Source organism: Clostridium sp. TW13 (assembly GCF_024345225.1).
GTDB classification, from domain to species: domain Bacteria; phylum Bacillota; class Clostridia; order Clostridiales; family Clostridiaceae; genus Inconstantimicrobium; species Inconstantimicrobium mannanitabidum.
In genome coordinates this window covers 57,672-173,014 of record NZ_BROD01000001.1, presented here as the reverse complement: position 1 = coordinate 173,014, position 115,343 = coordinate 57,672, and the positions used below count along the sequence as shown (strand labels likewise).

At 31.2% G+C, this 115,343-nt stretch carries 88 protein-coding genes, 24 tRNA genes, 2 rRNA genes, 1 pseudogene and 1 riboswitch (2 of these 116 cut by a window edge); of the genes and pseudogenes, 11 read left to right on the top strand and 104 right to left on the bottom strand.

The features are described 5' to 3' along the window. From OCU47_RS00895 to OCU47_RS00755, 29 genes are all read right to left on the bottom strand, one after another. Window positions 1–1,446 (bottom strand): 23S ribosomal RNA (locus OCU47_RS00895) (it extends 1,456 nt beyond the left edge of the window). Between the two features lie 282 nt (window positions 1,447–1,728). Further along, window positions 1,729–1,805 (bottom strand) — tRNA-Ile (locus OCU47_RS00890). 3 nt (window positions 1,806–1,808) lie between these two features. After that, window positions 1,809–1,884, bottom strand: a tRNA-Ala gene (locus OCU47_RS00885). 179 nt (window positions 1,885–2,063) lie between these two features. Next, window positions 2,064–3,578, bottom strand: a 16S ribosomal RNA gene (locus OCU47_RS00880). The 16S and 23S rRNA genes sit together here with 2 tRNA genes alongside, the layout of an rRNA operon. A gap of 262 nt (window positions 3,579–3,840) precedes the next feature. Beyond that, the gene (locus OCU47_RS00875; RefSeq protein ID WP_261826722.1) at window positions 3,841–4,890 is read right to left on the bottom strand and encodes a DNA polymerase IV; all 1,050 of its coding nucleotides are present in this window, start codon (window positions 4,888–4,890) and stop codon (window positions 3,841–3,843) included. Window positions 4,891–5,131: 241 nt separating this feature from the next. Continuing rightward, a tRNA-Arg gene (locus OCU47_RS00870) sits at window positions 5,132–5,208 on the bottom strand. Between the two features lie 43 nt (window positions 5,209–5,251). Next, window positions 5,252–5,325: transfer RNA gene (locus tag OCU47_RS00865), tRNA-Gly, on the bottom strand. Between the two features lie 16 nt (window positions 5,326–5,341). Beyond that, window positions 5,342–5,416 (bottom strand) — tRNA-Gly (locus OCU47_RS00860). A 5-nt stretch (window positions 5,417–5,421) separates the two neighbouring features. Next, window positions 5,422–5,506 (bottom strand) — tRNA-Leu (locus OCU47_RS00855). A gap of 15 nt (window positions 5,507–5,521) precedes the next feature. Continuing rightward, window positions 5,522–5,597, bottom strand: a tRNA-Lys gene (locus OCU47_RS00850). 3 nt (window positions 5,598–5,600) lie between these two features. Continuing rightward, a tRNA-Gln gene (locus tag OCU47_RS00845) sits at window positions 5,601–5,675 on the bottom strand. 15 nt (window positions 5,676–5,690) lie between these two features. Continuing rightward, a tRNA-His gene (locus OCU47_RS00840) sits at window positions 5,691–5,766 on the bottom strand. Between the two features lie 6 nt (window positions 5,767–5,772). Beyond that, window positions 5,773–5,848, bottom strand: a tRNA-Lys gene (locus OCU47_RS00835). A 4-nt stretch (window positions 5,849–5,852) separates the two neighbouring features. After that, window positions 5,853–5,929: transfer RNA gene (locus OCU47_RS00830), tRNA-Arg, on the bottom strand. 9 nt (window positions 5,930–5,938) lie between these two features. After that, a tRNA-Gly gene (locus tag OCU47_RS00825) sits at window positions 5,939–6,012 on the bottom strand. A 16-nt stretch (window positions 6,013–6,028) separates the two neighbouring features. Then, a tRNA-Gly gene (locus OCU47_RS00820) sits at window positions 6,029–6,103 on the bottom strand. Between the two features lie 5 nt (window positions 6,104–6,108). Further along, window positions 6,109–6,193: transfer RNA gene (locus OCU47_RS00815), tRNA-Leu, on the bottom strand. 15 nt (window positions 6,194–6,208) lie between these two features. Beyond that, window positions 6,209–6,284, bottom strand: a tRNA-Lys gene (locus tag OCU47_RS00810). 3 nt (window positions 6,285–6,287) lie between these two features. Then, window positions 6,288–6,362 (bottom strand) — tRNA-Gln (locus tag OCU47_RS00805). Window positions 6,363–6,377: 15 nt separating this feature from the next. Next, a tRNA-His gene (locus OCU47_RS00800) sits at window positions 6,378–6,453 on the bottom strand. A gap of 6 nt (window positions 6,454–6,459) precedes the next feature. Further along, window positions 6,460–6,535, bottom strand: a tRNA-Lys gene (locus OCU47_RS00795). 4 nt (window positions 6,536–6,539) lie between these two features. Next, a tRNA-Arg gene (locus OCU47_RS00790) sits at window positions 6,540–6,616 on the bottom strand. Window positions 6,617–6,625: 9 nt separating this feature from the next. After that, a tRNA-Gly gene (locus tag OCU47_RS00785) sits at window positions 6,626–6,699 on the bottom strand. A gap of 17 nt (window positions 6,700–6,716) precedes the next feature. After that, window positions 6,717–6,792, bottom strand: a tRNA-Pro gene (locus OCU47_RS00780). Window positions 6,793–6,795: 3 nt separating this feature from the next. Continuing rightward, window positions 6,796–6,872, bottom strand: a tRNA-Arg gene (locus tag OCU47_RS00775). A 54-nt stretch (window positions 6,873–6,926) separates the two neighbouring features. Further along, a tRNA-Gly gene (locus OCU47_RS00770) sits at window positions 6,927–7,000 on the bottom strand. 15 nt (window positions 7,001–7,015) lie between these two features. Further along, a tRNA-Pro gene (locus OCU47_RS00765) sits at window positions 7,016–7,091 on the bottom strand. 142 nt (window positions 7,092–7,233) lie between these two features. After that, window positions 7,234–7,707 (bottom strand): metallophosphoesterase, encoded by a 474-nt coding sequence (locus tag OCU47_RS00760; RefSeq protein WP_261826721.1) that lies wholly within the window; start codon window positions 7,705–7,707, stop codon window positions 7,234–7,236. Window positions 7,708–7,727: 20 nt separating this feature from the next. Next, complete coding sequence (locus OCU47_RS00755) at window positions 7,728–8,342, bottom strand: XTP/dITP diphosphatase (protein WP_261826720.1); 615 nt, start codon at window positions 8,340–8,342, stop codon at window positions 7,728–7,730. A gap of 119 nt (window positions 8,343–8,461) precedes the next feature. Between OCU47_RS00755 and OCU47_RS00750 the strand changes: the two genes are divergently transcribed. Then, window positions 8,462–10,099, top strand: a complete 1,638-nt coding sequence (locus OCU47_RS00750) for a hypothetical protein (RefSeq protein ID WP_261826719.1) — start codon at window positions 8,462–8,464, stop codon at window positions 10,097–10,099. Between the two features lie 48 nt (window positions 10,100–10,147). Here the strand turns inward: OCU47_RS00750 and OCU47_RS00745 are convergent, their stop codons facing one another. Beyond that, complete coding sequence (locus tag OCU47_RS00745; RefSeq protein ID WP_261826718.1) at window positions 10,148–11,725, bottom strand: ABC transporter substrate-binding protein; 1,578 nt, start codon at window positions 11,723–11,725, stop codon at window positions 10,148–10,150. A 66-nt stretch (window positions 11,726–11,791) separates the two neighbouring features. Continuing rightward, window positions 11,792–12,277, bottom strand: coding sequence for a hypothetical protein (locus tag OCU47_RS00740; RefSeq protein WP_261826717.1), 486 nt, complete (start codon window positions 12,275–12,277; stop codon window positions 11,792–11,794). Between the two features lie 189 nt (window positions 12,278–12,466). Here OCU47_RS00740 and OCU47_RS00735 point away from each other — a divergent pair, with 189 nt between their 5' ends. Further along, entirely contained in the window at window positions 12,467–12,742 is a 276-nt protein-coding gene (locus tag OCU47_RS00735; RefSeq protein WP_261826716.1) for a hypothetical protein, read from the top strand. A 70-nt stretch (window positions 12,743–12,812) separates the two neighbouring features. Here OCU47_RS00735 and OCU47_RS00730 read toward each other — a convergent pair whose 3' ends face one another. The 11 genes from OCU47_RS00730 to OCU47_RS00680 all read right to left on the bottom strand — a co-directional run bounded on the left by OCU47_RS00730 (window position 12,813) and on the right by OCU47_RS00680 (window position 32,665). Then, on the bottom strand, window positions 12,813–13,085 hold the full coding sequence (locus OCU47_RS00730; RefSeq protein ID WP_261826715.1) for a hypothetical protein: 273 nt from the start codon (window positions 13,083–13,085) through the stop codon (window positions 12,813–12,815). A 6-nt stretch (window positions 13,086–13,091) separates the two neighbouring features. After that, on the bottom strand, window positions 13,092–15,083 hold the full coding sequence (ligA, locus tag OCU47_RS00725) for an NAD-dependent DNA ligase LigA (RefSeq protein WP_261826714.1): 1,992 nt from the start codon (window positions 15,081–15,083) through the stop codon (window positions 13,092–13,094). Window positions 15,084–15,097: 14 nt separating this feature from the next. Next, window positions 15,098–17,404: a DNA helicase PcrA gene (pcrA, locus tag OCU47_RS00720; RefSeq protein WP_261826713.1), complete on the bottom strand. Its 2,307-nt coding sequence runs from the start codon at window positions 17,402–17,404 to the stop codon at window positions 15,098–15,100. 389 nt (window positions 17,405–17,793) lie between these two features. Then, complete coding sequence (locus OCU47_RS00715; protein WP_261826712.1) at window positions 17,794–18,510, bottom strand: pseudouridine synthase; 717 nt, start codon at window positions 18,508–18,510, stop codon at window positions 17,794–17,796. Between the two features lie 282 nt (window positions 18,511–18,792). Beyond that, the gene (locus OCU47_RS00710; RefSeq protein ID WP_261826711.1) at window positions 18,793–19,536 is read right to left on the bottom strand and encodes a lytic transglycosylase domain-containing protein; all 744 of its coding nucleotides are present in this window, start codon (window positions 19,534–19,536) and stop codon (window positions 18,793–18,795) included. Window positions 19,537–19,624: 88 nt separating this feature from the next. Further along, the gene (locus tag OCU47_RS00705; RefSeq protein WP_261826710.1) at window positions 19,625–21,652 is read right to left on the bottom strand and encodes a triple tyrosine motif-containing protein; all 2,028 of its coding nucleotides are present in this window, start codon (window positions 21,650–21,652) and stop codon (window positions 19,625–19,627) included. Window positions 21,653–21,933: 281 nt separating this feature from the next. Beyond that, window positions 21,934–22,371, bottom strand: a complete 438-nt coding sequence (locus OCU47_RS00700) for a YaiI/YqxD family protein (RefSeq protein WP_261826709.1) — start codon at window positions 22,369–22,371, stop codon at window positions 21,934–21,936. A gap of 2 nt (window positions 22,372–22,373) precedes the next feature. After that, window positions 22,374–23,723, bottom strand: coding sequence for a glucose-6-phosphate isomerase (locus OCU47_RS00695; protein ID WP_261826708.1), 1,350 nt, complete (start codon window positions 23,721–23,723; stop codon window positions 22,374–22,376). A gap of 718 nt (window positions 23,724–24,441) precedes the next feature. Then, window positions 24,442–26,484 (bottom strand): methyl-accepting chemotaxis protein, encoded by a 2,043-nt coding sequence (locus OCU47_RS00690; RefSeq protein WP_261826707.1) that lies wholly within the window; start codon window positions 26,482–26,484, stop codon window positions 24,442–24,444. A 637-nt stretch (window positions 26,485–27,121) separates the two neighbouring features. Further along, complete coding sequence (locus tag OCU47_RS00685) at window positions 27,122–30,274, bottom strand: carbohydrate binding domain-containing protein (protein ID WP_261826706.1); 3,153 nt, start codon at window positions 30,272–30,274, stop codon at window positions 27,122–27,124. 381 nt (window positions 30,275–30,655) lie between these two features. Next, window positions 30,656–32,665, bottom strand: coding sequence for a methyl-accepting chemotaxis protein (locus OCU47_RS00680; protein ID WP_376778018.1), 2,010 nt, complete (start codon window positions 32,663–32,665; stop codon window positions 30,656–30,658). An 804-nt stretch (window positions 32,666–33,469) separates the two neighbouring features. On the opposite strand from OCU47_RS00680, the gene OCU47_RS00675 reads away from it, so the two are divergent. Together OCU47_RS00675 and OCU47_RS00670 are read left to right on the top strand one after the other, a co-directional pair. Next, window positions 33,470–34,306, top strand: coding sequence for a hypothetical protein (locus OCU47_RS00675; protein ID WP_261826704.1), 837 nt, complete (start codon window positions 33,470–33,472; stop codon window positions 34,304–34,306). Between the two features lie 114 nt (window positions 34,307–34,420). Next, window positions 34,421–35,647, top strand: coding sequence for a glycosyl hydrolase family 8 (locus OCU47_RS00670; protein ID WP_261826703.1), 1,227 nt, complete (start codon window positions 34,421–34,423; stop codon window positions 35,645–35,647). 108 nt (window positions 35,648–35,755) lie between these two features. Here the strand turns inward: OCU47_RS00670 and OCU47_RS00665 are convergent, their stop codons facing one another. The 6 genes from OCU47_RS00665 to OCU47_RS00640 all read right to left on the bottom strand — a co-directional run bounded on the left by OCU47_RS00665 (window position 35,756) and on the right by OCU47_RS00640 (window position 43,404). Beyond that, entirely contained in the window at window positions 35,756–36,721 is a 966-nt protein-coding gene (locus OCU47_RS00665) for a DUF2971 domain-containing protein (protein WP_261826702.1), read from the bottom strand. Window positions 36,722–37,100: 379 nt separating this feature from the next. Continuing rightward, window positions 37,101–37,517, bottom strand: a complete 417-nt coding sequence (locus OCU47_RS00660; RefSeq protein WP_261826701.1) for a hypothetical protein — start codon at window positions 37,515–37,517, stop codon at window positions 37,101–37,103. Window positions 37,518–37,851: 334 nt separating this feature from the next. Beyond that, window positions 37,852–39,723 (bottom strand): ABC transporter ATP-binding protein, encoded by a 1,872-nt coding sequence (locus OCU47_RS00655; RefSeq protein ID WP_261826700.1) that lies wholly within the window; start codon window positions 39,721–39,723, stop codon window positions 37,852–37,854. After that, window positions 39,716–41,512: an ABC transporter ATP-binding protein gene (locus tag OCU47_RS00650; RefSeq protein WP_261826699.1), complete on the bottom strand. Its 1,797-nt coding sequence runs from the start codon at window positions 41,510–41,512 to the stop codon at window positions 39,716–39,718. Before OCU47_RS00650 ends, OCU47_RS00655 begins: the two co-directional genes overlap by 8 nt. 78 nt (window positions 41,513–41,590) lie before the next feature. Next, on the bottom strand, window positions 41,591–42,703 hold the full coding sequence (locus OCU47_RS00645) for a sensor histidine kinase (protein WP_261826698.1): 1,113 nt from the start codon (window positions 42,701–42,703) through the stop codon (window positions 41,591–41,593). Next, complete coding sequence (locus OCU47_RS00640) at window positions 42,700–43,404, bottom strand: LytR/AlgR family response regulator transcription factor (protein ID WP_261826697.1); 705 nt, start codon at window positions 43,402–43,404, stop codon at window positions 42,700–42,702. Before OCU47_RS00640 ends, OCU47_RS00645 begins: the two co-directional genes overlap by 4 nt. Before the next feature lie 540 nt (window positions 43,405–43,944). On the opposite strand from OCU47_RS00640, the gene OCU47_RS00635 reads away from it, so the two are divergent. Then, window positions 43,945–44,772: an alpha/beta fold hydrolase gene (locus tag OCU47_RS00635; RefSeq protein ID WP_261826696.1), complete on the top strand. Its 828-nt coding sequence runs from the start codon at window positions 43,945–43,947 to the stop codon at window positions 44,770–44,772. A gap of 70 nt (window positions 44,773–44,842) precedes the next feature. Here OCU47_RS00635 and OCU47_RS00630 read toward each other — a convergent pair whose 3' ends face one another. From OCU47_RS00630 to groES, 27 genes are all read right to left on the bottom strand, one after another. Continuing rightward, a complete protein-coding gene (locus OCU47_RS00630; protein WP_261826695.1) occupies window positions 44,843–46,183 on the bottom strand; it encodes an MATE family efflux transporter in 1,341 nt (446 codons plus the stop codon). Window positions 46,184–46,306: 123 nt separating this feature from the next. Then, window positions 46,307–46,888, bottom strand: coding sequence for a TetR/AcrR family transcriptional regulator (locus OCU47_RS00625; RefSeq protein ID WP_261826694.1), 582 nt, complete (start codon window positions 46,886–46,888; stop codon window positions 46,307–46,309). A 167-nt stretch (window positions 46,889–47,055) separates the two neighbouring features. Next, a complete protein-coding gene (locus tag OCU47_RS00620) occupies window positions 47,056–47,652 on the bottom strand; it encodes a hypothetical protein (RefSeq protein WP_261826693.1) in 597 nt (198 codons plus the stop codon). Window positions 47,653–48,417: 765 nt separating this feature from the next. Further along, a complete protein-coding gene (locus OCU47_RS00615; protein ID WP_261826692.1) occupies window positions 48,418–51,705 on the bottom strand; it encodes a hypothetical protein in 3,288 nt (1,095 codons plus the stop codon). Window positions 51,706–51,719: 14 nt separating this feature from the next. Then, entirely contained in the window at window positions 51,720–52,664 is a 945-nt protein-coding gene (locus OCU47_RS00610; RefSeq protein WP_261826691.1) for a ComEC/Rec2 family competence protein, read from the bottom strand. A 238-nt stretch (window positions 52,665–52,902) separates the two neighbouring features. After that, window positions 52,903–53,304 carry a hypothetical protein gene (locus OCU47_RS00605; RefSeq protein WP_261826690.1) on the bottom strand — a complete coding sequence of 134 codons (402 nt, stop codon included), beginning with the start codon at window positions 53,302–53,304 and terminating at the stop codon, window positions 52,903–52,905. 33 nt (window positions 53,305–53,337) lie between these two features. Further along, window positions 53,338–53,601, bottom strand: coding sequence for a hypothetical protein (locus tag OCU47_RS00600; RefSeq protein WP_261826689.1), 264 nt, complete (start codon window positions 53,599–53,601; stop codon window positions 53,338–53,340). Window positions 53,602–54,089: 488 nt separating this feature from the next. Beyond that, the gene (locus OCU47_RS00595; RefSeq protein WP_261826688.1) at window positions 54,090–55,046 is read right to left on the bottom strand and encodes a protein NO VEIN domain-containing protein; all 957 of its coding nucleotides are present in this window, start codon (window positions 55,044–55,046) and stop codon (window positions 54,090–54,092) included. Then, window positions 55,021–57,006, bottom strand: a complete 1,986-nt coding sequence (locus OCU47_RS00590) for a DEAD/DEAH box helicase (RefSeq protein WP_261826687.1) — start codon at window positions 57,004–57,006, stop codon at window positions 55,021–55,023. Before OCU47_RS00590 ends, OCU47_RS00595 begins: the two co-directional genes overlap by 26 nt. A 4-nt stretch (window positions 57,007–57,010) precedes the next feature. Continuing rightward, window positions 57,011–58,303 carry a hypothetical protein gene (locus OCU47_RS00585; RefSeq protein WP_261826686.1) on the bottom strand — a complete coding sequence of 431 codons (1,293 nt, stop codon included), beginning with the start codon at window positions 58,301–58,303 and terminating at the stop codon, window positions 57,011–57,013. A 3-nt stretch (window positions 58,304–58,306) separates the two neighbouring features. Then, window positions 58,307–59,911 carry a DNA cytosine methyltransferase gene (locus OCU47_RS00580; protein ID WP_261826685.1) on the bottom strand — a complete coding sequence of 535 codons (1,605 nt, stop codon included), beginning with the start codon at window positions 59,909–59,911 and terminating at the stop codon, window positions 58,307–58,309. 76 nt (window positions 59,912–59,987) lie between these two features. Then, window positions 59,988–60,173, bottom strand: a complete 186-nt coding sequence (locus tag OCU47_RS00575) for a helix-turn-helix domain-containing protein (RefSeq protein ID WP_261826684.1) — start codon at window positions 60,171–60,173, stop codon at window positions 59,988–59,990. Between the two features lie 875 nt (window positions 60,174–61,048). Then, complete coding sequence (gene guaA, locus OCU47_RS00570; protein ID WP_261826683.1) at window positions 61,049–62,590, bottom strand: glutamine-hydrolyzing GMP synthase; 1,542 nt, start codon at window positions 62,588–62,590, stop codon at window positions 61,049–61,051. A 33-nt stretch (window positions 62,591–62,623) separates the two neighbouring features. Continuing rightward, window positions 62,624–64,081: an IMP dehydrogenase gene (gene guaB, locus OCU47_RS00565; RefSeq protein ID WP_261826682.1), complete on the bottom strand. Its 1,458-nt coding sequence runs from the start codon at window positions 64,079–64,081 to the stop codon at window positions 62,624–62,626. A gap of 149 nt (window positions 64,082–64,230) precedes the next feature. Next, window positions 64,231–64,330: riboswitch (purine riboswitch) on the bottom strand. 193 nt (window positions 64,331–64,523) lie between these two features. After that, entirely contained in the window at window positions 64,524–67,217 is a 2,694-nt protein-coding gene (locus OCU47_RS00560) for a vWA domain-containing protein (RefSeq protein WP_261826681.1), read from the bottom strand. 42 nt (window positions 67,218–67,259) lie between these two features. Next, complete coding sequence (locus OCU47_RS00555; protein ID WP_261826680.1) at window positions 67,260–67,850, bottom strand: PilW family protein; 591 nt, start codon at window positions 67,848–67,850, stop codon at window positions 67,260–67,262. A 13-nt stretch (window positions 67,851–67,863) separates the two neighbouring features. Continuing rightward, a complete protein-coding gene (locus tag OCU47_RS00550) occupies window positions 67,864–69,999 on the bottom strand; it encodes a hypothetical protein (RefSeq protein WP_261826679.1) in 2,136 nt (711 codons plus the stop codon). Window positions 70,000–70,030: 31 nt separating this feature from the next. Continuing rightward, window positions 70,031–70,903: a type IV pilus modification PilV family protein gene (locus tag OCU47_RS00545; RefSeq protein ID WP_261826678.1), complete on the bottom strand. Its 873-nt coding sequence runs from the start codon at window positions 70,901–70,903 to the stop codon at window positions 70,031–70,033. 9 nt (window positions 70,904–70,912) lie between these two features. Further along, window positions 70,913–72,145: a pilus assembly protein PilO gene (locus OCU47_RS00540; RefSeq protein ID WP_261826677.1), complete on the bottom strand. Its 1,233-nt coding sequence runs from the start codon at window positions 72,143–72,145 to the stop codon at window positions 70,913–70,915. A 2-nt stretch (window positions 72,146–72,147) separates the two neighbouring features. Further along, complete coding sequence (locus tag OCU47_RS00535; RefSeq protein ID WP_261826676.1) at window positions 72,148–72,705, bottom strand: PilN domain-containing protein; 558 nt, start codon at window positions 72,703–72,705, stop codon at window positions 72,148–72,150. Window positions 72,706–72,719: 14 nt separating this feature from the next. Beyond that, window positions 72,720–73,877, bottom strand: coding sequence for a type IV pilus assembly protein PilM (gene pilM, locus OCU47_RS00530; RefSeq protein ID WP_261826675.1), 1,158 nt, complete (start codon window positions 73,875–73,877; stop codon window positions 72,720–72,722). 120 nt (window positions 73,878–73,997) lie between these two features. Further along, complete coding sequence (locus OCU47_RS00525; RefSeq protein ID WP_261826674.1) at window positions 73,998–74,369, bottom strand: prepilin-type N-terminal cleavage/methylation domain-containing protein; 372 nt, start codon at window positions 74,367–74,369, stop codon at window positions 73,998–74,000. Between the two features lie 26 nt (window positions 74,370–74,395). Then, on the bottom strand, window positions 74,396–75,598 hold the full coding sequence (locus tag OCU47_RS00520) for a type II secretion system F family protein (RefSeq protein ID WP_261826673.1): 1,203 nt from the start codon (window positions 75,596–75,598) through the stop codon (window positions 74,396–74,398). Window positions 75,599–75,613: 15 nt separating this feature from the next. Then, a complete protein-coding gene (locus OCU47_RS00515) occupies window positions 75,614–77,299 on the bottom strand; it encodes a GspE/PulE family protein (RefSeq protein WP_261826672.1) in 1,686 nt (561 codons plus the stop codon). 153 nt (window positions 77,300–77,452) lie between these two features. Next, window positions 77,453–78,202: a prepilin peptidase gene (locus OCU47_RS00510; RefSeq protein WP_261826671.1), complete on the bottom strand. Its 750-nt coding sequence runs from the start codon at window positions 78,200–78,202 to the stop codon at window positions 77,453–77,455. Window positions 78,203–78,387: 185 nt separating this feature from the next. Continuing rightward, on the bottom strand, window positions 78,388–80,016 hold the full coding sequence (gene groL / locus OCU47_RS00505) for a chaperonin GroEL (RefSeq protein WP_261826670.1): 1,629 nt from the start codon (window positions 80,014–80,016) through the stop codon (window positions 78,388–78,390). A gap of 29 nt (window positions 80,017–80,045) precedes the next feature. Continuing rightward, window positions 80,046–80,330 (bottom strand): co-chaperone GroES, encoded by a 285-nt coding sequence (gene groES, locus OCU47_RS00500; RefSeq protein ID WP_261826669.1) that lies wholly within the window; start codon window positions 80,328–80,330, stop codon window positions 80,046–80,048. A 306-nt stretch (window positions 80,331–80,636) separates the two neighbouring features. On the opposite strand from groES, the gene OCU47_RS00495 reads away from it, so the two are divergent. Then, on the top strand, window positions 80,637–81,290 hold the full coding sequence (locus tag OCU47_RS00495; protein ID WP_261826668.1) for a TIGR01906 family membrane protein: 654 nt from the start codon (window positions 80,637–80,639) through the stop codon (window positions 81,288–81,290). Here OCU47_RS00495 and OCU47_RS00490 read toward each other — a convergent pair. Next, the gene (locus OCU47_RS00490; RefSeq protein WP_261826667.1) at window positions 81,287–82,606 is read right to left on the bottom strand and encodes an O-antigen ligase family protein; all 1,320 of its coding nucleotides are present in this window, start codon (window positions 82,604–82,606) and stop codon (window positions 81,287–81,289) included. The genes OCU47_RS00495 and OCU47_RS00490 overlap by 4 nt on opposite strands. Before the next feature lie 177 nt (window positions 82,607–82,783). Here OCU47_RS00490 and OCU47_RS00485 point away from each other — a divergent pair, with 177 nt between their 5' ends. Next, on the top strand, window positions 82,784–83,083 hold the full coding sequence (locus OCU47_RS00485) for an HNH endonuclease (protein WP_261826666.1): 300 nt from the start codon (window positions 82,784–82,786) through the stop codon (window positions 83,081–83,083). Between the two features lie 85 nt (window positions 83,084–83,168). Here OCU47_RS00485 and OCU47_RS00480 read toward each other — a convergent pair whose 3' ends face one another. The 8 genes from OCU47_RS00480 to OCU47_RS00445 all read right to left on the bottom strand — a co-directional run bounded on the left by OCU47_RS00480 (window position 83,169) and on the right by OCU47_RS00445 (window position 90,907). Then, complete coding sequence (locus OCU47_RS00480; protein ID WP_261826665.1) at window positions 83,169–84,071, bottom strand: DNA-3-methyladenine glycosylase family protein; 903 nt, start codon at window positions 84,069–84,071, stop codon at window positions 83,169–83,171. Between the two features lie 416 nt (window positions 84,072–84,487). Continuing rightward, on the bottom strand, window positions 84,488–85,336 hold the full coding sequence (locus tag OCU47_RS00475; RefSeq protein ID WP_261826664.1) for a 3-hydroxybutyryl-CoA dehydrogenase: 849 nt from the start codon (window positions 85,334–85,336) through the stop codon (window positions 84,488–84,490). A gap of 253 nt (window positions 85,337–85,589) precedes the next feature. Then, window positions 85,590–86,597, bottom strand: a complete 1,008-nt coding sequence (locus OCU47_RS00470) for an electron transfer flavoprotein subunit alpha/FixB family protein (RefSeq protein ID WP_261826663.1) — start codon at window positions 86,595–86,597, stop codon at window positions 85,590–85,592. Window positions 86,598–86,619: 22 nt separating this feature from the next. Beyond that, window positions 86,620–87,399, bottom strand: coding sequence for an electron transfer flavoprotein subunit beta/FixA family protein (locus tag OCU47_RS00465; RefSeq protein WP_261826662.1), 780 nt, complete (start codon window positions 87,397–87,399; stop codon window positions 86,620–86,622). A gap of 13 nt (window positions 87,400–87,412) precedes the next feature. Further along, window positions 87,413–88,552, bottom strand: coding sequence for an acyl-CoA dehydrogenase (locus OCU47_RS00460; RefSeq protein ID WP_261826661.1), 1,140 nt, complete (start codon window positions 88,550–88,552; stop codon window positions 87,413–87,415). Window positions 88,553–88,579: 27 nt separating this feature from the next. Beyond that, window positions 88,580–89,362: a short-chain-enoyl-CoA hydratase gene (locus OCU47_RS00455; protein WP_261826660.1), complete on the bottom strand. Its 783-nt coding sequence runs from the start codon at window positions 89,360–89,362 to the stop codon at window positions 88,580–88,582. Between the two features lie 276 nt (window positions 89,363–89,638). Next, the gene (locus OCU47_RS00450; protein ID WP_261826659.1) at window positions 89,639–90,286 is read right to left on the bottom strand and encodes a redox-sensing transcriptional repressor Rex; all 648 of its coding nucleotides are present in this window, start codon (window positions 90,284–90,286) and stop codon (window positions 89,639–89,641) included. 33 nt (window positions 90,287–90,319) lie between these two features. Further along, entirely contained in the window at window positions 90,320–90,907 is a 588-nt protein-coding gene (locus tag OCU47_RS00445; protein WP_261826658.1) for a manganese efflux pump MntP, read from the bottom strand. A 438-nt stretch (window positions 90,908–91,345) separates the two neighbouring features. Between OCU47_RS00445 and OCU47_RS00440 the strand changes: the two genes are divergently transcribed. Next, a complete protein-coding gene (locus OCU47_RS00440) occupies window positions 91,346–92,182 on the top strand; it encodes a phosphatase PAP2 family protein (RefSeq protein WP_261826657.1) in 837 nt (278 codons plus the stop codon). Between the two features lie 262 nt (window positions 92,183–92,444). Here OCU47_RS00440 and fsa read toward each other — a convergent pair whose 3' ends face one another. From fsa to ulaG, 10 genes are all read right to left on the bottom strand, one after another. Beyond that, window positions 92,445–93,089 (bottom strand): fructose-6-phosphate aldolase, encoded by a 645-nt coding sequence (gene fsa / locus OCU47_RS00435; protein WP_261826656.1) that lies wholly within the window; start codon window positions 93,087–93,089, stop codon window positions 92,445–92,447. A 13-nt stretch (window positions 93,090–93,102) separates the two neighbouring features. Continuing rightward, window positions 93,103–94,029: a transketolase family protein gene (locus tag OCU47_RS00430; protein WP_261826655.1), complete on the bottom strand. Its 927-nt coding sequence runs from the start codon at window positions 94,027–94,029 to the stop codon at window positions 93,103–93,105. A gap of 107 nt (window positions 94,030–94,136) precedes the next feature. Continuing rightward, window positions 94,137–94,952 (bottom strand): transketolase, encoded by an 816-nt coding sequence (locus OCU47_RS00425; RefSeq protein ID WP_261826654.1) that lies wholly within the window; start codon window positions 94,950–94,952, stop codon window positions 94,137–94,139. Between the two features lie 67 nt (window positions 94,953–95,019). Further along, on the bottom strand, window positions 95,020–95,865 hold the full coding sequence (locus OCU47_RS00420) for an L-ribulose-5-phosphate 3-epimerase (protein ID WP_261826653.1): 846 nt from the start codon (window positions 95,863–95,865) through the stop codon (window positions 95,020–95,022). Window positions 95,866–95,895: 30 nt separating this feature from the next. Then, window positions 95,896–96,588 (bottom strand): L-ribulose-5-phosphate 4-epimerase, encoded by a 693-nt coding sequence (locus OCU47_RS00415; protein ID WP_261826652.1) that lies wholly within the window; start codon window positions 96,586–96,588, stop codon window positions 95,896–95,898. Window positions 96,589–96,686: 98 nt separating this feature from the next. Beyond that, complete coding sequence (locus OCU47_RS00410; RefSeq protein ID WP_261826651.1) at window positions 96,687–97,712, bottom strand: hypothetical protein; 1,026 nt, start codon at window positions 97,710–97,712, stop codon at window positions 96,687–96,689. A 34-nt stretch (window positions 97,713–97,746) separates the two neighbouring features. Then, window positions 97,747–98,040, bottom strand: a complete 294-nt coding sequence (locus tag OCU47_RS00405) for a PTS sugar transporter subunit IIB (protein ID WP_261826650.1) — start codon at window positions 98,038–98,040, stop codon at window positions 97,747–97,749. Between the two features lie 102 nt (window positions 98,041–98,142). Continuing rightward, window positions 98,143–99,600, bottom strand: a complete 1,458-nt coding sequence (locus OCU47_RS00400) for a PTS ascorbate transporter subunit IIC (RefSeq protein ID WP_261826649.1) — start codon at window positions 99,598–99,600, stop codon at window positions 98,143–98,145. A gap of 91 nt (window positions 99,601–99,691) precedes the next feature. Beyond that, entirely contained in the window at window positions 99,692–100,144 is a 453-nt protein-coding gene (locus OCU47_RS00395; RefSeq protein ID WP_261826648.1) for a PTS sugar transporter subunit IIA, read from the bottom strand. 60 nt (window positions 100,145–100,204) lie between these two features. Further along, on the bottom strand, window positions 100,205–101,269 hold the full coding sequence (gene ulaG / locus OCU47_RS00390) for an L-ascorbate 6-phosphate lactonase (RefSeq protein ID WP_261826647.1): 1,065 nt from the start codon (window positions 101,267–101,269) through the stop codon (window positions 100,205–100,207). 509 nt (window positions 101,270–101,778) lie between these two features. On the opposite strand from ulaG, the gene OCU47_RS00385 reads away from it, so the two are divergent. Then, window positions 101,779–102,594, top strand: coding sequence for a DeoR/GlpR family DNA-binding transcription regulator (locus tag OCU47_RS00385; RefSeq protein ID WP_261826646.1), 816 nt, complete (start codon window positions 101,779–101,781; stop codon window positions 102,592–102,594). A 64-nt stretch (window positions 102,595–102,658) separates the two neighbouring features. Here the strand turns inward: OCU47_RS00385 and OCU47_RS00380 are convergent, their stop codons facing one another. The 4 genes from OCU47_RS00380 to OCU47_RS00365 form a co-directional block, all read right to left on the bottom strand. Continuing rightward, window positions 102,659–104,869: a heavy metal translocating P-type ATPase gene (locus OCU47_RS00380; protein WP_261826645.1), complete on the bottom strand. Its 2,211-nt coding sequence runs from the start codon at window positions 104,867–104,869 to the stop codon at window positions 102,659–102,661. A 32-nt stretch (window positions 104,870–104,901) separates the two neighbouring features. After that, window positions 104,902–105,261, bottom strand: a complete 360-nt coding sequence (locus OCU47_RS00375; protein ID WP_261826644.1) for an ArsR/SmtB family transcription factor — start codon at window positions 105,259–105,261, stop codon at window positions 104,902–104,904. A gap of 498 nt (window positions 105,262–105,759) precedes the next feature. Continuing rightward, window positions 105,760–105,942 (bottom strand): hypothetical protein, encoded by a 183-nt coding sequence (locus OCU47_RS00370; RefSeq protein WP_261826643.1) that lies wholly within the window; start codon window positions 105,940–105,942, stop codon window positions 105,760–105,762. 131 nt (window positions 105,943–106,073) lie between these two features. Beyond that, entirely contained in the window at window positions 106,074–107,660 is a 1,587-nt protein-coding gene (locus OCU47_RS00365; protein ID WP_261826642.1) for a ClC family H(+)/Cl(-) exchange transporter, read from the bottom strand. A 191-nt stretch (window positions 107,661–107,851) separates the two neighbouring features. On the opposite strand from OCU47_RS00365, the gene OCU47_RS00360 reads away from it, so the two are divergent. Both OCU47_RS00360 and OCU47_RS00355 read left to right on the top strand, forming a co-directional pair. After that, the gene (locus OCU47_RS00360) at window positions 107,852–108,766 is read left to right on the top strand and encodes a carbohydrate kinase family protein (protein WP_261826641.1); all 915 of its coding nucleotides are present in this window, start codon (window positions 107,852–107,854) and stop codon (window positions 108,764–108,766) included. Window positions 108,767–108,950: 184 nt separating this feature from the next. Then, window positions 108,951–109,199: a GIY-YIG nuclease family protein gene (locus OCU47_RS00355; RefSeq protein WP_261826640.1), complete on the top strand. Its 249-nt coding sequence runs from the start codon at window positions 108,951–108,953 to the stop codon at window positions 109,197–109,199. A gap of 49 nt (window positions 109,200–109,248) precedes the next feature. Here OCU47_RS00355 and OCU47_RS00350 read toward each other — a convergent pair whose 3' ends face one another. From OCU47_RS00350 to OCU47_RS00325, 6 genes and pseudogenes are all read right to left on the bottom strand, one after another. Next, the gene (locus tag OCU47_RS00350; RefSeq protein ID WP_261826639.1) at window positions 109,249–110,424 is read right to left on the bottom strand and encodes a DHHW family protein; all 1,176 of its coding nucleotides are present in this window, start codon (window positions 110,422–110,424) and stop codon (window positions 109,249–109,251) included. A 108-nt stretch (window positions 110,425–110,532) separates the two neighbouring features. Beyond that, entirely contained in the window at window positions 110,533–111,939 is a 1,407-nt protein-coding gene (locus OCU47_RS00345) for an MBOAT family O-acyltransferase (RefSeq protein WP_261826638.1), read from the bottom strand. A 68-nt stretch (window positions 111,940–112,007) separates the two neighbouring features. Next, a complete protein-coding gene (locus tag OCU47_RS00340) occupies window positions 112,008–112,481 on the bottom strand; it encodes a DUF4358 domain-containing protein (protein ID WP_261826637.1) in 474 nt (157 codons plus the stop codon). Window positions 112,482–112,503: 22 nt separating this feature from the next. Then, a complete protein-coding gene (locus OCU47_RS00335; protein ID WP_261826636.1) occupies window positions 112,504–113,262 on the bottom strand; it encodes a GDSL-type esterase/lipase family protein in 759 nt (252 codons plus the stop codon). 315 nt (window positions 113,263–113,577) lie between these two features. Continuing rightward, a pseudogene (locus OCU47_RS00330) lies at window positions 113,578–114,390 on the bottom strand (mannose-1-phosphate guanylyltransferase); the annotation flags it as partial. 29 nt (window positions 114,391–114,419) lie between these two features. Then, a protein-coding gene (locus OCU47_RS00325; protein WP_261826635.1) for a tetratricopeptide repeat-containing diguanylate cyclase crosses the window boundary here: on the bottom strand, window positions 114,420–115,343 show its 3' portion. 549 nt of this gene lie beyond the right edge of the window; only the last 924 of its 1,473 coding nucleotides appear in the window; the start codon falls outside the window, past its right edge; its stop codon occupies window positions 114,420–114,422.

The window sequence follows — 115,343 nt, the reverse complement described above, 5'->3', positions numbered from 1 at the left end:
TAACGATTAATAGTGGTATCGGAATATCAACCGATTGTCCATCACCTACGCCTTTCGGCCTCGGCTTAGGTCCCGACTAACCCTCAGCGGACGAACCTTCCTGAGGAAACCTTAGGTTTTCGGCCTGTGGGATTCTCACCCACATCTCGCTACTAATGCCAACATTCTCACTCGTAATCAGTCCACCGCTCCTTACGGTACGACTTCAGCCCGATTACGACGCTCCCCTACCCATCAGTATAACTGATGCCGTAGCTTCGGTGGTAAGTTTGAGCCCCGAACATTTTCGGCGCAGGATCTCTCGACTAGTGAGCTATTACGCACTCTTTTAATGAGTGGCTGCTTCTAAGCCAACATCCTAGTTGTCTTGGAAATCCCACATCCTTTTCCACTTAACTTACACTTTGGGACCTTAGCTGACGATCTGGGCTGTTTCCCTTTTGACCACGGATCTTATCATTCGTAGTCTGACTGCCGAACTAATAGTATATGGCATTCGGAGTTTGATAAGGTTCAGTAAGCGCTATGCCCCCTAGCCCATTCAGTGCTCTACCTCCATTACTCATATTCGACGCTAGCCCTAAAGCTATTTCGGGGAGAACCAGCTATCTCCGAGTTCGATTGGAATTTCTCCGCTATCCACAGCTCATCCCATGGTTTTTCAACACCAACGTGGTTCGGTCCTCCACGAGATTTTACTCTCGCTTCAACCTGGCCATGGATAGGTCACCCGGTTTCGGGTCTACAGCATGCAACTAGTCGCCCTATTCAGACTCGGTTTCCCTTCGGCTCCGTACCTTAAGTACTTAACCTCGCTACATACCGTAACTCGTTGGCTCGTTCTACAAAAAGCACATCATCACACTCATATGGTGCTCTGATCGGTTGTAGGCACACGGTTTCAGGTTCTATTTCACTCCCCTCCCGGGGTTCTTTTCACCTTTCCCTCACGGTACTTCTTCACTATCGGTCATCAGGTAGTATTTAGCCTTGGGAGGTGGTCCTCCCTGCTTCCCACAAGGTTTCACGTGTCTCGTGGTACTCTGGAGCAGAACTATGATCTTCTCGTTTTACTTACAGGACTATTACCTTCTACGGTGTAGCTTTCCAGCTATCTTCAATTACGATACCTTCACGTTATGTTCTGTCCGCAACCCCAGAGATAAATCTCTGGTTTGGGCTCTTCCGCTTTCGCTCGCCGCTACTTACGGAATCGAGTTTTCTTTCTCTTCCTCTAGGTACTTAGATGTTTCAGTTCCCTAGGTTTACCTCCATACAACTATTTATTCATTGTACAGTACATGGGGTTTCCCATGTGAGTTCCCTCATTCGGAAATCTCCGGATCACAGGCTATGTGCGCCTACCCGAAGCTTATCGCAGCTTATCGCGTCCTTCATCGGCTCCTGATGCCAAGGCATTCACCATGCGCCCTTTGTAGCTTGACCTTTTTGTCAAAAATCAGCTTCGTATTACTGCGTCAGTTTCCTCACTCCAGTGCTCACTTACCTAAGTAAGCTCCGCGCTTCGTTTCGTCACTTCCTTGTACTACTCACTTCTTTTTGCCAAATGTGTTATTAATCCATAACACATATGCCTATCTTAACAAAGTTACTAAATCTAAATTCGCATTTGAATTTGACATTTGAGATATTACATTAATGTAATTTATATACTTGTATGCAATTTTCAAAGAACATTCATGTTTTATTTTAGACAATAAGTCTAAATGGTGGGTTTAAATGGACTCGAACCATCGACCTCACGCTTATCAGGCGTGTGCTCTAACCAGCTGAGCTATAAACCCATGTGGTGGAGATAAAGAGATTCGAACTCTTGACCCCCTGCGTGCAAGGCAGGTGCTCTCCCAACTGAGCTATACCCCCACATCGTTTGACAACGCTATTAAATTTTATATGTTTCAATTTGTTAATAACAATTCCAAAATATTTTACCAGATTATTTTGGAACTTTTGAGAGAAAATCTCTCAAAATTAAACAGAGGATAACCAGTCTTCGTTATTTATCTAAGTACATGTTTCCATCACTTAGATGTTCTCCATAGAAAGGAGGTGATCCAGCCGCAGGTTCTCCTACGGCTACCTTGTTACGACTTCACCCCAATCGCTGACCCTACCTTCGGCCGCTGCCTCGCTTACGCGTTAGCTCACGGACTTCGGGTATTGCCAACTCTCATGGTGTGACGGGCGGTGTGTACAAGGCCCGGGAACGTATTCACCGCGACATTCTGATTCGCGATTACTAGTAACTCCAGCTTCATGTAGGCGAGTTTCAGCCTACAATCCGAACTGAGACAAGTTTTTGAGTTTTGCTCCACCTCACGGTATTGCATCTTTTTGTACTTGCCATTGTAGCACGTGTGTAGCCCTAAACATAAGGGGCATGATGATTTGACGTCATCCCCACCTTCCTCCTGGTTAACCCAGGCAGTCTCGCTAGAGTGCTCAACTAAATGGTAGCAACTAACAATAAGGGTTGCGCTCGTTGCGGGACTTAACCCAACATCTCACGACACGAGCTGACGACAACCATGCACCACCTGTCTTCCTGTCCCCGAAGGGACTTCCTCGATTAAGAGTAATGCAGGAGATGTCAAGTTTAGGTAAGGTTCTTCGCGTTGCTTCGAATTAAACCACATGCTCCGCTACTTGTGCGGGCCCCCGTCAATTCCTTTGAGTTTTAATCTTGCGACCGTACTCCCCAGGCGGGATACTTAATGTGTTAACGGCGGCACAGAAGGTTGGACCCTCCTACACCTAGTATCCATCGTTTACGGCGTGGACTACCAGGGTATCTAATCCTGTTTGCTCCCCACGCTTTCGAGCCTCAGCGTCAGTTATTGTCCAGAAAGTCGCCTTCGCCACTGGTGTTCTTCCTAATATCTACGCATTTCACCGCTACACTAGGAATTCCACTTTCCTCTCCAACACTCTAGACTTCCAGTTTGGAATGCAGCACCCAAGTTGAGCCCGGGTATTTCACATCCCACTTAAAAATCCGCCTACGCTCCCTTTACGCCCAGTAAATCCGGACAACGCTTGCCACCTACGTATTACCGCGGCTGCTGGCACGTAGTTAGCCGTGGCTTCCTCCACAGGTACCGTCATTATCGTCCCTGTAAACAGAGCTTTACAACCCGAAGGCCTTCATCACTCACGCGGCGTTGCTGCATCAGGGTTTCCCCCATTGTGCAATATTCCCCACTGCTGCCTCCCGTAGGAGTCTGGGCCGTGTCTCAGTCCCAATGTGGCCGATCACCCTCTCAGGTCGGCTACGCATCGTCGCCTTGGTGAGCCGTTACCTCACCAACTAGCTAATGCGCCGCGGGTCCATCTTATAGCGGATTACTCCTTTGATGATTCTACCATGCGATAAAACCATGTTATGCGGTATTAATCTTCCTTTCGGAAGGCTATCCCCCTCTATAAGGCAGGTTACCCACGTGTTACTCACCCGTCCGCCGCTAGATCGTCTTCCGAAGAAGACTTTCTCGCTCGACTTGCATGTGTTAAGCACGCCGCCAGCGTTCGTCCTGAGCCAGGATCAAACTCTCAATTTAAGTTTCAAGTTTAATCTTAGCTTTCGCTTAAAAGAATTGCTGGTCTTAAAAAAGTTCATATGAACTATTAGTTTCCTCTGTTTAATTTTCAAAGATCTTTCGTCGAATCTTTGTTGTTTGTTCCGACGACAAGATTTATTTTAACACATAAAATATCCCTTGCTTACACTAATATCTCCAAAAAACTATTTTATATTCATATTTCTTTTATTTTCTCTCTTTTTTTCATTATTTATATAGTTGATACACAAGGCAATGTTTATTATATATTAAATTTAATTTGCTCTAATTGCTTTTTTTCTTCAATTGAAGATACACTGAGACCAATAAGCCTTAATGGTTCTTCAAGATACATACTATCTATTAACTCAGATGCAATAGCGTATATAGTATTTACATCATCTGTATAATATCCTATAGTCTTACTTTTAGTTCGATTCTCAAAACTCTGACTCTTTAACTTAATCGTTATTGTTTTAACCTTATTATTACTTCTTTTCAACATAATATTGATCTCTTGAGAAAAAAATAATAAATGTTTTTTTATCTCTTCTATATCTTTAGTATTATTTTTTAATGTGGTTTCCCTACCAAAAGACTTTCTCTCACTGGATACCTCCACCTCTCTATCATCAATACCTCGGATTCTATGATATATTTCTAAACTGTGCTTACCTAGATACTCCTCAAAATATTCCTTATCAAGTTCATAGAGTTCTTTTATAGTAAATATTCCTATATTATTAAGTTTACTAACAGTTGTCTTTCCTAAACCATAAACCTTTTTTATGCTTAATGGAAATAATATTTCTGGCATCATGCTTTCATCAATCACCTTTATGCCATTAGGTTTATTCCAGTCAGAGGCAACCTTCGCTAAAAACTTATTATATGATACACCTATTGATATAGTTAATGCTAATTCTGAATACACACTCTTTTTAATTTGCATCGCTACATCTTTAGGGTTTGTATTCAAATGGGATATATCAAGATATGCCTCATCTATACTTAGGGGTTCAACAAATGGAGTTATTTCCCTAAGAATTGCAAATACCTTATCTGAAACTTCTTTATATCTCCAATATCTCACTGGTACAAAAATTCCCTGTGGACATTTTTGCCTAGCAATAAATAAAGGCATAGCAGAATGAACTCCAAACTTTCTTGCCTCATAAGAACAGGTTGATACCACACCTCTTTCTGTAGTCCCCCCTACTATGACAGGTTTTCCTCTCAATTTGTAATTATCCCTTTGCTCAACTGAAGCAAAGAAGGCATCCATATCTACATGTAATATACTTCTTTCCATTTTAACTCACCTATAATCTAATAAACTTTACTTAATATATTTCATATTATATATTTTACTATATAAATAATTAGCTTTTTAACCTTCTCGATAAAAAGTAATGTTTATATAAATATATCTTTAATATTCTTATAATTTAATGTATTTTATTCCTCAAATTTTATACAGTGTTAATTTTGATGTAAATTTAAAAAACGCCAGCATTCTAGATTTCTCTAAACTGTTGGCGTTACTTACTTTATGGTGCACCTAGAGGGATTCGAACCCACGACCTTTGGATTCGAAGTCCACTACTCTATCCAACTGAGCTATAGGTGCAAAAACTAAAGACAACCTAATCATTAAGTTGTCTTTAGTTTTATGGAGCGGGTGATGAGAATCGAACTCACGTAACTAGCTTGGAAGGCTAGGGCTCTACCATTGAGCTACACCCGCATGTTATTTAGTTTTATGGAGCGAAAGACGGGACTCGAACCCGCAACTTTCACCTTGGCAAGGTGACACTCTACCATTGAGTCACTTCCGCATAATTGGTGCAGGTGAAGGGAGTCGAACCCCCACGTCGTAAAACGCTAGATCCTAAGTCTAGTGCGTCTGCCAATTCCGCCACACCTGCATCTTATTTGTTTTTTGGTGATCCACCCGGGAATCGAACCCGGGACACCATGATTAAAAGTCATGTGCTCTACCGACTGAGCTAGTGAATCATTTGGCTGGGATAGCAGGATTTGAACCTACGAATGATGGAGTCAAAGTCCATTGCCTTACCGCTTGGCGATATCCCATTATTACATTTTTAATGGGGTGGACGATGGGACTCGAACCCACGACAACCAGAACCACAATCTGGCGCTCTACCAACTGAACTACGTCCACCATTTTTGGTGCACCATCAGGGACTCGAACCCAAGACACCCTGATTAAGAGTCAGGTGCTCTACCAACTGAGCTAATGGTGCATATTGGTGCGTCTTAAGAGATTCGAACTCCTGGCCCACGCCTTAGAAGGGCGTTGCTCTATCCAGCTGAGCTAAAGACGCATGTTTTAATGGAGCGGGTGATGAGAATCGAACTCACGTAACTAGCTTGGAAGGCTAGGGCTCTACCATTGAGCTACACCCGCATGTTATTTAGTTTTATGGAGCGAAAGACGGGACTCGAACCCGCAACTTTCACCTTGGCAAGGTGACACTCTACCATTGAGTCACTTCCGCATAATTGGTGCAGGTGAAGGGAGTCGAACCCCCACGTCGTAAAACGCTAGATCCTAAGTCTAGTGCGTCTGCCAATTCCGCCACACCTGCATCTTATTTGTTTTTTGGTGATCCACCCGGGAATCGAACCCGGGACACCATGATTAAAAGTCATGTGCTCTACCGACTGAGCTAGTGAATCATTTGGCTGGGATAGCAGGATTTGAACCTACGAATGATGGAGTCAAAGTCCATTGCCTTACCGCTTGGCGATATCCCATTATTACATTTTTAATGGGGTGGACGATGGGACTCGAACCCACGACAACCAGAACCACAATCTGGCGCTCTACCAACTGAACTACGTCCACCATTTTTGGTGCACCATCAGGGACTCGAACCCAAGACACCCTGATTAAGAGTCAGGTGCTCTACCAACTGAGCTAATGGTGCATATTGGTGCGTCTTAAGAGATTCGAACTCCTGGCCCACGCCTTAGAAGGGCGTTGCTCTATCCAGCTGAGCTAAAGACGCATGTTTTAATGGAGCGGGTGATGAGAATCGAACTCACGTAACTAGCTTGGAAGGCTAGGGCTCTACCATTGAGCTACACCCGCATATTATTTAGTTTTAATGGTCGGGGTGACAGGGATTGAACCTGCGACCTCATGGTCCCAAACCACGCGCGCTCCCATCTGCGCCACACCCCGTTATGGTGCGTCTTAAGAGATTCGAACTCCTGGCCCACGCCTTAGAAGGGCGTTGCTCTATCCAGCTGAGCTAAAGACGCATACCGAACGTTAATCATTCTAACATTTGAAAATTCTCTTGTCAAGAATTTTTTTGGAGCGGGTGATGAGAATCGAACTCACGTAACTAGCTTGGAAGGCTAGGGCTCTACCATTGAGCTACACCCGCATATTGTCGTTTTAATGGTCGGGGTGACAGGGATTGAACCTGCGACCTCATGGTCCCAAACCACGCGCGCTCCCATCTGCGCCACACCCCGCTATGGTTAGAACACTTTGTTTTGTTAGTGTTCCTCCCAGCGACAATGATTATTCTACACGATATAAAACTATACGTCAACACTTTTTTTAAATTTTTTATAATTAAAATTTGGACAATTCATATTGATTATAGTTAAATACCTATATTTCTTCTAAATAAGGATATATATTATTCTTCTCATCAATTGCTATAAATCCTATGGAACGTTTGCTAGCTCTAGGCATGGATGTACTGCCAGGGTTCATTAATATAATACCATCCTCTTCTTCGATTTGTGCCATATGAGTATGCCCATATAAAGCTATTTTAACATCTAACTCTTTAGCTCTAAAATATAAACTTCCTAAATCATATTTCACACCATATTTATGCCCATGGGTTATAAAAATCTTTATACCATTAGCCTCAATAATTTGTTCTAATGGGTAACCCCCAATAAAATCACAGTTTCCTGTAACAGTATAAACTTCTCCTTTAAAATCTCTTTTTAAACTCTCTGCATCCTCTATATTATCTCCTAAATGAATAAGCATATCTGCAGTTTTAATTAATTCTTTAACCTTTTTTAGATAGTAATTGTCTCTATGCGTATCACTAACTACAGCTATTAACATTTAGTCCACCTCCATATATTCTATACTAGCTCTTGAACTAATCTTTCTTTTAATTTATCTAGAGCTCTTCCTCTATGGCTAATACTATTTTTCTCGCTGCTCGTCATTTCTGCAAAAGTTTTATTAAATTGAGGTACAAAGAATAGCGGATCATAACCAAAGCCATCCTCCCCCTTTAAGCCTTTTAATATATACCCTTCTGATCTGCCTTCTGCTACAATTTCTTTGAAATCATCTGTAATTAGAACGATAGCACATTCAAATCTAGCTGTTCTTTTCTCAAAAGGAATCCCCTTCATATTTTCAATAAGTTTTTCATTGTTTTTTCTATCATTTCCATGCTCTCCAGCATACCTAGCAGAATAAACTCCAGGAGCTCCATCTAGACAATCAACTACTAATCCTGAATCATCTGCCATAACCATAAAATTATCTCTATTATTATTCTTTAAAAATTCAGCTATTTCTATAGCTTTCTTTCTGGAATTTTCAATAAAAGTTTTACCGTCTTCTTCTACATCTATGTTGATTTCCGCTTCCTTCAAAGAAATAACCTGCAAATTTAAGTCCTTTAATATTTCCTTTATTTCTTTTATCTTATGTTGATTATTACTAGCAACAATTAAACTCTTCATATTTCCTCCAAATCATACTATAAAAAATATAGTTTATAATTTTCTTTTATTAATTTAAAGATATTTTTCAGCAATATATACATATATTTATATAAGAATTATTATACGAGGTGAAAGTTTTGAGATATATAGGTCCATTTTTCAGGATAAATTCTTTATCTGCAGATGAAATCAAATTTCAACTATTTCATCTATCTAAAGAATCTATAAAACACCTAGAACTGCAAAGCTCTTGTGGTATTTTAGCCTCAATGAGACATTTAAAAAAACTTCTTTCTACAAATGATATTAACATATTAAAAGATTTTTCTCCACTAATCTGTCTTTATAAAAAAGGACATCCTCTTTTAATTAAATCTGGGAAGCATCCATTCTCTTGGGATAGTGATAGCTTTAAAAAAGAAGTAATGGTTGATTCAAATGCTTTCTTAACACTAAGTCTTTTAAGTTTATCAGAATACTATAATTTTTTCGAGTTCATTGATTATCCATTATATAATCTAAACAAGGTCTATAAAGCTATTAGTAAAACTCAATTAGACTTTTACTCTGATCATTTAAGAAATAATGATGGTTTATTTATTTCCAAGAAAAACATGGGGGATAACCATTTTGATAGTATGAGCCTCTCAAAGAAAAATGAAAATTTCTTATTTTCAGATCAAGCGCTTATGATGTGTGCATACTATAACTTCTATCTTGTATCTAATGCATCAGACAAAGATATGTATAAGAATTTTTCCTTAGAGATACTTAATATGTTCTCAGAATGTATAGATCAAATTTACGATAAATCTCTAGATGAATGTTGTTTACTTTGCTTTGCTTTCAATCTATTCTATTCATTATCTAAAGAACCAAAAAGCAAACTATTGCTAATTGATTTATGCGATATATTAATAGATAAATTTGAAGAAAAAGAAAGTGCCATTAAATCTATATCAGATGCCTCCTTTGTTTCAATTAACCTATTAAAATGTTACTCTAACACAGGTTTATGTAATTTTAGAGATAAAGCCATAAGTATATCCGCTTCTCTAGCTGCTCTATATAATAAAGAGAAGGGTTATATTGATGTACCTGATGATAAAAAGGATATCAAATATACATCTATAGAATTAGCACTATATGTTATAAACATGCTGATGTATTCTAACCATGTAGATGATGAATATTTAACAAAGCAGCTAATTCCACATATGTATAAAGCTCTTATAATAAGTTCAGATATTTTAAATAGCTTCCCTGAAGCACCTGACTTAAACAGTCCTGAAAGATATAAGAATTTTTCCTTTGATGCTGCAGATTTAATTGAAGAATCAAAATATAAACTTACATCTGTTGAATCTCCTGATTCTTCTGGACTCGCATCAATATTCATTAAGAATGTATCTTATTCAAAGAAAAAATTTGAATTTAGTCATAGCAAAACAAGTTTTGATAGTACAAAAAATCTTCTTCTATTCTATATGATAATTTATCTTTTTAAAGATGATTTTATTCAAACAATTTGCGAAGGTGTAAAACCAGAATATAAAGAGCAATTAAATAGAACAGTTCCTTCGTCTAACACAAAAGAAGCATCTATAAACAAAATAAATACTTCAGTAGAACATGTAAATACTGACACCATAGAAGAGGCAGAAGATGATATCGAAGAGAAGGAACCATTAGAAAGAACTTCTGAACCAAAATTACCAATGAATAAGCCTGCCGAAAAAAATTTATCAAATAAAAATAGCAAAAAATCAAAATAATAAAATTTAAAGCCAAAGCTTACTGCTATTATGTAAGGTTTGGCTTTCTTATTTCACTTCTATACTCTTTAACTTTACATTACCATCTTTATCGAAATCTACATAATTAATCTTTGCTGATTTGCAAATAACCTGATTCTCAAACAATAAAGGTAGGCATAATACTCTATTACTTATAACATTTCTAATCTTTTCTGTATCCTTATCGCTAAAGTTGCTCTCCATATTAATAAATTTATTTTTTTCATATTCTATAGTCTTGCAATTGGAATCAATTAGAATATCCTTATATATTTCATCTTCTTCCACTTTACTAAAATCATAAGTAGAAATCTTCATATCGTAATCTTGGTTGTTTGCTGATTCATCATTTTTATATGATACTAGATTAATATTAATTTTTAAATTATCTAATAAACAATTCTTTATAAGTGTAGCTACTTCCTCATCACGTTCTTCATAAAGCAAATTTAATCTATCCATTTTAACATCACCAATAGATGACAATAAAGATTTTGCATCTTGAATACTCTTTGCTTTCTTTTCTTTAAGTTTACTATCCTCAATTACATTTTCCGAAGTAAATAGAGCCAAATCCCCTTGTTTTCTGTTTCTTGTTATATCTCCTCTTGTAACTTCATAAATGCCACTTTTTACCCCTAAGTAATTATATAACTCATATTTTATTGCACTGTCTATTGCTCTTCTAAAAGCTAAATTGCTAGTAATACTTTTTTCTGCTAAGTTAAACTTTAATATTAATGTTTTTTCCAATGGATAAACTTGAAGTTTATTATCTACATACAATTTTTCAACTTCACTTATAGGTGCCCCTTTAAACACATCAATCTTATTTGTCTGCAAATCTGCTAATGCCATCTCTGTACTAGAATAGCAGCTTACTTTTATTTTCTCTTGCGCTTTCGACTCTCTATCCCAATACTTTTCATTATGTTTCAGCATGATTGTGCCATCTGAGTTCACTTCTTGAATTCTATACGCACCTGAATAAACTACTTTCTTATAATTTGGAATTAAATTCTTTAAACTATCAATATCTTTTACTAATCTATATCTTGGATCAGCTAGTTTTTGAATAAGTGCATCATCTTTATTATTCATTCTAATCTTTATATTTTTATCATCTACTTTAATTATTGCTACTCCAGAAAAATCAATCTTTCCTTCATGATAAGCTTTTACACCATAAATTGAATATAACCCTTGGATTACATCTGAATTATTCTTCTGTGAAAGCACTTGACTAAAATAACTTATGACATCCTGCGATGTTATTTGTGAGCCATCACTCCAATATATATCCTTTTTGAGAGTTAAAATATATTCTAACCCATCATTACTTTTCTTATATCCCTCAAGCAATACTGGTACTATAGCCCCACTTTTATTTTCCTCAAACAATCCATCAAATAACGCTGAGTAAATGTCCATATTTTCAATTCTTCCTTCAAAAGGTCTAAAATTAACATCTATATTTCTCACACCATAATTAATGTAATCCCTTGAATTGATATTGAGCTCACTTACATCTGCTTTACATGATGCTAATGAAATACAAAAAAATAGTATTAGCATAAGAAACTTAACTTTATTTCTTCTTTTCATTATAGTTCCTCCTTTTACTAACAGAATTTATTCTAATCCTGTCCATAAAATGCTAATATTATTCAACTAGTATGGCAAGTATTTAAAAAAGTGTATATTATATATATTAAATTCATTGCTATGAAATATTTTACTGGACACTTGAGTCTTTAAGAATTTTACTCCATTAATAAGCTGTATACTAGAAGAAAGTGGCCTGGTATGATTAACTTCATATATATCATTAGCAAAAGTTCCAGTACTGATATAATAGGCTCTATCCATATTTATAATCTCACATTTTCTATAAAAATCCTCATATTCATATACAACTACCTTATTACTCTTTTGAAATTTAATAAACACCTTCTCTAATCTCCCTATTAATTCAACTTCAAACCCAAATTTATCTTTTAATAATAGTTTATTTTGTATTCCATATTTCCAACAATTTTTTATAAGAATATTGTATAAAACTTCCGCATCAATACTATTTAGCCTATTCAAAGCTTTTTTAGTATTTTCTTTGTTAAGCTTATATAACAATTTATCTAGCACTAAATGTACCCCCATAAAAATTACCTCTATGATTTATATTATATGTAATTTTTTCTTAAAAATTTATATCTTTTTGTTTTTGTGATATAATTCAATATATATTATTAATTAATACATCTGAAAATAAATAGCAAAATCAAATAGACTAGTATATAAAACCATTTACTTTCAGATGAATATCATACTATACTAGGAGGTCACGCTATGATTTTGGCACTTGAAATTATAGGTTTACTGTTCATGGCAATTGTTGCGGGGATTTCAATAGCAGCTCTTGTCATCTTTATTCAAATGTTTTCACAGATTAAATATCAAAACTATTTACTTGCAAAACTTACTCATTCGATTAACAATATAGGCAATACAGTAAATTCTATAAACAATATTCCAAATAACTCTGTAGCTCAGCAAGATTTCGTTGAAGAATCTCAGATTGCTAACATGGAAGAACAATCAGCAATTCCTCACATCATTAGATAAAAAGAAAACCTAGAAATAATCAGAAAATTATTTCTAGGTTTTTTGCATTTATTATTTGAAAATATAATAATTATTTTACATATATAATCATAAAGTATAGAGCTCCCACTGCTACAAACAAAAATATTATTGGATACACTCGTTTCTTCCATCCTGTTTCAGAAACAAAGAATCTCAAAGCCCAAAAAAACATAGTTATTGCTAAAGTTATTTGAATCAACTTATAAGAATTAAATATCTGAGCAATATATACAAATTGATACATTGTTAATAGAGTACATATAATAGTAGCACTAGCACAAACTGCTGCTATAACACTTAATATAGAAAGAATTGTTAGCATAATCTATCAACCTCCTATCATACTTTCAAATTCTTCCTCTGAAAGCGTCTTAACACCTAATTCAACAGCTTTAGTATACTTTGAACCAGCATCCTCTCCAACAATAACATAATCTGTTTTCTTACTAACACTGCCAGAAACCTTAGCACCTAGTGACTCTAATTTTTCTTTTATAGATGTTCTAGAGTAATTAACAAGAGATCCTGTAACTACTACTGTTTTTCCTTCAAATACATTCTCTTCTACTTCAATTTCTTCATAATGAGGCTTTACACCTAATTGTAATAATTCATTTACTATAGATTTAACTTTTTCTTCTTTGAAGAAATCAACTATGCTCTTTGCTACTATATCCCCTATATCTTGTATTGCAACTAAAGCTTCAAAAGAAGCATTCATTACATTGTCTAGATTTTTAAATTTAGCACTTAAATCCTTAGCTGTTTTTACTCCTACATTAGGTATGCCCAATGCATAAATAAAGGCATACAGCTCACATTCTTTGCTGTTTTCTATAGAATCTAATAAGTTTTGTGCCTTTTTATCACCAAACTTTTCTAAACCAATTAATTTTTCTTTTTCTAACTTATATAAATCGGATATAGATTTAATATCTAATTTTTCAAACAATTGCTCTGCTGTCTTTTCAGAAAAGCCAGCTATATTCATTGCGTCCCTGCTGCCATAATGCACAATACTCTTTACCATTTGAGGTTTGCATGAAAGAGTATTCTCACAGAAAATATGCACACCATCTCTTATCAAATGACTGCCACAAGCTGGACATAAAGTTGGAGGTTCAATCTCCTTGGCATTTTCATCTTCTCTTGCTGTTCCCATAATTTCTGGTATAACATCATTACTTCTTCTTACAAAAACATCTGAATATAGCTTAACGCCCTTTCTATTGATATCATCCATATTATTTAAAGTAGCTCTTTTAACTGTTACTCCAGCTAATTCTACTGGTTCTAATATAGCTGTAGGAGAAACTCTACCACTTCTTCCTACATTCCACTCAACATCTATTAACTTTGTTGTAGCTTCCTGAGCCTCAAACTTGTATGCAATTGCCCATTTAGGAAACTTAATTGTATTTCCCATCAGTTCTCTAGTTCTTATATCATCAATTGCAAAAACAACTCCATCAATATCATAGTTTAATTCAAATCTTATCTCTGCAATATAATCTATCTGCCTCTTAATCTCATCTATTGTAGTACATTCTTCCATGTATTCATCAACTGGCAAACCTCTTTCTTTAATAAAATGCATCATCTCAACATAACTTTTAAATTGTTTTCCCTCTTTATAACCTACATCATAGAAAAATGCTGAAAGATTTCTTCTTGCAGTTTCTTTTACATTCAAATTTCTTAGTGCCCCTGCCGCACCATTTCTTAGGTTCTTTAATGGAACTTTAGCTGTTTTATTATATTCATCAAAAGCCTCTTTTGTCATGATAACTTCACCATGTACTTCAAAGATGTCGCTATTATCAATCTTAAGAGGTATTTCTTTAATGGTTTTGGCTTGAGCTAAAACCTGTTCCCCTACTTCTCCAGTACCTCTAGTTGCAGCACTTATAAGAATACCTTCTGTATCATAGGTACAATTTAATGTGAGACCATCAAATTTCTTTGTTGCAATATACTTTATACTTGGCAATTTCTCAGAAGCAGTTTTATTATAGTCTTCTACAAATTTTAAATTCTTTTCATGCCAAGCATTTAATTCCCCAAGACTCTGAGCTTTATCTAAACTCCACAACCTTCCTCTATGAGTATATTTCTCAAATTGCTCTAAAACTACATCACCAACTCTTTCTGTAGGAGAATATGGCAACTTATATCCTGTTTCTATCTCTAACTGTCTAAGTTCATCATATTTTACATCATACTCTTTATCTGCTACAGTTGAATTGCTTAGAACATAATATTCATAAGCATATTGATTTAATTCCTTTACTAATTCTTCTATCCTAACTTTCTTATCCATATCTAAACCTCTTACTATAATAATTCTAAAGGTGCGATACTTAATAACAAGTTCTTTATTCCTTGGCTGTCAAAGGCTATTGTAAGCTTAACATCATCACCTTGAGGAACTGCACTTATTATAGTACCTATACCAAACTTCGCATGAGATATCTTTCTTCCAGCAGCTGCTTCATCTTTAGTTAAAGCCGTTTTTTCTCCCTTAGAGTTGTTCATTGCATTCATTAATTGTTTTTCTGCTTCACTATAAGACATTGTTGGTCTATGATTTGTATCACTCATTAATGAATGTGGGTTGTAAGAATTCTTGTTGCTATATGAATTATAACTACTTCCACCAGAAGCACTTTTATTTGCAAAACTACTTCTTGTAGATAACCCACCCTTATTTCCTGACACATACTCCTTAAGAGTTGCTGGTATTTCTGCAATAAAATCTGATTGAGCATAAGAAACAGTCTTGCCAAATACTCTTCTAATTTCAGCAGAAGTCATATATAAAATATCCTTAGCTCTAGTTATACCAACATAACAAAGTCTTCTTGATTCTTCCATGTCTTTTTCATTATTAAGAGATGCTTGCCCTGGAAATATTCCATTCTCCATACCAACCATAAATACTACCGGAAACTCAAGTCCCTTTGCTGAATGCACTGTCATTAAAGTAACCACATCCTGCTCTCCATCTATGTTATCAACATCCTGCACTAAAGATACCTTTTCTAAAAATGCTGATAAAGATTTGTCCTCTTCAGTACCATTTTCAAAATCTACTGCAGCTGATACTAGTTCTTTAATATTTTCTATTCTGCTTTCATCTTCTGGATCTTTTGAATTTTTAAGTTCTTTTACATAACCTGTTTTTTCTAATATCTCTTCTATAAGCATAGATACTGAAAGTTGACGTTCCATCGAAATAAGTTCTTCCATTATATCTGTAAACTTAGTTATAGATGATACATTTCTTGCTGTAAGAGTAGAAATGCTCTCTGCTTCTAATAAGCAATCATACAATGGAATATCTGTATCTAAAGAAAACTGAGCTACCTTTTCTACCGTTGCATCACCGATACTTCTCTTGGGAACATTAATTATTCTTCTTAAACTTACTGTATCAGCGTTATTATTGATAAACTTCAAGTATGCTAAGATATCCTTAATTTCTTTTCTATCATAGAATTTAAGTCCACCTATTATCTTATATGGTATTGCTCTCTTTATAAACTTTTCTTCAAACCCACGAGATTGCGCATTTGTTCTATATAGTACAGTAAATTCATTATACTTAAGTGATTTTTCCTTAATTAATTCTTCAATCTTACTTGCAACAAAATCACACTCATCACTATCAGAATAAGATCTGTATATTTTGATTTTTTCTCCACCTTCAGCTTCTGTTCTAAGAACTTTGCTTTTTCTTTCAGCATTATTCTTTATTACATTATTAGCTGCATCCAATATATTTCCCTTAGATCTATAATTTTGCTCAAGCTTTACAACCTTGCATGCTGGATAATCTTTTTCAAAATCAAGAATATTTCTAATATCTGCTCCTCTCCACTGATATATACATTGATCATCATCACCAACAACACAGATATTTTTATATTTATTAGCCAAAAGCTTTACTAATTCATATTGAACCTTATTTGTATCTTGATACTCATCTACCATTATATATTTAAACTTGTTTTGGTAGAAATCTAACACATCTGGATTCTTAAGAAAAAGTTCTACCGTTTTACTTATTAGATCATCAAAATCTAGAGCATTATTCTCCTTAAGCTTCTTTTGATATAACAAATATAAATCTGCAACCTTATTTAACTTAAAATTGCTTTCATTACTTCTCTTGTACTGAGCTGGTGTAATGAGATCATCCTTTGCCTTGCTTATCTTTGATAGGATTTCCATGTCAGTAAGATCCTTATCATTTATATTTAATTCTTTTATGCATTGTTTAATAAGTGCTTTTTGGTCATAACTGTCATATATAGTGAAATCCTTTTTGTATCCTAACTTGTCAATCTCTCTTCTTAAAATTCTTACACAGGTGGAGTGAAAAGTAGAAATCCACATGCTATCCGCTCTTTCACCAATTAACTTCTTTACTCTTTCCTTCATTTCACCAGCAGCTTTGTTAGTAAATGTTATAGCTAATATATTATATGGATTTATATATTTCTCATCTAACATATACGCTATCCTGTATGTTAATACTCTTGTTTTACCAGAACCTGCTCCTGCTAATATAAGAACTTGCCCATCTACTGTAGTTGCGGCTTCATATTGCTCTTTATTTAGTAGTTTTCTTAAATCCATTTACTCGCTTCACTCCTTAAAATATTAGAAGAGGAATTCAAACTTTCCTCTTCTATTAGTACGTTATCTATAATTATATCATATTTAAATCTCTATTAATCATCAGTTTTATATTATGTATTTTTGAATTATATCATTCATATATTCAAACGTTGTGAATGCTAAAATTCATTTTTCAAAATTCAGGACATAAAAAAACGCAGCCCTTGGGGTTAGGCTACGTTTCAGCAATAAGCAATAAATAAAAAGGGGGCTATTTATTCCTTTTATTTATCCTTGCAACATAATTATATTAGAAATATACCTATATTTCAATAGTTTTATAAAAAAACTTTTAGAAACTTTTTATTAATTGTGACATAAAAATTTCATATACCCCTTCAATTTGTTTATATTTGTTTTATTTTTGCAAGTTCTTCTTCTGTAAGTTCTCTATATTGTCCTTCTTCAAGATCAGTATCTAACGGTAATCCTGCAAAACTAATTCTTTGCAGATAAACAACTTTCTTTCCCCTACTTTCGAACATTCTTTTTACCTGATGATATTTGCCTTCTTGAACTGTAACATGAATTTCTGAACCTTCATCCATCGGTCCTATAATTTCAAGCTTTGCACTCATACATTTATAACCATCATCCAGAGTAACCCCTTTTTCAAAAGCTTTAATATCTTCTTCATCCACTGGTTTATCTATGTATGCATGATATACTTTATCAACACCCCATTTAGGAGAGATTAATCTATGGTTTAATTCACCATCGTTTGTAATAAGCAACAATCCTACAGTATCTTTATCCAATCTTCCTACAGGGAATGGCTCAAAAATCGCATGTTCTGGCTCTAATAAATCTATAACAGTTTCATCCCTATTATCAAAAGTAGCTGATATTACTCCATCTGGCTTATTCATCATTAAATATATGTATTTTCTATACAAAACTTCTTCTCCTGCCACTACAATTTTAGATTTTTCTGGATCAAGCTGAAAACCATTATCTTTAATTACAACTCCATCAACTTCTACTAAGTTCTTTTTTACTATAGACTTTATTTCTTTTCTGGAACCATATCCTAAATTTGATAAAACCTTATCTAATCTTTCCAAATTAACACTCCTCTAATTTCAAATTTAATTTATAAGTTAACAAATGCATACTTCTAATTAAGTCACACTAAAACTCAAATAAATGTACTCAATATCTTCATCAAGTTTCACTTGATATATTAGCACATCACCTTTTGTATTACCAGTTAAGGATCTGAAAATCAGTACTAATTTTAAATACGCTACCATATCTTATACTATATATAATAACCTATTTTAAGAAAAAAAGTTTGTAAAGAAGATAACTATTTTAACTTCTCTACAAACTTATATTTCTAATAATTATACAATATTATTTCTATAATTGCCCATAACTTTTGCCACATAATCTTGAGTTTCTGAAGGCATCTTATAAAGATCGTTTATTGATGAAACACCCCTTCTTTGCATAGTTCCTGACCCAGCATTGTATGCCATAAGAGCCATCTCTACATTCCCATTATAAGTATTAAGCAATGTCTTAAGTAACTTAGTTCCAGCATAAACATTCTGATCTACATTAAATGGATCTGTGACTCCTGCTGCTTTGCAATTTTCTGGCATAAGTTGCATAAGTCCCATGGCACCAGCACCTGAAACTGCAGTAGAATCATATCCAGATTCCTGCTGAATTATAGATCTAATTAATCCTTCATCCACACCAAATTGCTTAGAAGCCTTTAAAATTGCAGCATCTATCTGAGGGTTACTGTTTCCATCACTAGATGAAGATGATATTCTATTTTTTATTAAGTTATTATAATTATAATTTAGCTTATCTAAACTTGTATTAGAATCACTACTACTCTCATCACTTGAACCTTCTAAATTATATAAAGAATTGTTTGTAGATCCTGTAGTAAAGCTATTTAACATATCTTCTACGTTTTTATCTGTATTATCACTTGTTATATTGTCCATAATACCTTGCATAATTAAATCAAAATTATTATTTTCACTATCACTATCACTACTACCTATAGCACTTTTCATATACGTATTTAACATTTGCATGGCTAATACTTGTTCTGGTTTATCAATTTTCATTTTCATCCTCCATTCTTCTGCCTTTAATTTTCATCTACGTTAAATTGAAAGATCATTTTCTTTTCATCTTTATTCATACTTTTCTACTTTAGCTTTCATCTACGTTAAATTCAAAGGTATCGTAATCTTCATAAGAACATTTTTTATAATAACTTTTTGCTAATACCAATAATTTATATTTACCCAAATCAAAAGGTCTGAAACTATAGTAATTCTTTCTACTGTAAGGTTGTACTAACTTCCAATTTCCTTTGTTCATAATGTAAAATTCATAACAAATAGATTTACCACCTTGAGAATTTATTGTAAAATTAATTTCTTCATCAATCTTGGCTCTAGGATTATCACAATATATCTCAGTACCTGTAACAGGCGGTGCCTCACTGACAATTAATTTTACTTCTCTCTTGCTGTCAAACTCACCTTTACACTTTATATTTTTAGCGTACATTTCAACTCTATACTTTCCAGCTCTCTTAGGTTTTAAGTTAATTACTTTATCGTAGATAAAATCTGTTTCTTCAATTATCATCTCATCAACTTTTATAACATACTTTATCAATGTCTCTTTAGTATTCTCAGTTATACTTTCAATACTTATTTCATCTCCAACTAAATAATACTCTTTAGTATCTATTAATATATGATCAATTTTTCCTTCCATATATGGCTTCACATCAAAATATAAGAAACTATGCGCATCAAATTCTTTAGCTGAATATTTATCTTTAACTCTTACTTCTAATTGATATTCTCCACTTTCTTCTGGAGTGAAGTTTACCCAATTTACATTTCCATAAGGTATTTCTTCTGAATCCTCACCATCATGTCTTACAATAAAACTATATTTTAAGTCTGTACCACCCTCAGCGATAACTTTTATATTAATAGGATTATTAACTAAATAATTTCTATCCCTATCCACAGTTAGGTCCATAATCTTCACTGTTCTTTGAAGTTGCTTTTCTATTAAGAAATCAAAACTTGCTGTTACTTCATAATCAGGTTCATTTTTATAACTTTCATCCTTGATATATACACTAACTTTGTAATCACCAGCTTGTTTTGCTTCCCACAAATAATTATTTTGTCTCAAATATCCTGAATCTTCACCATAATTTCCATCAATTCTAAATCTATATAATAAGTTTTTGCCACCCTCTGCAACTGCTTTTACAAGAATTTTATTTTGTTCTGTCTGTGGTGAACTAACATCTGTAGTGAAATTAGTTATCTTGATTGGGTAATATGGAATTACCTCATACATTATGATAGCTCTATCATCATATTCTCTTTGGGAATACATATCCTTGGCTAAACATAATAGCTTATACTCACCTGCTTCTTCTTCAGTAAAACTCACCATCTTTCTTGATGAAAAATCCTGCACACAGATAGCTTTTCCATCTGAATTTATTTTTATAAATTTATACAAAATGGTTCTCTCATCAGCACCTGCTGTTTCTACTTGAAAAACCAAATCTTCTCCAACTAATAAATCATTGGTTAAACATCTGTAATCTGTAATTTGTAACTTTTCTATATCATTCACCTCAAAACATATAGTTTTAAAGTCATCAAAATTATTCTCAGAATAAGGCACCTTACACTCAACTAAAATTTCATGACTTCCTGGTTCTCTGCAGGTAACTTGAATTTTATTTTCTGTTCCATAATCCCTTAGTAATTGCCAACCACTCTTCCCATCGATCCAAAATCTATACATAACAGGAATCTTAGTAGATTGTGCTTCTAAATGAATCTTTTCTCCCACTGAATATCTTAATTTATCAATATATACAGATTTTATTAACTTTTCTTCCTCCGAACCTATAACAAAATCTTGCTTTACCATCTCATCAAAGGGTCTCTTTGATCCCTCTTTCTTTATTTGGACCATAACTAAATACCTACCATTTTCATTTGGTGTCCATACACATGAATTATCATCACTAAAATCCTTTAAAGTTTTCCATATTCCGTCTATTCCTGCCATAAACTTATATTGACACTTTTCTGCAACCTCATTGTTTACTGTAATAACTATATCACTTCCAGCAATTTGTGGACTTTCTTTACCAAAATATAATGTTATTTTTTGTTCAGTATACTCCATAATATTCACCCCTTATACTTACGAACCATTATATCATTTATTACATTTATTGTAAAATATATTGTTTTTTACTTATTTATATCAAAACAAATTAATTATTTCATCGTAATATTAGAGAATATTATATATTATCTGCATCTTTTTTTATGTATTTACAATAAGGCATATGAAAAATGCCTAAATTCAATTTCATTGTAAATAATACCTCTATTTTAAAGTATATCATATTATTATCTAGTTGATAAGAACCACAATATAGAAAAGAGCAGATAGAAATTATTCTACCTGCTCTTTTTAATGAGAACTTTAAGATTTCTATATAATCTATCATCATCTTCTGCAGTTCTCTTTTTTATTGTACCTGTCTTTATTCCTGCTCTTCTAGCCTTTTGAGAAAGATGTCTTTCAAAAAGTAATTTATCTATATTATCTAAATCATAGATATGCCCTTTTCCTCCTATGGCATAAGCTTTCTTACCTAAAGCCATAGAAGCAACTCCAAAATCCCCAGTTACTACAATATCTCCCTTTTCTGCTTTGTTGATAAGGTTCATATCAACACTTTGAAAACCAGCATCAACATATATAACCTCACTATAATCTGAGGTTATATTATGGTTGATATCACATAGTATCACTACTGGAATCTTTTCTTCCTTTGCTGCCTTTTCTATAAGAAGTCTTCCTGGACATGCATCTCCATCCACTAGAATTTTCATAATTAAAGTCTCTTCTCTAATTCAGCCTTCATATCTTCATAGCCTGGTTTTCCAAGTAAAGCAAACATGTTTTTCTTATATGCTTCAACTCCTGGTTGATTAAATGGATTTACTCCTAATAAGTATCCACTAATTCCACAAGCTTTTTCGAAGAAATAAACCATTTGTCCAAAATAGTATGGAGTTAATTCTGGTACGTTTAATATTAAATTAGGAACTCCTCCATCATTGTGAGCTAATAATGTTCCCTTGAAAGCATTCTTATTTACAAAGTCCATAGTCTTTCCAGTTAAGAAGTTTAATCCATCAACATTTTCTTTGCTTTCTTCTATTACTATTTCTTTCTTAGCTTTTTCTACACAGATAACTGTTTCAAATATATTTCTTAATCCTTCTTGGATGTATTGTCCCATTGAATGTAAGTCTGTTGAGAAATCAACTCCAGCTGGGAATATTCCCTTTCCATCCTTACCTTCTGATTCTCCATAAAGTTGTTTCCACCATTCATTGAAGAAATGAACGCTTGGTTCGTAATTAACTAATATTTCAGTACGCTTTCCTTTGTTGTATAAAGCATTTCTTGCAGCAGCATATTGATAACATTGGTTTTCTTTTAATGATGGATTGCTGTATTCTTCTCTAGCATCAGCAGCACCCTTCATGATTTCATCTATATTTACTCCAGCAGTTGCTATTGGAAGTAAACCTACTGCTGTTAAAACAGAGAATCTTCCTCCAACATCATCAGGAACTACGAAAGTCTCATATCCTTCTGTATCAGCTAAATTTTTAAGAGCACCCTTTGATGCATCAGTTGTAGCAAATATTCTGCCCTTAGCTTCTTCTTTTCCATATTTCTTTTCTACATAGTCTTTGAATATTCTAAATGCTATAGCAGGTTCTGTAGTTGTACCTGATTTTGATATAATGTTTACACTTACATCTAAACCTTCAATAGCTTCTAATAATTCAGCCATGTAAGTTGAACTGATGTTGTTTCCAACGTAGAATATAGCTGGTGTCTTTCTCTTTGCCTTTGGAAGAGAATTATAGAAGTTGTTTGTTAACATTTCTATAGCAGCTCTTGCTCCAAGGTAAGATCCACCGATTCCTATAACTATTAATACATCTGAATTTCCTTGAATCTTTTCTGCAGCTTTTTTAATTCTTGCAAATTCATCTTTATCATAATTTACTGGAAGATCAACCCAACCTAAGAAATCTGAACCTGCACCTGTTTTGTTATGTAGCTTTTCGTGAGCGTCTTTCACCATTCCTTCAAAATATTCAACCTCATGTTCACTTAAATAATGTTGAGCTTTTGTTAAGTCTAACTTTAAACCTTTAGTCATTTGTCCCTACCTCCAAATAATACTTACTTTTTGCCCAATATATATTTTATCATATATACTGTAAAAATAGTTAAACATTTCAATGTATGTTTTCATGAAATTTTCTTTTAAATATCCTTATATATTATATCACAATAAAAGTGGATTTATAATCCTTAATAAATATATCTATATATACTAATTTATTCAACATAATGAGTTAACATTCATTTAATCTCACATTTATATCTTTTCTAAATCTTCTTCTTATAATTCATTTATAATTATATTTTTCTACACATTATCTTCACAATTATTATCTATACTAATACTCATAGCAAGCAATTAAAAATCAAATCATCCCCCTTGTAAAATATATCACTCCAAACATTTATGATCCCCCTTAAATGTTTGGAGTTATTTTGTTGGCAAAAATAACATAAATATTCTAATAATAACGAGCTACTTATATTTTTATAAAAACATGTGTAGAAGTATTCCACTTAAATGTTGGCAGAAAAATGTCGATTTTTTGTAACTTGTCCACCAACATTTTTATGGAACAGTTCTATACAGATAGGAATATGACACATATAGTCCTTGATAAAATACATGAATTTTATTAAAAACTATATATATTACAATTTACACCTAATATATAATATTATCTTTAAATATGAAAATAGGAACTGTATCAAGTAGATTATTCTTCTCAATACAGTTCCTTTATTAACTTTCATTAAAATTTGAATTTTGATATATTGGTTTGAAGATCTATTACAATCTCAGTTAATGCTTCAGCGGCCTCTGCTACTTGTTTCATTAGTGCAGTTTGTTCCTCCGAACTTGCTGCAACATTTTGAATGGAGTCTGAAGATTCTTTTGAAACTTTTGAAATACTTTGTATTGAAGATGCCATATTAGTTGAATTATTATATAAATCTTGAATTGTTGATGACACTGCTTTCATTTCATCAGCTACAACCCCAAAAGAATTTAATATGTTCTTAAAAGAACTTCCTGCAACATTCATAAGTTGTTTTCCATCATTAACTGCTGTATTTCCTTCAGTCATAGAATTTATACCTTCATTTATATCATTTTGAATTTCAGAAATTAACGTAGCAATATCTCCAGCAGCATTTCCTGACTGCTCTGCTAATTTCCTAACTTCTTCTGCTACTACTGCAAATCCCTTTCCTTGCTCTCCTGCTCTCGCAGCTTCTATAGCTGCATTCAATGCCAAAAGGTTTGTTTGCTCTGATATATCATTTATTAAGGTTATAATGTTGTTAATTTCTGTAGATTTTTTCCCCAACAAATTAATTATATCTGTAGAACGAGAAACCTTGCTACTAATATCATTCATTTGGTTGGCTAATTTCAAAATTACTTGATTCCCTTCTTCAGCAAGCTTAGATGTTTCTGTAGATAGGTATGCTGTAGAATCCACCTTTTGATTTATCTCTCCAATTCCATCTGTTATCATTATTACAACACTTGATATTTCATCCGTTTTTTGAGCATTTATCTCTACACCAGCAGCCATTTCTTGCATGGATACTGCTACTTGCTCTGCCGTAGCTTGAGTTTGATCTGCACTGGCTGTTAATTCTTCTGAAGTTCCTACTATAGTATCAAGATTATTTATTATTGATGAAAAGGTCTGCCTTAAATTTAAAGACATCTTATTCAAATGATCTGCCATATTTCCTAATTCATCATTAGACTTAATATCTAAACTATGAGTAAGATCTCCATCACTGATAACCCTACTTAATTCATCCACTTTAGAAATATTCTTAGTGATATATTTACTGAACAAATAAATTGATATATACATAACAACAATTAGGATAGCACTAATAATTGCAAGTGTTAATAGCAAATCACTTAGTGGCTTATATACTTCTTTTTCAGAAATAGTTAAAGCTATTGTCCATTTTGTTTCAGGTACTTGCTTAAAGTATATAATTCTAGGATCATTCCCTGACTTGTATGAATAACTTCCACTAGAATTACTTAAAATATTTGAACTTATAGACCCTAAAGAAGTATCATCACTTAATTTAGCCTTCATCACTTTATCACTTGCTACCCCAGCAAGATAGGTTCCATCTGTTGCTACTAAAAATGCATTTCCTGTCTGACCAAATTTTAAATTTGTAACTATACTTTGCAAATCACTTAAATCTATATCTGCTGTAGTAGCACCAAGAAAATTGCTAGCTGAATCATAAAACGGAACTGCTGTAGTTACCATTGTTTTCTTAGTTGATTCATCATAATACGGAGCTGACCATGCTACACTATTCCTAGAGTTTTGAGCATTTTTATACCAAGGTTGCCCCATGTAATTATATGTATCTGTGGCATAATCATCTGTATAAACCACTTTGCCATCGTTCTTATATGCATATGGTCCAAAATTCTTTATATCTGCTTTATATTTATAAGCTTCAAACCAAACTCCAGTCCCTAAAGTATCTCCATTTACTTCTGCAAATTTTTGTACTAAATTTTTATATTGATCTTTTGATATACTTGTTCCTGTACTTTCTACAGTTTTTGCTAAAGTTTCTGCTACTCTCTTATGAGATACAAGTTTATTTTGAATATCAAGGCTCAATTCATTAAGCTTAAAATTCATTTTATTATTTATCTCTGTGCTTAATGATTTCTTTGATATAAAATAACTTATTGATGAGAGAAATACAAGAAGAAGTACCGTTATTGGGAGAATTGATAACATTGTTTTTGCTTTAATACTTTTTATTTTCATAATATTTTACTCCTTCAGATAAATAATTATTTCAATAATTGTTTATCGCTTTAACATAACAAAACTAAATAGAGAATTTTCAGAATTATCAATGTAATTATTTCCTCATAATGTTTATTAACCCACTAAAATTTCACTAACTCTCCTTTTATAATTCTATTTTTCTGCACATTATCTTCACAATTATTATCGATACTAATACTCATAGCTAGCAATTGAAAATTAAATCATCCCCCTTGTAAAATATATAACTCCAAACATTTATGATCCCCCTTAAATGTTTGGAGTTATCCTATTTGCAAAAATAAATATTCTAATAATAACGAAAAACTTATATTTTTATAAAACATGTATAGAAATATTCCATTTAAATGTTGATAGAAAAATGTCGATTTTTTGTAACTTGTCCACCAACATTATTATGGAACAGTTCTATACAGATAATATATATATTACAATTTACTCGTAATATATAATATTATATTTAAATACGAAAATAGGAACTGCATCAAGTAGATTTCTCTACAAACACAGTTCCTTAACTGAATCACATTAAAACTTGAATTTTGATATATGGGTTTGAAGCTCTATTACAATCTCAATTAATACTTCAGCAGTCTCTGATATCTGCTTCAGCTTAAGCAGCCTTAAAGTATGGAGTATTAAGACTTGTATTATAACTTAATTTCCCCTGACTCTGTGAATTTGGCGCACTCGTTATAAATATTCCAGCTGCTCCATTAGACCCAGGTATAAAGGTATAAGTTCCAACTGATAAAGTATAATTATTTCCTAGATTATTATCCCATTTTCCATTTCCATCATTGAAGCAGAACTTCATTTGAGTTGCTGTTCCAAGATCTATACTAATCTTGTTATAACCGGCCATTTCAGCTGCAGGCATCTTTACTCCAGGCGCAGCTGTCCATGCCCCTCCATCTGGGCAGTAGTGGATATATGGTGTATTGTATCCATGCTTATAGTAAACTGTAACAATATTTCTTGTCTTCGTTCCTACTGTAATAGAATTGCTCATGTCTGAGATTGGATTATAAGATGAGTCTAATGCCCTTACATAATAGGTATATTGATTATTCTTTGGGGATACTACATTATCCACAAAACTTGTCCCACTTGTTGCAGTGCCAACCAATACTCCATTTCTATATATACCATACCCTCCAATAACAGAACTACCTGTTGACTTAGATTCTGTCCATGCTAGTCTAACAGAAGTATCAGTTGTATTAGTTACTACAAGGTTAGTTGGAGCTGTTGCTTTAAATGCATCAAGTTGTGTTACTGTATGAGTATCACCATTAATCATCCATCGACCTGCTCCAAGTGTATAGTTCTTCGAATTATTATTGTCCCAACTACTACCATTCAAATTAAAGCACACTTCAGTACTGGTATTATCACCAATATCAATAGTATGTTCTTTATACCCTGGATAAAGAATAGAATCACTCATAGTTTTACCCGGAGCTTCAGTCCATACTTTGTTTACACAATAGTGTATATTATTTCTGCCAGCAGAACTCTTATAATATACAGTTACTTTATTTTGTTGAGGAATCTGTACAGTTATAGTCTCACTTTGTTGTGAAACATTGGAACCATCATAAGCTTCTACATAGTATTTATAAGTACCTCCTGGTTCAACAGAAGTATCAGTATAAGTTGGATTAGTGGTTGTTCCAATTGGTACTCCATAAGCACCCATTAGCCATTTGTCACGAAAAATATAATAATTTTCAACTTTATAATTATCTGTAGATGGCTTCCATGTTAATGTAACTGATTTATCCGTCTTACTTATACTGAATCCTGTTGGAACGGTAGGTAGTTCAGTATCTTTTAAAGCAGATACATTAATCCTATCAGTTGGTAATGAATATTCACCTTTATCATTGTATGCTCTTACACTGAATTCCCCTGTTGTGCCAGGTTGTAAATTGGTTACATTAAAGTCTGTGGAAGTGGTTGTCCCCACTTTATTTCCTGAATTATATATTGCGTATCCTGTGACTCCACTTGTAATAGATGGACTCCATGCTAAATGTACAGAAGTCATTCCTTGTGAATCTGAATGCAGATTTGAAGGTACTGCAACATTATCAAAACCAGAACCCATACAGAAGCTTGTTGAACTTCCATCCAATACAACTGGTGTTGAAATCGGTGCTTCATAAACCTCTGAGGTTGCATTATCTATGAATTTAAAATCCTTCACTGTTAACTTTGTACCATCTGCAACCCCATCACTTATCTTAACATTCCACTTATTATGCTTAAAGTCCTGTATACTGTTTGAATCCACTAGTTTTGTTAAATCCAGCACAAAAGTTGCATCATCAGAATTTGCTGTTCCATCAAAGGAACAATTTGCAAAAAAATTACTTTGGAAACCATAAGGACAGTATATATTTTTATCAGTAGTTCCTTTTTCATCAACTGCGGAAATCTCTACACGACTTTGGGATCTGTTAGCAGTATTTAATGTAAATTGTGCGGTAACTTTTGGTGAATAAGAAGTTGGATTTACTGTAATCCAGTATACTTCATTATTGTTTTGAAAAGCATTCTGTCTTCCGCTGCTTGAAGATGGATTATTAGCTACACTTGATACAGGATTAAGTGCATCATAGGACAACCATAAAAATCCATTGTTCCCCCAGTTGCTTCCCCATGAATTTGCTATCTTAAAAGCTCCCTTTTCACCAGGATCAACAACACCATTATTATTAATATCTGACCAAATGTCATCATCATATCCTACTATTGTCATACAATGTCCGCCTTCTGTGCTGTTGCTGGCCCAATCAGCTATTAGTTGTCCTGCATATGCATCATCTAATGAAGTTGAAGGATCATCCTTTACTTGTGTAAAATTTAATGCCTCATAGTATGTTCCAAAGGTAAGTACACTTCCGTTAGCCAACATTGTTTTTACAGCTTGAAGATGTGAATCGTCAGGTGAAGTAACAGGAGTTTGTGTAGAATCATCCCATATACTTATTACTCCACTTTTATCTACCTTGTAATTCATTGCATCTCTATAAATTGACGCATCTGTAGGCCATGCCTTATAATTTGTTTCTGGACTGAGTGAACCAACATAAGGAAATTCATTCCACTTAGCCGCTCCCATTTCAGTTAACACTCTATAATTTTCTCCCAAGTTACTTCCTGAATTTTCGCCACCATTACAAAAATTATATGTCCATTTAGGTGAGAACTTATTAAAATTATTAGGATCATTCTTTGCATCTAAACCTCGAGAAAGATTTGAAGTGTAAGTCATTTGATAATAGGTTGACGCAAAAGTTGTACAAGAGCCTAATCTCCCTTGATCACCTATGGCTGGAAAGGCTGGTAAAACACTATTATCAACATGATTCGGAAGTGAAGCATTAGAACTTGCACTTAAAGAGTTATTTTTTGATGAACTTGGTGCTGTCGAAAAGTTTCTGCTAGCCTTAGCTTTCTCATTTTCTTCAGTTTTTACCCTCTGTTTTCCCAAAGAGTTCAATGCCACCTTGGTTGTTTTAGTCATATGCTTGTCCATCCACTCTTTGTCTTGCTTTGAATTTTGTTTCAAGCCAAAATTATGACTATCTTTTAAATCTTGATTAACAGCCTTTTTATTTATATTACCTAAATTAACATCAGATACAATCTTATTGCTTTTTTCAGCAGCATAAACAGTATTGCCTTGAATTGGACTGCCTAACGCTATAAAACATATTAAAGCTGCAATAGACGTTATTCTTTTAAACTTATTCATATATAAACCTCCTCGTACATACCAAAATGTACAACAATAAATAACAAATAACATATTTAGCTATAGCTAGAAGTAATTACATTTACAATTATACATGTTATATTTTGGTACACAAGGGCTGTAATTGGTACTTTCGTGACATATATAATCGAATTTTGTATGATATCGTTTATATTTTGTTAATATTCTGTTAATATTTGAACGTTTAAATTAAAAAATATTTGATATTTATCATACATAATAAAGCTTATATATCATAAAATTACAGTCAGTAAACTCCCATAAAAAATAATAAGACTACATTATTGCTATAAATATTTAAATATAAATATAGAAACTGCCCCAAATAGATTTTTCTATTAGAGGCAGTTCCATTATTTTTTAGTCTATATTACCAATATTAAATTTGCTCATTTCTAATTCTAATTTTTCTGCTAACAATTGAAGCTCATCTGCATAAGATGTAAACTTATCCATAGCAGCTGTTATCTCTTCAGCTGAAGCAGTGACTTCTTCTGATGCAGAAGCAGTTTCTTGAGATATAGCTGAAATATTTTCAATTTCAGATACTACTCCTTGCTTTTTCTTATTTATATCAACAACAGACGACTTAACTTCTTCAACTTTATCTATCATTGTTGAAATTGAGTTAAGAATCTCACTAAATATCTCCTGAGTTTCTCCTACTGCTAATTCCTGCTCACGTACTACTCTTTCAGTGGATCTAATAGCATCTACCGCTACATCCGATTTGCTTTGTATATTCGCTATAATTTTCTTTATCTCTTCTGTTGAATTACTGGATTCCTCTGCAAGTTTTCTTATTTCATCTGCCACTACTGCAAATCCTCTACCTGCTTCACCTGCACGTGCAGACTCTATACTAGCATTTAATGATAAAAGACTTGTTTGCTCTGTTATTTGAGAAATTGTTTCAGAGATAGTATTTATTTTTTTAGTGCTTTCGTTCATATCTTGAACTATACTATTAACTTCAGAAGTAGCTTCTTTAGTTTTGTTTGATTTTTCTATTAAAGTGTCAATCATAGATAATCCTTTAGAACCTAATTCCTTAGTGCTCACTGAAAGCTTATCCATTTCATTAGAATTTACACTAATCTTGTCTAGTTTATCTGATAAATCATTCATTTCTGAAGCTCCTTTAAGTGCATTTTCTGATTGATTTGATGCACCTTCAGAAACTTCTTCAATTGCCTTTGCCACTTCATTTATAGACGCAGTAACTTCTTCTGACATACTTGCAAGACCTGTAGAAGTCTGTAACACGTCTTTTGATGACTTATTAACGCTACTCATAAGTTCTGATATATTTTTCATCATAAAATTAAAAGAATTAGCTAAATCTCTAAATTCATCTTTCGTAGTTGCTTTTATAGTTGCAGTTAAATCTCCATTTGAAGCTTTTTCAAAGACTTCTTTTAAGTTCTTAATATTTTGATCTATTCCTTTACTAAGCATTAAGGATAAAGCTATGGAGATTAATGTCATAACCAATATTATTATTGTTGTTGTCTGTAGTATAGACATTGTATCATTTGATAATTCACTCTCATCTAAAGTAGCCATTAACTTCCATCCAGTTAAGTTATTGGTCTCATATGCTCCAAATTTTTGCACACCATTAAATACGTAATTAACAAATCCACTATTCTCAGATTTTACCTTACTCCAAATACTTAATTTTGCAGCTGCATCTGTGTTAATAATTGAACTCTTTGGATGAGCCAAAACAATTCCATCTGCAGTAGAAATGTATACATAACCTGAATTACCTATTTTTTTAGTTGCAATTCTTTTTGCTAATGTGGATAACGAACAATCTACACCTACAACTCCAACAACTTGTCCATTCTTTTCCACAACTCTAGCAATTCCAATAACCATCTCTCCAGTTGCAGCATCCTTATATGGCTGAGTTATTATAACATCTCCCTTATGCTCTAAAGCTTGTTTATACCAAGATCTTTGTCTTGCATCGTACCCTTCAGGCATTTTAGTTTGAGGATAAATAAAAAATTTTCCAGAATTTGTTCCATAATACGTATCTAAAATATCTTTATTGCTTCCATTTATTCCTTTCATTATATCAGTTATAATTTCCGGTTTATTGTCGGTATCAATATTTACAATAGCAGGATTTGTTGCATTCATAGAAACTGTAATTAAAAACTTCTCAAAATAATCATTTAACCCTTCATTTACTTCTGAAAGTGTTTGAGTACTTGTAACATTTAGCTTATTATTAAGTATTGACTTAGACTGAAAATAAGATCCAACTCCTAATATCATTAGTGGAATAATACAAATTGCTACTAGACTCATAATCAACTTAGTACGAATATTATTCATTTTTAGATTCCTGGATTTCAAACTTAATACTCCTCTCAATTATTTATTTGTGTGCGAATTATACATATATATCATTTTAACAATCACGACATTTTTCGACACATGTGATTATTATCGCAGTCGTCTAACGCAATCTATAGCGGTAAATATCGGCATAATAGGATATACTTATTTGCAACAAGTTTTAACATACTTTTAACAAGATAAGTAGCTTATAGCTTCTATTTTTATATAAAAATTCAGCTTAAAAACCTTAATTCTGTAATATTAGCACATTGTTTTTCCCATTATAGCTCATTTTTCTTATACTTTTTAATAATCAAGCTTTATATAACCTATTAATCAGCAGTATTTTTTATTATAATATACTTTTTTGTATTTATTTTCATTTAGAATTATTATATGACATTTTTTGATAGTTTCCTTCATTTGTATTATAAACATATAAATGTTAATATAGTATTGAAATATATTTCAGTACTATTTATCAAGTTCAAAGGAATTTTAAATGTTTAACTATTAAAACTATAGTTTTAGATTGAATCTAAGCTTATGGAGTTTAAGAAAGTTCTTCAAAAGCTAATTACAGAAAAATTAATCAAATATAGGATATTTGAATTATTATTAAAGGATACCCTGGAGGAAATTCTAAATTCGCTACAACTATTACTGAATTCATAAAATAAAACTTAATTTATAAATTCAGTAATAGTTAGTCTGCAATTGAATTCACTCTTCCAGTTGGTTATTGTTGGGTTGTGTTGACTCTATTAATCAATTTAAACTAAAATAACTAATTTATTTTAAGAGGTGGGGGTTTTCACAATGAAATATAAATGTTTATCTAAATTAATGGCTGGACTAGTTGCTGCTACTTGCCTTGTAGCACCAATACAAGCAAGTGCATCTACAATTACTGCACCACAAACTCAATCTATTGTTGCTTCTGCTACAGTTACAGATCAAACTGTAAAACTAGATTCAGTGTCTTACGTTGCAACTGATTATATTCATTCAGATGCTAACTACTGGCATACTACATGTGCAGTAAATCACTATAAAGCTTACATTGTAGTAGATAATAAAAGTTATGATAAAACTATAGTTCTACATTATATAGATGGATATGGTGAATGGAAGGACTCAAACAAAGCAACTTATGTAGAAACTAGAAGTGATGGAAAGGAACTTTGGGTTGTAGATGGCTACTTTTTAGGCAATGCTCAATTTGCTATAAATTATAAAGAAGCTAATGTTTGGGACAATAACAATGGAAAAGACTATATGTTATATGACCTTAAATCAACTTCTCCAGAAGCAGCTCAACCTGTAAAAGTACAATCATTATCATATCGTGCTGTTGCTAGCATTCATGATAATAATAACTATTGGCATGCACCATATACTGAATATATTTATACAACTTATATTGTAGTTGATAATAAAAGTTATGATAAGACTATAGTTCTACATTATATAGATGCTGATGGAGTTTGGAAAGACTCTCCAAAGGCTACTTATGTAAGCACTCAAAGTGACGGAAAAGAGCTTTGGGTTATCAACGGAACTTTTGGTGGTAATGCTGAATTTGCTGTAAACTACAAAGAAGCAAATCTTTGGGACAACAACTATGGCAAAAATTACAGATTATTAGACTTCTAATAATTATTAACTAAAAATAATGCATCTTTTGATTAAGGTGCATTATTTTTTTTGTACCATTTCTATGCTTCATTCATATAGTGAAATTATACTGATATTTTAAAGGAGTTATTGATGATTCATAATAAAGCCTTAATCAATCTATATTCCCAAGAAAAATTAAACGACACTTTAATATATTTCTATAGTCTTTGGAAAAAACGCTATTTAAGAACTGTTGAAAATGTTTCTACACAAATGGAATATCTCTTTTATTCTTTGGATCAACCCACTGCTAACAATGCTGTTACTGTATCAGAAGCTATGGGGTATGCTGCTGTTATCTTCCCTCTTATGAGCAGATTTGATGTTGATGCTAAAAACCACTTCATTCGAACTTACAACTATATAAAGAATTACCCTAGTGTCTATAATAAAAATTTGATGGCATGGCAACAAATCAAAACTCCCGATGGGAAAATAGTTAATGCAGAGGAGAAAACAGATTCTGCTACTGATGGAGATATGGATATCAGTTATGGTCTACTTCTTGCTCATAAGCTTTGGGGTAAAAATGATAAAATTTCTTATAAAGACGAAGCGATAAAAAGAATAAATGATTTACTCGATAGTTGCGTTGACAAAACTGATTATATTATTACCCTAGGAGATTGGGTTCAAGGAATTCCTAACAGTACATTTAAAAATGTCACAAGAAGCTCTGATTTTATGATGCATCATTTAATTGAATTTGGCAAAGCTAACCCTGCCAAAACTGCTCAGTTGAGAAAGGTGATGGATAGAATCAATTCAATAATTAATGATCAATTGATGCGGGAAAGTAAGGATACAGGACTAATGCCTGACTTCTTTATAAAATCTGGAGATAAGTACATTGCACCCAAGAAAAAGGTGTTGGAAAGTTCTCATGACGGTGATTATTTTACTAATAGTTGTAGAACTCCTTGGAGATATTCTATGGACATATTGTTTAATAACTATAAGGTAACAAAACAAATGAATACATTAAATAATTGGATAAGGAAGACTACAAGTCAAGCTGCCAAAAATATAAAATCAGGTTACTACATTGCTAATGGCACTCCAGGCTCTAGTTTCGGAACAAGTGATAATTTAGCATTCATAGCTCCATTTTTAGTTGCTTCACTAACTGAACCAGGGAATGACCAATGGACCTTAGATATTTGGAAAGTGCTAATGGAAAAACCTATAGAAAAGTGTACCTTCTATGAAAATACACTTAAGCTTATGGCCATGATAATTGCCACAGGAAATTGGTTTAGCCCAAGCAGCACTGAATATGTAATGAAAAATCGAAGTCAGTATAATATTCATATTTAACAATAATTTATTTTCCCTTATAAACCTTGCAAAAATATACCCCAACATTTATCAAGCACCCTTGTAAGCGTTGGGTTATATTTTTGCATTGAAATTTATCTTACTTAGTCAATATCTATAAGGTATATTAGATTTCTTAATTTTAACCATATTTTCATCCAAATCATTTAAATTTAGAAAATACCTTAGCCCATTTTCTGCTATATCTAAATTATTCTTAGGTCCAATTGTGATTGACTCTATTGGTAGCCTAATCTTTCCACTAGAATTATTAATTATTGATGATTTAAAATATGGAATGAACACACCATTAGTAAATCTACATTTTAGACTATTTGCACTGTTCACCCTATTACCTGGCATTATAACTATTCTAAACTCCTCTTCTTGTTTGAAACAACTTGCCTTAAAAAACAATGAATGCAAAAATATATTAACTTTGTTCTTACTTATATATTCAAAAAACTTATCCAACTGTTCATTTTTCTTACAATAAATATATATCTTATACATGCATATTATTTCTGTTGATAAATATTCTCTTTGCTTATCTTCATCATAAATAACATTGTTCGATAATACTACTGCTGCCTGATCTAAAAATTTATCTTTACTTCCATTTATATTTAAATTCAATATTTCCTCTATTTCAGGATATCTAAATCCAATATTGTATCCATCATTATTAGCATAATTGGACCAAAGTAAATTAGAATCTTTATTTGTACTAAAGGGCATTACATATGAATCAGCTAAAAATTCCTCCTCATCAATACCTCTTTCAATTAAGCTTTTAAATCCATCCTCTTCCTCTGAAGGATTGCTTGCCATAAATTCATCTATAATTTTTAATATGGTGCTATGGGTATATTTTATTTCTCCTTTGTCATTGAGAAATTCACTTTTCGTTATCCTAAGTTCCTCATCTTCAATTATTCCCTTCAAGCTTTCACCGCTAGTATAATGGTATAAAATCCTCTCTTCTTTCTTCTGATCTATATATACATAATTTATCTTCTCTATAAATTTATTAACATCATCAACTGTAGCTATCTCACTAAATTTACTTTCCATGACTTTCTCCCTTATCCTTAGTTTTTAAATTTAATATTGTTTATATAACAGTCCCAATAAATAAGCTGCATATTTTTATATATTATCCGTGCTATTGAAATGTAGAATATTATTTAGAACTAATATATAAATATAGTAGATAATATTTATCATATCCAGAATCCCTTGAATTCATCATTCATAAAATCTTCTTATATAATTCATATATAGTTTCATTTTTAAACACAATATTGTCACATTGGACCTGTATATTAATACTTGTAGATAGCAAATAAATTATTTTCCCCTTACAAAATATAAAATCCAAACATTTATTTCCCCTTATAAATGTTTGGATTTGTTTTTTATATTTCAACTCTTAATTTTTCACAGCAATAATTTACTTCTTTATGTAATCAGATGCCTTTTTATGTTCTGAAACATTCATATGTTTTGAGTTGTATATTTCCACAACCTTTTCAATGCCATTAGCAGACATCTGCGTGAAATACTTTTCAGTATATTCCCAGTTTCCTGTTTTCTTCATAATTTCTATAGCTTCTACATCTGCTTCATTGTTTGAAGCATCAGCTGTAATCTTCATGCCTTCTTGTATTCTCTTTGTGGTTTCTGCATCTTCTGTATTGGTTTTATTGTTTGAAGCATCAGTTGTACTAGCTTTATCACTAATATTTTCTGACTTTGCTGTTATATCAGCACTTTTCTTACTCATTTGTAATGCTGCAAAACCAATAGAAACTACTGCTATACCAATAACTAAGCCTATAACCATGCTTTTAAAATCAAATTTTTTCATTTTTTCCTCCCTATGTTTGTGGTAATTAATTATGTCACTCAGCTAAAAGTATATATTTACCCAGTAAATTACTCTGCTTACTTAATTCACACAATTATACTTTTATTATATCATACTATCAAAATATCATATTTTACTTCATAAAATCTTCCCACATAATTCATATATAGTTTCATTTTTTAACACAATATTGTCACATTGCACCTGTATATTAATACTTGTAGATAGCAAATAACTTTTTCAAATAAAATATTTTCCCCTAACCCCCTTACAAAATATAAAATCCAAACATTTATTAAGCCCCCCTTATAAATGTTTGGATTTGTTTTTGTGTCTAATTCTGTTCTACATAATATTGAGCTTGAGCATTCCATAATCGGCTGTATAACCCAGCATTAGCAATAAGTTCATCGTGACTACCTCTTTCTTCAATTTCACCATTATCGAACACAATAATATCATTACAAAAACGACAGCTGCTCATTCTATGTGAAATATACAAGGTTGTCTTATCCTGTACCAAGCTATAAAAACGCTGATATATATCAAATTCGCTTAAAGGATCAAGAGCTGCAGTCGGTTCATCCAAAATAACTACAGGAGCATTTTTGTATAACGCTCTTGCCAAAGCTACTTTTTGATTTTCACCCCCACTATGCTTATTTGATGATTCTTCTCCAATAAAAGCTCCAGCATCTCTCTTGTCATCTGAACTGTCAGCCAAAACTCTATCCCCTCCAATAAACTTCTCAGATAGTCCAGCCTTTAACAAACACTCATTAACTAAATTACTATCATACTTTGTTCTGCAGGAAACATTCTCATCTATATTATCTCCATATAATCCAAAATCCTGAAATACAACTGAGAACAAGTTCAAATACTCTTGATAATTATATTTACGTATATCCACACCATTTAACTTAATTACACCACTTGTGGGTTCATACAATCTAATCAATAACTTAATAAATGTTGTTTTTCCTGCTCCATTTGGCCCAACAATAGCCATCTTATCATGTAATTTTAGTTTGCAATTTATATTCTTCAATACATGCTTCTCTTGATTTGGATAGTGAAAACTTACATTTTCAAATTCAAACTCATATTCATGGTCACTTCGCTTTTCAACTGGAATTGTACCTGTTTCAAACTTATTAGGAAGATCAAGATATTCAGTAATTTCATTGAAGTAGACCATAAGCTTTGAAAGTTGTTGATAAGAACTAACAATGTCAATTATGGAAGAATTCATTTGCACAATAGCTTGACTATATTGAACAAGTGAACCCAATGAAATAGCATGTGCTAACACCTTAAAGCTACATAACACATAAGCAAAGGCAGTTATCACGCCACTTGCACCTGAATTAGCAACAGATTGAAAATTCCAATACTTACATTCTCTTTTGTAGTTTGCTGCAACCTTATCAGATGCTGTTTTAACAAGATTATTGATGCTCTCCTGCATCTGATAGCTATGAATCACCTTAGATTTTTCTTCAGCTCCAAGAAGAGTCCACGCATAGCCAGCCATTTTTTCTGACTGGAGTTTATCTTTAAACAGTTTGAAAATCTGTTCATTACAGTACTTAATTAACTTAGCAAGAATTCCACTTACAAAGGCAATAAAAACTACAATTATAGCTATAGAAAAGATAGGGTTTGTTATAATTTCCAACCAATTATCAGTACTGCCTGCCGCCAAACATAAGCCTATCACTAAAACAGAAGAAAAAATAAATGATATACAATCTTGGATACTTTGATTTAGATACTGTAAAACATTAAAATAGTTTCCTTGATAACGCAATGAAGTAATAGCATTCACAAAATCAGTCATTGTCTTACCATCCTCTAGTGTTTCATAATCAACTTCCAGTGGCTTAAGATAAATTAATGAATCAACTTTGATTTGAACATTTCTAGCATGCTTCAAATATGCATTTTTAACTAATTCAAGAGCTATATTACTAATGGCTACTGCAACCACCATGATAATTATCCACTTCAAACCTTCATCATATCTTTTATCGATCAAATCATTTAAAATAGGTGCACTTAAAACTATAGGAATATATGGCACCAAAGCTCCTAAAAGGCTATTAAGTAAAAGTAACGGAATCAAAGAGTGATCTAATGGATAAAATCTCTTAATTAGCAAGAATACTCGCATTGACATACCTTTTAAATTTGATTTATTCATTATCCTTCACCTCCTCCTGATAATAATGTGCTTGTATGCTAAACATTGTTCTATATGGCCCATCTACTTCCATTAGCTGTTTATGAGTTCCATCCTGAACAATCTTTCCTTGAGCCATAAAAAGTACTCTATCACAAAATTGAGTTGAACTTAGTCTGTGAGAAATAAATATGGATGTCTTATTCTTTGTTAAATCACTATATTGTTCATACAATTCTGATTCTGCAATTGGATCAAGAGCAGCTGTTGGCTCATCTAAAATTAGCATTGGTGCATCTTTGTATAAAGCCTTTGCCAACATTAATTTTTGCTGTTGACCTCCTGATAAATTGATTCCTCCCTCATCAATAAAGGTTGTAAGATTAGTTTCATATCCTTTCTGAAGTTTTTGAACATCTTTTGCAAACCCTGATTTTTCTATTGCCTTTTCTAACTTTTCAATATCTATTTTTGTAGGAATAGAAGAAGAAATATTCTCAGCAATGCTATTTGCAAAAAGAATAACGTCTTGAAATACCAAACTGGTTACTCTATATACTTCCTTTGGATTAACAAGACTGATATCCACATCATTTATCAAGATCTTTCCTCTTTGAGGATGATAAAGACCACTAATCAGCTTTATCAATGTAGTTTTTCCAGCTCCATTAGCCCCTACCAAAGCCACCTTTTGATTTGCTTCAATTATCAGATTCATATCATCTATTACTTTCTTATCTCTATATCCAAAATCTACATGTTGTAATTCTATACGATACCCATCTGCTTCAGGAATATGACATGGATAAGAATCCTCAGAAGCTATGTCTGCCTCCATGTAGTTACGGTAATTATCAATAATTATGTTATTTCTCATCATATCATTAGCAGATTGATAGGCTTGATTTATATATATACTTATGGTTGATATAACTCCTAAATATAAAACAAATTCACTTACAGTTATTCTTTGCTCCGAAATTTCATATAAAAGAAAGCCATAACATACAAAATCTCTAATAAGCTCCATTACAACAGCTATTATTGAAGATGAGGTTTGATTATTATATCTTCTGCTGTAAATTTTAAAACTTTGAGAACGTAATTTCTCAAACTTATTCTTAAACCATTCTTGAATACTATAAAGCCTAACATCCTTCCCAAGCTTAGTATCTATACACTTTTGATAGGTATTAAACCTACTGTAAAAGATTGATTTTTCCTTATCCTGAATATAGCTCTCCCATTTTTGATTTTTATAATCTTTAATAAGTCTAATTGATGAAGTTATCAAAATAACAATTGCTATCAATGGATGCAGTTTTGCTGACAATATTGAAAATATAACAACTACTATAATATTCCTTATAATGCTAGTAAGATTATTGAAAAATCCTTCAGGCCCTATCTCATTACCTGATAAGATAGCTTCCTTGGCTTTTTCAATTGTGATTTTTCCTTCATCACTGCTCATAAAATCATGAGGAAAATCAAGAGATTTCTCCATTACATAAGGAATCTGATCAATTCTCATAATAAACAAATCAGTAGACAATTTGCTTTGCATATATCCACTAACTATATTTAAAACCAAATAAGCTAGCATCACACCAATAACAAATAGAATCATTTTGCTATCTTCAATTTTCATTTGAAATTCGTGCATTATCCACTTTGGTAGATAAACAGATATAACTGGCAATAAAACTTGAAATAGCAATGCAAAAAAAGTAAATATAGCAGCACCTCTACCATATTCTTTTTTCCACATTCTCCAAACAAATTTAATATTCTTAATAATCGTAGACATTTCATCACCCCTCATAAAAATCATATCAAAACAAACCTAAAAAAATAAAAACCAACGTGAACTGTCAGTTTTTATTCGTCAATTGATAGGGATAATTATTTCACTAGCAAAAATACCTGGTTCATTTTGCAGATTTAAATACCCTCCGTATTTATCCACAAGAAGAGACACTCTCTTCATACCAAAACCATGCTCCCCTCGCTTTGAAGAGATATAATTCTTTTGATTAAAATCAATTTGTTCTGTTGCACTATTTTGGATAGAAAGATAAAACTGTTTTCCTGCAAGCTCTGAGAAAATACGAATAAATCTCTTTTCAGCTGGAATAGCTCTGCAAGCTTCTATTGCATTATCTAAGAGATTGCCAACAATAACACATAAATCAATATCATTTATTGTCAGCTCTTCAGGTAGCATAACTTTACAATTCACTGCTATGCTCTCTCTATTCATAATTGTTATTTTACTATTCAAAATAGCATCCATCATTATATTTCCTGATTTAATCATATTATCCACAGAATCAAGATCTGATTGAAGTTCATTAAAATAATCATCTAACTTGTCCAATTCTTTCATTGATAAATATGCCTTCATAGTCTGTATATGATTATGATAATCATGCCTCCAGCCTCTCATCTGAAGATAGACATTCTTTATTTCTTGATACTGTTCATTAATCAAGCTCCTTTGAAAGCTGTCATAACTAAATTGAAATCTTTTTTCTAAATTGCTTCTACTTTCATTGATTATTATCATGATGAACAAAAGCAAAAGATTAGTAGTTATTGATGCTGGTAGAAAGAAAATCAGAGTACTAAAGCAAGCTAAAAGTACCATGTTCGCAATATTTAAGGAAAATATAACCCAAACTAAGACAATTAAGAAAATACCGTTTGTTAACCATGAAAGTGGAAGAAAAGAAAACATAAAATAGATAGATACCAATGGAAGGAACCACTTCAGTTCTTCTTTAAATTGTTTTTGATCATAGAACACTAAATAAACAAAGAGAACAACTACTTGCAAAAGCCTAGTCAACCAAATCATTGGTACAAAAACAAGCCCTAAAAGTACAACTACTCCAATTATATATTGTGCAATTCCTTTATCCAGTGATGTTTTACTTACAAAAAAGTACACCAAGCCTATAAGTGCTATTATCTCAATTGATAATCCTGTCCAAATCATATGTGCTTTCCTCTCTGGTTTCTAAGGTAGGCTTGCATCAATGGTTCCCACTGCCCCCTAGCAATAGACAAACTCTTCCCATTATCAACTTCACATTCCTTCTTCAATATCTTCTGAAGATGATTCAAATTAACTAGTGTGCAACGGTGAATTTTTTGAAACATATTTGAGTTTAATATTTCCTCCCATTCATACAATTTTTGATTAGAAGAATAAACTTTTGCAGCAGTAACCACCTCTGTCTTATGGTCATTACTTTCAATATATAGAATGGCTGATTGCTTAACAGATTCAACTCCATCCTGATTTTTTATCAATACAACAGGTTCCTTTACAACCATTTTTTTCTCAATTCTCTTCATTAAATCCTGTAAACTTTTAGACTCAATTGGCTTCAATAAGTATCCAATAGCCTCAACCATATACCCATCAAACACGTAATCCTTTTCCCCGGTAATAAAAGCTATAGGAATGTCAGAATCAATACTTCTCACTTTTGCAGCCAGTTCAACTCCATTCATATCAGGCATCTCAATATCAAGCAACAGAGCATCAAATCTAGTATCTTCAAATTCAAACAGAAAAGAGGATGCATCATTAAAAACTAGAATCTCATAACACTTTTCATGGTCTATACTTCGTAAATTCTCTAAAATTACTTTTTGATGAAGCTCATTATCCTCTACAATCGCAATTTTCATGTGCATTCCCCCCCCTCATATATACTTAAAATATCTCTTTTGACAACTTTATAATCATTACAGTCACTTATTACTTAATTATAACAATAAATCCACTATCTTTCATATAAAAATCTAATATCATATTTAAAAGTAAATAACAATTTTAAATACACTAGCATATGGATCTACTTATTTTTTAAGATATCTAAATTTATCATTCATAAAATCTTCTTATATAATTCATTTATAGTTTCATTTTTAAACACAGTATTGTCACATTGCACCTGTATATTAATACTTGTAGATAGCAAATAACTTTTTCAAATAAAATATTTTCCCCTAACCCCTTATATAATATAAAATCCAAACATTTATTAAGCCCCCCTTATAAATGTTTGGATTTATTTTTTAAAAAAGATTTTTCCCCTTATTCCACGTATTAAATATTGGCTTTACTCTTCATGTGAAAGACTAATGAATTAATAATATTTTATTGGTATAATATTGTTATTACAGGTTTAAATTGTAAATTCAAAAAAAGAATCGAGGGATATTTAAATGTACGTAGAAATGAGTGATAAAGTTAATTTATATGTAAAACAATCAGGTGAAGGAGTGCCTTGCTTATTTATTCATGGAGGTCCCGGAGAAGGCAGTCTTGATTTTGAAGCACTGGGTGGTAACTCTTTGGAGAGTTTTATGCAGATGATATATTTTGACCAAAGAGGAGCTGCAAGATCAGGTGGAACGGCTGAGGATGATTACTCTATTAAAAGAATAGTTGAAGATATCGAAGAAATACGAAAAAAATTAGGAATATCAAAGTGGATAGTAATGGCACATTCATTTGGTGGTGTTATAGCGACTAATTATGTTTACAAATATCAAAAATTTGTAGACAAACTTATTTTGTTAAATTGCACACTTTATATGGAAGATTCTCTTAATAACCAAGTACATTATGGAACTGAACTTTTATCTGAAGAAAATTTACAGTATTCAGAAGCTAGTTCAACTTTAGAAAAATGGCAGTATGTAGCTGGCAAGCTTTTTGAAAAAAATATCTTTTATAAGTTGCAGTATGATGACTATAAAAATGTGTTGAAGCTAAACGAGGTTGGCTGCCAAATAAAAAACTTTAATACAGCTATGTCTAATCAAACCTTTAGTAATAAAGAATATTTTGCAAATTATTTTGATCTCACAAAAGATATAACTGTTCCTGTACTTGTCATAGCTGGGGATAGAGACTATTCTATTGGACCAAATCACTATAAGAATTTCATGTTTCCTAACCAAAGGATAAAAATCATGCAAGGCAAACATATGATATACCTTGAGAATAATGAAGAACTTAAATCAGTTATCCAAGAGTTCATTGAATAAATATAAAATTGATGTAAAAATTGCCTTAGACGTTCCATAAATCTTTGAAACATCTAAGGTAATTGAGAAATTAGCAAGCAATACTGCATACATCCTTAGCTGCATTTTTCCTTGCTCGCACAGAAAAAATAACCGCTATTACTGATGATAAAACATGGCTAACTAAAATTGCAATCCAAATCCCATTCATGCCTAAGGTACTTCTTACTAAAATTGCTGCTAGTGGAATACGAATCACAATATAATAGATGAACATTAAAATCATGCTCATTGCTGGTTTTCCCATACCATTTAATTCTCCAAGGAAGCAACTTGTAATCATATAAAGTACATAGCCTATGCTGACTATTTCAAAATAACCTTTAACAATCCTTGAAGCTTCACTGCTATGAATAAAGAGTCCTGAAAGCTGTCCCGCAAAAACAATTACTAAAACAGAAACCACTGCTAAAAATACTCCCCCTAATATAAGGCTACTCTTAACATAAGCTTTGGCTCTATCCATCCTATTGGCACCTATACACTGCCCTATAATAGTCGTAAGTGCCATACTCATGGCCATTGCTGGGTAAAACAATAGGATTTCTAGTCTACTTGTTACTCCATAAGCAGCTATAGTAGTAACCCCAAATCTACTTACTAAAAATATCATCATAGCAGAACTTATTGCAGGCATACAACCTTGTAATGCAGATGGAACAGCATCTTTTAATAATGGTATATTATATTTAAAAGATATATTTGAAAGCTTTAGTTCAAATAATTTTTTCTTCTTGTGATAATAAACAGCAAACAGTAAGCATATTATTTCTGATAAAACTGTAGCCCATGCTGATCCGCTAAGTCCAATAAAATGAATCATTATAGGATTTAACACTGCGTTGAAGATGGTGGATATAAACATTCCTTTCATCTGAAAAACTGGATCTCCAAAGGAACGGAAGATAGCTGTAAAATGCATGTATATAAATATTACAGCATATCCAATCATATAGACATATAAATAATCATAAGCCATATTTAAGATTTCACTTGGAGTATGCATGGCTATTAATATTTGCTTTAAAAACACCTCTATTAAAACTGTAACCGCTATAGAAAATACTGCTGACAGCATTAAAATCGTGGCGATAATACTATCTGCTTCTTTCTTTTTTCCTGCTCCTATAGTCTGCGAAACTAAAATAGCAACTCCATTACTAGACCCCATAGCTATAGCACTTAAGATCATAACAATAGCTGTAGAATTAGTAAGAGCAGCATAAGCCTCTTCTCCAAGAAGATTTCCTACCCATAAACTATCTACTAGGTTATAAGCCATCATCAAAATCATTGCAAGTAGTAGAGGCACCACCATTTTTATAAGTGCCTGATTAGTATTCCCTTTTACAAAATCAATTTCACTTTTCATTTATAAAACCCTCTTTCCTTTTGAATAAATATAGTTACTGAATGAATTTCATTCATTCACTTTTCTTAAATTTGGGTAAGACTATATAATGCTTAAGCACTTTCTATAATCTTACCCTATCTCTTACTTTAATTGGAGTAAATCAATTATACACTCCTGTATCCTTTTAACTTTGTCTTCCTCTTTAATATCTTTGCTCATAAGAACACCCATCTGACCATAGACAAAAAAGTATGCTGCAGTTTTGGGATCTAATATATTAGTTTCACCTCGCTGTTTAGCTTCCTCTATTGACTTTGTAACATATGGTATAAACTTTTCTCCCACTCGCAAAAAAAGCTGATCGTGTAACTTCTGATTTCCATGCTTATGAAAAAGTTCATATAAATCTGTATGATCTTTTTCAACTTCCGTCATATCACTGACTTTTCCACTCATCATCAGAATCTGCTGTTTTAAATTTTTACCTTGAAGTGGATACTTTTTTATATTCTGACTTGCAATATACTCAGCATATTCATCTATAGCAGCATCATACATTTCTTCTTTAGATGTAAAATACCTATAACAAAGTCCTTGAGACACATTAATCTCCTTAGCAATATCAGTTATTGATGTTTTTTCATATCCTTTTCTAGCAAACACTCTAATAGCAGCATCTAGGATCTCCTGTTTTCTTTCATCTGGACTCTTTACTACGCGCATATAAATACCTCCTGATGATTGTATAATAACACTGTTGTTTATATTTGTCAATGAATAATATTCATTCATTATAAGCTATGTTCTTTATTGTCTTTTGTAATTACTTTCTTATGCATTCACTTTGTATGATAAACTTCCCCATTAACCCCTATTTATAGTTCTCAATTCTATTTTATTGGCACCTCTACTCCTGAATTTATTAAAGCTTCAATGAAGCGATTGATATCTTCCGGCAACACTGAAAATCTTTCATCTGTGATATATTTTTTCTGTCCAGATGTAGATATATGCATTTCCTCTTCTATGATGCTCCTCAATTTATCAACTGAAATAAAATAAGTATTATCTTTCTCAATATTAATAAGCCTCTCTTCAATATTTTGAAAATGATGCTTTCCTAATGCCTCCAAATATTTAATATCTAAAAGAAATAACTCTTGAAAAAAAATTTCATTGCTTGGATAGTTATTAATAAAGATTGATGCTACTATATTATCGTGATCAATAACAGCTATATCTTTTCCACAACTTGAGCATTTTACAGTACCTACTTGTCCATAACGTGACCCTTCATGAACATATAAATTGGGCTGAGGTGAATTACAACTAGTGCAATATAATGGAAAAACACTGGCATCAGCAATTATACTACGTAGCTTCTTACTATTTTTCTTGTAAAAAAAGTGTTTTGTTACAATTTGCTCCGTCCTTATCATTACACGGTTTGGTCGAGCATTATCTACATTTAATACTGATATCCCCATTCTAGACTTCCCCCCTTTAAGTTACTAATTAATCTACAATATTTTTTATCCTTATGAAATTAATTTTCATCTTAAATTATAGCATAAAAAGTTCGCAATCCTTGAAAACACAAGAATTTGAGAGCTTTATTATATTTTCTATTCCCACTCAATAGTAGCTGGTAGCTTAGAAATTACATCATAAACAATTCTTTTAACCATTCCATACCATTTGAACTCTTGTTAGTCCCACCCAAATGCCAACGCATTTTCGCGTTATTCTTATGGTCTCTAATGGCTTGCAATTCATATTTTTCGCACATTTTAGTAGTGCATGCTATTCAGAAAATAATGCACTGTTGGTTTGCAAATCCATTTCCATGATTATAAATATGAATTGTAGAAAATGCAAATAAAAATCCCTTCTGGTACTGATAGTTAGTACCAGAAGGGATTTTACCATTCATTTGGTATCAGGTGGTTATGTTATACTCCGATATTCTTCAATATGCTTAACTATATTCTTTTTTCTCTCATTAACTCGCCAAAAATACATAATCACCCATCTATATCAATCTTCTTTTTACCAGTTTTTATTAAATTAAGATTTATAAAGTGATTTTTTGTAGTTTATCATTTAAGATTTAACATCAATGTCACCTAAAACGTAGAATACTGGTGTTTTCTTACTGTTATATGTATTCCTAAATTGTTCTAAGATTCTGCACTACGATTCCAGTAATAAATTCAATGGTTCAAAACTGATTTTTATTTAATCAACAGAAATTAAATATCTTGAAAATAGTATATCATCATTTCATTAAAGCATTTTACATTCTCTTTAGTTGCATATTTATCCATAAACTCCCTTCTAATGTTTTGAAGTTCATTCAAATAATTAGGCGTTAACTTTAATAAATACTTTGCCTTTACTTGATTATCTATCTCTATTTGTCTTCTCAGACATTTTTTAAAGAGTTTGCTAAACTTTATCAAAAACGTTTCATTTTCCCCCTTAAAACAGCCTTCTTCTACTATTATTCCCGTTTCAATATCCAACCCTTTTGTAAAATTAAAAACATCATCAAATATTTGATTTCTGTGATTTTTATAATATTCATCTGACTCTTTACCAAATTCATCATCAAAAGGATTATAGTGATATTTGTCATATTTTTCTGTGTTATACATTTTTTCAATAAGTTCTCTAAATTCATTTTTATAAGCAATATTAACATTACCCAAATTTGAACTATTTCCTAACAAACTCTGCTCCATATTCTCTAATGCTGATTTTAAAGCATTTTCTGACTCCTTAAATAATACTGCCAGAATATCCCCATATAAATCAATCGCTTTAATATATCCTTCATGAAACAACTCATTGAACTGATGCCTATAAGTTAATGAAGCGCCTGCTTTTTTCCTTTTATAAAAGCTATTAGCATCAGCATATATTGTATTCCATCTAAACTTATATGACTGAAGTGATGCAAACTCAAATATTTTTTTTACTATCTCTGTTATCTTTTCACATGTTTCTGATTTATCTAATATTTTAATATCCATTATTTCCATGCAGCTTTTTTCCTTCATCGCAACAGAAGTAAATAATTTTCTAATACCATTAACATTATTCCGATAGTATGAATATTTTATATTGACTAATTCTTTCTTTCCACAGTAAGGTATAAGATTATTTTTCATTACAGTATATAATTTTACATTATTACTAAGCTCAGCTTTTCCATTATCTGAAAAAAAGTAATTAACAATTTTGGGGATTTTATCGCTTTCTCTAGAGAAATTTATATTATCTATTTCATCATCTGTTCTATAAAATATATCTATTCCTGAAAAAACACAATAAACAGGAGCTTTTGGAATTGTTTTTTCAACACATGGCAAAAAAGTCCTCAATTCATCTGGTTTACCAGAGTCAAGTTTTTTAACATATAATATTGCGACTTCATCTACTTGCAAACTACTGTCAATCAAATGATTATTTATATACTCATGATAATAATGATTTAATCTTTCTTTTATCTTTTTTTCACTCATAATATATATATGATCTAATCCACATGTATCAATAAAAGTTATCTGATTTAAATCTAAGTCTCTTAAAATCGAAGCATACTCATTTGAAATCATATCTACAATTTCTATATTTTTTATTATTCCTGTAAGCGAACCTTGAGATGTTACTTGTAAACATTTATGTAATAACTTCACATCTTCCGAATTCATACAATTTAAATCAAATAAATGATTTCGCTCTATTTTATTATCAAGTCCTATTTTCTGAGCAATTACTGAAAACAGATTTTTATATACTGTTTTATATATATCTTCTAATTGTTTTAATATCTCTATCTTTATTACACACTTGTGCTCTTCAGCATATTTTAATTCTACAATTTTATTTTCCTGAACAATATAGTCAGTATCTATTCCTAAAAAAGAAAATTCTGAAATATCAAAAAAACCCTCACAGTGTAAAACTAGTTTTTTATATGTTTCGATAATTTTTTCATTTCCAATGCATGTTAAAGGGAGGTCTTCATCTGAAATCTGTCCAAAATATGTATTTATATCATAATCTTCTAAAGTAACACATTTTAAGACTTCTCTTTGAAAATCTTCAAACACATATTTTGTCGTCTCAGTATTTATATCTCTATTCCATTCACCATTAACATAATTATTTACATGTTTAATTATATTATCCTTTTTGTCACTATTTATTAACTCAAATGTATCATCAAAAGGATTAGCCATCTTCTTTTCACTTATTATTCTATTAATCCAAATCTTATCTAAAATACAGTGAATCATGCAAATTGGCATTCTATTTGCTAAAATAAAAATAATTTGTTCATAACACTTTATTTTATCTTCATTGCTTATTATTTCTTCATACAAAATATCCTGTATCTGTTCAAGTGTATCTTTAACTTTAGTGCTGTTATCTGTTAACGCAATAAGTTTTATTATATCATATATATTAACTAATAATTGTTTCTCATCATCAACTTCTTCCTCATCTAGCTGTAATATCTCAGCCATTAATAAGCGTATTGGTTTTGTTCCAACATTCGATATCATATTATCAACAAAATCCATCATCTTCAAAAAATTCACACTTGCTCTCGGTTTTTCCTCATTAATTTTAAACTGATATAAAACTTCCGTTCTAGTGGTTTGTCCATCATTAGTTGATTTCAATTTATCTCCATGATATGCAAAATCTTTTGCCAATGATGATTTACCTGCACCGCTACCACCCAACAACAAAAAAGTAATTTGATTCTTCTTAGCATCTTGCAATCCATATATCCATTCTATCTCAAATGAATCTTCACTAATTTTGCGAAAGATAATACAGAATTGTTTCCTTAGAAAATTCAATATATATTCAAATCTCAAATAGTAAACCAATTTAAAAGGATTTTCTCCATTCTCAATATTTGAAACAGACTGATTCATACCCACCAAATAATATTTTCCATTTCTTTCAATGTAAATTGGACTTCCAGAAATCCCTTCTAAAAGCTGTTGGTCATACATACTATTATACCAATGGTAGTCATCTGTAATTTGGTACACCCCAATTTCTCTATTTAATGGAAAAATAGTCTTCTCAACACCTTGAAATTGAATTCTAGTATTCACTTCATCTTCTAACATAATTCCTGGATAGCCTTCCATAAAAATCACATCTCGATTATTAATAGGTTTCGTCATAATGTCTGTAGTTATATTAAACACAACAGCATTACTTACAGAAACTAATAATGCACAAATATCTTCATTTTTTTCAATACTTGAGTTAGGCTTAAATATTTTCATATCAATAATATCATCGTCTCTAATAGCTATACCAAAATCGTCATAAAAAGTTAAACTTATCTCTTCCTTTAAATTTATTTCTCCTGTAACATCACATAAAACGTGATTATTAGTGAAGATAATATAATTTTTCAAACTATTTTCTTTGTATTTGCAAGGGTAAATTATGCCTGTCCCGGTACTTTCTAATGTTTCTATTAATACAACATTCTTTTCAACCATGTCTTTCTCCTACATTAAAATTTCACTTCATCAGCTCTACAGGAAATCGGATAATGAATCACATCTTCATATTCCGATATATCAACATACGTATATATTTTTAATTTTTTTCCAAACTCTGCCACAAAACTCTTTAATAGTTTTTCTGAAGGATGTCTTTTTTGGGTCCATGCTTTTTCACCAGTTACGATAAATGTTTCACAACTATGTTTTTTTGCATATGATACTATTCCAATATTATTGTGAGTAGATCCATGGTGCGGAATCTTTATTAAATCAATTTTTTTATCATTAAATTTTTTTAAATGATTCAATTTAATTTCAAGTTGGTTAAAATACCCATCTCCTGTGAATAATAAAGTTTTATTTTCATATTCAAGTAAAAAAGCAATTGAATTTTTATTCACAAGTTCAGAATCTGGTTTTCCATCTATTGTCTTGTTTAAATAGTCTCTATACACATCTCTTATTCCAGCTTTATCTGGATGAAGTAATGTTAAATATGCATAATTTCTTTGCTTTATCGAAACATCAAATTTTTGTCTCTTTTGATTTGATAAAATATGAACTAATGAATTAGAATACAACGTGTAATCTTTTCTTCCAGAATGAATAACTGCATTATCTAAAATCATTTTTTCAAAATCTCGTGCTTGACTGAAATTCACAATAGATTTCGTAACATGATTATAAATAACAATAGTATCCTCAAATTTATCCTTTTTTTCTTTCATAGTCTCAATAACGCCCTGTATATGATCAAAATCAATATGCGTCACAATTAAATAATCAATCTTTTTGTATCTATCAATATAATTCAATATTAGTTGATGTGTATCTACTCCACCTAAAATTCCTTTTCTTCCATCAACCATAATAACATTGGACATTTTTTCATTAGCAATTTCTATAAAAAAGCAATCACCCAATCCTGCTCCAACACTGTATACTTTAATCATAAACTATGCTCCCTTAATAATTCTTAATTTTCAAATCTCCATTTGTTTTCATTCATCCTTTAAAATCATTCTCTGGTAACCAATCACGAATATTATATTTGGGTGCTCCTACATTTATTAATTCTGATTTAATTCTTCTTGTCATCCTTTGTAATTCTATGAAAGAATCTCAACTCTAAATGCTTTTAAGCTCTAGAGTTATTTTCGTCCTACATATTCAATTCATCTTTTATACCACTTAGTAATTCTTTATTATTTGAAACAACATATTTTCTATCATTTTTTCTTCTTGCTTGAAAGCCTGAATATTAATTTGATGAATTATATCTATATAGTCTATTTCAAATAATTTAATTTCTAAATTTTCATCTTTCTTATCATCTAGCTCCTCTAGTGTTTTAACAAAGACTATCACTGTATATGGTGAAATTGGACACAATAACTTGTCTCTTAATTGAATAATTCCACTAGTAGGAAGAACTATTACTTCATCAGAAATATTATCAAGAAAAGCCACCACATAATCTTTAAGTAATTTATTTTCATTAGCCATAAGTAAAACATCATGAGCTGCAATATCATGTTTACCAATGTCATTAAACAATTGAAAGCATTCAGAGTTATCCGTCATATCGCTCAAAAAACTTGGAGACCTCGACAGTAAAGAATATATTTAGATAAAAGCAATTATCACATAATCTTTCGGCAGATTGCAATCCTTCTCAAATAATGTCTTTTTTAGATATTTTAAAAGCACTCCTAATTTACTTTCCACTTCTGAACTTAAAAGTTCTTCTACGCAATCAGAATAATAAACCAACTGCGTATATAACGACTTCGGATGCCCTTTCCGTACTAGAGCCTTTTCAAAATCAAAATAAAACAATTCTGACTTTGAATTTATAAAATTCTTCATTATTAACTTTTGCATTTGCATATGGGAATTTACCACCACTATATCACCCCATTATATGTCCCACCACCAAGAACACCAATTCTTCACAATCCAATTAGCTTTCTTGGAATCCCCGTCTAGATTTGTTCTATAGTAAACAAGCGCTTATGAATAAGTATGTTATAAAGTGCAACCTACTTTCTTTTTTCCCATATTAAACTTTGGATAACTTCCAATCCTTTTCCTAGCTATTGTTTCTCTAAATTTAAAAATTCTGGCGAAAAATGATTTGCTTAACATTTTCTTTACTTAGATTGATGCATCTATTTTTTCTTTTATGTGCACTAGTATAATCATTTGCTTTCCCCAAATATTTTAAAATGCTATCAAATTGAATTATACTGTTATCTCTTGCAACTTTTTCTTTAAAAACAATAATTAACTACTATTACACAATAGTTTCCTTTCTTTTCTGAAACAGCATTGTGTCACCCAAAATTATCTATTCTATTATTTATTCCAAAAAATAATCATAATATTTTCTTTAATGAAAATGTTTGTGTCTGTATTAACCAATCAGAATTTTCTTCAAAAAATTCATATGGATTTTCGATTATATATGGCTCGTAATCAACATTTTCGATTTTAGATAATTCTATCAAATATAAACAGTACTTGTTCCCTTTAATTTTCGATGAATTATATTCATTTATCGACCAGTAAAATTGAAAGTCACTTTTCACAGCTTTAACCTCTATATATCTATCAACTTCTGTCGAGTTTATAGTTTCAAAAGAGACAATATCATACCCTGCTGAAACATCAATGTGTGAAATCTGACGAATGCAATCACAGATTTTAGAATCTTTTAATCTTCTTTTTTCATATTCCAATACAAACTTTTCAGCTTTCTCTCCAGCCATCTCCTTTTCCACTAAGTTCTTTTTTAATTGAAGTAACGTCATTTTTTTTCTGTACTCTTTAAGTCGTTCTTCCACTATTTGTTCATTATTTTTTGTCACAAAAAAATGAACCATCTTGTCATTTTTCTCAATTTCAATAAATCCGATTGATACAAGCAAATTTCTATAAGAAGATTTATTTAACGGAAAAATTTCATTTTTAAATCTAATACGCTGTCGAGAATTATCAAACTCAAAATATTGATTTGTTAAGTATTCTTTACTAAATAATTCGTTCATAACATTAGTAAACATATTTTTTTGAAATAATTCCGGCATGTTAATAATATTCTGATATTCATTTACTAAAACATATTTTTCCGTTTCATAGGAATATTGTACGATTCCAAATGCCACTCCAAATAGCAATAATGCTTCCGTATCTATTATTTTGCCTGGTAAATTTGAAGCCAAAACCTGAATATCTTTTTTTGTAATTTGTCGATTTGAAATAATCTCTCGAAAAAAATACATAATATCATTAATATTTCCAAAATCGTTATATCTTTTTAGTTCTTGCAACATAATTTTTTATCATCGCTTTCATATCTTCATCGCCAAAATCCCCAGATACATTGTCAAATAATGGTATAGGCATTGTTTCCATTATTTTCATCATTCTACTCTCTTTAATAGCTAATCGATCATCAATAACTTCATCTACTGAATCTTGAGACAAAATATAATAATAATTAGTCTTTACATCTTTGGCCAATCCATATCTATGTATTCTATCCTTTGATTGCATAAAATGCGCAGCATTAAATGTTCTTTCAAAATAAATTGCATTATGGCATGCTTTATGTAACGATATGGATTCTGCTACTGCAAATGGATTAGCTATAATCACTTTAAACGGGCAGTCTTTTTCTTGAAATAAAGCAACAATTTTTTCTCTCGTTAATTCCAAACTCTCGTCATCTTCTTCCAAACTTTTACCAACTGGGATTGCACCATATAATTCCTGACATGAAATTCCATTACTATCTAAATAATGCTTTAGCTCCAATATGGTTTGTACAAAACAAGCCCATATAACAACTTTACCGCCTTCGGCAAGAATTCTATCAACTAATTCTTTTGTCTTCACAAATTTTTTAGGTATTTCATTATTTTTATATTCAATAATTTCTTTTAAAATATCTGTATCATTTATATTTCCAGCTTCCTCAACACTTATATCTTCGTACTTATAGAAGTTTGCTAGAGGAAGTTTCAGCAGATTCGGATTGGAAGCCGCTTGCATTAATCTAATCATTTTGGCTCCTACAAGCTGCGCCTTAAACTTATTAGATAAATCATTTTCATTATTTTCAATAATAGAATCAATATATTTTTTTTCTATAAAATCATATATTCTCCTTTGATATTCACCCATTTCAACAAGAATTGGAGGGTTTGTAATAGCTGGTGGAATATTTAAATCACTTTTCTTAATGCGTATAAAATAAGGAGCAATTGCCTCTACTAATTTATGCACTCTTAAATCATTCTTCCTAACTGACATGTCTTTCAGTTGGTTAAGTTTGAATTGCATTATGTTTTTATTAGGCCAAATAAATTTAAATAAATTGTACAAATCTTCATATCCGTTAGGCGCCGGGGTACCTGTTAGCACAACTCTTGATTTACAATACTGAGCAATATCCATAACGCTTTGTGCCGTTATTCCCCCAGTTGTATTCTTTATTTTATGTGCTTCATCCAATACTACCATAACTTTATTTGCTTTGAGGAACCAAGAAATTGCATCAGTCACAGCAGCTAAAGATGCATATGAAATTAATGTAATTTCACTTGAGTATCTCGAATATAAATAATCAATTTTTTCTTGTTTATTTACGCCACTTATCAACCTTTTTACAGAAGGTTTACTCCCAAAACATTCTTCATACTCTAACTCCCATGGTCCAAAAGAACTTAATGGACCAATGATTAACAACTTGTCAACTTTCTTTATATTATCATCGGACAAATTTTTCAAATAGGTGTAAGCGCCATATACAATACTTGTTTTTCCTGATCCAGGAACCGAAAAATTACATGCATTCTGTGAAAAAGCCAAATGATACGCTGAAAGTAATTGCAACTCATAAAGGCTACGGTTTTTCATGTTTTTTTCAAGAGATATCGTAAATTCTCTAAATTCATCATGATTACAATTATTATTTCTTATCTCTAATGCTTTCATTGAAAATTCTCGAAATTTATTTTCTTCGATTTGAAAATCAGATAACGCTTTTTCTGCTCCTATATTAACTCGTTCTTCAATCCCATACTTTTTTAGCATTTCTGTAACAGCCGAAAATACCTCTTGAGGATATTTTTCTCCTATACTAATTTTAATATAGTCATCATGTATATCTTTTGTGAGATAATCTTTAATATAGCGTAAAGCGAAGCGATTAGATATCAATATCTTGATGTCTCCTCTAAGTACTACTATTTTATCATCTTTGTTATAATCTATACTTATAGAGTTCAATCTATCACCCCCTATCAAGATTTTTTTTCATATCCCATATTATTGAATTTATACTTTTTATAAGGTCTTTTACCTCAGAAGAATTTTTAAAACTTTCCTGCTCAACATCAATAGAGCACAATGAATTGTAAGCCCGCTCCAAAAGATGTAATGGTTCATTCGCATCTCTCTTATCTTCTACTCGACTTACATGTTTTTTTAAGTTACCTTTTAATATCCCATAAGTCTGCTTTGACCAATCTTCATCTCTTGACTTCAGTAGTTGTGTCAAATCTTCACCAGGATACATAGATCTCAATTCTTCTACTGATTTATCGTCTTCTTTCACATTATTTGTATGTTCATTCAGAAAATTTTTCCAAATATCATGATAAAAAAAGATAGAACCATCTTTACCGGTTTTTCCTATGTCTCTGAATTCTTTCCCTTCATATCTCGCACGTATATAATCAAAACAAACTGTTTTTAAATCTGAAATATCTGCGTCATTACAAGCCCAATCCATATTCCGTATATTAGCCCCACCAGTTTTATATGAATTAATATAACCATTCAAATCAACAAATGGGCCTTCGGTTTTTTCAAGTCTTGTATAGATACCCTTGTATCCATAACTCTCCAAGTATTCTTCCATCAACTCTAAAATTTCCAACCATTCCTCAATTTTACTTGGTTTCTCACTCATAAATTCAGAAATTTGAGGTATATCAAAATACTTTTTTAATTCCTTACATTTCAAATATTTCTCAGTAGCATTATAATCTAACTTTTCATCTCCACCCATCTGATATTCTGTTTCTAGTTGTTGAATATCTTTTACTGTCGCGTCATCTGGCAATATAATTGCTAAAAAAAACTGACAATGTTCTACTTCTTTAGGAGAAAATTTTCCCTTACCTCTTTCATTAAATAGTTTATTTAATAACATTGCTCGACGATTTCCATCAACTATGATGCCATCAGCTGTTACAATACCATACTGTTGCTGCCCTAATAGTTGCAAACTTTCCATCGTTTTTTTATTTCTATCCTCTTTTGATGAAAACAAAAATTGTTCAATAATTTTTTTATCAACTTCATTTTCTGGATTTAACAGACCATTCTGAGTTTCATAAGATTGAACTGCTGTTCCTATTCGCCCATTATATTTATTATAAACTAAATAGTTCAAAGGGATTTTATATACATTTTCCTTTAGAATTTCAGCATGGTATCTCAAAGGAATCCCTGTCATAGCAATATTACTACGTCCATCTTTTATTCTTTTCAATTCACTTTTTCTGGTTTCAGCATCCATAATCTAATCCTCCATCCTCTTAATGATTTCTTGCAACATATAATATCCAACGGCAATGGCCATGGGAATATTCTTAGGATTATCTTTAATTTCAATTATTTTTCTCTTTTGTTCATCTGTCAAAAATTGATCAATAGATTTTCTTAAAGATGCTAATAGTTCATATGGACCTATTAAATCATTTCGTTCTTCTTGCGTCATACAATACCTTTTTTGAAAGTTGTCAAAAGAACATATCTTCCCACATATTTCTTTTATGTATGTATTTACAATTTCTGTTTCTTTTAAAGTCAAAAACTCATTTGTTACTATTGGTGTAAAGCAGGCTGCTCTTACTTTTCCTTGACTATAATGAATCTCTGCATCCCACTTAAACATCATTTTATCAAAATCAGAATGGTGATTTGTCAACTCCACCCTATATGCTGAATATATTAAATATGGAATATGATATTTAAATTTGGCCTTTGGGTTTTTATGTCTTTCTTTTTTTTCTGGTAAAATAGTATTATTAAGATTAATAAACGGTATATCTTCATTATGATTTATTTTTATATATGATTTAGGTATATCTTTACCCATTTCTATCAATATCGATTTTGCAATAGCGTAAGATAATTTTGGAGGCACTGCATTACCAACCAGAGCATATTTTGTTCCTTCTGAGTTCCCATAAAATCTATAGTCATTGGGAAAACTCATTATATTTGCAACTTCCCTTATCGATGGTATTCTATAACCTCCACCTTTTCTGGCTAATATCATTGATTCCCTTGAGCTTGATGACATCGTTGCCATTACTGTTCTTGCTGGCTTCTCAAGATTCTCTGGAAATGACATTTTCCCCATATAACCACGATCCAATTTTAATCTTTTAGCTGTTTGCCACTCAAACTCTTGTAAAACATGTTCATATTGTAAGTCAGTAATATCTTGTAATTTCATTTTGAGTTGTGGATAATTACAATCACATATTATTCTATCTTGATTATCTGCAGGATCTCCTAAACTTTCTAAAACTACTTTTAATGACTTAATATCCTTTTCATTATTTGTTTCAATCAACTTGGGGAAATCACCACATAAATAGCGTTGTCTATTAGTTGGCGCACCAAAATATTTTGCATTATACACTTTTGCATTTTCATTTTTAACTTTTAATATAAAATTACCTTCTAATCCCAAGTCTTGTGCTGTATATTCATCCTTAATATAATTTTGAATATTAGGTACATTTTCAAGAACCCAATATTTTAAGATGGACTCTTTTTTATACTTTTTTCTTGCAATAATTCTTAAATATGCTCGTAAAAGTTTTAACCCTAATGTTTTATCTCCATTTCCAGATTTATTAGAGTTTGAAAAAGCAACACATGGAGGAGATCCAATGATAACTTCTGTATCAGGCACCATTTCTTCAAATTCATCATCTGGCAACTCCGATATTCGTATTACATCATCTTGATATACTTTTGCTGATGACTTATTCGCTTTAAATGTATTAACTGCTGGCAGCCATTTATCGACACCAAAGCAAACATCAAACCCCGCTTGCCTAAAGCCTTCTGAAAAACCTCCACCACCACAAAAAAAATCTGCAACTTTCATTCTATTACTCCTTGTCGTATTACCTATATTTCTAATTATATAAATTATTCATTATTATCTATCCCAAAGTCTGGTGTTAAAGCGCACCCTTGCCACTTTTAATCCAGGCATCCACTTCTGATAATTTAAACTTCCATAGCCTGCCCACTTTATGCGCTGGTATATCTGCCTTCTTAATCCAGTTTCTTATGGTATCTTTTGTCACTCCCAGATACTCTGATGTTTCTTCTAAACTCGACCATTTTTCAATTATTTCAGACATACATTTTCCTCCGAATTGTCTAACTTTCAGTTTTTATACAACTACGAATATTGTATCTCTAAATTGTCATATTAGCAACCAAATTTCGACTTCTTACGTATGATTTAATATGAAATAGTCGTAAAGACAAGGAATTTATTGTTCCCTGTCTTTCTCCCTATCTTTTATCTGTATTTCCATTCCTGCCTCATAAACCTTCTGATAATCCTCACATACCTCCTCAAAATCCATATCAATATCTAATTGCTTCAACACAGCAGTATAAAGTGCCAGATTATATTGATTATTATCCAGTCGGAATTCAAATAGCTTCACTTTTGACAAATTTAATAAACGATAATTTTTATCCAGTAATTATTTCAAAAAATTAGAATTGGATAATCCATTAATTAAACCTATACTTGAGCAATGGGGGCTTGACAATCCTGCCACAATGCAAATGCTACTATACTCTCTATTGGTTATTTCAAAAGAACTTCTTTGTAAAGAAGCATACAATTTAATTGAATCTCATTTTGAACAATTAAATGAAATTATCTTTACATTAGTCGAAAAAAATAAAACAAGTTCAAACTATAACTCTGACCAAAAAAAGAATCAACTTTATTCTCCATATGAGAAACACACTTTCTCATTTAAAACGCACATTTTCGTCACAAGGTAGCCGCTGTTATGTTACTTCCAATTATGAAAATCCAAGCAATAATTTTAAGTACTCCATAAAAATAGAACGTAACATTATTGGTCTTACATTGATATACTTTCAAATCACTACAATAAAATACTTTAATAACAATTATATCATGTAGTACCATACTGCATAAAAGAAAAGTCCGCAAACCCTTATTTTATAAGGCCTGCGAACTTTATACATTCTATTCCCACTCAATAGTAGCTGGTGGCTTAGAGGTTATATCATAAACAATTCTGTTTACTCCCTTAACTTCATTTACTATACGGCGGCTTACTTTATCTAAAACTTCGTATGGGATTCTTGCCCATTCAGATGTCATTGCATCTGAAGAAGTTACTGCTCTTAAAGCTATTGTGTGGCAGTATGTTCTTTCATCTCCCATAACTCCAACTGATCTTATGTTAGGTAAGCAAGCGAAATATTGCCATATACTTTCATCAAGTTTTGCTATTGCTATTTCTTCTCTGAAGATAGCATCTGCTTCTCTTACGATTTCAAGCTTTTCTTCTGTTATATCACCAAGAACTCTGATTGCAAGACCTGGACCTGGGAATGGTTGACGCCATACCAAGTTATGAGGGATTCCAATTTCTTCTCCAACTGCTCTAACTTCATCCTTGAATAATTCTCTTAAAGGTTCGATTAGAGAAAATTGCATATCCTCTGGTAGTCCTCCAACATTATGGTGACTCTTGATTGTAGCTGAAGTAGCTGTTCCACTTTCAACTATATCTGGGTAGATTGTTCCTTGTACTAGGTAATCTATATGTCCAAGCTTATTAGCTTCTTCTTCAAATACTCTGATGAATTCTTCACCAATTATTTTTCTCTTTGTTTCAGGATCTGAAACTCCAGCAAGTTTGCCTAAGAATCTGTCCTTAGCATTTACTCTGATAAGGTTCATATCAAATTGTTCTTTGAATATTTTTTCAACTTGATCTCCTTCATCTTTTCTAAGTAGACCATGGTCAACAAATACACAAGTTAAGTTATGACCTATAGCCTTGTGTACAAGAACTGCTGCTACTGATGAATCAACTCCACCTGATAAAGCACATAGTACCTTCTTATCTCCAACAGTATCTTTAATCTCTTGTATCTTCTCTTTTGCAAAAGAAGCCATTGACCAATCACCCTTAACTTCACAAACTTCTGATAAGAACTTTCCAAGCATATCAAAACCAAATGGAGTGTGTTCAACTTCTGGATGTAATTGAACTCCATAGATTTTTCTCTCATCATTAGCCATTGCTGCTACAGGACATTTTTTAGTTGTAGCTGTGATTTTAAATCCTTCTGGTACTTCTGCAACATAGTCTGTATGACTCATCCAGCAAATATTATTTGATTCCATACCTGTAAATAATTTAGCTGTTGCATCTAATTCTATTTCAGTTTTTCCGTATTCACTTGTTCCTAAGTCCTGTGCACTTTGAACCTTTCCACCTAATACGCTAGTAATAAGTTGATGTCCATAGCATATTCCTAGAATAGGTACTCCAAGTTCAAATATTTCTTTATCTACTGTTAGTGCGCCTTCTCCATACACTGAGTTGGGTCCACCAGTAAAGATTATTCCCTTTGGATTCTTAGCTTTTATCTGTTCTATTGTATAGCTATATGGTACTATCTCACAGTAAACATTATGTTCTCTAACTCTTCTTGCTATAAGTTGATTGTATTGACCACCAAAGTCTACAACTAAAACCAAATCTTTTTTCATATTTTCCTCCACTATTGTTATTCTAACTTAAATCTAATTATTGTTAACGCTATAGTTAGGTGCTTCTTTTGTTATGTTTATATCATGTGGATGACTTTCTCTAAGTCCTGCTGAAGTTTGAACAACAAATCTAGCATTTTGGAATAAGTTTTCTAAACTTTTTGCTCCTAAGTATCCCATACCAGATCTAACTCCACCCATAAGTTGGAATATTGTATCTGTAACTGATCCCTTAAATGCTATTCTTCCTTCAACACCTTCTGGAACTAGCTTCTTGTTTCCTTCTTGGAAGTATCTATCCTTACTTCCTTTTTCCATAGCAGCTAAAGATCCCATACCTCTGTATACCTTGTAGCTTCTTCCTTGATATATTTCAATTTCACCTGGAGCTTCTTCACATCCAGCAAACATTGAACCCATCATGGCAACACTTGCACCAGCTGCTAAAGCTTTTACTATATCTCCAGAGTACTTAATTCCTCCATCAGCTATAACTGGAACCCCGTATTCTCTTCCTACTTCAGCACAATCCATAACTGCTGTTAATTGAGGAACTCCTACACCTGCAACTATTCTTGTTGTACATATTGATCCTGGTCCTATACCAACCTTAACACAATCAGCACCTGCTTCTATAAGATCTTTTGTAGCTTCTGCAGTTGCCACATTACCAGCTATGATTTGTAGGTCTGGATAAACAGATTTAATTTCTTTAACAGCATCTAAAACTCCCTTTGAATGTCCATGAGCTGTATCTAAAGTTATAACATCAACTGCAACATCAACTAATGCTTTAACTCTTTCCATCATATCTCCAGTAACTCCAACAGCTGCTCCACAAAGAAGTCTTCCTGCTGAATCCTTTGCTGCATTAGGATAAATTCTTGCTTTTTCTATATCCTTTATTGTTATTAATCCCTTTAGGTTGTTATCCTTATCTACTAAAGGAAGCTTTTCTATCTTATGCTTTCTTAATAATTCTTTAGCTTCGTCCATGCTTGTTCCTTCTAAAGCTGTTACTAAGTTATCTCTTGTCATAGCTACTGCTATTTTCTTTGAGAAATCTGTTTCAAAAACTATATCTCTGTTTGTTATAATTCCAGCTAACTTACCATCCTTAGTTATTGGAACTCCTGATATTCTGTATTGTGACATAAGATCTAATGCATCTTGAATTGTATGGTCTTCTGATAAGAAAATTGGGTTAGTAATTACTCCATTTTCTTGTCTCTTTACTCTATCTACTTCTTTAGCTTGCTCTTCTATAGTCATGTTCTTATGGATAATTCCGATTCCACCTTCTCTAGCCATAGCAATTGCCATCTTAGATTCTGTAACTGTATCCATACCCGCACTTAATATAGGAATATTTAAATTAATCTTCTTAGTTAACTTTGTCTTTAGTTCTACCTCTCTTGGTAGTATCTCTGATTTAAAAGGTACTAGTAAAACATCATCAAATGTGTATCCTGTTTTCCATATTATTGCCATCGTTCATTCCCCCTGTAATTTTATTTATAAATGAATTTTTTCTTGCATTTTGATTATTTTTCCCAAACAAGCTTGGTAATATGTATTTTCCCATAATAAAAAATGCATATTATCTCTCAAAAGTGAAGATAATATGCAATATAAATATATAGCTATACTAACTCACTTATAGAGATGGAAATTTAGGGTTTCCAGTAGAGACACCTTGCCATATTCAAGGCTTATATAAGCGTTTTTTATTCATGTTTTTGTTAAGTTTTATTTATTATAATGCAACGCTCAGTTACTGTCAACATCATGTAAACGTATAATAAAAATAAAAATTGCAAGTTACAAATCATTTATTTTTGAACATGACTTATAACTTGCAATTCGTGTTTTATTACTTTATTTACCAAAAATCAAACATCCAGATTAAATTCCACACAAATTTTCTTTATATCTAAAACAAATCTGGTAACCCATCTTTTCCTACTTTTATGGTTGCTGGCTGAGCTACATCTTCTACTTTCATACTATTAGTATATGCTCCTTCAGCTTCTGGCAATTTAATATTATACAATACTAAAACCTTGTCTCCCTGCACCAAACCGTCACCAATCTGTGATGAATTGTTGCTATCCATTGTTCCTATCTTAGTTAAGGTTCCATCTGCATTTACCTTATAAATTATTGGGGTACCTACCATTTGAACATTTGTATCTAAATCTAGTTTTACAGTTGTACCTTTGTAAAATTCAAAACTAGCCGCCATAGGTACAGTAGCAGATTTATTGAAAGTTCTATCAGTAGTATCTATTACAGGTGTCTTTGTGTTAGGATCAATGCCTCCATATACTCCATGAGTGATTGTTATCGCTGATTTTACAACTACAGTTGGAGTATCTATTATTTTTGATATATTTATTCCAATCAAGTTATTATAAGACAGAGTACTTTCAGCAAAACTTCTCTCTCCAACTTGTGTATTATTATTTAAAGTAGCTTTAAATGATATTTGAACAGGAGCTGCCTTAAATGTAGAATTGTTCGCCGTATATTTTATTCTATCTCCTAGACTAATTTCATAGCTATTACCAGTAACCTTATATTGTAATACATCACTACCTGAATAAAACTTACCAAGAGTAAACTCACCATTTGTATTAAAGATAAGCTTACTGTTCTGAATAATATATTCATTATTGTTTTCTGACTTAATAGAATCTTTTATTTTAGGCATAATATTATTATTTATCTCATTATTATCACTATTACCATAAAAATAATAATTCTGATTATTACTCAACTTATTATGCAATGCTTGTAAGGTTTTATCGTTATCTCCACCCATACATACACTGAAAACATTAAACCCTTTATCCTTAATATCTGTTAACTGATTATCTGCATAAGAATCTAGTGGTCCTGCTGTTATAAAAATAATATTTTTATAATCCGTATTTTGATTTCCAAAAAGTGTTTTAATTTTAGAGATAGCACTACCTATATTTCTACTATTCGCATCACTACTAGGGGTTGAGCTTATAATATTCTTTATAAACAAATCCTGGTCTGAAACACTTTGTGGCAGCATTTCACATCTATTTACATCATTGCTATAAGTTATTAGTGCATATCTTATATTCTTAGCTCTTAAATCATTATCATTTACAAGCTTTCCCCAAAGGGCATTCTCCACTCCAGATTTATAGTTGCTCATAGCAGCTGATGTATCCACTACGATTATTACATCATTCTTACGTCCAGCCAAATTATTATAATCACTGCAATCACTAGGATTTATACTATACGTTATATTTATAGGACTTGTACTATTTTGAACTACTTCTACTCTTTTATCACTTGTAAGATTGGCTTGTATATTTGGAACTGCATTGTCTACTATACTAATAGTATTAGTAGGCACTGAGGCTGTTAACTCAAAATTATTCCACGGAAACTTTACAATAGCTTTATCAAATACAGTAAAATTATCTCCTATTGTATTACCTTGTATTATAAATGAAAAATCTACTGGGGATGCTGAATATATTATTTTTCCCCCATCTATAGATTTGATTTTATAGGTGACATTAGGTATATCTACAGTATTACCTTCCACATTAAGATTAAAATTTTGATTAAAGTTTAACTCCATCTTAATATTGCTTACCTCATAACTGCTTAATATCTTATCAGCTATTTTTTGAAACACTACATCTACAGCCCCTGAATCTGTTGCAAAGAAGTTAGAATCATCTCCACCCATGGCTCCATGTATTCTACTTAATTTTCTATTGCTTGAACTATTTGAATCACCTAAACCATAGCCTATAGAAAACACACTATTTATTTGAGGTTTTATTAAATTTCCTACGCTAACGGCATAATCTGTATTATATCCCAAGTCATCATTATTCCCGTCGCCTGAATAGTAATGATTTTGATTATCTAAATTTAAATAAGGAGTAATTTTATATCCACTCCAACTGCTTCCTGATACATTAACTGTTCGAAATGTTGCCATTCCATCTGTCATTAAGATTAAACTCTTATTGGCAGTACTGTCACCTTGCTTTAGCATATATGCTGCTTTTCTTAGTCCTTCACCTATATTGGTTCCACCTTGTGCAACTAATCCATCTACCATATCATATAATCTATTATCAGATGCATCTAACAGATTAGTACCAATTGAATTGTAATTTGGCACCTCATGAGTATAATATTGATCTATACTTTTTGTGTTTATAGTGCCATTATACCCATCAGGATTAATAGTTGCTAAACTTGAGTATGCTACTATACCAATTTTTAAGTTCACTTGATTTTTCATTTTATCTATAAACTTTTTTGCTGCCAACTTTAAATTATATAACTTTGAATTGTCCTGCATACTCCCAGATACATCTAAAACCAAAACTATTTCCTTCTTTGGTATATCAATTTCAAAATCTTTAGGTGTAATTCTTCCATTTACGATTACATCTTCACCCTTCATTGCTTGAGTCTTTGATAATGAAATAGAAACATCGAAGCCTGGTTTGTTTGCTACATCTGCTTTAACTTTAACGAGATTAACACCTGCTATTACACAGGTAAGCAATGCAATCATAATTATACTTATTTTTTTTCCCACTTTATTTTTAAGCAAAGATTATCCCTCCTAACTTTACCTTAAGTTATGAAAGTTCCATTAATTTTTATTTCTAAACTTTACAAGTATAGAAACAGGATATTCAGCTTGTGTAACTCCTACTTTTTTCTTCAGCAATATATCAAATTGCACATAAGTGCAACTTCTGAGTGTGTTATTTTGATTATCTACAGTGTTAATCTTAAAACTTTCTACATTTGCTGATAGTGTTTTACCGCTACTAGCATTCCCTATCAAACCTGTCAAAGTTCTATTAGCTTCATCATATTTAACAGTATAAGTTTCATTACCTGACTCAGTAACATAATTAAATTTAATTTGACTGATTTTATCTGCATTTTGTCTAGTATTAAACTCATCATAAGTCATGTCCACTATATATTGAGAACCATACTGATTGATTCCACTTCCTGTTACACAATCAGTTATTCCAGTACTCTGCATTCCTACCTTGCTTATATCCCTTTGAATAGTTTCTCCATCAATTTGAAGAGTGGATTTGATATCTACTTCTGATAGCATTCCATTGTTAACTTTTAATATATTGTATATAATTCCTAAGACTATAAGCAATATGGCTGATGCTATTATTAATTCAATTACTGTGAAGCCCTTTGCCTTCTTCTTCATTAAATCCACCTCATTAATTCACGATTGTCCATAATGTTGATTTCAAATATTTCTTTATATCGTATTTAATACTAATTTGATTTAAATTTGAGTCTGTTACTCCTCCTTCTGTTCCTTGAGGAGCTCCAAATACTCTTTTAAATAAATCTAAATTTGTGGCCTGAATTCTATCAATTAAGTCCTTATCATAAGTTATATTTTGAGATTGAGTACCTACAGCTTTCAAATCACCTACTGCTAAAATTGTACCTTTAAAATCTACTTTTCCATCAATAATCACATTACCAGCTGTAACTATTACAGCATTTAAGTTGTTCCCATCTAACACAATATAAGAATTATCATAACTTCCTGCAAAATTATCTCCTTTAATTACAATTGTTTTACTAGCATCAGCATTAAAAATTGCCTTTTCAGATAAACCAGCTTGACTAGCTATAGTATAACCAGCTAAACTCGTAGAATTTAATATTGTAGAAGATGCCACTGTATCCCTAATATGTCCCAACTCATTGTATATTCCGATATCATTAGATGGTTGTCCCATTTTATACACCTTGGAAGAATACTCTAGTCTTTTATCAGTTATTGTTTGATCCACAGCATCTATTGAATAATTTGATGCTTGAACCACTGGTTTATTATTTGAATCCTTATATACTATAGCCCCAACTGAATGTGTATTAGCTTTATTTAAACTAATTCCACCATGATTGACTCTATCAATATATCTATTACTAAACTCTTCAAAATACCTACTTTTCTGCAGTGCATCTAGATTTTGTACAAGTTGTAATGAACCAACCTTTCCAAACTGACAATTTGCAAACTCACTGCTTTCAACAAGAGGAGTAGCGTAAGCTAAATAATTTCCTTTTACACCTACTGATTCTCCTGTTTGGTACCCATCACCATTACCATTGTCAGTATCAATATATGCAACTCCCATTATATAAGCATTCTGCTTAACTGTAACACTTGAATTTTGATTTCCGTTCACAATGATGCTGCTAGAAGTTCTTGCTTTAGCAGTTGAAGTGCTTGTTTTTACATTTTTATCATTTATACCATAAAAATCATTCATAGATATTACCGTATTATTAGCTTTTATAGCCAAATCATTATCTACAACCATCTGTTGTGTTATTGTTAATGACGACTGGTCTGATGCGTTATTATTAATTGTAGCTGAAGTATCATCAGCATTACCAGCATATACATTCCCTGCATATAAATTTCCATTAATATTAGCATTAGTATTATTATCAATATTAAAGGTATTAGATGTTGAAACTTCTCCATTAAACACGGCCTTAGATTGTTTTATTGTTATTCCACCATTATATTTATTTTTAGAAGTGAGATTATCTTGACCATTACCTTTAACAAGTATATTCCCATTAACATTAGCTTGAGCACTCACTCCTATATTTACTGACATATTGCCATCAACATTAATTGCTTTTTGAAGAACAGCATATTTTCCTATAGCAGTATTTTTTTGATAATAGACAACGTCACCATATGATGGAATTGTAAGTTTAAAACTTTCTTGTATAGTTCTCTCATTCTCACCTGTAGAACTTTGATTTTTAAATTTGGATAATATTTTTATACTGTAGTTTTTTCCATCTGCACTAAGAGTAATTCCACTATCAGGATCTATTGTTAAAGTTGGTTTATTACTTGGAAGATTAACTGAAGTATCTTCAATTGCAAAACCACCAGCTCCATCTGGTTGTATCTTACTAATGTATTGCATATTTGCAATAGCTCTTCTAAGTTCATCCTTACATCTTATAGTAAAAGAGGTGTCAATAGGATTTACTGGCCCTATAAATGTTTTAAATGCAGTTTGAAATGTATTATTTATGTTTGCGTCAGTTGCATCTTGAGCATGAGCTAATTTAAAATCTTTAGCAGCCTTATCGCCATATTTTACTGCTGCATCAAAAGTTTTAGCTATTATATTAGAAGCTATATCTAAGCCTGATTCTGAGCTATATAAATTTTCTAATCTTCTGTTCTCATTAGTTCTTAATTTAAATTCCCCTGTAGTCATTGAAATCATAGCTGTACCAAAAACAATTAGCATGCCAAAAATAATTACTACCACAATTAAACTTGAGCCTTTCCTTTTCTTTCTCATGTAATCACCGCCCTTTCAAATATAATTATCTCTATTTGATATTCTTAACAGCATGACCAACAAACAAACTTGAATTATCCTTTGTCACCTCCACCATTATGTCATACATATCTCCAATCTTAGCGGCATTAGGATCTTCAGGACGATTGTTATAAATGTTAATTGGATTGACATATTGATTCACATTTACAATTATATTATCTGTTTTTTGTAAACAAAGATTTACATATTTATCATCTTGATTATATACATTAACATATACAGGATTGGCTGCATATTGTGATTGATTAGTTAAAATATACTTACTAAAATTTAGTGCTAAATTTAAATCTTTTTTGTCATTTGGATCACTACTAGGATTTCCTGAAGCATCTTTAGTTGTAACAGTTTCATTTATTTCACCATTATTTATATCCACAATTCTGTCATTTCCACTTTTCTGTACTTTAATTATTATCTTGTTATCAGGAACCTCTTTTACATCTGCAGGATTACTAGAATTTTGTGATATTATAGTAGGTTGTTCGTTTCTAACCCCAATACTATACTTACCATCATATTTAACCTCTTCAGTATTAGCACTTTCTAAAGTATTCTTAACATTTAATGTAACAGTTACCTTATAACTGTCTACGTTATTTAATACAAAAACATTATTTGCTACATTATTATCAAAAGTTATCCCTGTAAAATTAAAGCTAGTCCCCTGCTTAGCTATATTTACTGCTCTAAGCTGCTCTAAAACTTTTTGTCCAACTAATGTAGCTTTTTGCTTTACTTCTGCTCTTTTGTTGGTTCTCACTGTAGTTAATACCATAGATGATACTGGAACTAATAATATTCCAATTAGTGCTATACTTATTATAAGTTCAATCAAAGTAAAGCCTTTCTTTTTTTCACTCATAGTAATCACCTACTTTTGGTTAACATTAATTTTATTACCTTCACCAGCAACCTTTATCCTAGGACTGCTGCTATCATCTCCACTAACTTCTACATTCACTAATTTATCTGTATTATTTATTAACTTAATCTTTGCTCCTGATTTATCATCTAAATCTACTCTTTTCTCACTTGAAACTTGAATAGTTATATTTCCAGAATTAGGCGTAAATTCTTGTCCTAAAGAATTTAAATCTGCTGGATAAGCATTACTTCCAACCCTATATTTATAATAATATTTATTATCTTTTTGACTTATTGTAAATTCAACAAGTTCCTCATTATTACTATCTGCATAAACATAAGTTAATCTTGAATTGTCATTAGACTTTCCAACCATTACTGCTGGTAAATCTGATTTATTAGACTTCGCAGATATTACAAAATCATTTTGATTTTTATTTGTCTCATCTGAACTTGCTATTGCCTGCATAGAGCTTGTTGTAGAATCAGAATTAAATGGTATGTCCTTTCCATAAACTCCACTTAGTGCCCATGATAAATAGTTATTATCACTATCATCTATCTTGGGTACAGAATAAAATTCTAATGTCATAGTACCTGCCACTTCATCTATGCTCTTTTGAGTTAAAGATAAAGTATTAACTACTATTCTTCTTTGAAAATTACTAACATTATCTAAAAATTTTTTTAAATCCTTATAAGATGATGAGAATGACAAAGTTACTTTAAACTGTTGTACAGTTTCAGTAGTCTTTTGAGCATTACTTGAATTATTATCATTCTGTTGAGATGAAGTATTTTGTTTATTAGAATTAGTCATTGATTTATATTCTTTAGTGATAGGATCAAAAGTACTGTCTCCCAATTGGGTTGAGTCTATTTTCACCCCATCTATTCCTTGCACTACTATAGGATTAAAATTTATACTACTTTGAATTTCACTATCCTTCAAAAGCTTGTCTAAATCTAGAATAATTTTTTCTTGCACTAATTTAGGATATAATCTAGAAGTTTTATCATCTATCTTTGCATCCAATATTTTCATATCACTCTTTTTTCTTTGTAAAGAACCAATAGTTTGCATAGCCACATCGTACTCTGCTTCCTTAGTAGCATTTATGCTCTTTAATTCCTGAACCCATTTTGTTTGAAGTTTATATATAATCTCATAATATGCAAATCCTACAACTACAATCGCTAAAATGTACAGTAAAAGTTTATCCTTCTTGCTAATTTTCATATCTATTTTACCTCCTTTAACACACATTTTATATCAAAGGAATACTCACCATCTAAAGCACCATCTCCAGATATGGCTCCTATATATACATCTTGTATATTACTTAAATTCTTTAAATTGTGCTCAATCTCTCCAATGGCTTTTCTGCTTTTTGACATTGCTTTAATATTTATAGCACTAGTGGTAACATCTATACTCTTAAAATAAACATCACTAGGTAAAGTTGCACTTATAGAATTTAATAATTTAGTTGTAACTATATCTCTAGAATTCATATTTTTGCTTATATCTGCAATTCCATGTTCATATTTATTTAATATTTCTAACTTTTTATTTACTACCTTAGCTTCATCAAGTTTCTTCTTAGTGTCAGAGTCTGTTAATTTAGCCTCATATTTTGCTATAGATGTCTTATAATAAATCATCTTATAAGAGTTTACACACAATGTAACTAATATAAATAAACCTATTACAACTGCGGCACCATAAATATATATCTGCGTATTTATGTTTTCTTTCTTCTTGCCTTGATAAGGACTAAAAAAATTAATATCTCTCATCTTTTCATTTCCTCCTACAGTCTTATAATAGATCCAATTACATTTATATATTTAGCTATATCTATATCCTTAGGTTTAATGGTTACATTAGGTAAAGTACTTATTTTCATTGTTTTGATTCCCAATTTCTCTGCCATATATTTAGGCAACCCGTTCAAGTTACTTGATCCACCATACAAAATTATATTAGAAATTTCATTTTCAAAACTTTTATTTTTATAAAATTGAATAACTTTTTCTATTTTTTCAATCCATTCATCAGCTACATCTTTCACACAATCACTGAACTTATCAGTTTCTGTAAAATTCAAATGTATTTTTTCTTTCTTGTCCTGCTCCAATGTTTTTCTTGTACTATGCTTTCTTTGTATCAGTGCATCATCAATATCTGCACCACCTGTTCTTATTATTCTTGTAAAATCTAAAATTCCTTTACGATTATATATGTTTATATCAATGGACTTTACCCCCATATCTATAAAAGCCAAGGAACCATCCTCACTATATGGAAAAATCTGATTTATACCAATGTTATTTATTAATTTATTTAGAGAGTTATAATTTACATCTAAAGCATACGGTCTCAATCCCAAACCATTAACTAGTTCATAATATGCATTTGCGGTTCTTTCGGGATATGAAATTGCACGAACACTAAGTTTCTTTTGATTATTTTCTTCTATTTCTTCAAGTACGCTCGTTTGAAGTATATAATCATTCAAGTTTATTGGTAGATATTGCTGAATTTCATATTTTACAACTGTTGCTAATTCATCTTCTTCTACTTTTGGAATAATCAACTCTCTATTTATGATTGAGGAAGAGTTGGTAGTGCAAATTACATCTTTTACTCTTATCCCATTATCCATTAAGGTATAGTTTAAAGCAGCCATCAAAGCACTAGAATTTGTTATCTTTCCATCCTCAATAGACCCATCAGGGGTTGCAGTTTCAAACAACTTATCTATTGATAATTTATTTTTATAATAGCTTCCCACTGCAATCTTTATGCTACTAGTGCCTATATCAAAAGCTACAACTGTTTTCTTCATCTCAAACTTAGGCTTACTGCTCTTTTTCTTCTTCTTTTTTATGGTAGAAAATTTTCCAACTATATCTTTAACGTCCATCTGCAATATGCTTTTAGCTTGGGTTTCATTCTTCTTTTCCATATAATCTATAACTCCCCTCACTTAAGAATTTTAATAACTTATAAATCTATTTTGGCTGAATTTAAGTAAAGTGTAAAGTCATTATGACTTTACACTTTAAGTAATTAATATGTGTTTATATTAGTTTGGATATACAGGAACACTTGCATTATCTATATATATTTTTATATCTCCATTAGACATAGTATACGTAAATGCAGTCCCTCCCTTAGGTTTTTTAGCTCCATCCAACTTGTTTAAAATACTATCTGGAACGGCAACATTTGATGCTGTGTCAGCAACTGCTCCTGATGAAGCAGTAGTTTCAGCAGCAATTAATGAGTGTATTGTTTTTGCTGTAGCCAAATCTGCACTAGCGTTGGCATTCTTTCTGATTTCACTGAATTTTGGTATAGCTACTGCTACTAATATTGCAATAATTGCAATAACGATGATTAATTCTATTAGGGTAAAGCCTTTTCTCTTTCGTTTGGTTTTTAGTAGTTGTTTCATGGAATGATCCCTCCTATAATTTGTTTTTATATTTGTGTATAGCTGTCATACATAGGAAGCATAATTGAAAGAATTATAAATCCTATGACAAGCCCCATCACCACTATTAATATTGGTTCCAATAAAGCCACTGTAGATTGTATGGTTGTTTCTACTTCTTCATCGTAGAAATCTGCTGTTTTATTTAAAATATCATCTAATGATCCAGTTTCTTCTCCTATCTTAACCATAGATGATAACATTTCCGGGAAAATACTTTCTGCTTTAATACTTGAATATAAGCCTTCTCCTCTAACTACCTTTTCTTTTATATTTAACAATGAATTCTCTGCTATCTTATTACCAACTACCGTTGAAACAATTTGAAGTGCTTGTACCAAAGTGATTCCACTTGCTAGTAAGGTTGAAAGAGTTCTTGTAAATCTTGACACTATAATCTTTTGATTAAGCTTCTTTATTATAGGCAATTTCAATTTTAACTTGCTCATAAAAAGAGTTCCATTATCTGTTTTACAATAATACTTAATACCTAAAACTGCTGCTAATACTACTACTGCACATAAAATAAAATGATTGGAAAGTGCATTACTTAGCCACATTAAAAACCTTGTATTCCACGGTAACTTTGTACCAGTTTGATTGAATAAATTCATAAAAGTTGGCATTACATATGTTAAAATAAATATTAGAACGCTTATAGCAACGACACTTAATACTATAGGATAAATCATTGCCCCTTTTACCTTGTTATTTACTTTATTCTCTTTTTCATAATGATTAGCCATTCTTAACAAAATTGTATCTAAGTTACCACTAACCTCTCCTGCTTCAACAAGGTTAACCAAAAGATCTGGGAATACATCTTTATATTTCTTCATTGAGCTAGACAAAGAATTTCCCTTTTTCACCTCTTCTTCAATCTCACCTACAGCCTCTCTAAGTCTTGGATGTTCAACTTGATTAGCTAAAACATTCAAACAGTTTGTAAGCGGCAGCCCTGCATTTAACATTGTATAGAACTGCCTGCAAAATATTGCTATATGCTTGGTCTTTACTTTTTTATTTATTTTGAATTGAATATTACCATTTTCCTTAATTTCCTCAATCATAAGTGGATAATACCCATTGGATGAAATCATGGATAAAACGTCATTCTGAGATTGTCCTTCATATATGCCTTCTATTTTATTTCCCTCTGAAGTCATGGCTCTATATTTAAATTTTGACATAGCTCATCCCACCCTTTATAGTTCCTTTAACAAAGTTACTGTAGCTAACTCCTCCACAGTTGTAACACCATCTAATACCAACTGTTTACATTCTTCACCTAAGGTTTTCATTCCATGCTTAATAGAAATATCTCTAAGTTCATCCAAGCTATTTTTAGAATTAATAGCCTCTCTATGTTCTCTCGTTATTTCCATTATTTCATATACACCAATTCTGCCTGAGTATCCTGTATTGTTGCAATATCCACAGCCTTGGCCTTTATACAATGTTACTTTTTCATCTTCAATTCCTAATATTCTCTTTTCATATTCATTAGCCAAATATGGTTTTTTGCATTTTTCACAAACCCTTCTGACCAATCTTTGAGCAATAACCCCTACTATAGAAGTTGAAACCAAATATGGCTGTATCCCCATATCAATAAGTCTAATTATAGAAGATGGTGCATCATTAGTATGTAAAGTACTCAAAACTAAGTGTCCAGTTATAGCTGCTTTTATAGCAATTTCAGCAGTTTCATTATCTCTAATCTCACCTATCATTACAATATCTGGATCTTGTCTTAATATACTTCTAAGTCCACTTGCAAAAGTTAAACCTGCCTTTACGTTGACATTAACCTGATTTATTCCATTTAAAGTGTATTCTACGGGATCTTCTACAGTAATTATATTTACATCATTTGAGTTCAATTCATTTAATATTGTATATAAAGTAGTGGATTTACCACTTCCTGTTGGTCCTGTAACTAAAACTATTCCATGTGGCTGTTTTATAATTCTATCTAACTTTTCTAAGTTATCTTGGTTCATCCCTAGTCTTTCTTTTCCAACTCTATAGCTGCTTCTATTTAAAATTCTTATAACTATTTTTTCCCCATTTACAACTGGTAATATAGAAACTCTTAGATCCACATCATTTGAACCAACAGTTGTTATTATCCTTCCATCTTGAGGTATTCTTTTTTCAGCTATATTTAATCCTGCAAGTATCTTTATTCTAGTTACCAAAGGAGCTAAACTCTCTATGCCAAGCGTATTTATTGTTTGTAATCTTCCGTCTATTCTATATCTAATTTTTATCTCATGTTCAAAGGGTTCAATATGAATATCTGAAGCCTTCATTTCTACAGAGTTCTTAAATAGATAATCTACCATCTTTACAACTGGAGCATTTTTAACTTCATCTATTTCTTCAACATTAGTCTTTATACTGTTTGCCTCTATACTTTCCTGTGAAAGTAACTTTGCAGCTTCTGAAACTTGCTCACTTGTATAATAAACTTCAATAAACTTTTTTATGTCACTTTTCCTTGATATATATATTTCAATCTCAAATCCTGTAGCTATAGCAACATCATCTATAGCAAAAATGTTAAGCGGATCTGACATAGCTACCTTTATTTTATTATTATTAAATCCAAAAGGAATTAACATATATTTTCTACATAAATTTTGTTGTATAAGACTCATTGCCTTTCTATCAAAATTTATAATGTTTAAATCAACTTTTCTTATCCCTGTTTGTTTTTCGACAGAATCTATAATTTCATCTTCAGTTACAATTTTTTGCTCAACTAAGATTTCTCCTAACTTACCGCCAGATGTCTTTTGCCAATCAAGAGCTTGTCTGAGTTGAAAATTGGTTATCTTTCCATCGTTAACAAGTATATCTCCTAATCTCTTTCTTTCATTAGCCATTAGTATACCTCTCTTTTACATAACAATAGATTCACAGTCCTCAATAACCATCTAATTTTATAATTACAAATATACTATATTTGCTTATTTTTTTCAATTAAATTTCAATTTTACTTTAATTATATTAAACATTAAAAATCTCATTTACATATTCTAAAACATATTCAAATATAAGTTAATTATTTTATTTCCGAATAACATTGCAATTAATGCTCCTATAGCTAAATATGGACCAAAAGCTATCTCTTCTTTTTTTCCTTTAAGCTTTAACAATAAAATTATTATCCCTACAATTCCTCCAATTACAAATGCCAGAAATAAAGTAACAATTATATTTTGTACACCTAAAAATAGGCCACAAATTAATGCTATCTCAATATCTCCTTCCCCCATGCCTCTGGTGAGAATTACTATTAAAAATATTACTCCAAAGCCTATTATAGCTCCCAATAAGTAATTATAAAAATTTTGTTTATACATTATTGAAGAAATAGAAATAAATATCACTCCCATGACCATTCCAAATATCACTGTATTTCTATATACAAATTTAGTTTTATAATCTATAATCCCTATCACAATTAATAAAGAAACTAAAACGCATAGCTTTACAAATTCTATAGTTAGTCCTAACTTTAAATATAACAATACATAAACTACTCCATTTAATAACTCTATGATTGGATACTGTATAGATATTTTTAATTTACAATATCTGCATCTCCCTCGTAAAAAAATATAGCTAAATATAGGTATTAAATCTAAAGGTTTCAGCTGACTGTTACAATTACCACAGTGAGATGGTGGATATGCAATAGATTCTTCATTGGGTATTCTATAAATACATACATTTAAAAAACTTCCTATAACTATTCCAATAACAAATATCAAAAAAAATTCCATAATTACTCCTCTCTCTCTTCTCTAATGTTTTATAGAATATATTCTATCATATGTTTCTATTCTCCTCTTTATTATTCTATTTTTTACGAAATGAAAATATACCAAATAATAATTACATTTTATCATATTAAAAGGCTAGAAAAGAATTAACTTCTCTTCTAGCCTTAATAAGAAATATATTATTTTTAGTACATTCCGTCCATCCCCATGCCTGGTGCACCTGGCATAGGTTGTGGATTCTTTTCTGGTATATCAGCAACTGCTGATTCTGTTGTTAAGAATGTTGAAGCTACAGATGATGCATTTTGTAGTGCTGATCTTGTAACCTTAGTTGGGTCCACAATACCAGCTTTAATCATATTTATATATTCTCCATGTAAAGCATCATATCCAACTCCAACTTCGCTGTTCTTAACTTTTTCTATTATAACCGAACCTTCATCTCCTGCATTTGTAGCAATTTGTCTCATTGGTTCTTCTAAAGCTCTTACTATTATGTTTATACCAACTTGTTCATCTGCCACATCAGAAGTTAATTTTGCAACTTCGTTAATTACATTAACATATGCTGTTCCACCACCTGGAACGATTCCTTCCTCAACTGCTGCCTTTGTAGCTGCAAGAGCATCTTCTATTCTAAGCTTTCTTTCTTTAAGTTCTGTTTCTGTAGCTGCTCCGACTTTTACTACTGCAACTCCACCAGCAAGTTTTGCTAGTCTTTCTTGTAATTTTTCTTTATCAAATTCTGAAGTGGTTTCTTCTATTTGAGTTTTTATTTGGTGAACTCTGTTGTGAATTTCGTTCTTGTCACCCTTACCATTTACTATTGTAGTGTTTTCCTTTGTAATCTTAACGCTTTCTGCTCTACCTAACATATCAATTGTAGCTTCTTTTAAGTCATTTCCTAATTCTTCAGAAATTACTGTACCACCTGTAAGTATTGCAATATCTTGAAGCATTTCTTTTCTTCTATCACCGAAACCTGGTGCTTTGATTGCAACGCAAGTAAATGTTCCTCTTAATTTATTAACTACAAGTGTTGCTAAAGCTTCACCTTCAACATCTTCAGCTATTATAACAAGTTTCTTACCTGCTTGAACTATTTGTTCTAATACTGGTAATATTTCTTGTATGTTTCCAATCTTCTTATCAGTGATTAAAATATATGCATCATCTATAGCTGCTTCCATCTTTTCAGTATCTGTTACCATATATGGAGATAGGTAACCCCTGTCAAATTGCATACCTTCAACTACATCAAGTTCTGTTCCCATAGTTCTTGATTCTTCAACAGTGATAACTCCTTCATTTCCAACCTTCTCCATAGCATCAGCAATTAACTTACCAATTTCTTCATCAGCTGCTGATATAGCTGCAACTCTTGCTATGTCTTCTTTTCCATTCACTGGCTTTGAAATCTTCTTGATTTCTTCTACTGCTTTATCAACAGCTTTTCTTATACCATTTCTAACTAGCATTGGATTTGCCCCAGCTGTTACATTCTTTAAACCTTCTCTTATTATGGCTTGAGCTAATAATGTAGCTGTAGTTGTACCATCACCTGCAACATCGTTAGTCTTTGTTGCAACTTCTTTTACAAGTTGAGCTCCCATATTTTCAAATGGATCTTCTAATTCTATTTCTCTTGCTATAGAAACACCATCATTTGTTATAAGTGGTGCACCAAATTTCTTATCTAATACGACATTTCTTCCCTTAGGTCCAAGTGTTACCTTAACTGTATCTGCTAACTTGTCAACACCTGCCTGCATCTTTCTTCTTGCTTCTTCACCAAACATAATTTGCTTTGCCATTTTCCAAATACCTCCTGTATATTAAAATATTATTCTACTACTGCTAGAATATCTTCTTGTTTCAATATTATATACTCTTCACTATCTACTTTAACTTCTGTACCAGCATACTTGGAATATAATACTTTATCTCCAACTTTAACTTCCATCTCTACCCTCTTACCATCTACTACAGCTCCAGGACCTACAGCAACTACTTCTGCCTCTTGAGGTCTTTCTTTAGCAGTTCCTGTTAAAACTATTCCACTTTTTGTTTTTTCCTCTGCTTCTAATCTTTTTATAACAACTCTGTCACCTAATGGTTTAACCTTCATTGTTATCCCTCCTTAAATATATTTAAATAATATTAATAACTTTATTGTTAGCACTCATTACTATTGAGTGCTAATACAATTATAATAGATAATCCCATGAATTTTTTCAAATTCCCATTCTTAATTATAATCCTATTTTTTGCCCATTATTCATCATTTGCTCAATATAAATCAAACTTACTCACTATTTCTATGTTTTTCTATATTTATCTATATATTTTTTTTCTAGTTTTATAATTATATTTTTTTTGTCCATAATGTATAATAAAATCATATCTAACTACTAAACAATTTGGAGGCAAAAAATTGAAAAACAATATACTAAAATATACCTATCATACTATACTTGCTATTTTAGGACTAATTTTATCTGTAACAACCCTACTATTTATCTTTCTAAAAAGCACTATTATCTATAGTATATTTATACGATACACTGGTCTATCTAAAACAATACAAGTAAGTAATGATGTATTAAATTTAAATTACAAAGTTCTTATAAATTATCTTACAAATCCAATTAATGCACAGCTTACTTTTCCCAACTTCCCAATGTCAAATTCAGCTAGTGTTCACTTTATGGAAGTTAAACAAATCTTTATGATTTTATTAGCTCTAGGCATACTGGGTGCTGTAATCATTTTTATTCATATTGCCATAAATAAGAAAAAGGCAACCCCTTCAAAATTATTATTTCTTAGTATTATGCCAGTAATATCATTCATCATATCAATAATCATTTTATTGGCTTGCACTATAGATTTTGAAGATGCCTTTATCATTTTTCATAAAATACTGTTTAAAAATAATTATTGGATTTTTAATCCTATAACTGACCCTATTATAGATGCTCTACCAGAAAATTTCTTTCTATTAGCTGGAATGTTTATTGTAATTCCTCTATTGATAGAATCCTTAGTTCTATTTTTTAAATTTACATTACCACGCAAACGAAGTTAGACTCTAATATTATTTGTATTCTTATCGTCTCTACTTCTATAACTTTTTACTATGGCACCTAGAAAAATCCAATATAAAGGAGCTACTCCTATTACACTTATGTTAAATAAACTTTGTACTAAATAACCTGTTAAGCATATAAACATTGCCTTATATTTGGGTTTCTTAATATTTCTAATTATATTTTTATATATTACAACTAATAAAATCACATAAAAGAAAAATGCAAAAAATCCACCCGAAGCCCATAGTTCTAAAAATTCATTATGGGCTTTATCTATAATTTGATTATTTTTAGCAATAAGGACCTCATTATCCTTAGGCACATCTCTCATTAGCCTAAGCTGTAAAGAATCCAAACCACCACCCATAATTGGATGCATTTCTATAGACTTAATCACCATTTTCCAAATTTCACTCCTGCTGGTACCCAAATCAGAGGTATCACCGTTTAACAATCTACCAGCATCACTTGTCATGCTACTAAATCTACTGCTTATGCTATTATCAGTGGTAAAATCAAGTATCATAAATATCATACAAAAGCTCAATAAAATAGCCAAAAATCGCTTTCTTAGTTCTCTATTTTTAAACATTATTATTGCAGTAAATAACAACATCACTACAAATCCTACCCATCCGCCTCTTGTTAAAGTGCATAAAAGAGAAGCAAAAAGGATAGATGAAACTATCAAGTATTTTATTTTACCCTTAAAAATATATAATAATGTAGCAGCACCTATAAATAAAATTATATATGATGATAAAAAATTTCTATTTCCTAAAAAAGACATAGCTTGATCATAACTCAATGAACCTATCAAGTAAACTTGCAATGGGTCTATTTGATAAAATTCTACTATACTATATATAGCCATTAAACACGAAACTAGTAGTAAAATATCTATTCTTTTATTGGTTAAGTTTATATACTTTGCTGCCATTATAAACAATAGTATATATACCAAAAACATTAATAGTCCTTCATTTCTATTTTTATTACCCATTAATGCCAATCCAGGATTTATTGCAAATATAGTAGAAAAAATCAAAGATACTCCAAAAGCTATTATGATTATTTTTTCTGTAAAAATCATAAATAAATCTTGTTTAGATAATAATGCTAGAATGAATAATAGTATTCCTACCCCGTACAAAAAAAATGCTTTCCCATCTATATATGGAGAATAAGTATATTTATAAACAATATACGGCATTAACATTATGGTTAGCAGTATTATAAAATTTATTATTGAATCAACTTTAAACTCTCTACTTTCCAAACTACATATCTTTTCCTTAATCCGATTTCTCATTTTTTTCTCCTTAATTATAATTGTAACCATTTGAATTATACCATATTTTACTAAACAGTAATAACTATTTTTTTATTTGTTTATATCAAGTTTACATACATTTAATACCTCTTGTCATCAATTTAAATTCATTATATCATTATAATTGTATATAATATAAGTATAGGGGGTTGTTATATGGCAAATACACTTTATATATGCGATTTATGTGGACGAGAAGTTAGTAATGTAACTGAACACCATTTGATACCAAAACAGCTTGGTGGCCGAAAAATGAATACTGCTACTCTTTGTGCAACTTGCCATAAGCAGATTCATGCATTATATACGAATAAATATTTATCCACAAGATTATATACAATTGATTTGCTTAAAAACGATGTTAAAATAAAAAGATACTTGAAATTCATCTCCAATTATCCTGGTGATTATGATATATGCATTAAAAAGTCTAAGGATATTAGAAGACAAGCTTAACTAATGATATGTAAAATTTTATAATTGAAATTAAACTCCAAAATGATTTAAATTCTAAAAATCATCTTGGAGTTTTGTATTAATTTTAATCTATTTTTATTGAATTTTCTCTAGCATAGTAAAATAAATATTGTTGTGCAAAACCTGATAACTCACCAAATTTTTCTCTTGCGAACACCCTTATCTTATTCAAGGATACATCAGGGGCTAAATAGAAATGCTGCATAGCTCTCTTTACCCAAACATCTACTGGAAAAGCAGAATACTTTTCCATAGAAAATAGCATTATGCAATCTGCAACCTTTGCTCCAACTCCTGAAAAATTCTGAAGTTCCTCATGGCATTCATCATCACTTAATTTTTTTATATTCTCTAAATTATATAACTTAAATTCTTCATTTCCTACATTACAATTATATATTTTTTGCACAGTATCATATATGTACCTACTCCTAAAGGAAGCCCCTGTAGATCTTATATCTTCTTCTGTGGCTTCTTTCAACTGTTCCACTGTTGGAAATGTATAATAACGTTCTCCCTTATATTCAATTGCATCTCCCCATTTCTCACTTATCTTATTTATAGTTTTAGAAATCACAGGTATGCTGTTTCTTGCGGATATTATAAAAGAAATTACTAATTCAAATGGGTCTTGATTTAATAATCTTATACCATAACCAAAATCTACTGCTTTTTTTAACAATTCATCTTTAGACAATTTTTCCTTTATACTAGTGTAATCTCTGTTTAAATCAAAATATTTTCGCCATATATTATTAAAGTCTTCTTCATTAGAGTTATAGATGATTACATCATCTTCTTTTTGTTCAACTTCTATAACTCTGTTAAAAGCAACCCCTATATAAGACTCGCCTACCTTTTTCCATCTAAAGCATTGCCCGCATTCAAAAGTTTGCTTTATATTAAAGTCTTTAGCATTTTTTATTACAATATTATCTTTATTAAACTCTATATTCTCAAAATTCATTTTATTCATCTCCTAAATCTTGTTTAATGTTTATCTTAACTTATCTGAAATATAATTTTTTCTGCCAGCAACTGCACACCTTTCTATTTAACTTTCCAATATAGATATTTGGCATCTGAAAATAGCCTAACTTATACACTTACTTATTTTTTGAAGATACCTTAGCCTTAGTATTATTTCTCCAACTTCAAACAATTATAAATTATTTTTATTGAAACTTACTTATATAATAATAATTATATCATAATATTTATTATCAAGTAGAATAAAATAAAAAAATCCTATGCGACCTTTTTATAAGTTATCCACAAATTTGATTTTATTATAATATCCTAAAGAATAAAAAAACTCCATAGAAAATTCTCATAAAAGAATTTCCTATAGAGTTTGATATCAATCTTCAATCTAAACTTATATTATTTTGCGTAGTTGTGGAATCCTCTTCCAGTCTTTCTTCCTAACCAACCAGCTCTAACATACTTTCTAAGTAAGCTGCTAGCTCTGTATTTGCTATCTCCAGTTTCAGTATATAATACATCCATGATAGCTAGACATACGTCTAATCCAATTAAATCTCCTAATGCTAAAGGTCCCATTGGGTGATTAGCACCAAGTTTCATAGCTGTATCTATATCTTCTGCTGAAGCTATTCCTTCTGATAATATTCCAACTGCTTCGTTTATCATTGGGATAAGAATTCTGTTAACAACGAATCCTGGAGCTTCTGCAACTTCTACTGGTTCCTTACCAATAGCTACAGATAATTCTTTAACTGCATCAAAAGTTTCTTGAGATGTAGCCATTCCTCTGATAACTTCAACAAGCTTCATTACTGGAGCTGGATTGAAGAAGTGCATTCCTATAACTTTGTCAGGTCTGCCTGTTGCAGTTGCAACTTCTGTTATTGATAAAGATGAAGTATTTGAAGCTAATATAGTTTCTGGCTTACATATCTTATCTAATTCAGCGAATATTTCTCTCTTTATTTTCATGTTTTCTATAGCTGCTTCTACAACTAAATCACAGTCAGCTGCTAAGTTCATATCAGTTGTTCCTGATATTCTTGAAAGGATGGCTTCTTTATCTTCTTCAGTCATTCTTCCTTTTTCAACTTGCTTAGAAAGACCCTTGTTGATTCCAGCGATTCCTCTATCAACAAATTCTTCCTTTATATCTCTAACGATAACTTCATATCCTTTTTGTGCAAAAGCTTGAACTATTCCAGCACCCATAGTACCAGCGCCTAAAACGAAAATCTTTTCCATGAACTATTCCTCCTAAAATCTTTAATATTAGATATCCTTAGTCAAAATAAGCTATCTTAACCAAGGCATCTTCAAAAAATAAATAAGTCCCTATGCTAGTCTATTTGACCTTATACTGCGTCAACAGAACCCTTAGATAGCTCACTATCTGCGGAACCTGTTTCCTTGTCTAAGTCCAAATATCCGTCGCATATTTGGACTTGTTATTTATTTTCAGATGCCTAAGGATTACTTTTCACATTAATTGATTGAATTATTCAGCACTCTTTACTTCTTTAACTTGTGCAATTAATTCTGGAACAACTTTAGCTACATCTCCAACGATAGCATAATCTGCTACCTTCATGATTGGAGCTGTTTCATCTTTGTTTACAGCAATGATTAATTCAGAATCTTGCATACCAGCAACGTGTTGGATAGCTCCTGAAATACCACAAGCTATATATATCTTAGGTCTAACAGTTTTACCAGTTTGACCAACTTGGCATGCTCCGTCAATCCAACCACTTTCAACTGCTGCTCTTGATCCTGCTACTGTTCCTTCTAAAGCTGCTGCTAATTCTTCAAGAAGTTTAAAGTTTTCTTTGCTTCCAACTCCTCTACCACCTGATACGATGAATTCAGCTTCTGCTATATCAACCATATCTTTCTTAGCTTTGATTACTTCTAAAACTTTAGTTCTTATATCGCTATCAGCTAATTTAACTTCAACTTTTTCAATGTTACATTTTGATGGATCAGTAGTGATTTTTGCAAATACTCCTGGTCTTACTGTAGCCATTTGAGGTCTATGTTCTGGACAAGCAATTGTAGCCATTAAGTTACCACCAAATGCTGGTCTTGTAGCTAATAAATCTCCATTTTCAACTTCTACATCGATTGATGTACAGTCAGCAGTTAATCCTGTTGATAATCTAGCTGCTATTCTAGGACCTAGGTCTCTTCCTATGAAAGTAGCTCCTACAAATAATATTCCTGGCTTTCTTTCAGCTGCTAAGTCACAAATAACTTTAGCATATCCTTCAGTTGTATAGTGTTCTAAGTTCTTATCATCAGCAACTAAAACTTCATCAGCGCCATGTGATGCTAATGTTGTTGCTAATGACTCTATATTATTTCCAAGTAATAAAGCAGTTAACTTTACTCCTAATTTATCAGCAATTCTTCTACCTTCTCCAAGTAGTTCTAAAGATACTTTTTGTAGTTCGCCTTCTCTTTGTTCAGCAAAGACCCAAACGCCTTTGTAATCTGCTATATTCATAATAAATTACCCTCCTATTATCTTAGATGTAGTGTTTTTCTTGTAATTTTCCTACAACATAATATGCTGCATTTTTAGGTGATTCTTTTACTAATTCTCCAGCACCCTTAACTTCTTTAGTCATAGACTTCTTAACCTTTGTAGGTGAACCCTTAAGACCTAATTCAGCTTTATCTACATCTATATCATCTGCAGTCATAACTTTTATTTCATCATCACTAGTTGAGAATATGTTAGCTACATTCATGTATCTAGCTTCATTTAATTCTTCGATTGCAGTTAATAGACATGGAGTCTTAACTTCTACTAGTTGATATCCATCTTCTAATGCTCTGTTAACAACTAATCTGTCTGCTTCAACTTTTACATCTTGAACATAAGTTACTTGAGGAATATTTAAATGTTCAGCTATTTCTGGTCCAACTTGTGCAGTATCTCCATCAATTGCTTGTCTTCCAGCAAGTACTATATCATAATCTAATTTTGCAATAACTCCTGCTATTGCTTTTGAAGTTGCTAATGTATCAGCTCCTCCAAGACATCTGTCAGTTAGAAGGATAGCTTCATCAGCTCCCATACATAATGCTTCTCTTAAAGTTGCCTTAGCCATTGGAAGTCCCATGCTTATAACAGTAACCTTACCACCGTTAGTTTCTTTTATTTGTAAAGCTGCTTCTAAAGCATGCTTATCTTCTGGATTCATTATTGATGGAACACCATCTCTAATTAAAGTACCAGTCTTAGGATCTATTTTTACTGCTGTAGTATCTGGAACTTGTTTTACACAAACTACTATATTCATTACAAAAGTCCTCCTATCTTAAAATGCTGCCTGCGATAACCATCTTTTGAACTTCTGAAGTTCCTTCATAGATTTCAGTTATCTTAGCATCTCTCATCATTCTTTCTACTGGGTATTCCTTAGTGTAACCATATCCACCAAAGATTTGAACAGCCTTAGTTGTAACTTCCATTGCAACGTCTGCTGCAAATAACTTAGCTCTAGCTGCATCAATAGAGTATGGTTCTCCTGCTTGTTTTTTGCAAGCTGCTTTGTATACTAAATGCTTAGCTGCTTCTATCTTAACATCCATTTCAGCTATATACCATTGTAATCCTTGGAATGCTGATAATGGTTTTCCAAATTGCTTTCTTTCTTTCATGTAGTTAACTGCTTCTTCAAAAGCACCTTCTGCTATACCAAGAGCTTGAGCTGCTATACCAATTCTTCCTCCATCAAGAGTCTTCATTGCTATACCAAATCCCTTACCTTCTTTACCAAGTAAGTTTTCTTTTGGTACTATACAGTTTTCCATTACTAATTCAGTAGTTGAAGATGCTCTAATACCCATCTTGTTTTCTAACTTACCTACTGAGAATCCTGGGAATGATTTTTCAACTACAAATGCAGATATTCCTCTAGTTCCTTGGCTCTTATCTGTCATAGCAAATATAATGAAAGTTTCAGCAACTCCACCATTTGTTATGAATATCTTTGAACCATTTAAAATGTAGTTATCTCCATCTAATACAGCTGTTGTTTGTTGTCCAGCAGCATCAGTACCAGCACCTGGTTCAGTTAAACCAAAAGCACCAAGTTTCTTTCCGCTACAAAGATCAGCTAAATATTTTGCCTTTTGTTCTGGAGTACCATTTTCATTAATTACTGATGCACATAATGATGTATGAGCTGAAAGTATAACTCCTGTTGTACCACAAACTTTAGATAATTCTTCTACAGCGATTATATAAGAAAGAACATCTCCGCCTGCTCCACCATTTTCTTTTGCAAATGGAATACCCATCATGCCTAACTTAGCCATCTTTTCAACGTTTTCCATTGGAAATCTTTCTGTTTCATCAATTTCAGCAGCTATTGGCTTAACTTCATTAACTGCAAATTCTCTAACCATTTGTTGTACTAGTTCTTGTTCTCTTGTTAATTTGAAATTCATTTAATTTACCTCCCTATTCCTATTTCACTACTTATTTTGGAAGTTCTTAGCTCTCTTTTCAAGGAAAGCTGTCATACCTTCTTTTTGATCTTCAGTTGCAAAACACTTACCAAAGTCTTCTGCTTCAATTTCTACTGCTCTATCTATATCAACTTGCATTCCTCTGTTTATAGCATCCTTACATAGCTTAACTGCTACTGGTGCATTAGAAGCAATCTTAGTTGCCATAGCCTTTACTTCTTCCATTAAGTTTTCTAATGGAACTACTTTATTAACTAAACCAATTCTTAGTGCTTCATCAGCTTTGATTATGTCACATGTATAGATTAACTCTTTAGCTTTTCCTAGACCTACTATTCTAGCTAATCTTTGAGTTCCTCCAAAACCTGGTGTTATTCCAAGACCAGCTTCTGGTTGACCAAATTTAGCTTTTTCTGAAGCAACTCTTATATCACAAGCCATAGCTAATTCACAGCCACCACCTAATGCGAAGCCTGATATTGCAGCTATAACTGGTTTGTCTAAATTTTCTAATCTTCTGAAGACTTTATTTCCTAAAGCTCCGAATTCTTGACCTTGCTTTTCATCTAAATCTTTCATTTCTGATATGTCTGCACCTGCAACAAATGCCTTGTCTCCAGCACCTGTTAAGATTACAGCATAAACATCCTTATCTTTTTCTAAAGCATCTACAACAGTGTCGATGTCCTTTAAAGTTTCTGAATTAAGCGCATTTAATGCTTTAGGTCTGTTAATTGTTACAATAGCAATATTACCTTCTTTTTCAAGGATAACATTATTTAATTCCATTAGGTTAGCCTCCTTAGAATACTTATTATTTTCTAACTTATTATTACATCAATTACTATAAAATATTATAATATATTTTATCTATAGTTTGTTAATATTATAACAAATATACTTAAAAAATAATTGAAGCAATAAACTCCAATTAACATTATAATACCCGCCATATTTTTTTGCAATATGATTTAGTTGGAATTAACATTATAATAATGTTTTTAATAAATAATATAAATACTTTGATAATTTATTAATTATCTTATTTATTCATATTATAAGATATTATCTCAATTCATTTCTCTTTTTTTCATTAGCTAAATAAATAAGAGTAAGTAAACTCTCACTTAGATGTACATTTTCTACTACAACATCAGCTTCTGTTATTAAATCTACAGGCGCAAAATTCCATATAGCCTTTATACCAAGCCTTACAACTTCATCACACACCTTTTGTGCGTTAATGCTTGGTACACAAATAACAGCTAAATCTATATTGTTTTGAGATACAAATTCACCTAACTTATCTATATCCATTATTTCTGTATCTCGAATCTTAATTCCTACAACCTTAGGATTTGTATCAAAAATAGCAGAAACATCTATACCAAGATTGTGAAAGTTATTGTAATTCGCAATGGCTTGCCCTATATTTCCAGCACCAATTATTATACTTTTATATTCTTTTTCTAACCCTAATATAGCACTTATTTGATTATATAATTCTTTTACATTATATCCATATCCTTGTTGCCCAAAATCACCAAAACAATTTAAATCTTGACGAATTTGTGATGCTGTAAAACCAATCTTTTCTCCTAACTCTTTAGAAGATATTCTATCCACATCATTTTTAAGCAAATCTGAAAGATATCTATAGTATTTCGGTAGTCTTTTAATAACTGCCATAGATATATTTTTTCTCTTGTCCATAAGTCCACCTCATATCTATTTTCTATTAACGAATTATTTACTCATTAAATGTTCAACAAGTATTTTCAGTCCTATTAATATTAAAATAGTCCCACCTAAAATTTCAGCCTTATTTTTAATTAATTCTCCAAGTTTCTTTCCAATTAATACGGCTATAAAGGATAATATCATAGTAGTTATACCAATTATTGCAACAGCACTTACAATCTCAACTTTTAAAAATGCAAAACTTACCCCAACTGCCAATGCATCTATTGATGTTGCTATAGCTAATAATAGAAACTTTTTATTAGTTATACATTCCTTACTATTGTCACTATCACAGGCAATTGATTCATCCTCATCACTTTCAAATGACTCCTTTATCATCTTTGCTCCAATGATAAATAGTAATATAAATGCAACCCAGTGATCTATATTTTCTATATATGATGAAAATTTCACTCCTAATAGCCACCCAATTAATGGCATCAACGCTTGAAAACCACCAAAATACAATCCGGCTTTTAAGGCAATCTTCTTTTCTATTGCCTTATCTGTTTTCAATCCCAAAGTTAATGACACTGCAAAGGCATCCATAGTTAATCCTAATGCAATAAGTATTATTGATATAATATTCATTCAAAACATCCTTCCACATCTTATTATTTTACTACATTTTTTATCTTTTATAAAATATTTTATTGTCAAAATACACTCATATTGTATTTTACTGTTTTCAATACATAAAAAACAAGACCTATGCATAGAAAATATATCTATACACAAGTCTCACAATTAACATAAATCGATGTTTAACATCTCTTATTTGAGTAAATTTAAATACTACATTAGTTTTCATGCTGCTACTTCATGCCTGGAAGTATTCACATCAGACTTGATTATATTTTATTTATTATTCTATGTCAATATTAAAAGTAGAAATTTATCGCTTTTTGTCTATTGGAGTTAAATAAAATATATTTTTAGTAAAATACTTACTCAAAAATAATTTATTGTACAAGCCTTTTGTATAATTGTATAATTTATATTGTTATTTCTCGAAAGGAGCTAAAATTAATGAATACAATAAAATTTATCCAAACCTTCGCAAATCCAGCATTAGATAACTTTTTTATTCTTTTTACCAATCTAGGTGGTGAAACCCTTGGAGTTATATTTGCAATATACTTCTTATGGTTCAAAGATAAAAGGTATGGTTATAAATTAGCCTTCGGTCTATCTTTCTCTTTATTGATAAACAATTTTATTAAAATAATAGTAAATTCACCAAGACCAATAGGAACAAAAGGAATTAGAAGTTTAGCTGTAAACACAGCTACTGGCACTTCATTTCCAAGTGGACATTCCCAAGGAAATGCTGCAACCTTCACATCACTATTTTTGCAATTTAAAACTAAAAAAGTATTGCTTATAAGTATAATAATGATGATCTTAATTCCTATATCAAGACTTTATCTTGGAGTACATTGGCCAATAGACGTTGTTTGTGGTTCCATTTTTGGTATAATTGCAGTTCTTATATCAAATTTCATTTATGAACAAGCTATAAAAAATAATATTCCTTATCTATATCTTATACTATCTATAATTCTATTATTAAGTTTGATATTATTTAGAAGTTCAGATTATATAAAAGCTATTGGTGGATTTATCTCTATCTCCCTAGGCTACTATATTGATACTAAATATATTAAATACAATCCAAACAGCACTTCAAAAAACAATGTTATCAAATTATTCTTAGGTCTTTTTGGTTTATTAATAGTATTATCTCTTTGCTCATTTATAATTCCTAAAGGATACATTCGAGATTTTGTGAAGTATTTTTCACTTGGAATTTGGGCTTCCTGCATTGCTCCATTAATATTTATGAAGCTCAAATTATCAAATTAGCAAACTGCATTTTATAGCTACTATCTCAAATTATCATTTTATTAATAATGTATTGTGTATATATAAATGACAATTGAAAACAAATATAACATAAGAAAATCCGCCTTGGTTTTCGTGTATTTCTTCCATTTCTAAAGGTATTTACAATTTTACTTTGTTATAATTTTCTCAAAGATAATAAAGGTTGGTGAACAAATTTTGAAATTTTAAAATTTCTCCACATTGTTCTACCAACCTTTAATTGGAACACTTCTAAATATATTTATTTTTTCATTCCCTCATAATCTTTTAAAAACTTTTCAATTCCTGCATCTGTAAGTGGATGTTTAATCATTTGCATAATTACACCATAAGGAATTGTAGCTATATCAGAACCAGCCTTTGCACATTCTAATACATGAATTGGATTTCTAACACTTGCTGAAATAATTTCTGTTTCAATTTCATGCATAGAGAATATCTCTACAATATCTTCAATTAATATAATTCCATCACTGCCTATATCATCTAATCTGCCTAGGAATGGACTTACATAAGTAGCTCCAGCTCTTGCTGCTAGTAACGCTTGTAATGCTGAGAAAATTAGAGTTACATTTGTTTTAATTCCTTCCTTGCTAAGAATACTTACTGCTTTTAATCCTTCTTCACACATTGGAATCTTTACTACCATATTCTTATGTATCTTAGCTATTTCACGGGCTTCAACTACCATTTCTTCTGACTTCATGGAGATTACTTCTCCACTTATTGGTCCATCTACTATATCAGTTATTTCTTTTATTACTTCTTTAAAATCTCTACCTTCTTTTGCTATAAGAGATGGATTTGTTGTTACTCCACAAATAACACCTAGGGCGTTTGCTTTTTTAATTTCTTCTACATTAGCTGTATCTACAAATATTTTCATTATATGTATCCTCCTATTTTAGTATATTTTTAACTTCTTCAATAATAGCTGCACTAGTTAATTTATATTTTTCCATTAATTCATCTGGAGTTCCAGACTCTCCAAAAGTATCTTTTATTCCAACCATTTTAATTCTTGTTGGACATTCTTCACATACAACTTGAGATACCATTGCCCCAAGTCCACCTATGATTGAATGTTCTTCAGCTGTAACTATCCCCTTAGTTTCTTTAGCAGCCTTTATAATTAACTCTCTATCTATTGGTTTAATTGTTGATATATTTATAACTCTTGCATTAATTCCTTGAGTTTCTAATACTTTTGAAGCTTCAATAGCTTTTTGAACCATCATTCCTGTTGCAATAATTGCTATATCATTACCTTCTCTTACTTGAACACCTTTACCTATTTTAAATTCATAAGTATCATCAAATATATCTTCTGTATTGCATCTTCCAAATCTTAAATACACAGGTCCATTAAATTCTGCTACTGCCTTAGTTGCAGCCATTGCCTCTCTATGATCTGCTGGCACTATTACAGTCATATTTGGAAGGGAATTCATAAGTGCAATATCTTCAATTGATTGATGTGATCCACCATCTTCACCTACTGTTATTCCTGCATGAGTAGCTGCTATTTTTACATTCATCTTTGGATAACAAATAGAGTTTCTTATAATCTCAAAAGCTCTTCCTGTTGCAAAAACAGCAAATGTACTTGCAAAAGGTATGTTACCTACATTAGCAAAACCTGCTGCCATTCCCATTAAATTTTGTTCAGCAATTCCTGCATTAAAAAATCTATCTTTAAATTCTGACTTAAATCCATTTGTTTTGGTTGACTTTGAAAGATCTGCATCTAGCACCACTACTTTTTCATTTTCTCGACCAAGTTCAACCAAAGCCATACCATATGATTCTCTTGTAGCCTTACCCATTTCTTTATTCCTCCTAGCTTTTCCTTGTACCATTAACTTATACATACTTGCTTATGATTTTCATAGAATTCCGTCAACATAATCTATATCAATAAGTTCTCTGAATACTATTTCATTATTTCTTCTATTGCTTTCTCTTTTTCTTCTTTATTTGGTGCTTGCCCATGCCATCCTGCATTGTTTTCCATAAAGCTTACTCCACTGCCTTTTACAGTCTTTGCAACAATTACAGTTGGTTTTCCTGCACATTTATCTGCTGCTAAAAATGCTTTATTAATCTTTTCAAAGTCATTTCCATCCTCACAGTAAACTACATTCCATCCAAAACTCTCAAACTTTTTATCTAGTGGGGCAATTCCCATTACTTCCTCATTTGGTCCATCAATTTGAAGTCCATTATTATCTATAATTGCAACTAAATTATCTAACTTATAATGTGCTGCTGCCATGGAAGCTTCCCAAACCAATCCTTCTTGAAGTTCTCCATCTCCCAAAAGTACATATACTTTTGCTTTATTATTTTGAGTTTTAAGTCCTAAACTCATACCTACTGCATTGGATATTCCTTGTCCAAGTGATCCTGTTGATACATCAACCCCTGGTATGTGCTTTGCATCAGGATGCCCTTGAAGTAATGATCCTGTTTTTCTAAGATTACTTAATTCATCTTTTTGAAAAAATCCTTTTTCAGCTAGTACTGCATAAAGTGCTGGAGCAGCATGCCCTTTACTTAAAACAAATCTATCTCTACTTAAATCCTTTGGATTCTCAACATTTACATTCATCTTTTCATAATATAAATAAGTAATTATATCTGCACAAGATAATGAACCACCTGGATGCCCTGACTTAGCTTCATAAATCATTTCAATAATGTTTTTTTTGATTTCTTTTGATTTAGAAATCAATTCTTGCTTATTCATACATTCACCAACCTATCTATTGTTTTTATAACAAATATACTTTTCTCTAAATTAATTTTGTTTATGTTTATCCCAAAGCATTTTTAAATTTTTCATCCATAAACACTTTTGTATTTTTAATTACTTCTTTCCAATCATCATTGCCTACATACCAAAATTCAGCTGTAAACTTTCTTGCCCCAAGTTCCCAAGATTTTTTGATTATTTCTTCAAAATCCACATGACCTGTTCCAAAAGTAATTTCTCTAAATTTGCCTGGAACTGTTTCCTTTAAATGCACAGCAGCTATATGTCCTCTTCCAGTTTCAAAATCATCTATTGGATTTTCACCATTAGCTAAAGTTGCATTAGTAACATTGCCACAATCAGGATAAACTTGAAGATATGGCGAATTCACTTGCTTAACAAACGTCATAGCCTTTTCAACTGTATTCATAAATTCTGTTTCCATTGTTTCAAAAGCCAGGATGACTCCTTTTTTTGCAGCTATTTCCACAGATTTTTTTAGGTTATCTTCAAAATACTTTCTTGTTTGCTCAGTCCCTTGCTCATAATAAACATCATATCCTGCTATTTGAATTATCCTAATGCCTAAATCATCAGCAAAGTTAATTGCCTTTTCCATTATCTCCATTCCTCTATTTCTAGTGGCTTCATCTAGGCTTCCTAATGGATATTTTCTATGTCCACTAAGGCACATAGTTCTAATCTCTACACCACATTTAAACATTAGCTCTACGAGGTCTTTTCTTTCTTCTTTTGACATATCAAGTCTTGATAACTTTTCATCAGTCTCATCTATACTTATCTCTACTGCATCAAAACCGCATTCTTTAGCACATTGCAACTTTTCTTCCCATGATAAAAAATTCGGCATAGATTTTTCATATAATGCTAATGTATATTCCTTCATAAAATCACCTGCTTTGTAATATTATTTTTATTATAATTGACCGTAGTATGCGTTAGGACCATGTTTTCTCATAAAATGCTTGTCCATTAATTCTTGTGGCATTGTTTTAACTGCATGATTTGTTAAAACTTCTGTATTCCATGCCATCATAGCAATTTCTTCTAAAACCACAGCATTATGAACTGCTTCGTTTGCATCTTTTCCCCAAGTGAAGGGTCCATGATTTTTTACTACCACAGCTGGAACATAGTTTGGATTTAACTTTTCAAAAGCTTCAACTATAACAGATCCTGTATTATATTCATAATTAGATTTTATTTCATCTACTGTCATATCTCTTGTACAAGGAATTTCATTATAAAAATAATCTGCCTGTGTTGTACCATATGCCTTAATTCCTCTTCCTGATTGAGCAAATATAGTGGCCCATCTAGAATGTGTATGTACTATTCCTCCTATTTCCGAGAAATGATTATATAGGTTTACATGTGTTGGTGTATCTGAGGATGGTTTATATTTTCCTTCAACAACATTTCCTTTTAGATCCACAACCACCATATCTTCTGGACTCATCTTTTCATAATCAACACCAGATGGTTTAATAACTATTAATCCCAATTCTCTATCTATTGCAGAAACATTACCCCACGTAAATGTCACCAAATTATATTTTGTTAAAAGCATGTTCGCCTCATAAACTTGTTTTTTTAAATCTTCTAACATAACAATTCCCCCCATCCATAAACCTTGAGCATGGATTCTTATATACAATCCATGCCCTTAAGTTCCATATAAATATTAAATTATTAGATTACTATTATTTATTCAGTTACAAAATATACAGCTGCTTCATTCTTTGTATGATTAGCTGAGACAATTAAATCACAATCCTCTAAATTGATAACTGAAACATTGGCTGGGCCAACACCTTTCTCAATAATTGTTTCTTGGCATTTTCCATCAACCCACTGTATATAAAACAATTCAGCCTCTACACGTCTCACACCACCAACAAAACTTGGTACACCACAAAGTGTTGTGCCTACTAAGGTATGTGCAAAGTCAATTTCATATGGGTAAGTATAGATTTCCGTATACTTGCCATCAATAAGCTTGTAGATTTTCATTGTATTTCCATGGAATGGCTCTATGGTCATTAATTCATCTACACCATCACTATCTAAATCACACCAAGCAACTTCACTAATATTACCTTCTAACAATTGATTAACTTGCCATTCTCCATCCTTACTTGGAATTACTTCAAATACGCCTTGGTCACACCCAAAAGTACCTCTAGGTTTACCATCCACCATATGACGAATATATCCATGATTTTTAAACAAACCTTTTTTAAGAACTTTAAAATCTAAACCATCAGTTAATACTTCTGGTAACTTAGCATAGTATATAGTTCCTGGATGACTCCAATCATCTTTTGAAGCTTTAACATCAGCTATAGTAGCTCCAATAAAATATACTTCTCCATCAACATCCCATACATCAAAGCGATGTAAATAAGGTAATTTAACAACTGTTTCAACAACCCATTCCCCATCTACTAAATGTCCCCAAACTAAACGAGCATCACTTGGACTTTCTTTTAAATAGAAGTCTCTAACAGCCAAGAATTCATTTTTACGATTTGGAATAGGAATAATTGACATACATCCCCCACCATTATCCCAAACTGTTTGACGATGATTGAAATCTTTACCACTATATGCATAGCAAGGGTATCCTTTTTCTTCAGAGGCTACTAATAAATTAAGTTCTCCATCTATCTCTATAGAACTTGCTGCATATGCACGATACATTTCGTCTAAGTGCTTTTTTATAATTTTCATATTCCATCCCCTCAAATCACATTAGCTATATTAATTATTTTTTATTTACTACGTTTGCCATAACCTTTTCTTCAATTTCTTGCTCAGATAAAACATTCTTTAATCCAATTACTACAGTTCCTGAATCTTCAGCTCTCTTGAAATTTGATTTTAAAACTTCTGAACAAAATACTACATCAAAAGTTGATGCTTGACTCTTAGCTTCTCCTACACTGCTATGTTGAATTGATACATCTATTCCTAACTTCTTAAAAACTTTAGTTATTTTCATCTTAATTATTTGACTTGAACCCATTCCACTACCACATGCTGCTAATACTTTTAACATAATAAATACACATCCTTTTAATTTTATTTTTATACTCTATTTTTAGAATGGTGCAATTAAACTTAAATACTATTTGATTAATTGCACCTAAGAAATTATCTTTTATGCTTTTTCAGTTTCACTTATATATTCTTCATAATCTTCCGCTATCTTAAAATAGCCCTTCTTATTCTTGAAATATTGAATTTGTGGTATTGCCAATAAAGCTACTAACACAATTCCAAAACCTACGTATTGGAAGTTCTTCATTAACACACCAATTACTGGCCAAACTGTATCGAAGTCAAAGTTTCCATGCCATCCACCAAATTTAGCTAATCCAAAGAAGTATGCTGCGAAAGCTCCTCCTAGTACTTGAATTATTCCAGATACAAAAGGAATTATACAAGCTGCTCTTAAACCACCTTTTTTGTTTGCATATACTGCAAATGTTGCATTATCAAAGAATACTGGTACGAATCCTGTTATGATTAATACTGGACTCTTAAATACTACTAATCCTATAATTGATATAAATTGTCCTAATGCTCCAAATAAGAAACCTATTGTTACTGCATTAGCATGACCAAATCCATATGTTGCTGCACAGTCTACTGCTGGCATTGATCCTGGTAAAATCTTGTTTGAGATACCTTGGAATGATTCTGTAAGTTCTGAAACGAACATCTTAACACCAAGTTGTAATATACTTAAATAAACTGCGAAGTTTAATGATTTTTCCACTATATAGAACACGAAATTTGTATCTGCTGCAAAACCAGTTTTGTCTATTTGATGTAATAGGTCTGGTCCTAGTATACCCATAATTGATCCAAAGAATAACATCATTAATATACCTGTAGCAACTACGTTATCATTGAATATTGATAAAAATCCTGGTAACTTTAAATGTTCAATTGATTTTTCTTTATTACCTATTTTTCCTGCAATTTTGTCTGTAAGCCAGATTCCAAACATTTGTTGGTGACCAACTGCAAATCCACCACCTTCAGTTAACTCTTGAGTTGCTTCAACTGTAAGATTTGCTGATACTGCCCAGTAAGCTCCTAATAATAATCCAAGCATAATTACAATTTGAGTATCTACTAAGTTAGGGAAACAGAATAATACTAACCATAAAGCTGTTGATGATTGTTGAACCATAATATGTCCTGTAATAAACACTGTTCTTATCTTAGTTTGCTTTCTAAATAACACTAAAACTATGTTGAACATAAATGCTATTAATAAAACTATCATCATAAGTGAGAAGGATCTTCCAACCCCCTCTATAGCCTTCTGCGCTGCCGTCTGTCCAAAATAAGGATCTATAACTGCTGCTGTCAAATTAAAACGATCTTTCAACCCTGCTAATATTGGACGGAAGTTTGTTACAAGCCCACTAGCTGCAACATTTAGGATTAAATAACCAACTGTTGCTTTTATGAAACCTGCTATAGCTTCATAAATTGGACGTTTTAATAATAAATATCCGATAAGTACTATAAAACCTATAAAGAACGCTGGCTTTGTTAATATATTAACCTGGAAAAACTTCCATACATCAATTAATATTTCCATTATAAATTCCCCCTATGCTTTTTTATCTGATTTTGTTCATTCCCTCTTTAAAAATATTTTACTTAAATACCGTGTTAAACATCTTATTAAATTATTTTGCTAATTCTTTAGCAATTGCTTCTAAATCCTCTTTGCTATTTGCTTCTAATAACTTATCAACCACAGCCTCATCTTCTATTACTCCTACCAAGTTTGATAAGTTTTCTAAATGTTTGTTGCTATCTGTTGAAGCTAATACAAAGAATAATCTTGCATCTTGATCTGGGTCATCACTAAAATGAACTGGTTTTTTAGTTTGCATAAAGCATACTGCTGTTTCATTAACTCCAACCACACCTTCTTGAGCATGTGGTATGCAAATATTAGGTGCTATAACTATGTATGGTCCAAACTTTTTCACATTAGCAATTATTGCTCCTACATAATCATCTGTTATTGATCCATCTTCAATTAAAGGTCTACAAGAAGCAGCAATTGCATCTTCCCAAGTATCAAAACCTTCATGGAATGAATATCTTTTTTTATCAATTAGTTCTTGTAACATAGTCTCTTCCCCTTTTACCTTTTATTGAGGGTTAGGCATTAGGCTAACCCTCTATTGATTTTATAAGAATGATGTATATGGTGTATTAATTTCATTTGTAAAGCAATCTTCAAATCCTCTTGGATAATGATATTCTCTCTTATTGCTATCCTCTGGGAATGTGAATTTTCCGCCTACTTGCCATATGAATGGATTAAATTTATATTGTAATCTATCTTTTCTCATATCAAATAGTTCTAATATTTCTTTTGTATCAGCTTGGAAGTTTGACCAAATATCATGATGGAATGGGATAACTACTTTTGTATTTAAGGATTCTGCCATTCTTAAGATATCTACTGATGTCATCTTATCAGTGATTCCTCTTGGGTTTTCTCCATAAGATCCTAAAGCCACATCTATTTTGTAGTCGTTTCCATGTTTAGCATAATAATTTGAATAATGTGAATCTCCACTATGATATAGATTTCCACCTGGAGTTTTTATTAAGTAGTTTACTGCCTTAATATCCATATCTATTGGCATTGTTCCTCTTATGTCACCAGTTGGTGGTTCTGTAATCAAAGCTGTTCTATCGAATGATTCTAAAGCTACAATTTCAATGTCTTTAACTTTTATTGTATCTCCTGGCTTAACAACTATGCATCTTTCTTTTGGAACTCCCCATCCTACCCATTTATCTACACATGCTTGAGGTCCTATAAATGGTACACTTGGATCACAATTTTGAATAACTGCAGCTGCAACGTTTACATCAATGTGATCATTGTGGTCATGTGTTGATAAAACTGCATCTATTTGTTTTATTCCAAATGGATCTAATACAAAAGGTGCTACTCTTAGGTTTGGTTGAAGCTTTTTACCACCGCACATTCTAGCCATTTGATGTTGTGGATTCATATATGGATTAGACCTTGTATTTTTTCCACTTCCGCACCAAAAATCTATACAGATATTTGTTCCACCTTCACTTTTAACCCATATTCCTGTACATCCTAACCACCACATTGAGAAATTTCCTGGTTTCACTTGTTCTTCTTCTATTTCTTCATTTAACCAAGTACCCCATTCTGGAAAAGTTTTAAGTACCCATGATTCTCTTGTAATTTTTTCTACTTGTGACATTTTTAATTCCTCCTCAAAACTCTTTTTATTTTTTACTTTGAATAAATATATTCATTTCATTATTTTTTCTTTTTAAGATAACTTTAACATTTATGTTCATTTTAACATTTATATGTTCTTTTCGAACTTTGTGTTTGTTTTGTTTGAACTTTTAGTTTGTTTATGTCTTTATAATACATTAATAGTTCAAATAATTCAAGTACTTTTTGAATTATTTTTATCATTTTTATTTTTTTATTATTTTTTGCATGTTCTATTTGAATTTTTTGAACGTTTGTAGTATTATCATATTGTAACAGTATTAAAATTAATTTATATAATCAAATTAAGATATTACTATTTACTGACTATTTTAAATGTATATATCAATAAACTTGGTATATATTTATTTAGAGAAAAGAGATTTATCTAATAATAAAAATGAAATTAGAAAGTATATTATTTCTTTAATCTAAAAATTCATCAATATATAACAAAAATCAAAATCTAAATTAAAGGTGATGATTGATATGAAAAAAACTCAAAGTATAGTTTCAAAAAGACGAGAAAGAATTTTAAGTTATCTAAAGACAAATGAATCAATAAATACTAATGATTTAGCTGAAATGTTAGAAATCTCACCACTTACGTTAAGACGAGATCTTCAAGCTTTAGAGGATGAAGGTTTAATTGAAAGATATTACGGTGGTGCTAGATTAGTAAACCCTTCTGATGATTATTCTGCATATATAAATGAACATATTAAAAGTGAAGATGCTGATTTAATACTTACAAATAAAAGGCAGGCTATTGCAAAATATGCCGCTAGTTTAATTCAAGATGGAGATACTGTATTTTTAAACTCTAGTTCTACAGCTCTTTTAATATTAGAATACCTTGAAGATAAACGAGTATATATTGTAACCAATAATGGTAAGGCACTTAATTCAACTATCGGTCCCAATATTGAACTAGTATTAACAGGGGGCCAAGTTTATGAGAGAAAACAATCCTTAGTTGGAGAATTTGCTACTTATATTCTTTCAAAAGTAACTGCTGATAAGTGTTTCTTAGGGGTCAGTGGAATTGCAGCTGATTCTGGTATCAGTACTTCTGTACTCCAAGAAACTTTAATAAATCACGAAATGATAAATCGATGTAATGGTGAAATATATGTATTAGCAGATAGTTCAAAAGTAGGCAGACATCATAATTTTTCTAGTGGCGATATAAATGAAATTACTCATTTAATTACAGATTCTGATATAAGCGAAACTGAAGCAACAGACCTAGAAAACAAAGGGGTAAAAGTAATATCAGTAAATTATTCATCTACTGAAAACTAAATGAAACAACTAAAAAGTTCTCTATAAAATGATCATTTATAGAGAACTTTTATTATTTACAATATTATTTCTTTAATATTCTCATTGCATTTAATAAAGCAATTAATGCAACTCCTACATCTCCAAAAACTGCTTCCCACATGTTTCCTAACCCTATTGCTACCAATATAAGAATTAGTAATTTAATTGATAAAGCAAACACTATATTCTGCCACACTATTCTGCTAGTTTTTCTAGCAACTTTTATTGCATCACCTATCTTTGAAGGTTCATCTGTCATTATTACTACATCTGCTGCTTCTATTGCTGCATCTGATCCTATGCCTCCCATAGCAATTCCAACATCCGCTCTTGCAAGTACTGGGGCATCATTTATTCCATCACCCACAAATACTATACTTGATTTTTTATTTTTACCAGCAAAAAAACCTTCTAATTTTTCAACTTTATCACCAGGTAATAATTCACTATAGATTTCATCTACACCTATTTCATTACCTATAATGTTAGCAACATTTGAATTATCTCCAGTTAACATAACAGTTTTTTCTACTCCTAAAGATTTTAATGTTTTCATAGCCTCTTTAGAATCTTCTTTAATTTCATCTGATATTAAAATATACCCTGCATACTTCTTATCTACTGCAACATAAACTATAGTTCCTGGTAACTTAGCTTCATTGAACTGTATATTAAAATCATCCATAAGCTTTTTATTACCCACTAAAATTTCTTTATTATCTAATGATATTTTTATACCATGTCCTGAAATTTCTTCATATCCAGAAATCTTAGTTTTATCTATTTCTTTATTGTATCTAGCAAGAATTGATAACCCAATAGGATGTGTAGAATAGCTTTCTGCAAAAGCAGCATATTCTAATAATTGCTCTTTAGTGATACCTTCTTGTGAATTTATTTCTGTAACTTTAAAAACACCCTTAGTCAAAGTTCCTGTTTTATCAAAAACTATAGTTTCAACATTTTTTAAAGCTTCTAAATAATTTCCACCTTTTATCAAAATTCCTTTTTTAGCTGCTGCTCCAATTCCTCCAAAGAAACCTAAAGGAATTGATATTACCAAGGCACAAGGACAAGACACAACTAAGAAAGATAAAGCTCTATATACCCAAACTGAGAAAGTAGCATCTTTAATTACAAGTGGTGGTACTATCGCTAATATTAGTGCAGTAAATACTACTGCTGGTGTATAGTATTTTGCAAACTTTGTTACAAACTTTTCTGTATCAGCTTTCTTATTTCCAGCATTCTCTACTAGATTTAATATCTTTGCTACAGTAGATTCTCCAAAACTTTTAGCAACTTTTATTCTTAATACTCCATTTTTGCTTATACATCCTGATAAAATTTCCTCACCTATCACTGCATCCTTAGGTAAAGATTCTCCTGTTAATGCAGAAGTATCAAGTACTCCTTCTCCTGATACAAGGATACCATCAAGTGGGACTCTTTCTCCTGGCTTTACTATAATTTCTTCGCCTATTTTTACAGTCTCTGGTGATACCTTAACTTCTGTATTATTTCGTACAACATTTGCATAGTCAGGTCTTATATCCATCAGACTTTTAATTGATTTTCTTGATTTGTTAACAGCTCTATCTTGGAACATTTCACCTACTTGATAGAATATCATAACAGCTACTGCTTCTGGAAATTGCTTAATCGCAAATGCTCCAATTGTAGCTACTGACATTAAGAAATTTTCATCAAAAATTTCTCCCTTTAATATATTCTTAAATGCTCTTAATACTACTTCTCCACCAATTAGTAAATAAGCTACTAAATACAATATTAATTCAGGTATAAAATCTAATTTAAGCACAAGTCCTAAAATATAAAAAACTATACCTATTGAAAATTTGATTATTTCCTTCTTACCAAACTCTTCTTCATCACCATGCTCATGAGAATGAGAATGGGAGTTTTCATAAACTTCATTATGGTGATGATGCTTACCGTCACAACTACATGCATCATTACAATTATTCTGATGCTGATGTCCATTATTACCACCAACTTTAAGTGTAGCCTTTTCACTAACTTTAACATCTGGTTCTAATCTATTAATTATCTGTTTTGATTTATTTATAACTTGGTCTTTATTCTTTTCATCAATAAGCTCTACCACTAATGTTTTTGTAGAAAAATTCATTGTAGCTTCCTTTACTTCTTCAAGCTTATTAACCCTATCTTCTATCTTCGCTGCACATCCTGCACAATCTAGTCCATCTAAATACAATTGAACTTCTTTCACTAACAAACACCGCCCTTTTCCCAATCTATTCTTTACTCTTGAACGTGATTTAAACCTTCATTGAAGATGTGTATAACATGTTCATCACACAATGAATAATAAACTACTTTTCCATCTCTTCTATACTTAACTAATCTTGCACTCTTTAATACTCTAAGTTGATGTGAAACTGCTGATTGAGTCATGTTTAATAAATTAGCTATATCACAAACACACATTTCACTTTCAAACAATGCACATAATATCTTAACTCTTGTAGTATCACCAAAAACTTTAAATAATTCAGCTAGATCGTATAAAGTTTCCTCTTGAGGTAAACAAGCTTTAACTTTTTTTAATACCTCTTCATGTATACAATCAATTGAACACTTTTCTATATTGTTATCAGCCATAATTTCATCCTCCTTCATATGAACAACTATTCATATGTTCATGCGTTAATTATATTATCTTTTCCCTCATTTGGCAATAGTATTAAGAGAATTTAATGATTTTACATTTTCACTACTTAATTTTTACGAGTTTATTTTATTAGGCATCTGAAAATAAATAACAAGTCCAAATTAAAATCATCCAGTTAACTATATATTCTATTTAACTATTACTTGCATATATATAAAGATGTATATAGAAGTGTTCCCTCTAAATGTTGGTAAAAAAATATCGAATTTTTGTAGTTTGTCCAACAGCATTATTAATGAAACTCCTATTCCTAGCGTCCTAGGAGTAAGCAACTCGCGCAAAAGACAAGCTTTTGGCTCTCTGCTTATGGGATAGTTCTATACAAGTAGTAGACATCTTATACTTCGAACTATCTATATATCAAAAAAATGAGAAAACCAAATAATTATGATTTTCTCATTATCAATATGTGTCATACATTTTCTTCACTATTTATCCTCATTTTTTTTATGAATATCTTCAATATTATCTTTTTCAATATAATCCTTTTGGTCTTGCTCTTTTAGCTTGAAAAATTCTTCTTCAGCTTTAGAAGATACTGAAAGTAATACCGCTATAATAGTTACTAATATAATAATTAATAGAACTATTGATATTATTACAAAACCCATAAACTTTACTCCTAAAATAATACTCTTCAATTTATCATATTCAAAATGGGTTATAGTGGTTCTAAATTAATTTAAGGCATCTGAAAATAAATAACAATTCCAAATAGATTATTATATAAACCTATGTACTTTTAAATATCTAAATTTTCTTTAGTTAAATTGTACAGAATTTGTCTGGATTCTGTTTCTTTATCTTCTGGCACAAGAACTAGCACATAATCTCCTGCTTTTATTACAGTGTCCCCTTTAGGTGTTATTTCTTTGTTTCCTCTGGTTATAGCCACTATTAAACTTTCCTTTGACCAATTAAAATCTTTTACATACTTACCTTCTAACTTTGAACCATAGCACACTGGCATTTCTATCAATACTTTATGAATTGAAGCTCTCTTAAGTTCTTTAGGCACAAGATTCTTCTTTCTTAAAAAGCTTGTCAATAAAGACTCATATACTGGCTCACTATTCATTAGATTTGCAACAATATAAGCAGTTATTGATACAATAGTTAATGATAACATATGTGTAAAAGAGCCTGTCATCTCAAGAATCAAGATTATTCCTGTAATAGGTGCTCTAACTATAGCTGTAAAATATCCTACCATTCCAAATATTATAAAGTTATTCACATATGCAGGATCAAATCCTAAGAAATTTGTTAATATACTAACATAAATTGCTCCTATAAGTGCGCCTATAACTAATAGAGGAAAGAAAATCCCTCCAGGAGCACCAGATCCAAAACTTATCATAGAAAAGATAAACTTAACTATCAATATGATAACAATCATCTTTAACGTATAACTTACATCAATCATAGATTCTATCAAACTATGACCACCACCTAAAACCTCAGGCAAAGTCAATCCTAAAGCTACTGCACATAGAAATGGTATTATCATTCTAAATTCAGGCTTCAACCATTTCTGATTTGCATAAAGTTTTTGTGACAATAATAAAATCTTATTATAAAAAACACCTGCTAACCCTAAAATTATTCCTAATAAAATAATTAGCCCATAATACTGTAGTGGCACAGCTTGCACTCTCCCAAAAGTAAAAACTGGCTTTAAACCAAAAACTTCTTTTGATACAAAATCAGAAACTACTGCCGAACTCATAGCTGCTAATAGCACTGATGGAGAGAAGCTCTTATGTACTTCCTCTAAGGCAAACATAGTTCCTGCAAAAGGTGCATTAAATGCTGCTGCAAGTCCTGCACTAGCTCCACTAGTCATCAATAACTTTTCTTCCACCTTTATTCTTTTAAATACTCTGGATACACCTTTTCCAACACAGGCTCCTAGCTGAACTGATGGACCTTCTCTTCCTAAAGATAATCCAGTTCCTATAGATATAACTCCACCAATAAACTTTCCAAGAACTGTCCTTAACCAATCCATTTCAAAATATCCTGATAGCTCTCCCTCTACTTGAGGTATTCCACTACCACTTATCATAGGATTTCTCTTTACCATTATTCCTACAATATAAGCTAATACTGCGGCTATGATTGCCCATATCAGAATCTTTACTACGCTTCCAGATATAAATAAATATAATTTCTTAGAATAGCTTTCAGCATATTGTAATATTAGTCTATAAGCTACTGTTACTAAGCCTGCAAAGAATCCAACTATTATTGCTTCTAAAAGCAATCTTACTTGAAAGTTATTCAAAAAAATCAGCGTATCATAAGTATTTTTTCGTTTTTGATTCATTATCTTTTACCTCCATCCTTGTTGTCTAATATATTATACCACTTTAATGCTCTCAAAATATTATTAATCTAACGAGTTAATTACTTATTTAATTCATAACTAATTTATATAAAAATAGAATATTTTAACTCAACCTCCAAAGTGATATAATGTAATAGTTAAACGAATAAATTCTATATGGAGGGTTATTTATGAGCAAAATACTTGTATCAGGTTTGATAAATATTGAAACCACAGTGAAAATCCCCAATTTCCCACTAGAATATAATCCAATACACTACTCATTCTTCGGTGTAAACTCAGGAGTATCTGGAGTTGGTATGAACATTTCAAAGGCATTAACTGTATTGGGTGATTCAGTTAATATCCTATCTATGGTGGGAAAAGATTTTGAAGGAGAGAGAGCAATCAGCACCCTAAGAAATCTTGGTGTAAATACTGATTTTGTAGAAAATAAATTGAAGACAACACCTGAAAGTGTAATACTATACGACGAAAATGGCAGGAGGCAAATCCATTGTGATTTAAAAGACATTCAGGATACTTCATATGATGAATCTTTATTTAAAGAAGCTATGAATAAATGCTCAACAATAATTCTTTGTAACATTAATTTTTCTAGACCTTTCTTAAAGATAGCAAGAGAGCAAGGGAAAATAGTTGCTACTGATGTACACGTTCTATCTAATATTCACGATGAGTACAATAGTGATTTTATGAAATACTCTAATATATTGTTTTTAAGTGATGAAAACATAAATGAACCAGTAGAAGACTTTGTAAAAAAAATCAGTGAAGAATATGATAATGAAATTATAGTTGTAGGCTTAGGTGCTAAAGGTGCACTTATGTACGTTAAAGAAGATAACTTTATAGGCAGATTTAAAGCTATAAATACAAGAAAGATTGTTAGTACCATTGGTGCAGGGGATTCTTTATTTTCTTCATTTATACATTATTATGATAAAACAAAAAATCCTTATGAATCATTGCAAAAAGCTATTTTATTTGCTTCATACAAAATCGGAGTAGCTGGAGCTGCAGATGGTTTTGCCACTGAAGAGCACTTAGAAGAGTTATATAAACAGCATAAAAATGATTTTTAAGGTTAATCACTATCAAAAATATTATGATATAATTTATATATAATCTTATAAATTTAATTCATCAAAAGTGAAGCTATAAATAAATAAGTAAGCAATAATTAACTAATAAGAAGTAAAAGAGATTAATTAAAATAATTAAAGCTTATATATAATCTTACTTTTATATAAAAGGGAGTTCTGTTGTATGCATTATGTCTATATTCTTTGTTGCTCTGATAAAACCTTATATACAGGTTGGACAACTGATTTAACTAAACGGCTAAAAACTCATAATTCAGGCAAAGGTGCTAAGTATACTCGTTGTAGACTTCCAGTTGAGTTAGCTTATTATGAAGAATTTGAGGACAAGTCTTCTGCATTAAAAAGAGAATATGGCATTAAACAATTAAGTAGGGCTGAAAAACTTAAATTAATATGTCAAAAGGATTTATAAAAGAAATAAGAGGAGCATTAAGCTCCTCTTATTTCTTTTATATACCCTATTAATCAGCCAAGTTTAATATAGAATCATCTTCATTAAAAGTATTCACATTATATAAAAATAACACATCAGTTATACCATTAGTCTTTATTAACTCCTTAACATTGTCCATGTAGTATCTTAAATCCACTACATATATCTCTCCATAATTAGCAGTTAAAAATGGTAGCAAACTATTAGCGTATGAATCTTTTATTAAAAGTAATTTCTTAGTTGGATCAGCCATTGATTTTACTGATATAAGAGAATGATTACCACCTGTAAAAACTTGATATTGATCTTTTATATCTAAGCTAGCATTACTATAAAGACTGGCAACCTTCTTTCTCTCATCAACATAATTAACAACCACTTCTCCATCTTGTTTAGGTAAATATACATTAATACTATCTGGTGTTCCTTTACCCACTCCTACTTTAGTATATAAACTTCCGTAAAAACTGTTAGATACTCTTTCAATTTTATAATCATTTATGGATTTAGGAGTCAATTTAAGTTGTCTACACATTTCTACATATGCAATATAGGCACCCTCTGTTGTCCAGTGATGGTCTGTCTTATAATATATATATCTATCCTTATTTTTATTTAAAGCATCATAGACATTAACAAATTGTATATCTTTGTTCAGCTTTTCTTTAACTTGATTTAAATACTCAAGTTCATCATCTACTGGAGCATTTTGAGGTAACTTATCCTGCCATATCTTTGTAGCTGTTGGCACCAACATAACTGAGGTTTTTAATGATTTATTTTGGCTAGCAAACTGATTTATTGCATCAAGTTTTGATTTTAATTCTTGAGCTGAACCCTTTTGAAAATCCTCAATTAAATAATCATCTTTTCCAATAAAAACACCATTACTTTCATTTTTCCCTGTTGATAATTCTAGTTTAGTCTTAAGATTTACAAAGAAACTTCTACCTGGAAATTGATCTGCTATATAGCTACTGTACTCACTTGAAAATTCCCCATTTAACAATTTAGTCAATGAAAATTCAGGCTTTTGTTGCAAACTTCTATTTTCTTGCTCTGATATTTTGTTATCAGTTTTCACTAAATTAATTATTGATAATGTGCCAATAAATATAACGCAAACTATACTTATTAATACTCCGTATGCCTTTTTATCTCTTTCTCTTCTCTCTTTGACACTTTTTTTTCTTTTCTTCTTCACTTGCTCCACCTCATATATTTCTGCTACTACCGCATCTGCAAAACCTGCTTCCTTGTCTAACTAAAAATATCTGTCGCATATCTAGACTTGTTATTTATTTTCAGATGCCTAAAACTTAAAGTATAGGAACGGTGTGTAACTCTCACTTACTAAATACGCTGTTGAAATAGTTAAAATTCCTATACAAAGTACAACAACAATAAGTGCTCCTGGGAATTTACCCTTCTCTTTTAAAATCCTAATTATATTTTTTATAAGAGGAGTAGCACATATTATAGCTAAAATCAGAATGATTACATTAGTTTGCATTATATATCTAGCATAATTATCAATAAGTGGTCTTCCTGCAAAACCAAACATCGTCTTAATGTAAGATACTGCTTCTCCTAATTTTGAGGTATCAAAAAATACCCAACCTATTACAACTAAAATCATGGTGTATATATTCTGTATAAATCTTGGTAGCTTATCTAGTACCTTAAGTAAAAATAATTTTTCAATAGAAATTAAAACTCCAAAGTACACTCCCCATATTATAAAATTCCAACTAGCACCATGCCATAAACCAGTGGTAAACCAGACAATAAATATATTTCTGAATTGAATAAGCATTCCTCTTCTATTTCCACCAAGTGGTATGTATATATAGTCTCTAAACCACGAACTCAAAGATATATGCCATCTTCTCCAAAACTCTGTAATACTTTTTGATATATAAGGATAGTTAAAGTTCTCCTTAAACTCAAAGCCTAACATATTTGCTACACCTATAGCCATATCTGAATAACCACTAAAATCAAAATAAATTTGTAACGTAAAAGCTATGATTCCTATCCATGCAGATAGCACGGATATTTCACCTACAGATGTAGCTTTTATTTGCGTCCAGATAAGCCCTATATTATTAGCTAAGATCATCTTTTTACCAAGACCTAATATAAATCTCTCTAATCCAACCCCTACATTGCTTATGTTTATCTCTCTCTCGGATAATTGTGATGCTATGTAGTTATACTGAACTATTGGTCCTGAAGTTATCTGAGGGAACATGGCTATATATGTTGCAAAATTAATAATATTCTTCTGAGGCTTTGCCTTATCCATATAAACATCTGCAATATAAGATATAAGTTGAAAAGTATAAAAAGAAATTCCTAAAGGCAATGGTAAACTTTTTATCTTCAAACTTGTGTGAAATATACCATTAATATTATCAATTAAAAATCCATAATACTTAAAGAAAAACAATACACTCAGATTTATCACTAGTATTGTAACAAATATAAATCTGCTTTTTTCCTTTTGATGTCTAGTTTTCTCTATAAGTAATGCTCCTAAATAATCTATTATTAATGAAGCTAACATTAAAAGTATGTATACAGGTTCTCCCCATCCATAAAAAATCAAACTCATTACTAATATAATAAAATTTTTAATTTTTTTAGGTGCTATAAAATATAAAATTAACGTCACCGGCAAAAACATATATATAAATATCAAGCTACTAAAAACCAAATTAATCACTCCAACCTAAGTTTCTTTTATTATTCGACATCTTCAAAAAATAAGTAAAATCATCTAACTTAAAAAATCTTATTAACGGATTCCTCTATTTTTTGTACATCCTTTGATATAATCAAAATTATATATTGATTCTTTTCTTCTAAAACATGTTTAGATATTATTTTATATTCTTCTGGTCTATAAGATTTAAAACTATCAGATTGTTTATCAATCCTTTTTTGTATCTTACTTTTTAAGTCTTTCATATCACCTTTTGATTTGGCTTTAATTATAAGAATTTCATTTGACTCCATATTATTTTTGGGTGCATACAAAACAAAATCCTCTACTTCACTCTTATTTATATAATATAATTTTCTTAACTTTGAACTATCTCCCTTATCCATCACTTTTACATCTGTATTACTTACCACACTTGCATTTATCTGCGAAATGCTAACATCTTTTTGTTTTATAACTCCATATAGAGCTATAAAAATAATTATTACACTCATTCCCAATATGTAATATTTAATTTTGTAACTTTTTTTCATGGCTTTATCCTTTACTTCCTAATTATTTGTTTATAATGTCATGCATATATGTTAAGTATGTTTTATAAAAATCATACTTAAAATGTATTCCATCTGGCTCATACATACTACTATCCTTAACAAGCACAGTAACATCAACATATTTTACATTTTGCTCATCACACATCTCTTTAACCGCTTGTCTAAATTTGTTGATATTATCATTTGTTAACATTTTTCCTGAAAATACAGCTTTACTTAATACAGGAAACGGAGCCTGTACATATATTTGTGCTGATGGCAATACTGCCTTTATTTGAGATATAAGTTGTGTATACTGTTGCTTAAAATATACACTATCATATGATTCCACATCATTCATTCCATATAGTAAAAACACTCTTGCTGGATGCATAGCCTTCAAATTAGGGACACTTTGCTTTGCCATTACTACAGTCTGTCCTTTCTTTGCTAGCACATTATATGGATCTAAATAAGCATACTCACTTAATGCTTCTGTAATAGAATCTCCCATAAACACTGAATTTTCGAAATACTTTTTGAAATCTATATTGGAGTTAGCAGTAACTTGAGCTTCTTCCTCAACAACTGCTGGCTTATTTTTTTCTTCTATTTTCTTTTCAATTTCACTAACATCTAATTTCTCCAAATTTGCTAATTCTTGCCTTGCTTGATTTATATTAGTGTTGCTGCCAGCATAACTTTTATTTTGAAAATTCATTATTGTAACAAATGATGCCAAAATAATCCCCACTAGCACATATTTTCCTTTTTTCTTCATACTTTCAACCTCAACTAACTATTATGATTTATCCTCTACATCCCAATATGTATGTACTTTATTTTTAGTTAAATTTTATCAAGCTAAGTTACACTTCTAACGTTAACTTAATTATTACAATTTTTCTTCCATCATTAATATTATATCTTTTTTTGTAAACTTACAATAGACCTCTAAATATATATTTTAAAATACATAGCACCACTTTTGGTTCATCATGGAAGATCAATTATTCTAGATTAACTTCACAGAAAATAAAAGTGATGAAATCTGGCAAATTTCATCACTTCGTGACTAAAAATATACATAAGTTTATTACAAGTAATCTCTATAACCTTGTTCCTCACTTAGTGTATTTAGTAGATGTTTTATTTCCTGATCTCTATATCTATCCATAACTAGTATGACGTCTCCTGCATCTACTATTACTAAATCCTTTAGCCCAAAACCGATTATTAAGTTCTTGTCTCCAAATACTGCACAATTTTCGCTACCCTGTAAAAAAACATTTTTAGAAACCACATTATTTTTATCACTCTTTAAAAATCTGCTTAATGCTGTAAAACTTCCAATATCATCCCATGTAAAATCACATTTTATTACGTAAGCTTTTCTAGTTTTTTGCATAACACCAAAATCTATAGAAATGCCTTCAATAAGCTTATATTGATCAATAATTACTTTTTCTTCCTCTTCCTCTCCTACATACTTATAAATCTCAATTAAATTCTTATACATGTTAGGCAAGTACTTTTCAATTTCTCTAAGGATAACATCCGCTCTAAAGATAAACATACCACTGTTCCATAGATAATTACCTGTCATCATAAAATCTTTAGCCACTTCTAGATTAGGTTTTTCTGTGAACCTAGCTACCTTGTAAGTATCTAACCCTGATGCTACTTTCTCACCAATTTGTATATATCCATAACCAGTTTCAGGTCGTGTAGGCTTAATACCAATAGTTACTATTCCTCTTCTTCTTTCTGCAATATCAACACCATGCTTTAAAGTCTCAATAAAACTCTGATTTCCTTCAATAAAATGATCTGATGGTAAAACAATTAATACTGCATCCTTATCTTTTTTCAAGAGTTTAACTGCTGAAAGCCCTATGCAGGTAGCAGTCCCTTAATGTACAATACAGGTCATCTACTTTATGCAATTATTATGTTTCTTCCATTTTGCTTTCCTTGATATAGTTTAATATCTACGCGTTTAACTCCAGCTTCAAAATCAGCATAATTCTTAAATGTATCTACCCCTGCTGTAATTGTTATATTAATTTTTGCATTATCAATATAAAATTCTGGTTCCATTACATCAAAAACTTTTAAGCAAAAATCATAAGTTTCTTCTTTATTCTTATTAGGTAATATTACTAGAAATTCTTCTCCTCCCCATCTGCCTAAAGTAAATTCATCATCAATTCCATACATTATTCTATCTACCATCTGTTTCAAGACTTTATCCCCAGCATCATGACCATACTTATCATTTATTTTCTTAAACCAATCAATATCAAATAGAATTACTCCATTAACTTCTGTTTTTATTAGTTTAGATACTCTATTTGCTACTCCTCTTCTGTTATATGTTGAAGTTAAATAATCTCTTTCAGACAATCTATTCACCTCTTTGTATGCAGCGTGCAACTCTTCATTTAACTTACTAAGTTCAGAATTCAATTTATTAAGTTCTTCATTCTTAATTCTATATATTTCTTTGTCCTTCTCTGCTTTTAAAAGATCATACTCCATTTGAGATTTAGACATCATATTTATATAGTCATTATTTTTAATATCAAGCATTAAGCTTGAATATAATCTTTCATACTCCAACGCTTGTTTAAAATCTTCCTTTTTCTCATAAATATCAGAATATAATTTATATGCTTCTGCGACTCTATGCCTTTCACCTATAAATTTAAAAATATCTATTGCTTGATTAAGATACATTAATGCTTCTTCAACTTTTTCATCTTTAAAATAGGTTTCTGCAACTGTAAACAAAGCAAAAGGTTTTACCACAAAAGTATCATTTTTTTCTGATAAATTTAATGCTATGAATAAATTATCAAG

Coding starts and splice junctions, on each gene's coding strand:
- OCU47_RS00535 (WP_261826676.1), bottom strand. CDS start 72,705: ATGAGAGATATTAATTTTTTTAGTCCTTATCAAGGCAAGAAGAAAGAA.
- OCU47_RS00705 (WP_261826710.1), bottom strand. CDS start 21,652: ATGGAGTATACTGAACAAAAAATAACATTATATTTTGGTAAAGAAAGT.
- OCU47_RS00520 (WP_261826673.1), bottom strand. CDS start 75,598: ATGTCAAAATTTAAATATAGAGCCATGACTTCAGAGGGAAATAAAATA.
- OCU47_RS00540 (WP_261826677.1), bottom strand. CDS start 72,145: ATGAAAATTAGCAAGAAGGATAAACTTTTACTGTACATTTTAGCGATT.
- OCU47_RS00650 (WP_261826699.1), bottom strand. CDS start 41,512: ATGTCTACGATTATTAAGAATATTAAATTTGTTTGGAGAATGTGGAAA.
- OCU47_RS00665 (WP_261826702.1), bottom strand. CDS start 36,721: ATGGAAAGTAAATTTAGTGAGATAGCTACAGTTGATGATGTTAATAAA.
- OCU47_RS00455 (WP_261826660.1), bottom strand. CDS start 89,362: ATGGAATTAAATAATGTTATCCTTGAAAAAGAAGGTAATATTGCTATT.
- OCU47_RS00440 (WP_261826657.1), top strand. CDS start 91,346: ATGAATACAATAAAATTTATCCAAACCTTCGCAAATCCAGCATTAGAT.
- OCU47_RS00655 (WP_261826700.1), bottom strand. CDS start 39,723: ATGAATAAATCAAATTTAAAAGGTATGTCAATGCGAGTATTCTTGCTA.
- OCU47_RS00635 (WP_261826696.1), top strand. CDS start 43,945: ATGTACGTAGAAATGAGTGATAAAGTTAATTTATATGTAAAACAATCA.
- OCU47_RS00755 (WP_261826720.1), bottom strand. CDS start 8,342: ATGAAGAGTTTAATTGTTGCTAGTAATAATCAACATAAGATAAAAGAA.
- OCU47_RS00675 (WP_261826704.1), top strand. CDS start 33,470: ATGAAATATAAATGTTTATCTAAATTAATGGCTGGACTAGTTGCTGCT.
- OCU47_RS00625 (WP_261826694.1), bottom strand. CDS start 46,888: ATGCGCGTAGTAAAGAGTCCAGATGAAAGAAAACAGGAGATCCTAGAT.
- OCU47_RS00760 (WP_261826721.1), bottom strand. CDS start 7,707: ATGTTAATAGCTGTAGTTAGTGATACGCATAGAGACAATTACTATCTA.
- OCU47_RS00445 (WP_261826658.1), bottom strand. CDS start 90,907: ATGAATATTATATCAATAATACTTATTGCATTAGGATTAACTATGGAT.
- OCU47_RS00685 (WP_261826706.1), bottom strand. CDS start 30,274: ATGAATAAGTTTAAAAGAATAACGTCTATTGCAGCTTTAATATGTTTT.
- OCU47_RS00600 (WP_261826689.1), bottom strand. CDS start 53,601: ATGCAAATGCAAAAGTTAATAATGAAGAATTTTATAAATTCAAAGTCA.
- OCU47_RS00335 (WP_261826636.1), bottom strand. CDS start 113,262: ATGAAGAAAAAAGGAAAATATGTGCTAGTGGGGATTATTTTGGCATCA.
- OCU47_RS00485 (WP_261826666.1), top strand. CDS start 82,784: ATGGCAAATACACTTTATATATGCGATTTATGTGGACGAGAAGTTAGT.
- ulaG (WP_261826647.1), bottom strand. CDS start 101,269: ATGTCACAAGTAGAAAAAATTACAAGAGAATCATGGGTACTTAAAACT.
- groES (WP_261826669.1), bottom strand. CDS start 80,330: ATGAAGGTTAAACCATTAGGTGACAGAGTTGTTATAAAAAGATTAGAA.
- OCU47_RS00375 (WP_261826644.1), bottom strand. CDS start 105,261: ATGGCTGATAACAATATAGAAAAGTGTTCAATTGATTGTATACATGAA.
- OCU47_RS00515 (WP_261826672.1), bottom strand. CDS start 77,299: ATGGCTAATGAAAGAAAGAGATTAGGAGATATACTTGTTAACGATGGA.
- OCU47_RS00465 (WP_261826662.1), bottom strand. CDS start 87,399: ATGAATATAGTAGTTTGTGTAAAACAAGTTCCAGATACTACAGCAGTA.
- OCU47_RS00550 (WP_261826679.1), bottom strand. CDS start 69,999: ATGAGAAAGAAAAGGAAAGGCTCAAGTTTAATTGTGGTAGTAATTATT.
- OCU47_RS00480 (WP_261826665.1), bottom strand. CDS start 84,071: ATGAATTTTGAGAATATAGAGTTTAATAAAGATAATATTGTAATAAAA.
- OCU47_RS00470 (WP_261826663.1), bottom strand. CDS start 86,597: ATGAATATAGCAGATTACAAAGGCGTTTGGGTCTTTGCTGAACAAAGA.
- OCU47_RS00395 (WP_261826648.1), bottom strand. CDS start 100,144: ATGTTACAAGAACTAATTGATAAAAAAAGATATTCATTCCATGAAGGT.
- OCU47_RS00510 (WP_261826671.1), bottom strand. CDS start 78,202: ATGGAATTTTTTTTGATATTTGTTATTGGAATAGTTATAGGAAGTTTT.
- OCU47_RS00385 (WP_261826646.1), top strand. CDS start 101,779: ATGAAAAAAACTCAAAGTATAGTTTCAAAAAGACGAGAAAGAATTTTA.
- groL (WP_261826670.1), bottom strand. CDS start 80,016: ATGGCAAAGCAAATTATGTTTGGTGAAGAAGCAAGAAGAAAGATGCAG.
- OCU47_RS00355 (WP_261826640.1), top strand. CDS start 108,951: ATGCATTATGTCTATATTCTTTGTTGCTCTGATAAAACCTTATATACA.
- fsa (WP_261826656.1), bottom strand. CDS start 93,089: ATGAAAATATTTGTAGATACAGCTAATGTAGAAGAAATTAAAAAAGCA.
- OCU47_RS00620 (WP_261826693.1), bottom strand. CDS start 47,652: ATGGGGATATCAGTATTAAATGTAGATAATGCTCGACCAAACCGTGTA.
- pilM (WP_261826675.1), bottom strand. CDS start 73,877: ATGGAAAAGAAGAATGAAACCCAAGCTAAAAGCATATTGCAGATGGAC.
- OCU47_RS00575 (WP_261826684.1), bottom strand. CDS start 60,173: ATGTCTGAAATAATTGAAAAATGGTCGAGTTTAGAAGAAACATCAGAG.
- OCU47_RS00405 (WP_261826650.1), bottom strand. CDS start 98,040: ATGTTAAAAGTATTAGCAGCATGTGGTAGTGGAATGGGTTCAAGTCAA.
- OCU47_RS00425 (WP_261826654.1), bottom strand. CDS start 94,952: ATGAATAAGCAAGAATTGATTTCTAAATCAAAAGAAATCAAAAAAAAC.
- OCU47_RS00490 (WP_261826667.1), bottom strand. CDS start 82,606: ATGAGAAATCGGATTAAGGAAAAGATATGTAGTTTGGAAAGTAGAGAG.
- OCU47_RS00585 (WP_261826686.1), bottom strand. CDS start 58,303: ATGGATGCTGAAACCAGAAAAAGTGAATTGAAAAGAATAAAAGATGGA.
- OCU47_RS00580 (WP_261826685.1), bottom strand. CDS start 59,911: ATGAAAGTTGCAGATTTTTTTTGTGGTGGTGGAGGTTTTTCAGAAGGC.
- OCU47_RS00710 (WP_261826711.1), bottom strand. CDS start 19,536: ATGAAAATTGATAAACCAGAACAAGTATTAGCCATGCAAATGTTAAAT.
- OCU47_RS00660 (WP_261826701.1), bottom strand. CDS start 37,517: ATGAAAAAATTTGATTTTAAAAGCATGGTTATAGGCTTAGTTATTGGT.
- guaB (WP_261826682.1), bottom strand. CDS start 64,081: ATGGCAATAATATGGAAAACAGGATACACATTTGATGATGTTTTACTA.
- OCU47_RS00450 (WP_261826659.1), bottom strand. CDS start 90,286: ATGGACAAGAGAAAAAATATATCTATGGCAGTTATTAAAAGACTACCG.
- OCU47_RS00595 (WP_261826688.1), bottom strand. CDS start 55,046: ATGTTGCAAGAACTAAAAAGATATAACGATTTTGGAAATATTAATGAT.
- OCU47_RS00730 (WP_261826715.1), bottom strand. CDS start 13,085: ATGCTAACAATTCTTTCTATATTAAGTGTTATAGCAGCAGTTTGTGCT.
- OCU47_RS00630 (WP_261826695.1), bottom strand. CDS start 46,183: ATGAAAAGTGAAATTGATTTTGTAAAAGGGAATACTAATCAGGCACTT.
- OCU47_RS00360 (WP_261826641.1), top strand. CDS start 107,852: ATGAGCAAAATACTTGTATCAGGTTTGATAAATATTGAAACCACAGTG.
- OCU47_RS00555 (WP_261826680.1), bottom strand. CDS start 67,850: ATGAAGAAGAAGGCAAAGGGCTTCACAGTAATTGAATTAATAATAGCA.
- OCU47_RS00475 (WP_261826664.1), bottom strand. CDS start 85,336: ATGGAAAAGATTTTCGTTTTAGGCGCTGGTACTATGGGTGCTGGAATA.
- OCU47_RS00410 (WP_261826651.1), bottom strand. CDS start 97,712: ATGAAAATTATAAAAAAGCACTTAGACGAAATGTATCGTGCATATGCA.
- OCU47_RS00875 (WP_261826722.1), bottom strand. CDS start 4,890: ATGGAAAGAAGTATATTACATGTAGATATGGATGCCTTCTTTGCTTCA.
- OCU47_RS00430 (WP_261826655.1), bottom strand. CDS start 94,029: ATGGGTAAGGCTACAAGAGAATCATATGGTATGGCTTTGGTTGAACTT.
- OCU47_RS00735 (WP_261826716.1), top strand. CDS start 12,467: ATGATTTTGGCACTTGAAATTATAGGTTTACTGTTCATGGCAATTGTT.
- OCU47_RS00700 (WP_261826709.1), bottom strand. CDS start 22,371: ATGAAAATTCTAGTGGATGGAGATGCATGTCCAGGAAGACTTCTTATA.
- OCU47_RS00645 (WP_261826698.1), bottom strand. CDS start 42,703: ATGATTTGGACAGGATTATCAATTGAGATAATAGCACTTATAGGCTTG.
- OCU47_RS00525 (WP_261826674.1), bottom strand. CDS start 74,369: ATGAAACAACTACTAAAAACCAAACGAAAGAGAAAAGGCTTTACCCTA.
- OCU47_RS00695 (WP_261826708.1), bottom strand. CDS start 23,723: ATGACTAAAGGTTTAAAGTTAGACTTAACAAAAGCTCAACATTATTTA.
- OCU47_RS00370 (WP_261826643.1), bottom strand. CDS start 105,942: ATGGGTTTTGTAATAATATCAATAGTTCTATTAATTATTATATTAGTA.
- OCU47_RS00640 (WP_261826697.1), bottom strand. CDS start 43,404: ATGAAAATTGCGATTGTAGAGGATAATGAGCTTCATCAAAAAGTAATT.
- OCU47_RS00420 (WP_261826653.1), bottom strand. CDS start 95,865: ATGAAGGAATATACATTAGCATTATATGAAAAATCTATGCCGAATTTT.
- OCU47_RS00365 (WP_261826642.1), bottom strand. CDS start 107,660: ATGAATCAAAAACGAAAAAATACTTATGATACGCTGATTTTTTTGAAT.
- OCU47_RS00340 (WP_261826637.1), bottom strand. CDS start 112,481: ATGAAAAAAAGTTACAAAATTAAATATTACATATTGGGAATGAGTGTA.
- OCU47_RS00415 (WP_261826652.1), bottom strand. CDS start 96,588: ATGTTAGAAGATTTAAAAAAACAAGTTTATGAGGCGAACATGCTTTTA.
- pcrA (WP_261826713.1), bottom strand. CDS start 17,404: ATGGATTTAAGAAAACTACTAAATAAAGAGCAATATGAAGCCGCAACT.
- OCU47_RS00610 (WP_261826691.1), bottom strand. CDS start 52,664: ATGATTAAAGTATACAGTGTTGGAGCAGGATTGGGTGATTGCTTTTTT.
- OCU47_RS00545 (WP_261826678.1), bottom strand. CDS start 70,903: ATGAGTGAAAAAAAGAAAGGCTTTACTTTGATTGAACTTATAATAAGT.
- guaA (WP_261826683.1), bottom strand. CDS start 62,590: ATGAAAAAAGATTTGGTTTTAGTTGTAGACTTTGGTGGTCAATACAAT.
- OCU47_RS00460 (WP_261826661.1), bottom strand. CDS start 88,552: ATGAATTTCAAATTAACAAGAGAACAAGAACTAGTACAACAAATGGTT.
- OCU47_RS00615 (WP_261826692.1), bottom strand. CDS start 51,705: ATGGTTGAAAAGAATGTTGTATTAATAGAAACATTAGAAAGTACCGGG.
- ligA (WP_261826714.1), bottom strand. CDS start 15,083: ATGGATAAGAAAGTTAGGATAGAAGAATTAGTAAAGGAATTAAATCAA.
- OCU47_RS00690 (WP_261826707.1), bottom strand. CDS start 26,484: ATGAAAATAAAAAGTATTAAAGCAAAAACAATGTTATCAATTCTCCCA.
- OCU47_RS00740 (WP_261826717.1), bottom strand. CDS start 12,277: ATGGGGGTACATTTAGTGCTAGATAAATTGTTATATAAGCTTAACAAA.
- OCU47_RS00670 (WP_261826703.1), top strand. CDS start 34,421: ATGATTCATAATAAAGCCTTAATCAATCTATATTCCCAAGAAAAATTA.
- OCU47_RS00745 (WP_261826718.1), bottom strand. CDS start 11,725: ATGAAAAGAAGAAATAAAGTTAAGTTTCTTATGCTAATACTATTTTTT.
- OCU47_RS00400 (WP_261826649.1), bottom strand. CDS start 99,600: ATGGAAATATTAATTGATGTATGGAAGTTTTTCCAGGTTAATATATTA.